Origin of the sequence: Brachybacterium sp. JB7 (assembly GCF_003335205.1) — a bacterium.
GTDB classification, from domain to species: domain Bacteria; phylum Actinomycetota; class Actinomycetes; order Actinomycetales; family Dermabacteraceae; genus Brachybacterium; species Brachybacterium alimentarium.
Map to the genome: position 1 here is coordinate 171,932 of NZ_QPGN01000005.1, position 112,171 is coordinate 284,102.

Below are 112,171 nucleotides of genomic sequence, written 5' to 3' on the forward strand. Positions count from 1 at the left end.
GTGAGCACCGCCGACCGTCCCGACCCCGAACCCGATGACATCGATGCCGAGTTCGCGCGGCTGACCGAGGGGCTCTCGCTGGACGAGGTCCCGTTGACCGTCGAGGACGTGCTATCCGAGGGCGGCGAGGGAGAGGACGAGGAGGAGCTGCCCACGATCGCCGTGGTCGCCACCTCCGTCGCCACGTCCCGGGCCCTCGCCGGAGCGATCCGTCTGGGCCGCGAGGCCCGGACCGACGGGATCGACATCCCCACCGGCAGCCGTACCCACGACACCGGCACGGGCGCCATCGCGGTGGGCCCGCTCGCCGAGACCGCTGCCCACGACCTGGCCGCGATCGCGTCCACCGCCCTGCAGCGCAATGGCATCGTGCTGTTCTGGCGTCGCGGCGACCGGATGACCGCGACTCGCTACAAGGGCGGTGAGCGCGGCGAGGACATCTCGCCCGCGATCGTGCTCGGTGCGGTCGACGACCTCGTGGAGGAGCTGCTGCTCGGCGCGACCGCGCTCGACGAGCTGGACGAGGGCATCGATCCCTCCACGCTCACCCGTGCCGAGGCCCTCTCCTGGATCGCCGGCAAGGGCAAGGGCAAGGGGAACCGCTCGTGAGCCACTCGACCGGCTCCGTCGCCGACCCCCTCGGCGCCGCCGAGGCCACGACCACCACCGTCCCGCGCGTGGTCGTCCTGGATCACGGATCGGGCAACGTCCGCTCCGTGGTGCGCGCCCTGGAGAACGCCGGCGCCCAGGTCGAGCTGACGGCGGATCGGGAGCGCGCGCTGGCTGCCGACGGCCTCGTCGTGCCGGGCGTGGGAGCGTTCGCCGCGACCATCGCCCAGGTGCGCGGCGTGGGCGGGGACCGCATCATCGAGCGACGCCTCGCCGGCGGCCTGCCCGTGCTCGGCATCTGCGTGGGCCTGCAGATCATGTTCGACGCCGGCACCGAGCACGGTGAGCGCAGCGTCGGGCTGGCCCAGTGGCCCGGCGAGGTCACCGCGCTGGAGGCCTCCGTCGTTCCCCACATGGGATGGAACACGGTGCAGAGCCCCGCGCAGTCACTCCTGTTCGACGGGATCACCGACGAGCGGTTCTACTTCGTCCACTCCTATGCCGCGCGGCAGTGGGAGATGGAGCAGCTCGGCTCGCTCAACGCGCCCCTGGTGACCTGGGCCGAGCACGACGGGGATCGCTTCGTGGCCGCCGTCGAGAACGCCGCCCTCACCGCGACCCAGTTCCACCCCGAGAAGTCCGGCGAAGCGGGGTCGAAGCTCCTGGCCAACTGGCTCCGGACGCTGCCCCGCCTGCAGACGGACATCGCTGATCATGCTGGTGCTGGTGCTGGTGCTGGTGCTGGTGCTGGTGCTGGTGCTGGTGCTGGTGCTGGTGCTGGTGCTGGTGCTGGTGCTGAGAGGGATGGTGCGGCGTCCCCCGAGGAGATGCCTGCATGATCTACGCCTTCATCCTGCTCTTCGCCGGGGGCATGGTCCTCGGCGGAGCCTGGTCGTTCTACCGGTCCCACAAACCCTGGTGGGCGACGCTGGCTCTCGCCGTCGTCGGGCTCGGCCTGATCGCCTTCTCGATCTGGAACCTCCGAGCCGGCTGATCCGACCAGCCCCCTCGGGGGCGCCCGGCGTCCCGCCGGTCGACCCCCTCCTGAATTCCCTCTCTCGAGTCCCTGCGGGTCTCGACCCCGACCCACCTTCCCTGGAGGCAACCATGACCGCTCCGATCCTCGAGCTGCTCCCCGCCGTCGATGTGCAGTCCGGCCAGGCCGTGCGCCTCGTGCAGGGCGAAGCCGGCAGTGAGACGTCCTACGGCGCCCCGTTGGACGCCGCGCTGACCTTCCAGGAGGGCGGCGCGAGCTGGCTGCACCTGGTGGACCTCGACGCCGCTTTCGGGCGCGGCAGCAACTCCGCACTGCTCGCCGAGGTGGTCGCCGCCGTCGATATGAATGTCGAGCTGTCCGGCGGCATCCGGGACGACGAGTCCCTCGCCGCGGCGCTCGCCACCGGCTGCCGCCGCGTGAACCTCGGCACCGCCGCCCTCGAGAACCCGGAATGGACCGCAGAGGTCCTCGCCGAGCACGGCGACCGCATCGCCGTCGGCCTGGACGTGCGTGGCACCACCCTCGCGGCACGTGGCTGGACCCGCGAGGGCGGCGACCTGTGGGAGACCCTCGAGCGCCTCGACGAGGCCGGCTGCCAGCGCTACGTCGTCACCGACGTCACCAAGGACGGCACCCTGCGCGGCCCCAACGTCGACCTGCTGCGTGATGTGTGCTCCCGCACCGATGCGGCAGTCGTCGCCTCCGGCGGCATCTCGTCGCTCGATGACCTGCGTGCCCTGCGCGAGCTGGTCCCCGCCGGGGTCGAGGGTGCGATCGTGGGCAAGGCCCTGTACGCCCAGGCCTTCACGATGGGCGAGGCGCTGGACGTCGCGGGGCGCGCCTGAGGCCCACCCCTCACCGCCATGACGGGCAGGGCGGGTCGGAGCGAACTACGCTGATCCCATGACTTCTGCGAACGACCCGACCCGTCCGGCGGACGCGCACGCGGTCCAGGACGGAGCGGACTCCGCAGCGGACCACGGAGAGCAGGCCCGGCGGGCGCTGCCCGCCCATTTCCGCGAGAAGTCCGCGCTGACCGATACGGCGGGCGTCTCCTGGGAAGGGCGCGATTACACCGTCAGCCCCTTCCCGCAGGACGAGGGATCCACCCCCGCCGCGCTCGCAGAAGCCCTCGCAGCCCACCGCGCCGGAGAGGATCCGCACCGGAAGGACCTGGTCGCGGTCCTCGCCGCGACCCGCCTGCTGGTGCCGATCATGGCGGTGGCCACCGAGACCGGGACCACCGCCCACGGGCTCACCGGGGACAACGGCGCCGACATGGCGATGGTCTCGATCACCGCGCCGGACGGTTCCCGCGTACTGCCCGTCTTCACCTCGGTCCAGGCGCTGGCCGACTGGCGCCGCGACGCCCGGCCCGTGCCCGTGGTGGCGCCCCAGGCGGCCCAGGCCGCCGTCCAGGAGGGCTGCACCTCGTTGCTCGTGGACGCGGCGACCCCGGCCGATGTCGGCGGTCCGATCCTGCTGCCGCGCTCCGTGCTCTGGGCGCTCGCCCAAGGACGGGACTGGATCCCGCCGCATGAGGATCCGGAGCTGGCCGACGTCCTGCAGCGCATCGCTGCGGCGTCCGATGAGGTCACGGGACTGGACGCCCGGGCGGGGGAGCGTTCCGAGGTCGACCTCCACCTGCAGTTGCGTCCCGGTCTCACGGCGGAGCAGGTGCGCACGGTGGTCGAGGCGGTCTCCGCCCGTCTGGGCAACGAGCAGCTCGTCGCCGAGCGCATCAGCTCGCTGCGCATGGTGCTGGGTTCCTGAACCCCTGATCGCCTGCCACCGAGCTGTCGCCCGCGCAGCGCTCGCGTGACCAGCCTGCGCAGCGCTCACATGATCACGCAGTCAGGACGACGCGCGTCCGGGCCTTCGCGCGTCCGGGCATCTGCGCAGTCGTGCGGCTCGGCCCAAGGCGGCGAACTCGATCCGAGACAGGACCAGGCCGTCCGGATGTCCGGACGGCCTGGTGCATGACGCCTTCGCGGGTCGGGCGCTGAGCGCGGGGCGGGTCAGGAGACCCGGCCGGTGTACTTCTCGCCGGGGCCTTCGCCGGGGGCGTCCGGGTAGGGGAGCGCCTCGGCGAAGGCGAGCTGCAGCGAGCGCAGCCCGTCACGCAGGGAGCGCGCGTGCTCTCCGCCGATCTCGGGGGACGCGGCGGTCACGAGGCCGGCCAGCGAGATGATCAGCTTGCGGGCCTCGGCGAGGTCCTGGTATTGACCGGACTCCTCGTCCTCGGCGAGTCCCACCTTCACCGCGGCGGCGCTCATGAGGTGCACGCATGCCGAGGTGATGATCTCGACCGCGGCGACCTCGGAGATGTCGCGCAGGGCGTCGGCGGATCCGTCGCCCTCGGGGATGATGCTGGGAATCGTGTTGTCGTTCACTGAGATGTCCTTCGTCGTGCGGGAGAGCGGTCACCGGCGGTGACCGGGGGATGTGCGTCGGGCAGGGGCGGGGGAGCGCAGCAGGACCCACGGCGGCAGGTGCGCGGCGCACCGTTTGCGCAGGGTCATCCGTCCATGGGCAGCGGCCCGTGGCGGGAACCGGGGTCGGCGGAGCGCTCGAACTGATTTCCGGCGGGATGCGAGCCGATCGGGACGTCACGGGCGGCAGGGGCGTCACTGGCGTCGAGAACGTAGAGATCGTGAGGGTCGACGCCCTGCTCCCCGGGATGCCCCTCAGCGTAGGCGGCGGGAGAGGCGGAGGAGGTCGGGGGCTGGGGATCCTCCGGCCCGGCGGCCAGCGCCCGGTACGCCAGGATGCTGCCGCCGATAGCGACGACGAGCACCAGGACCGCGACCACCACGACAGAGACGATCATGGACCCTCTGCCCGGCACGGTGCTCCGGCCCGAGCGGCCTGGACGACCTGGGTCACCGGGGGTCTCGCGCTCTGTCTCCACCAGAACTCCTCGCTCATCACGGCTCCTACGCGTGCGGACGCGACGCACATCACCTGGACTGCACGAGCGCTCCTGCTAGGATAGGGGATCGGAACAGGTCGAAACCCTCGTCACATCGTTCCTCAAGTGGAGTCCCTTCCCACCTCGTGGCAATCCGCGCCTGAGCCCTTCGGCTCGGGACGAACCGTCGCTGGGTCATTATCGCAGCCGGGCATCCGTGCCCGTCTCCGGGCAGCAGTGCCCGGTCGACGTCTCGACGTCGCGCACCTTGGGGCCTCCGCATGAAGCGGGGGCCTTTCGTCTTGTCCGACTCGAACCAAGGTGAGGAGCCAACATCAGCGAACAGCGCATCAATGGTCAGATCAGGGTCCCCAAGGTCCTTCTGGTCGGGCCCGCCGGCGAGCAGGTCGGTGAGGTCCGCGTCGAGGACGCACTGCGTCTCGCCGCGGAAGCCGATCTCGATCTCGTCGAGGTCGCGCCCGGCGCGAACCCGCCGGTCGCCCGTCTCATGGATTACGGCAAGTACAAGTACGAAGCCAACCTGAAGGCCCGTGAGGCGCGCAAGAACCAGGCGAATACGGTCCAGAAGGAAATCCGTATGGGCCTGAAGATCGACGTCCATGACTATGAGACGAAGCGTCGCAATGTTGAGAAGTTCCTTGACGGCGGCGACAAGGTCAAGGTCATCATCCGATTCCGTGGTCGTGAGCAGTCGCGCCCCGAGCGCGGCGTGAAGCTGCTGCAGCGCATGGCCGAGGACGTCGCCGAGTACGGCTTCGTCGAGTCGCACCCGCGACAGGACGGTCGCAACATGGTGATGGTCTTCGGGCCGCACAAGAAGAAGGCCCAGGCCATGGCCGAGGCCCGCAAGCGCAAGACTGACGCCGAGAAGGCTGCTGCCCGTGGTGAGGACGACGCGTCCAAGCCCGAGGCCAAGGCCGAGCCCGGCTCCGAGTCCTGAGAACGTACGAAGGAGAACAGGCAACATGCCGAAGAACAAGACCCATTCGGGGACCAAGAAGCGCATCCGCGTGACCGGCTCGGGCAAGCTCATGCGGGAGAAGGCGAACGCTCGCCACCTCCTGGAGCACAAGTCCTCCACCCGCAAGCGCCGCCTCGGCAGCGACACCAGCGTCGCCAAGGCCGACGTCAAGCGCATGAAGAAGCTTCTGGGCCGCTGATCGCCCACGCGGGAGCCCAGCTCTCGCGCCCCTGAATTCACGATCGAAGGAGTATCACTTGGCACGCGTGAAGAGGGCGGTCAACGCCCATAAGAAGCGTCGGGAAATCCTTGAGCAGGCCAGCGGCTACAGCGGCCAGCGCTCGCGTCTCTACCGCAAGGCGAAGGAGCAGGTGCTGCACTCGCAGACCTACAACTTCCGCGACCGCAAGAAGCGCAAGGGCAACTTCCGTCAGCTGTGGATCCAGCGCATCAACGCCGCATCCCGCGCCAACGGCATGACCTACAACCGTCTCATCCAGGGCCTCGGTCTCGCGGGTGTCGAGGTCGACCGTCGCATGCTCGCAGAGCTCGCGGTCAACGACGCCCCGGCGTTCGCCGCACTCGTCGAGGTGGCGAAGAACGCCCTCCCTGAGGACGTCAACGCCCCGGCAGCCTGACATCGCGCCTCACCACGCGATGACCGAGCGCCCGGATCAGTCTCCGATCACCTCCCTCCGCTCCGAGCGGGTGCGGAAGGTGGCGGCGCTGGCCGGGCGCTCTGCGCGTCGCAAGCAGCAGTCCTTCCGCGTCGAGGGCCCGCAGTCGATCCGTTCGCTGCTCAGCCAGCGGGCCGATCTCGCCCGCGAGCTCTTCGTCACCGCCCGCGCCGACGCCGCCCATCCCGAGCTGGCCGACCTGGCCCGTGGGGCGGGCGTTCCGGTGCACGCGGTCGAGGACCAGATCATCCGCGCCATGGTGCGCGAGCACGACGTCGAGGACCCCAGCAGCGCAGGCCCTGTCTCCTCGAACCTCGGCGGTGCTCTGGTGAACCCTCAGGGTGCGCTCGCGCTCGGCCGCCTCCCTGCAGAGGAGTCGTCGGCCGCGACCGCGGCGATCGGGGCCCTGCCGACGCAGGGGCCCGTCACCGTCGTCGTCCTGCACGAAGTGCGGGATCCCGGCAATGTGGGCACACTGATCCGCACGGCGGACGCTGCCGGAGCCGATCTCGTCGTGCTCACCCGGACCTGCGCGGACCCCTACGCGCCCAAGGCCGTGCGCGCCGGCGTCGGCAGTCTCTTCCATCTCCCCGTGGTCACCGGCGCCGAGATCGACGAGGTCCTCGAGACTCTCGGCTCAGCGGACATCGCCACGGCGGCGACCAGTGGATACGCGCAGGACGAGCTGTTCACCGCGGAACTCCCTCCTCGCCTGGCATGGATCTTCGGGAACGAGGCGCACGGGCTGGACGAGCACACCCTGCAGGCGGCGTCGTTCGGGGTGCGCATCCCCCTGGCCGGGCGTGCGGAATCCCTGAACGTCCACACCGCTGCGACGGTCTGCCTGTTCGAGACCCTGCGGCGCAGGCAGGCGAGGGAATGACCTCTCGTGCCGTGCGGGCCAGCGCTCTCGCCGTGCCCCTGCTGCTGATCCTCACGATCGTGTCGGCCCTGATCGGGCTGTTCGCCACCGGAGCTGCCGCGCCGTCGACGCTGCTGCCCGCCTCGCCACTGGTCACCTGGGGCCTTCCCGTCGTCCGCGCCCTCCACCATCTCGGGCTGCTGCTCGCCATCGGTGCAGGCGGCACCGCCGTGCTCCTGCAGCCTGGTCCCTCCCGCCGCGAGGTCACACGCCTGGATCCCGCCCGGCGCAGGACGGTCCGCCTCGGAGGAGCCGGCGCTCTGCTGTGGGCGGTCGCCGCCCTCACACAGATCCCGCTGAGCGGCCTCGAGGCCGCCGGTGCCGGCTCGGGGATGGACCTGTGGAGCATCGCCCTGGGCACTGATCTCGGCAAGCTGCAGCTCTCGGTGGGCATCGCCGCAGGGCTCGCCGCACTGTTCTATCTCGTCGCGCGCTCGACGACCCTCGCCTGCTGGGGCCTCGCCTTCGCCGGACTCGGCGTCGGAGCCCTCGGCCTGGCCGGGCACGCCGGAGCGAGCCTGGACCACACCAACGCCGTCAACGCGATGGCCCTGCACTTCGTGGCCGTCGCCGTCTGGGCCGGCGGACTGCTCGTGATCGCCCTGATCGCTCCGCGCCTCGACGACGATCAGCTCGCCACCACCGTGCGTCGCTTCTCGCCCTGGGCGCTGGCCGCTGTGACGGCACTCGCCCTCAGCGGGATCCTCAGCGCCGTGATCCGCCTGTCCGGGTGGGGGGACCTGCTCACCACGGGCTACGGACGCGTCGTGCTCGTCAAGGCCGTCGGCCTGGTCGTGCTCGCCGGCGTGGGCGCCTCCCAGCGTCGACGTCTCGGCGAGAGGCTCCGCTTCCGGCACCTGGCGGCGACCGAGGGCATCGTGATGGCGGCGGTCATCGGCGCCTCGATCGCGCTGGGTCGCTCGGCGCCCCCGGTGCCCCAGGAAGTGCCCGCCGTCGGGGATCTGAAGACCCTTTCGCTGGTGGGCTACCTGCCGCCCGCGAAGGAGTTCGGCCCGGGGACGATGTTCACCGTCATCCAGCCGGACTGGATCGCTCTGCTGCTGGCCGTGGCGATGGCGGCGATCTACCTGACCGGTGTGTTCCGGCTCATCCGGCGCGGGGACACCTGGCAGTGGCATCGCACGCTCGCGTTCCTGGCGGGCTGCCTGGCCTTCGCCTGGGTGCTCAGCGGTGGTGCCGCGGCCTGGGGCCGCTTCCGCTTCGATGCGCACATGATCCAGCACATGGCGATGATGATGATCGTGCCGCCGCTGTGGGTGCTGGGCGCCCCGGTCACCCTGCTCTCTCGAGCCGTGGCACCGCGCACCGACGGCTCCCGCGGCATCCGCGAATGGGTCCTCGCGGCCCTGCACTCCCGCTACTCGGAGTTCGTCTCCTCGCCGCCCCTGGCGGGCCTGATCTTCGCCGGCTCCCTGGTGGTCTTCTACTTCTCGCCGCTGTTCGAGGCGGCGATGTACTCCCACCTCGGGCACGTGCTGATGACCGTGCACTTCCTGGCGTCCGGATATCTGTTCGCCTGGGTCCTGATCGGCATCGATCCCACCACCAGGCCGATCAACCCGATCCTGAAGCTGATCACCCTGCTGGTCACACTCGCCTTCCATGCCTTCTTCGGGGTCGCGATGGTGTCGATGACCTGGCTGATCGCCCCGGACTGGTACCACCAGCTGGGGATGTACACCGAGGAGCAGCTCCAGGTCATCCAGACCCGTGGCGGCACGATCATGTGGGCGATCTCCGAGGTGCCCACCGTCGGCTACGCGATCATCGTCGCCGTGCTCTGGATGCGCTCGGAGGACCGTCGGGCCCGCCAGTTCGACCGCAAGGCGGAACGCGATGGCGGCGCGGAGCTCGAGGCGTACAACGCCTATCTCGCGAGCCTCCAGGAGCCGACGGATCCCGCGGACGGTCCCTCCGGGACGGCTCCGTCGGTCGATGCCGATACCACCGATGCAACCGGTGCACGCCTCGACGTCGACGCTGGCCCCGGCATCGAGACCGCCGCCACTGGCTGCGGGACCGACACCGCCACTGACCCCGGGGCCGACGCCGCTGACACCCCCGCGAGCCCGGAGGCCGACGCGGACGCGCCCTTGGGGTCGGTGCCGCCGGCGGGGCGCTCGGACGCGGACGAAGGACGTCGCCCGAGCCTGTGAGCAGGACCGAGAACCGGCCCGTGAAAGGCCCGGCCGGCCGGGCGCGTGAGCGCAGCGGCACCACGGCCGGGAACGACATCGGCGGCGGTCGCGAGAGGCGACCGCCGCCGATGAGGTCAGGGGCTCAGGGGAGGAACAGCGCAGTGCTCCTCGCCGTGCTCACAGGTGCTCACAGCCAGTCGCCGCGAGCCGCCTCCTTCTCTGCGCCGATCGTGGTGTCCGGGCCGTGCCCGGTATGCACCACGGTGTCCTCGGGCAGCGCGAACAGACGCTCCTTGACGGACTGCTCGATGGTCTCCCGCGAGGAGAACGAGCGCCCGGTCGCCCCGGGGCCGCCCTGGAACAGGGTGTCCCCGCTGAACAGAGCACCCAGCGCCTCGACGTAGTAGCAGGTCGAGCCGGGGGAGTGGCCCGGGGTGTGCAGAGCCTCGATGTCGACGCCGGCGATGGTGAACATGTCTCCATCGGTCACGTCGTCGTCCCAGGGCAGATCACCGTGGGTCAGCTGCCAGACCTCGCGGTCGGCGGGGTTCAGCAGCAGCGGCGCCTCGAGGTGCTCGGAGAGCTCCGGAGCCATCCGCACATGGTCGTCGTGCGCATGGGTGAGCAGGATGCCCACGCACTCGCGCTCGCCGATGAGATCGGAGACCGTCGTCAGATCGTGCGGGGCATCGAACACGACGCACTGCTCGTCGTCGCCGAGCACCCACACGTTGTTCTCGACCTCATGGGTCTCGCCGTCCAGGCTGAAGGTGCCTGCGGTGACGGCATGGTCCACACGCGCGCTCATCGGGCCACCTCCGCCACGGTGCGCAGGGTGTCGCCCTCATGGAGCGAATCCAGCGCCGTGTTCACCCCGGCCAGATCGGTACGGCCGGTCACGAAACGGTCCAGGGGGAGACGCCCCTGCAGGAACAGGTCCGTGAGATACGGGAAGTCCCGCTCGGGCAGGCAGTCCCCGTACCAGGAGGACTTCAGGGAACCGCCGCGGCCGAAGACGTCCAGCAGCGGCAGCGTGATCTCCACGTCCGGGCGGGGGACACCCACCAGGACCACGCGACCGGCGAGATCGCGCGCGTAGAACGCGGTCTCGTAGGTCTGCGGGATGCCGACGGCGTCGACCACGAGATCCGCGCCGTTGCCGTCGGTGAGCTCCTGGACCTTCTCCGCGACCTGCTGCGGGGAGAGATCCTTGGTGACCAGCGTGTGGGTGGCGCCCAGCTCCTTCGCGGCGGCGAGCTTCTTCTCGTCGACGTCCAGGCCGATGATCGTGGTGGCGCCCGCGAGCTTCGCGCCGGCGATCGCCGCGCAGCCCACGCCGCCCAGACCGATCACCGCGACGGACTCGCCGCGCTGCGCGGCACCGGTGTTGATCGCGGCGCCGATGCCCGCCATCACTCCGCAGCCCAGGAGCCCGGCGACCTCGGCCGGGGCGTCCTCGGAGACCTTCGTGCACTGGCCCTCGTGGACCAGCGTCTTCTCCGCGAAGGATCCGATGCCCAGAGCCGCGGTGAGCTCCGTGCCATCGGTGAGGGTCATGGGTCGGGAGGCGTTGTGGGTGTCGAAGCAGTACTGCTGCACACCCTTCTTGCATGCGCGGCACTCCCCGCAGACGGCACGCCAGTTCAGCACGACGTAGTCGCCGACCTCGACGTGGGTGACGGACTCACCGATCACGGAGACGCGACCGGCGGATTCGTGGCCCAGCAGGAACGGGAACTCGTCGTTGATGCCGCCGTCGCGGTAGGCGAGGTCGGTGTGGCACACGCCGGTGGCCTCGATGTCGACGATGACGTCGTGCGGCCCGGGATCCGGGATCACGATGTCGACCAGCTCGGCCGGCACCTTCTCGGAGCGGGCGACGACGCCCTTGACGGTCGTGGACATGGGGCCTCCTTCTTCCTCAGGACGAGGGTAGACAGTGTCCTGGCCAGGCTATGCGGTTTCGGTGCGGATCTCGCCTTTCCGGGGATCCTCGGAGCGGCACGTCTCCCACCGGGCGAGGCCGCACGGAGCCCTGGGACCTGTGGCATGCGCCGCCCTGGCGGGGCAGACCGCGCATTCCTCCTAGAATGGACCGCGGTACCCGTGCTCCGGTGCGGGCGGCCCACGCACCTTCCGCACCTCTCCGCACCCTTCAGGACGAAAGCGATACCCGTGTCCGACACATCCCCTGCGCCCGAGGCGCCCACGATCGACGAGGCGAGCATCGACGCCGCGATCGACGCCGCGCTCGCCGCGATCGCCGCTGCCCCCGACACCGCTGCGCTGAAGCGGGTGCGGATCGAGCACGTGGGCGACGCGAGCGTGCTGACCTCCGCCCACCGCGCCATCAAGGATCTGCCCAAGGAGCAGAAGGCCACCGCCGGCAAGCTCGTGGGGCAGGGCAAGGGCCGGGTGCAGAAGGCCCTCGCCGCCCGCCAGGAGGAGCTCGCCGCCGCCGAGGAGGAGGCCGCGCTCGCTGCGGAGACCGTCGACGTCACCCTCCCCACCGATCTGCGCCCCCGCGGCGCGACGCATCCTCTGACCACCCTGACCGATCGCATCAACGACTTCTTCGTCGGGATCGGCTGGGAGATCGCCGAGGGTCCGGAGATCGAATCCTCCTGGCTCAACTTCGATGCGCTCAACGCCGATCCGGAGCACCCCTCCCGCTCCCTCCAGGACACCCTGTACGTGGCCCCCGAGGGCTCCGGCATGCTGCTGCGCACCCAGACCTCCCCGGTCCAGATCCGCGCGATGATCGAACGCGGCGCCCCGCTGTACGTGGCATGTCCCGGAACCGTCTACCGCGCCGATGAGATCGACGCGACGCACTCGCCGATGTTCCATCAGGTCGAGGGCCTCGCGATCGACAAGGACCTCACGATGGCGCACCTCGTGGGCACCCTCGACGCCTTCGCCGCCCACCTCTTCGGCGGCGCGCCGATCACGCGCCTGCGCCCGAACCACTTCCCGTTCACGGAGCCCAGCGCCGAGATGGACTTCCGCTGCTTCCGCTGCGAGGCACGGCTGGGCCTGGATCACGACGCGGACCCGGACTGCCGGGTGTGCGGCGGCACCGGCTGGATCGAGATGGGCGGCTGCGGCATGGTCCACCCGAACGTGCTGCGTGCGGCCGGGGTGGACCCCGAGCAGTACCAGGGCTTCGCCTTCGGTCTCGGGATCGAGCGCCTTCTCATGCTCCGCAACGGCGTGGCGGACATGCGCGACATGGTGGAGGGCGACGTGCGCTTCTCCCAGCACTACGGTACGGAGATCTGAGATGCCCCGCATTCCCCTGACCTGGCTCGCCGAGCACACCGCTCTGGCTCCCGCCGCCTCCGCCCAGCAGGTCGCCACCGACCTCTCCCGCGTGGGTCTTGAGGAGGAGGCGCTGTTCGGCGCCCAGGTGACCGGCCCGCTCGTCGTCGGCCGCGTGCTCGAGCTCGTCAAGGAGCCGCAGAAGAACGGCAAGACCATCAACTGGGTGCGTGTGGACGTCGGCCCCGAGCACAACGAGGACGCCGACGACCCCAAGGACCCCCAGCCCGGCGAGGAACGTCCCAGCCGCGGCATCATCTGCGGTGCGCACAACTTCGTCGAGGGCGACCTCGTCGTGGTCTCCCTGCCCGGCACCGTGCTGCCCGGCGACTTCGCGATCGCCGCCCGCAAGACCTACGGACACGTCTCGGACGGGATGATCTGCTCCGGCGACGAGCTGGGTCTGGGCCCGGACCCCTCCGGCGAGGACGGCATCATCGTGCTGGGCCGCGGCCACGCCGAGGGCCTGACCGGTGAGCCCGGCGACGACGCGATCGCTCTGCTGGGGCTCGCCGACGAGGTCGTCGAGATCAACGTGACCCCGGACCGCGGGTACTGCTTCTCGATGCGCGGCGTCGCCCGCGAGTACTCCCACGCCACCGGCGCCTCCTACACGGACCCCGCCACGACCGTCGACGTCCCGCCGGCCGAGGCCGGCGGTGTCGCCGTGCAGCTGCATGACGACGCCCCGCTGCACGAGGTCGAGGGCTGCTCCCGCTTCGTCGCCCTCGAGGTGCACGGCGTGGACCCGTCGGCGCAGACCCCGCGCTGGATGGCCCGACGCCTGACCCTCGCGGGCATGCGACCGATCTCGCTGATCGTCGACGTCACCAACTACGTGATGCTCGACCTCGGCCAGCCGCTGCACGCCTACGACGCCGACCGCGTCGTCGCCCCGATCGTGGTGCGCCGCGCCGCGCCGGGCGAGAAGCTCACCACCCTCGACGACGTCACACGCACGCTCGACCCCGGGGACCTGCTGATCACCGACAGCGAGGGAGGCGAGGGCGCCCGCGTGCTCGGCATCGCCGGCGTGATGGGCGGGGAGTCCACCGAGGTCTCCGCGACCACCGCGAACATCGTGCTCGAGGCGGCCACCTTCCACTCGATCTCGGTGGCCCGCTCCGCGCGCCGTCACCGCCTGCCCTCGGAGGCCTCCAAGCGCTTCGAGCGCGGGGTCGATCCGCTCCTGCCGCGGGTGGCCGCCTATCGCGCCGCGCAGCTCATCACCGAATACGGCGGCGGCCAGGTCTCCGAGCGGATCACCGACGAGGGCGGGGCACCGGCGGCCGGGACGGGCACCGCGATCTCGCTCCCGATCGGCGCCGCCGAGCGCGTGGTCGGCATCGCCTACACCCCGCAGCAGGTGCGCGAGAGCCTCGAGAAGATCGGCTGCGTGGTCGAGGACGGGCCCGAGGACACGCTCGCGGTCACCCCGCCGAGCTGGCGCCCGGATCTCGCCATCCGCGAAGACCTGATCGAGGAGATCGCGCGCCTGGTCGGCTACGCGGAGATCCCCTCCGTGCTGCCGACGGCGCCCGGCGGCCGCGGCCTCACCCGCGCCCAGCAGTCCCGGCGCGCGGCGAACCGCGCGCTCGCCGAGGCCGGACTCGTCGAGGTCACCTCCTACCCGTTCGTCGGCGAGGGCATCTTCGACGCCCTGCACTACGAGGCCGAGGACGGTCGCCGCAACGCGGTGCGCCTGCTGAACCCGCTCTCCGACGACGAACCGCTGATGCGCTCCTCGCTCCTGCAGACCCTCCTGCCGGTGGCGCGGCGGAATCTCGGCCGCGGCGAGGAGTCGGTGGCGATCTTCCAGCTCGGCACCACCTCGATCTCGCGCGGCGAGAACGCCCGTGCGCGGGTCCCCGCCGCCGCGCAGCGTCCCAGCGACGAGGACCTCGAGGCCACGCTGTCCGCACTGCCGGTCCAGACGCGCGCCCTGGCGGCCGTCGTGGGCGGAGCGTCCGGGCCGGACTCATGGCAGGGAGAGGTCCCGCCGTGGGGCTGGACCGACGCGCTCGACCTGGCTCGTCGCGCGGCCGCCGCTGTCGGCGCCCGGCTCGAGGTGCGCCAGATCGAGCTCGCCCCCTTCCACCCCGGTCGCGCCGGCGAGCTGCGGGTCCTCGCGGCCGACGGCACGAGCACCGTGGTCGGCCATGCCGGTGAGCTGCATCCGGCCGTGGTCGCCCAGTTCGATCTGCCCGCGCGCACCAGCGCCCTGGAGCTCGATCTCGAGGCTGTCATCGACTCCGCCCCGACCGTGGTCGCGGCGGAGCCCGTGCCGACCTACCCGGTCGCCAAGGAGGACTTCGCCTTCGTGGTCGACGAGGACGTTCCCGCCGCAGCGGTCGAGGCTGCGATCGTGGTGGGCGTCGGCGATCTCGCCGAGTCCGTGCACCTGTTCGACGTCTTCACCGGCGAGCAGATCGGCGAGGGCAAGAAGTCGCTCGCCTTCGCGGTCCGCCTCCGGTCCGCCGAGGGCACTCTCACGGCCGAGCAGATCGGGGCGGCGCGCACGCGCTGCATCGCTGCGGTCGACACAGCCGTCGGGGGAGTCCTGCGGGCGTGAGGGGTGCGGGCCCTGGCACGGGTCGTCGATCGTTCACGGATCGACGGCCCGCGTCGAGTCCTGCAGGATCGGTGTCGAGCGCCACGGCGACGGCGTCGAGCGGGCTCGGATCGGCGAGCTATCGCGGGCTCAGCCTCGACGTGGGACGCAAGGCCTTCACGGCCGGCGCCGTCGTGCGGCTCATCGATCGCCTCAGCGAACTCGGGTTCACGGCCCTGCATCTGCACCTCACCGAGACCCACCGGGTCGGGGTGCGGCTGCCCGGCTTCGAGGAGCTCGCCGCGGAGGATGCCTGGGACGCGGACGATGCGACCCGGATCGTCGAGGCGGCGGAGAGGGCCGGTATCGCCCTGGTGCCCGAGATCGACCTGCCCTCCCATGCCGCAGCCCTCCTCGTCGGGCGTGAGTATCTGCGGCTCGTGGACCGCCACGGCGTCGTGCACGAAGACAGGCTGGACATCTCGCAGCCCGAGGCGCTCACCTTCGCACTCGGACTGCTCGAGGCGGCCTCCGCGCTGTTCCCCGGAGACGCGATCCATCTCGGCGGAGACGAGTTCTTCGGTGCGCCCTGGGAGGACGACGATGCTCGAGACCCCGAGCGCTTCCCGGCCCTGGTGGAGCATGCCCGCACCGAGATCGGCCCCGATGCCACGGCGATGGACTCCTTCGCCCTGTTCACGAATGCTCTCGCGGCCTGGGCGCTCGAACAGGACCGAGTCCCGATGCTCTGGAACGACCACGTCGTCCCGGCAGCAGACGGGCCGCTGGTGCCGATCCGGACCGACGTGGTGCTCGACGTGTGGATCCGCTGGCGGGAGTGGACGCCGTCGGCGCAGGACTACCTTGACTCCGGCTATCGCCTGGTGAACTCGAACGGGGACCTGCTGTATTTCGTGCTCTCCGCGGACGGGGTCCCCGAGCCCCACGGCCGACGACGATTCGGGCTCCTCGAATCCGCGTTCGCCCCTCGCCGTTTCATGGGTCTCGCCGCGCAGAACCTCCATCACGATGTGCCGGAGGTGCCCGCCGGAGTTCCCGACACCGTCCTCGGCGCATCCATGTCCGTGTGGTGCGACAGCCCTGATGCCCTGGCGGAAGCTGAGATGTTCGAGCTCCTCGACACCTGGCTGGTGCCGTTCGCACGAGTGATGGGAGCGGAACGGCACCCGGTCCAGACCTGGCACTAATCCGGTTAAGTAGTTAGGGTCACAGCGGGCGCAGACGCCCTGCCCGTCGGGCACTGACCGATCATCGAACCGGAGGAGACCCCATGGCAACCATCACCCGCAGAAGGATGCTCGCGGGAGCGGGCGGCCTCGCTCTCGCAGGCTTCGGCACGGGAGCTCTCGCCGAGACAGCGCAGGCGGCTCGCTTCAAGGACCCGGGACGCACGACCTCCATCGCCTATATCGAGGTCAACGAGAATTCGCTGCTCAACGTGGGCGAGTACACGCTCGACGACGGGACTGCAGCCTTCGACATCGCCGTGATCTTCGCGGCGAACATCAACTACGACGGGGAGAACGCCTACCTGTCCTTCAACGAGAGCGTCCAGCACGTGCTGGACAACGCCGACACGATGGTGCGTCCGCTCCAGGAGATGGGCATCAAGGTCACCCTCTCCATCCTCGGCAACCACCAGGGAGCGGGTTTCGCGAATTTCCCGGACCGGCACGCCGCCGATCGCTTCGCCCAGCAGGTGGCGGCAGCCGTTCGACGCTACGGTCTCGACGGCGTCGATCTCGACGACGAGTGGGTGGAGTACGGAGAGAACGGGACGGGCCAGCCGAACGCCCACTCGTTCGTCCACCTCGTGCAGGCGATGCGGGCACGCATGCCCGCCTCACTGATCACCTTCTACGTGATCGGCCCTGCCGCTGAGAACACGGTGCATCACGGCCATCGGGTGGGGGACATGCTCGACTATGCGTGGAACCCCTACTACGGGACGTTCCAGGACTTCGAGGTGCCCGGTCTGCCCCGGTCGAGGTATGGGGCCGCAGCCGTGGACCTGGGCCCCGAGGGGGAGCCCACGCCGGAACTCGTCCGAGATCTCGCCACCAGGACGGCGGAGGGCGGCTACGGCGCTTTCGTGACCTACGAGCTGCAGGACGGCGACCAGTCCGAGCTCGTCTCAGCGTTCACCGAGCCGCTCTACGGCAGTCCGGCGCACGTCGGCTGAACAGTCCGGCGCACGCCACCTGAACAGTCCGGCGCACGTCGGCTGAGCAGCCCGGGGCACGCCACCTGCGCAGGGTGGTGGGGCGGGGATGAGACGTGCCGGCACACCGCGGCCCGGTCGCGCCGGCGTGAATCGTCGCGCCGAGATCGGCCCCGCACCCCGTGGAGGGCGGGGCCGATCGCCGGGAGGCGAACTCGCGTCGCTCAGGGTGCCGTGGGCGCGGCGTCCGACACGGTGCGGATCATGTTGTTGTATCCGTCCACGCGGGGGAAGTAGTCGATCTCGGTGGCTTCTTTCAGCCCCGACCACTTCTTCGTCGTGAACATCCCGCCTGCGCCGTTGGACTGCACCGGAATGTACGGTGCGTCGTCCGCGACGGCCTGCTGCAGCACCTGGCAGTATCCGATGATCGCGTCGACATCATCCGGCGGTGTCGTGGTGATCGCCACGATCGCCTCCTCCGCCTCCTCCGCCTCGTCCGGCATCTCCCATCGTCCGTAGTTGCCGTCGGCGGTGTCGTCCCCGACGTCGAAGAGCTTCGAGCGCTTGTACATCGTGAAGGCCTGGAATGCGCCCCCGGCGGCGTTGGTGGTCCACAGCGAGAGCTCGTAATCGCCCTTCGCCTGGGCGGGCCCGAACACATCAGGAGGAAGCGGCGTGAAGGCGATGTCCAGACCGAGGTTCTTCAACCACTGATCCACGATGATCGGCATCGTCGTCATCTCGGCAGGGTTGTCGTTCTGGATGTGGAGCTTCAGCGGGAACTCCTCGCCATCCTTCTCGAGGTTGCCGTTGTCGTTGACGGTCCAGCCGGCGTCGGCCAGCTCCTTCTTCGCGGCATCGACATCGGGTGACGAAACCACGGTAGAACGTTTGACTGAGCGTTCTGGAGGTCGCCTTCGAGGAGGGAGTGGTCGACGGAACCGCTGTGCACAACTCGTCATAGGGGGCGTGGCGGTAGAGGTGGGCGTGGTGGCCGGTGGGTCGGGGGTCGGTGTGGACGGGCGCACCCGCAGACCGTGCGGATGGCAGGCGCGACGTGACGGACTTCCCTGAGGCCGGCGCGGTCAGAACTGGCTGAACATGCATGGTCCTGTATATACTTCCGGCATGACTTCCTCATCGGACGCCCCCGTCTCCACTGCCGGCGCCGCCGCCACCCGGGCGGGTCGCGCCGCGCGCCTGCCCCGTGTCGCCGTGGTCGGCGCGTCCGGATACGCCGGGGGAGAGGCCCTGCGCCTGCTCTCGGCGCACCCGGGGGTCGAGATCGCCACCGTCGCCGCGCACTCGAGCGCGGGGAAGCGGCTGAGCGAGGTCGCCCCGCACATCGACCTCGGCCACGACACGGTGCTGCAGGAGACCACGGTCGAGACCCTCTCGGGTCATGACGTCGTGGTCCTCGCGCTGCCGCACGGGCAGTCCGGGCAGATCGCGGCCGCCCTGCGCGCCGAGGACCCGGACGTGCTCGTGCTCGACCTGGGAGCGGACCACCGGCTCGAGAGCGCCGAGGACTGGGCCGAGTATTACCGCAGCGAGCACTCCGGCACGTGGACCTACGGGATGCCCGAGCTCCCGCTGGCGGACGGCACCCGCCAGCGAGATCAGATCGTCGGCTCTCGGGAGATCGCGGTGCCCGGCTGCAACGCCACGGCAGTCTCCCTCGCCCTGGCTCCGCTGGTGCGCGCCGGTCTCGTCGACGCCTCCCGGCTGAGCGCCGTGCTCCCGGTCGGCTACTCCGGGGCCGGCCGGTCGGCCAAGCAGCATCTGCTGTTCGCAGAGGCCTCCGGAAGCGCTGCCCCCTACGCCGTCGGCGGCAGCCACCGCCATGTGCCCGAGGTGCTGCAGAACCTTCGTCGTGCCTCGGGCGCGGAGGGCCTGCGCCTCACCTTCACCCCGGTCCTGGTGCCGATGAGCCGCGGCATCCTCGCCGTCGTGAACGCCCCGGTCCCCGACGGCACCACCACCGCGGATCTGCTCGCGGCGCTCAGCGCGGACTACGCCGAGGAGCGCTTCCTCACCGTGCTGCCCGAGGGCGTCTTCCCCACGACCGGCGAGGTCGCCGGGGCGAACGTGATCCGTCTGGGCGCGGCCGTGGACCGCCACAGCGGCCAGGCCACCGTGATCGCCGCGATCGACAACCTGGTCAAGGGCACCGCTGGCGCGGCCATCCAGTCGATGAACCTCGCGCTCGGCCTGCCCGAGGGCACCGGCCTGTCGCGCACCGCGCTCGCTCCCTGAGCCACCGGATCGGCCGCGGCCCGTCCCGTCGGGACCCGTCGGCCGCTCCTCGTGCCCACGCGCGGTCCGCGTCGTGCCCGCGCTCCGCCCCGATCCCGCCCACGTCTTCGCCTTCACGCTTCCCCCGCCGTTCCCCCAGGAGCCCCACATGACCATCACCCGCCCTCGCGGCTTCCGGGCCGTCGGCCTCGTCGCCGGCATCAAGTCCAGCGGCGCGGAGGACCTCGCCCTCGTCGTCAACGACGGGCCGCGCGACACCGCCGCCGCCGTCTTCACCTCGAACCGGGTGCAGGCCGCGCCGGTGGTCTGGTCCCGCCAGGCCGTGGCCGACGGCCGCGCCCGCACCGTGGTCCTGAACTCCGGCGGCGCCAACGCCTGCACCGGGCCCGACGGCTTCGCCGACACCCACCGCACGGCGGAGCATCTCTCCGGGCTCCTCGGCATCTCCGCCCAGGACGTGCTGGTCTGCTCGACCGGCCTGATCGGGGAGCGGCTGCCGATGGATCCGCTGCTGGCCGGGATCACCGCCGCGACCGAGCAGCTCTCCTCCGGTGACGAGGCCGATGCCGCCGCGTCCCGCGCGATCATGACCACGGATTCGGTGCCGAAGACCGCCGAGGCCACCACCGCCTCCGGCGTGGTCGTCGGCGGGATGGCGAAGGGTGCGGGCATGCTCGCGCCACAGCTCGCCACGATGCTCGTCGTGCTCACCACGGACGCGGACGTCGACGCCGCCACGGCCGACGCTGCCCTGCGCGGCGCGACCGCGACGACCTTCGACCGGGTCGACTCCGACGCCTGCATGTCCACCAACGACACCGTGATCCTGCTGGCCTCCGGTGCGAGCGGCATCGCCGTGGAGGCCGATGAGCTCGCAGAGGCCGTGCGCGCCGTCAGCGCGGATCTCGCCCGCCAGCTGGTGGCCGACGCCGAGGGTGCGAGCCACGACGTCCACGTCGTCGTCCGGTCCGCGACCACCGAGCAGGCGGCGCTCGCCGTGGCCCGCGAGATCGCCCGTTCCAACCTGGTCAAGGCCGCGATCTTCGGCAACGACCCGAACTGGGGGCGCATCGTCGCCGCCGCGGGCTGCGTGCCCGAGGCCGTCGCCCCCTTCGACGTCGACCACCTGTCGGTCACCGTCAACGGCGTCGAGGTGTGCCGCGCCGGCGGTGCGCACCGCGACCGCTCCGAGGTGGACATGACCCCGCGTGAGACCCTCATCGAGGTCGACCTCGGCGCCGGCTCCGCGACCGGCGACATCTGGACCAACGACCTCACCCACGACTACGTCGAAGAGAACAGCGCCTACTCCTCATGAACAGCTCTCCCACCGGGAAGAACCCGCTCGCCGAGCTCACGACCGCCCAGGCGGACGCCCGTGCGAAGTCCGAGATCCTCATCGAGGCGCTGCCCTGGATGCAGCGCTTCATGGGGAAGATCGTCGTGGTCAAGTACGGCGGCAACGCGATGATCGACGACGACCTGCGGCGTGCCTTCGCCGCCGACATGGTCTTCATGCGCCATGCCGGCATTCACGTGGTCGTCGTCCACGGCGGCGGCCCGCAGATCAACGCGATGCTGCAGCGCGTGGGCGTGGACAGCGAGTTCCGCGGTGGCCTGCGGGTGACCGACGCCGAGACGATGGACATCGTCCGCATGGTGCTGGTGGGCCAGGTGGGCCGTGAGCTCGTGGGCCTGGTCAACGAGCACGGCCCCTACGCGATCGGGATGTCCGGTGAGGACGCCCGGTTGTTCTCGGCCCGTCGGCGGGGCACGGTGGTCGACGGCGAGGAGCTCGACCTCGGGCACGTCGGCGCCGTCACCCAGGTGCGGCCCGAGTCCATCCAGGATCTGCTGGACGCCGGCCGCATCCCGGTGGTCTCGTCGATCGCCCCGGAGATCGACGAGAACGGCCGCCCCACCGGCGCCGTGCTGAACATCAACGCCGATCTCGCCGCCGCTGCTCTCGCCGCCGGGCTGGACGCCGAGAAGCTCGTCGTCCTCACCGACGTCGAGGGGCTCTACGGTGACTGGCCGGATCGCGACTCCCTGATCCCCGAGGTCTCCGCGAGCGAGCTGCGGGCCATGCTGCCCTCGCTCACCGCCGGGATGATCCCCAAGGCGGAGTCGCTGCTGGACGCGGTCGACGCCGGGGTGCGCACGGCCGCGATGATCGACGGAAGGATCGAGCACGCAGTGCTGCTCGAGGTGTTCACCGCCAAGGGTGTGGGCACGATGGTGAGGAGGGACGACTATGTCTGAGGAAACGTCTGAGCAGGGAACGACCGCCCCCGTCGAGGGCCTCGACACCCGGTACCGCGACGCCCTGCTGCCCGTGTTCGGCACGCCGCAGAAGATCCTCGCCCGCGGCGAGGGCGTGCGCGTCTGGGACACCGACGGCACGGAGTACCTCGACCTGCTCGCCGGCATCGCGGTGAACACTCTGGGCCACGCCCATCCGGCGATCCTCTCCGCGCTGAGCAAACAGGCCGAGACCCTCGGCCACGTCTCGAACTTCTTCGCGAGCGCTCCGCAGATCGAGCTCGCCGAGAAGCTGCTGGACCTGGCCGAGGCGCCCGCCGGCTCCGCCGTGTTCTTCGCGAACTCGGGCACCGAGGCTAACGAGGCGGCCTTCAAGCTCGCCCGCCGCACCGGACGACCGCGCATCCTCGCGCTGTCGAACTCCTTCCACGGCCGCACCATGGGTGCGCTCGCACTCACCGCGAAGGAGGCCTACCGGGCACCCTTCGAGCCCCTGCCCGGCGGCGTCGAGTTCGTGCCGGCCGGTGACGTGGAGGCGCTCGCCGCGGCCCTCGCTCCCGGGGACGTCGCCGCTGTGTTCGCCGAGCCCATCCAGGGCGAGGCGGGAGTGCAGCCGCTGGGCACCGAGTACCTGCAGGCGCTGCGTCGCCTCACCCGCGAGCACGGCACCCTGCTGATCCTCGACGAGGTCCAGACCGGCATCGGTCGCACCGGTCACTGGTTCGCCCACCAGGCGGTCCCGCACGTCCAGCCCGACGTGATGACTCTTGCCAAGGGTCTCGGCGGCGGGTTCCCGATCGGCGCCATGGTCACCTTCGGCCAGGAGGTCCATGACCTCCTGGAGCCGGGCCAGCACGGCACCACTTTCGGCGGCAATCCGCTGGCCTGCGCGGTGGGCCTCGCCGTGCTCGGCACGATGTGGGAGGAGGATCTGCTCTCGCACGTGCGCACGGTGGGCGCCCAGTTCTCGGCCGACGTGCTCGCCCTCGACCACCCTCTGGTCACCGAGGTGCGCGGGGCGGGCCTGCTGCTCGGCATCGGGCTGGATGCCCCGATCGCCCAGCAGGTCGCCGCTGCGGCCCTCGAGGCCGGTTTCATCGTCAACGCCCCGAATCCGTCGACGCTGCGGCTGGCGCCCGCGCTGATCATCACGCAGGCGGATCTGGACACGTTCGTCGCCGCCCTGCCCGGACTGCTCGGGGCTGCGGCTCCCGAAGGAGAGAACTGATATGCCCCGCCACTTCCTGCGCGACGACGACCTCAGCCCTGCCGAGCAGAAGGAGGTCCTCGCGCTCGCCCTCGAGCTCGCCGAGGATCGCTTCGCCCAGCGGCCGCTCGAGGGCCCCCGCACCGTCGCGGTCCTGTTCGACAAGTCCTCGACCCGCACGCGGGTCTCCTTCGCGACCGGGGTCGCCGAGCTCGGCGGCAGCCCTCTCGTGATCGACGCCGGCTCCAGTCAGCTGGGACGTGGCGAGTCCGTCGCGGACACCACCCAGGTGCTGACCCGCATGGTCTCCGCGATCGTGTGGCGCACCTTCGGGCAGGAGCGGATCGAGGAGATGGCGGCGCACGCCACCGTGCCCGTCGTCAACGCCCTGACGGACGAGTTCCATCCCTGCCAGATCCTCGCCGACTTGCAGACCATCGCCCAGCACACCGGCGGTCTGGCCGAGGGCGAGGCGGCGCTCGCCGGCCGGTCGATGGCCTATCTCGGCGACGGGGCGAACAACATGTCCCACTCCTACCTGCTCGGCGGCGCGACCGCCGGGATGGATGTGCGGATCGGCGCCCCTGCCTCCCATCACCCCGATCCCGAGGTGCTCGCCCGGGCCGAGGAGATCGCCGCGGCCACGGGCGGCAGCATCACCGTGACCGAGGACCCGCGCGAGGCCGTCGCCGGGGCCACCGCCGTCATCACCGACACCTGGGTGTCGATGGGGCAGGAGGGCGAGGACGGTCGGGGCGAGGAGACCTTCTCCCCGTACCAGGTCACCGACGAGCTCATGGAGCTCTCCGGCGGCGTCTTCCTGCACTGCCTGCCCGCGTACCGGGGCAAGGAGGTGGCCGCGTCGGTCATCGACGGTCCCACCTCGGTGGTCTGGGACGAGGCGGAGAACCGCCTGCACGCCCAGAAGGCGCTGCTGGCCTGGCTCCTCACGCATCCCGACGAGCGGACTGCGGAGCATGCCGTGCCGCTCGAGGGCCGACGATGAGCGATCAGCGGCGGGCCCTCGCGCAGACCAAGACCTCGCGGCAGCAGCGCATCGTGCAGGTGCTGACCCACCAGGAGGTCTCCTCCCAGTCGCAGCTCGCGCAGCTGCTGACCGCGGAGGGGATCGAGGTCACGCAGGCCACGCTGTCCCGGGATCTGGTCGAGCTGCAGGCGGAGAAGGTGCGCGGCTCCGCGGGCAGCCTGGTCTACCGGCTGCCTCCCGAGGGCGGCACGGCTCGTCCCGCCGGACCGCCGGCCGAGAACGAGCTGCTCGAGGCCCGCCTGCCGCGTCTGGCCGAGGGACTTCTCGTCTCCGCGGAGGCGAGCGGGAACCTCGTGGTGGTGCGCACGCCCCCGGGAGGTGCGCAGTATCTCGCCTCGGCCATGGACAGATCGGTCATGCCCGATGTCCTCGGTACGATCGCGGGAGACGACACCGTGCTGCTCGTCGCCCGGGATCCCTCGGGCGGGGACCGGCTCGCCGCCCGTCTGCTGGACCTGGCCGACGGCCGACGGGACGCCGCCGAGGCAGCGACCCCCGAGCCGGAGGCCGCGGCCCGGCCTCACCGCACGGAGCCGCCGCACCCGCCTCGGTAGCTCGGCACAGACCAGCACAGACGTGCACAGACCAGCACAGACCAGCATCGACCAATACGGACCTGCACGACCTGACCGGACAGTTTTCCCTCGCGGCGCCGGCCCTGCCGCGCCCCGCACGACCCATCGAACTCGACTAGGAGCACTCTCGTGACCGAACGCATCGTCCTCGCCTACTCCGGCGGACTCGACACCTCCGTGGCCATCGGCTGGATCCACGACGCCACCGGCGCCGACGTCATCGCCTGCGCGGTGGACGTCGGCCAGGGCGGCGAGGACCTCGAGGTCATCCGCCAGCGCGCCCTGGACTGCGGCGCCGTCGAGGCCTACGTGGCCGACGCCCGCGACGAGTTCGCCGAGGAGTACTGCATGGCAGCCCTCAAGGCCAACTCGCTGTACATGGACGCCTACCCGAACGTCTCGGCGATCTCCCGCCCGGTGATCACCAAGCACCTGGTGAAGGCCGCCAAGAAGTTCGGCGCCACCACCGTCGCCCACGGCTGCACGGGCAAGGGCAACGACCAGGTGCGCTTCGAGGTCTCGATCACCTCGCTCGCTCCGGAGCTGAAGTGCATCGCACCGGTGCGCGACCTCGCCCTGACCCGCGACAAGGCGATCGAGTACGCCGAGCGCAAGGGCCTGCCCATCGAGACCACGAAGCACAACCCGTTCTCGATCGACCAGAACGTGTGGGGCCGCGCCATCGAGACCGGCTTCCTCGAGGACATCTGGAACGAGCCCACCAAGGACATCTTCAGCTACACCGACGACCCGGCGTTCCCGCCGGTCGCCGACGAGGTCGTCATCTCCTTCGAGCGCGGCGTCCCCGTCGCGATCGACGGCCGCCCGGTCACCCCGCTCGAGGCCATCCAGGAGATGAACCGTCGCGCCGGCGCCCAGGGCATCGGCCGCATCGACATCGTCGAGGACCGCCTGGTGGGCATCAAGTCCCGCGAGGTCTACGAGGCCCCCGGTGCGATGGCCCTGATCACCGCGCACCAGGAGCTGGAGCGCGTCACTCTCGAGCGCGAGCAGGCCCGCTTCAAGCGGACCGTCGGCGATCGCTGGTCCGACCTGGTCTACGACGGCCAGTGGTTCTCGCCGCTGAAGAAGTCCCTGGACGCCTTCATCGACGACACCCAGCTGTACGTGAACGGCGACATCCGCATGGTGCTGCACGGCGGTCGCGCCACCGTGACCGGACGTCGCTCGGAGACGGGCCTGTACGACTTCAACCTCGCCACGTACGACGAGGGCGACACCTTCGACCAGGGCAGCGCCCGCGGCTTCATCGACATCTACGGCCTGGCCGCGAAGCAGGCTGCGGCCCGCGACGTCACGTTCGGCAACGGCGAGGACCTCTCGACCGCCGACGGGGAGGACGCATGACCTCGGACGGCACCGTCCCGGGCGTGAACGGCGCGGCCGGCGCGAACGGCGCGGTCGACGGCGTCCCGACGCCGGGCGACGTCTCGGCGGCGCAGGAGCGCGCCTCGCTGTGGGGCGGACGCTTCGGCACCGGTCCGGCGGCGGCGCTCGCCGCGCTCTCGAAGTCCACGCACTTCGACTGGCGCCTGGCGCAGTACGACCTGCGGGGCTCCAAGGCCCACGCGAACGTGCTGCACACCGCCGGTCTGCTGACCGACGACGAGCTGACGGGGATGCAGGACGCCCTGGACCAGCTCGCCGCGGACGTCGCCTCCGGCGATTTCGTCGCCGCTCCCGATGACGAGGACGTGCACACCGCCCTCGAGCGGGGGCTCATCGAGCGGGCCGGGGGAGACCTCGGGGGCAAGCTGCGCGCCGGTCGCTCCCGCAACGACCAGATCGCCACCCTGATCCGCCTGTTCCTCCGCGATCGTGCCCGCACCGTCGGCGACCAGGTCCTGGACCTGGTCGACGTGCTCCTGGCCCGCGCCGTCGAGGTCCACGGGGTGCCGATGCCGGGGCGCACGCATCTCCAGCACGCCCAGCCCCTGCTGCTGAGCCACCACCTGCTGGCCCATGCCTGGCCGCTGCTGCGTGACGTGGAGCGGCTGCGGGACCTGGACCGTCGGGCGGCGGTCTCGCCCTACGGCTCCGGTGCGCTCGCCGGATCGAGCCTGGGCCTGGATCCGCAGGCCGTCGCGGCCGAGCTCGGCTTCGACGACTCGGTGTGGAACTCGATCGACGGGACCGCCTCGCGGGACCTGACCGCGGAGTTCTCCTTCGTCCTGGCGATGATCGGCATCGACCTGTCACGCCTGGCCGAGGAGGTCATCCTGTGGAACACGAAGGAGTTCTCGTTCATCACCCTGGACGACTCCTTCTCCACCGGCTCGTCGATCATGCCGCAGAAGAAGAACCCGGACATCGCCGAGCTCGCGCGCGGCAAGGCCGGACGCATCGTCGGCGACCTGGTCGGGCTGCTGACCACGCTGAAGGCGCTGCCGCTCGCGTACAACCGCGATCTGCAGGAGGACAAGGAGCCGGTCTTCGACCAGGTCGACTCCCTGGACCTGGTGCTGCCGGCGTTCACCGGGATGATGGCCACGCTCGTGTTCCACACCGAGCGCATGGCGGAGCTGGCGCCGCAGGGATTCTCGCTGGCCACCGACATCGCCGATCACCTGGTGCGCCAGGGCGTGCCCTTCCGCCAGGCCCACGAGATCTCGGGCGCCTGCGTGAAGGTCGCGGAGGATCAGGACAAGGAGCTGTGGGACCTCACGGACGCCGAGTTCGCCGAGATCTCCGAGCACCTGGACTCCACCGTGCGCGAGGTGCTCACCGTGGACGGCTCGATCGCCTCGCGCGACGCCAAGGGCGGAACCGCTCCGGCGCGCGTGGCCGAGCAGGAGCAGGCGGTCTCCGAGACCCTCACCGCACTGCGGGCCTTCACCCGCGAGCAGTGAGCTGATCCCGCCGGTGCCGACCTCTGTGCCGGGCCCGTGAGCCCGACCGCCGGACCAGGTACCCGAGCTGCGGCCGACGACTCCTGAGGTCGTCGGCCGCAGCGCCGTCCGGACGTCGTCCCGTGGTCCGAACCTGCCGCGCGAGCGCCGATCTGTGACAATGACGCACGACGCTCTTCCCGAGAGTCGTTGATCCGGCTGCCGCGCCGACGCCCCGTCGGCCCGCAGCCTCACCGAATCCGGCACACCGTGCCCCGCAGAGAGGAAACTGATCGATGCAGACCGTCCTGGACGAGCTCGCCTGGCGAGGACTCGTCGTGCAGACCACCGGGCGTGAGGCGCTCGGCAGCGCTCTGGCGGACGGACCGATCAGCCTGTATTGCGGCTTCGACCCGACTGCCGCCTCCCTGCACGTCGGTCACCTGACCCAGGTGCTCACCATGCGCCGCTTCCAGCTCGCCGGGCACAAGCCCTACGCTCTCGTGGGCGGTGCGACCGGACTCATCGGTGATCCCCGCATGTCGGGGGAGCGGGTGCTGAACGACGAGAGCGTCGTCGCCGGCTGGGTGGGGACCCTGCGGGACCAGATCTCGCGTTTCCTCGACCTGGACGGTGAGTTCGGCGTGCAGATGGTCAACAACCTCGACTGGATCGGGGGGATGAGCGCGCTGGAGTTCCTGCGCGACATCGGCAAGCACTACCGCATGGGCACCATGCTCGCGAAGGAGACCGTCGCGCGTCGCCTCTCGAGCGATGAGGGCATCAGCTACACCGAGTTCAGCTACCAGGTGCTCCAGGGGCTGGACTTCCTCGAGCTGAACCGCCGCCACGGGGTCTCGCTCCAGTTCGGCGGGAACGACCAGTGGGGCAACCTGCTCTCGGGCGTCGACCTGATCCATAAGGTGGAGGGGAAGGACGCCCATGCGCTGACGACGCCGCTGGTCACCAAGGCGGACGGCCAGAAGTTCGGCAAGAGCGAGGGCGGCGCGGTGTGGCTCGATCCCGAGCTCACCAGCCCGTACGCCTTCCACCAGTTCTGGCTGAACGCCGCCGACGCGGACGTCGTGAACTACCTGCGGTACTTCTCGTTGCGCGGCCAGGACGAGATCGCCGAGCTCGAGCAGGCGACCATCGAGGCCTCCCACCAGCGTGCTGCGCAGCGTGCCCTGGCCGATGAGCTGACCACGCTGGTCCACGGCGAACAGGCCACTGCCCAGGCGACGGCCGCCGCCGCCGTGCTGTTCGGGCGCGGGGACGTGCGCGAGCTCGACGAGTCCACGGTCGTCTCGATCTCCCGGGAGCTCCCCACCGCGCAGCTGGCTCCGACCTCGCCCCTGGTGGACGCCTTCGTGGAGTCGGGGATCGTGCAGTCCAAGGGTGCCGCGCGTCGCGGGGCCGACGAAGGGGGCCTCTCGGTCAACGGACAGAAGGTCTCCGCCGACGACCTGTCCCAGGAGATCGGGGATCTCGACGCCCTTCCGGGTCGACACCTGCTCCTGCGCCGCGGCCGCAAGAACGCCGCCATGGTCCGCCTCGACGGCTGACCATGACGCCCGTCGAACGCCCCGGTATCCCTGCATCAGGGAGGCCGGGGCGTTCTGCGTCGTCCCGGCGCGAGCGCGGCGGAGCGGGTCGTGCCGGCTCTCGGGCGAGCACGAGCGCGCCCCCGCAGAGCTGCGGGAAGCCCGCCCTGCTCTCTCGGGACGCCCGCAGCGCGTGTAAATGCCATGGGCGAGTACCGCGCAGCAACTCCTCGTGACCCCACTCTCAAACGTGGATCACATCAGCACTCCGGAGCGCTTTCCCAGAGACCAGAAACGCGCAGTGACCTGCAGTGATGGTGCTTGTCGGTGCTGTCGAACCGGACGATTTCCGGGTTTGCCCGCCGGGCCGGTGGCGCGTAATGTTCTTTCTTGTCAGCAGCGAGGACGCAGACGCGAAAGGCCGAGAGGTTCCCCCGGGAGCAGCGGCACGGAGCGGATGAGGAGACGCTGAAGACCCGGACTCCCGGGAAACCAGGAGAACGGCCGTGACCAGCTCACTGGGACGATCGCATAGCGATCCGACCGAGGCGCAGGACACACGGAGCGGAGTTGGACCGGACCGCGAAGATCTGCTAGAGTAGTGACTCGCGCCGGGCCGACGAAGACAAGTAGTCGCCCGCCGGTTGATCCGGAAGGCGCACCCGAGCCTCTGACTCACGCCGCTGATAGCGGCGAGATGACGATGTGCGCGTGTTGTTTGATATCTCAATAGCGTGTCTGTTTGTTGATGCCATTATTTTGATGGCAAATTTTAACGGATGATACAGCAGTTATATGCTGGTTGTTTGTTGTTTGTCAGGATTTTTTCTATGTTTTCATGGAGAGTTTGATCCTGGCTCAGGACGAACGCTGGCGGCGTGCTTAACACATGCAAGTCGAACGATGACGACCGAGCTTGCTCGGTCTGATTAGTGGCGAACGGGTGAGTAACACGTGAGTAACCTGCCCCCCACTTCGGGATAACTTCGAGAAATCGTGGCTAATACCGGATATGAACTTCCGCCGCATGGTGGTTGTTGGAAAGTTTTTCGGTGGGGGATGGACTCGCGGCCTATCAGTTTGTTGGTGAGGTAATGGCTCACCAAGACGATGACGGGTAGCCGGCCTGAGAGGGCGACCGGCCACACTGGGACTGAGACACGGCCCAGACTCCTACGGGAGGCAGCAGTGGGGAATATTGCACAATGGGCGAAAGCCTGATGCAGCGACGCCGCGTGAGGGATGACGGCCTTCGGGTTGTAAACCTCTTTCAGTAGGGAAGAAGCGAGAGTGACGGTACCTGCAGAAGAAGCGCCGGCTAACTACGTGCCAGCAGCCGCGGTAATACGTAGGGCGCAAGCGTTGTCCGGAATTATTGGGCGTAAAGAGCTTGTAGGTGGCTTGTCGCGTCTGCCGTGAAAACCCGAGGCTCAACCTCGGGCGTGCGGTGGGTACGGGCAGGCTAGAGTGTGGTAGGGGAGACTGGAACTCCTGGTGTAGCGGTGAAATGCGCAGATATCAGGAAGAACACCGATGGCGAAGGCAGGTCTCTGGGCCATTACTGACACTGAGAAGCGAAAGCATGGGTAGCGAACAGGATTAGATACCCTGGTAGTCCATGCCGTAAACGTTGGGCACTAGGTGTGGGGGACATTCCACGTTTTCCGCGCCGTAGCTAACGCATTAAGTGCCCCGCCTGGGGAGTACGGCCGCAAGGCTAAAACTCAAAGGAATTGACGGGGGCCCGCACAAGCGGCGGAGCATGCTGATTAATTCGATGCAACGCGAAGAACCTTACCAAGGCTTGACATGGACCGGACGGCTGCAGAAATGTGGCTTTCTTCGGACTGGTTCACAGGTGGTGCATGGTTGTCGTCAGCTCGTGTCGTGAGATGTTGGGTTAAGTCCCGCAACGAGCGCAACCCTCGTTCCATGTTGCCAGCGCGTAATGGCGGGGACTCATGGGAGACTGCCGGGGTCAACTCGGAGGAAGGTGGGGACGACGTCAAATCATCATGCCCCTTATGTCTTGGGCTTCAAGCATGCTACAATGGTCGGTACAATGGGTTGCGAAACTGTGAGGTGGAGCGAATCCCAAAAAGCCGGCCTCAGTTCGGATTGGGGTCTGCAACTCGACCCCATGAAGTCGGAGTCGCTAGTAATCGCAGATCAGCAACGCTGCGGTGAATACGTTCCCGGGCCTTGTACACACCGCCCGTCAAGTCACGAAAGTCGGTAACACCCGAAGCCAGTGGCCCATCCTCGTGAGGGAGCTGTCGAAGGTGGGATCGGTGATTGGGACTAAGTCGTAACAAGGTAGCCGTACCGGAAGGTGCGGCTGGATCACCTCCTTTCTAAGGAGCATCACCAATTATGGTGGCCATTTTCCTGCCCGAGTGTGGTGGGGGTGGTTGCTCAAGGGTGGAACATCAACGGATAGGCGCTTCACCAGTCGGTGTGGCTTCTCTAGTACGACCTCTTCGGGGGTGTGGAACGAGGGGTTGCCGGGTGGTTCGAGGTGGAGACACGCTATTGGGTTATGAGGCTGCACGCAGTTCTCGGTTTGCTTGGTCACTGTGGTGGCTGGGGGAGTCGGGGATGTGTGGCTGGTCCTCCCTGATGCTGGTGCCGTGTATGCGGGCTGGTGTTGGTGTGGGGTTGTTTCTTGAGAACTACATAGTGGACGCGAGCATCATTGTAAGCAATTTTGAAGATTTTGTGTCTTTGTGTGTTGCCTAAGTTTTAAAGGGCGCACGGTGAATGCCTTGGCAAGAAGAGCCGACGAAGGACGTGGGAGTCTGCGAAAAGCCTCGGGGAGTTGACAACCGAACTGTGATCCGAGGATGTCCGAATGGGGAAACCCACCGCGAGTCATGTCGCGGTACCCGCCACTGAATGTATAGGTGGTGTGGAGGGAACGAGGGGAAGTGAAACATCTCAGTACCCTCAGGAAGAGAAAACAAATAGTGATTCCGTGAGTAGTGGCGAGCGAAATCGGAGGAGGCTAAACCTGGTCTGTGTGATACCCGGCAGGGGTTGCAGGTCAGGGGTTGTGGGACGTGTCTGGGTCGTCTGCCGGCGGTCCGACGTGTACGTGTTCTGGTAGTCGAAGTCGTGTTGAGTGCGACGGCGTAGAGGGTGTGACCCCCGTAGACGAAACTGGTTCATGGCGTGACGCTGTTCCCGAGTAGTACCGGACCCGTGAAATCCGGTGCGAATCTGCCAGGACCACCTGGTAAGCCTGAATACTACTTCTTGACCGATAGCGGACAAGTACCGTGAGGGAAAGGTGAAAAGCACCCCGGGAGGGGAGTGAAATAGTACCTGAAACCGTGCGCTTACAATCCGTCGGAGCCTTGAGGGGTGACGGCGTGCCTTTTGAAGAATGAGCCTGCGAGTTAGTGGTCGGTGGCGAGGTTAACCCGTGTGGGGTAGCCGTAGCGAAAGCGAGTCTGAACGGGGCGTTCAGTCGCCGGCTCTAGACCCGAAGCGAAGTGATCTATCCATGGGCAGTGTGAAGCGCGGGTAAGACCGCGTGGAGGCGCGAACCCACTTCAGTTGAAAATGGAGGGGATGACCTGTGGATAGGGGTGAAAGGCCAATCAAACTTCGTGATAGCTGGTTCTCCCCGAAATGCATTTAGGTGCAGCGTTACGTGTTTCGTGCCGGAGGTAGAGCACTGGATAGGCGATGGGCCCCACCGGGTTACTGACCTTAGCCAAACTCCGAATGCCGGTACGTGAGAGCGTAGCAGTGAGACTGTGGGGGATAAGCTTCATAGTCGAGAGGGAAACAGCCCAGAACATCAGCTAAGGCCCCTAAGCGTGTGCTAAGTGGAAAAGGATGTGGAGTTGCTGAGACAACCAGGAGGTTGGCTTAGAAGCAGCCACCCTTGAAAGAGTGCGTAATAGCTCACTGGTCAAGTGATTCTGCGCCGACAATTTAGCGGGGCTCAAGCACACCGCCGAAGCTGTGTCATTCAGACTTTGTGTCTGGATGGGTAGGGGAGCGTCGTGCAGCCAGCGAAGCCGCGGGGGAACCCAGTGGTGGAGGCTGCACGAGTGAGAATGCAGGCATGAGTAGCGAAAGACGGGTGAGAAACCCGTCCGCCGATTGATCAAGGGTTCCAGGGCCAGGTTTATCCGCCCTGGGTTAGTCGGGACCTAAGGCGAGGCCGACAGGCGTAGTCGATGGACATCGGGTTGATATTCCCGAACCGATCGTAGGAGGACCCATACCGAGGCAGCTGATGCTAACCACCCGAGCTTTCCCCATACCCTTCGGGGTGTGGAGGTTGGTGAGGCTGGGAACCAAGGTTGTAGTAGGTCAGCGCGAGGAATGACGCAGAGAGGTAGCTTCCGCGGACTTAATGGAATAGTCCGTCTAAGCGTGCAGCCCGAGCACCGGTAATGCGGTGCCGTATTGGGTGAGACGTGATGGGGATCCCGTATGGGCGTAGGTGAGTGATCCTGTACTGCCAAGAAAAGTTCCAGCGTGACGAATACGGTCGCCCGTACCCTAAACCGACTCAGGTGATCAGGTAGAGAATACCAAGGCGTTCGAGAGAATCGTGGTTAAGGAACTCGGCAAAATGCCCCCGTAACTTCGGGAGAAGGGGGGCCCGAGGAGTGAGAGCTCCGAGGGCCGCAGAGACCAGGGAGAAGCGACTGTTTACTAAAAACACAGGTCCGTGCGAAGTCGTAAGACGCTGTATACGGACTGACGCCTGCCCGGTGCTGGAAGGTTAAGAGGACCGGTTAGATCTTCGGATCGAAGCTGAGAATTTAAGCCCCAGTAAACGGCGGTGGTAACTATAACCATCCTAAGGTAGCGAAATTCCTTGTCGGGTAAGTTCCGACCTGCACGAATGGCGTAACGACTTCTCCACTGTCTCAACCGCGAACTCGGCGAAATTGCATTACGAGTAAAGATGCTCGTTACGCGCAGCAGGACGGAAAGACCCCGGGACCTTTACTATAGTTTGATATTGGTGTTCGGAACGGCTTGTGTAGGATAGGTGGGAGACTGGGAAGCATTCACGCCAGTGAGTGTGGAGTCATTGTTGAAATACCACTCTGGTCGTTTTGGATTCCTAACCTCGGTCCGTGATCCGGATCAGGGACAGTGTCTGATGGGTAGTTTAACTGGGGCGGTTGCCTCCTAAAGAGTAACGGAGGCGCTCAAAGGTTCCCTCAGCCTGGTTGGCAATCAGGTGTTGAGTGTAAGTGCACAAGGGAGCTTGACTGCGAGACAGACATGTCGGGCAGGTGCGAAAGCAGGAACTAGTGATCCGGCACTCCATTGTGGAATGGGTGTCGCTCAACGGATAAAAGGTACCCCGGGGATAACAGGCTGATCTTGCCCAAGAGCTCATATCGACGGCATGGTTTGGCACCTCGATGTCGGCTCGTCGCATCCTGGGGCTGGAGTTGGTCCCAAGGGTTAGGCTGTTCGCCTATTAAAGCGGTACGCGAGCTGGGTTTAGAACGTCGTGAGACAGTTCGGTCCCTATCCGCTGCGCGCGTTGGATATTTGAGAAGTCCTGTCCCTAGTACGAGAGGACCGGGATGGACTGACCTCTGGTGTGCCAGTTGTTCTGCCAAGAGCATGGCTGGTTGGCTACGTTGGGAAGGGATAACCGCTGAAAGCATCTAAGCGGGAAGCCTGCTTCAAGATGAGATATCCATACACCTTCGGGTGTGAGAGGCCCCCAGTAGATGACTGGGTTGATAGGCCAGATGTGGAAGCACGGCAACGTGTGGAGCTGACTGGTACTAATGGCCGATGACTTAACAACACATTTTTTGTTTGCTGCTGTTCGCGTCCACTGTGTGGTTCTGGAGAAACAACTCCTGAACACTGATCGTCCCGTAGGGGGTGGTGGGTGTTGAGGTCTGGTTGAGTCTCGTCGTGTTACGGCGGTCATAGCGTCGAGGAAACGCCCGGTTCCATTCCGAACCCGGAAGCTAAGCTCGATTGCGCCGATGGTACTGCACTCGGAAGGGTGTGGGAGAGTAGGTCGCCGCCGGACATCTTTGTGGGAGTGGGAGTGAGCTGGAGACCTTCACGGGTTTCGCTCCTCCCACTCCCTTTTTTCATGCCCAGAAACTGGGTCGCGAGATCAGCGGCATGAGCCCCGGTCGCACGGTCGTGCGGGCCGGCTGTGTATTCCTGCATGCCGCGCACCGCTCCACGTCGCGCAGCCCTCCACGTCCACTACAGTCGCCGGCGTTGGGGACGTGCGATCCGCCGCAGCGCTCTCCTTGGAAGCGGGGATTAGTGTGAGCAGCTTGGAAGTGGGGATTTGTGAGTGTGCAACCTCAGCACGCCGTACCGCACCTCTGCCGTATCGGAATCATGGACGGAGATGTGCCGTGCGGCGGTGCGCCGCGTCTGTTCCCTTGTGGAGCCCACGAGTCGTCCGGGAGCGTGCCGTTCCCCGCGCCAGACCTCCTCGGGGTTTGAAGAGTGAGGGCAGCAACTGCTGGGAGGGGCGTCGGGTCCCTGGTAGCCATCGCGTACTCCGGGTCACGCGGGGACGTTCTGCCCGTACCTCTGCGTCGGCCCGAGGGTAGACTCGTAAATCGCGTAGACGGCTCCTCGGCGATGTCGTCCATGCGTGCTCGGCGGTCTCGTAGGCCGCCGTCCAGCCAGAATCCGTGCTGGGGGCGACCCGCTGTGGGAGCCCTCGCCGAATCCCAGGAGAGCCATGTCGTCCTCGCTGCCGGTCGTCCCCGACATCGATGATCAGCTCGCGGCGCGCGTCGCCGAGCAACTCGAACTCATCGAGGGTCGCCTGCGCGAAGCTGTGGCAACTTCTGACGATATGGTCCGGTGGACCTCACGCCACCTCATGGACGCCGGCGGGAAGCGCGTACGTCCGATGCTGGTGCTGCTGGCGGCGGCCCTGGGCGATATGGAACGAGAGTGCGTCCTGGACGCGGCGGTGCTCGTCGAGCTCACGCACCTCGCCAGCCTCTACCACGACGACGTGATGGACTCCGCGACCACTCGTCGGGGGACGGACAGCGCCCACGCGCTCTGGGGCAACAACGTCGCCATCCTCACCGGAGACTTCCTGTTCGCCCGTGCCAGCGCCTTGAGTGCTCGCATCGGTTCCGAGGCTGTGCATCTGCACGCGGAGACGTTCGAGCGGCTCTGCCTGGGTCAGCTGCATGAGACCGTCGGCCCGTCCGCGCAGGACGATCCCTTCGAGCACTACATCTCGGTGCTCTCGGACAAGACCGCTTCGCTGCTCGCTCTGGCGGGAGAGCTCGGGGCAGTGCTGTCCGGAGCGTCGGAGCACGCTTCCGGTGTGATGCGCCGCTACGGCGAGAAGATCGGGGTGGCCTTCCAGCTCGCCGATGACGTTCTCGACCTCGAGAGCAGCACGGAGACCAGTGGGAAGACGCCTGGCATCGATCTGCGCGAAGGCGTGCCGACCATGCCCACCCTGCTCGTGCGCCGGCGTGCTGAGCAGCAGGGCGATGCCCACAGTGTCGAGATCGTGGACCGTCTTGCCGGTGATCTGAGCAGCGACGAGGATCTGGAGACGCTCGTGGCTCTCCTGCGGGAGGATCCGGCGCTCGAGGAGACGCGCGCTCTGGCTCAGCAGACAGCGGATGACGCAGTCGCGATCCTCGAGGAGCTTCCGGACGGTGCCGTGCGCACCGCGCTGATCCACTTCACGAGCTCTCTCGTCCAGCGTCACAGCTGACCTTTTCGCACGCGAGTGTCCCGGAGAGGCTCCGGGCAGCTCGCCCGTGGGCGCTGGGTGCCCGCTGTCGGCGGTCCCGGTGCGTCTGGACGGACAGCGACGGGGCAATCCCCCGTACCCCTCCTGACCTGCGTGTCGTTGGGGTCCGTCCACGGTTATCCACCGGGATCGAGGTGCGGTGGTCCTGAGTAGGCCCCGTACGTAGTCTGAGACGGTCGTGAACGGCTGGTCCGTTTCCGGAAGAGGTTCTGGGAGCGAACGCTGCAGGGTGCTGCCTGGCAGGAGCCGAGTCCAAGAGCCGACCGGGGGTGTCGCCATGTCTGTGGCCATGCAGGGGGAGGGACACTGGCGACGCGGACCCGTCATCACGGCCGTCGCGCTCGCCACGGCCGCTGTGGTGGTCGGGGGCCTTGCGATCCGCTCTCCGGGGGTGGCCACCTCCCACGGCGCGGTGACCAACGGCGGCGTCTGGGTGACCGCCGCACAGCAGGGCCTGATGGGACGGCTCAACGTCGACGCTGCCGAGCTCGACGCCCGGCTTACCTCGACCGGCGATGGCGTCGAGATCCTGCAATCCGGCTATCACGTGCTCGAGACGGGGCCGAACGGGATGGTGCCGATCAACACTGCCACCGTCACCCGCCAGAAGGCGGTCAGTTACCTCCCCGGCACCCGAGTTGCTCTCGGCGGGGATCGCGTCGTGCTCGTCTCCCCCGACGGACGTGTCTGGATTCTGTCCCTGGACGAGGCCGCGGCGTTCAGCCCACAGGCCGTCGAGCCGATTCATCAGGCATCCGGCGGGCCTCCGACGGTCACGGTGAGCACGCGAGGAACCGTCTTTCTCCTGGACGGCGACCAGCTTCTGACCTTTCCCTTCACGCCCATCGCCGCCCGGACCACAGGGGAGGACCCCATCACCGTCAGCGGCGTCTCCACTCAGGAGGAGATGCTGCAGATGACCGCCGTCGGCGAGAGCCCGGTAATCCTGGATTCCGAGAACCGTCAGCTCCGGATCGGGGAGGAGGCGGTGGTGCATGATCTTGACCAGGACAACTTCATCCCGTCGGTGACCGCGGTCCTCCAGCAGCCCGCGCCAGCGTCGGAAGACGTCGCCGTCGCGACAGAGGAAGCGCTGCTCCTCGTGCCCATGGACGGCGGGCCCGCGGAGAAGATCGACTCCGGGGGCACCGGGGAACCGGCACCGCCCGCCCAGTCGAAGGGGTGCTTCTACGGCGCGTGGTCGCAATCGGCGCGATACATCCGCGCCTGCGAGGGTTCCGCACCCGTCGTCGAGGCGGTCGACGGCGCGGACCCCTTGGGCACGCTGGTCCTCCGGGTCAACAGCGGCCTCGTGGTCCTCAACGACCAGGAACTCGGGCCGTGCTGGAGGATCGCCGACGATATGACGAGGATCGACGACTGGGCCGCCGACCAGGCCATCCTGACCGGGGAGACCGGGGAGACCGGGGAGACCGGGGAGACCGGGGAGACCGGGGAGATCGCACGCGCTGCCACCGATCCTGAGGTCGGCATTCCCGGAGCCTCCGTTGTCGGCCTCGTCGACCCCTCGCGTCCGATACGGAGGCCCGCACTGTGAGCATGACCTGCGAACAGGCCCGCTGGTTCTCCGAGACCTTCGCCCAACTGGTCCGCAACGTCGGCCAGGCCGTGCTCGGCAAGGACGAGGTGGTGCGTCTCGTGCTGACCGCGATGCTCGCACCGGGCCACGTGCTGCTCGAGGATGCTCCCGGCACGGGGAAGACGTCGCTGGCCCGCGCCACTGCGGCGACCGTGCAGGGCTCGAGCACCCGTATCCAGTTCACCCCGGATCTGCTGCCCTCTGACGTGACCGGCGTGACGATCTACGAGCAGAGCACCAGGACCTTCGAGTTCCACCAGGGGCCGGTGTTCGCGAACTTCGTGCTCGCCGACGAGATCAATCGTGCCTCGCCCAAGACACAGTCCGCGATGCTCGAAGTGATGGAGGAGGGCCGGGTGACCGTGGACGGAATCAGCCATGAGGTCGCGGACCCCTTCATGGTGATCGCGACCCAGAATCCTCTCGAGCATGCCGGTACCTATCGGCTCCCCGAGGCCCAGCTGGACCGCTTCTTGATGAAGCTGTCGCTGGGCTTTCCGGACCACGCCTCGAGCATGCAGATCCTTGCGGGTGCCGCCCTGCGGGACCGCTCCAGCCGTCTCGGTCCGCGCATCGCGCTGCACGCCGTGAGCGACATGACTCGGCTCGCAGAGACCGTTCATGTAGACCCGGCGGTGCTCGCGTACGTGTCCCGACTCATGGAGGAGACGCGCCTGGCTCCCGAGGTGCGGGCGGGCGTCTCCATCCGGGGCGCTCTCGGCCTCGTGCGGGCGGTGAAGGTCTGGGCGGCGGCGAACGGACGCCACTTCGTGACTCCGGACGACGTGAAGCACCTCGCGGGCCACGTATGGCTGCATCGATTCGTCCTCGAGTCCGAGGCTGAGTTCGACGGGGTCACCGCCCAGGCCATCATGACCAGGATCCTCCGTGAGGTGGCAGCTCCGCAGGCACGTCAGCAGGTGGCATGAACCCCGAGCTTTCTTCGTTCCCCACCGCGACCGTTGACGCCAGGACCGCCCGGGCAGCGGCGAGGGGTCGACACGTCGGCACCGCGTCGCGTTCCGGCGAGGGAGCCCGACTCGGTGCTCTGTCCCCGCTCGGACGGGCCGTGCTGGTGATGGCGACGCTGTGCTGGATCATCGGGCTCACGCTGCACGTGACGGAGTTGAATGTGATCGCCCTCGTGCTCACGGTGCCTCTAGTGGTCGCGACAGTGTTCGTGCAGGGAACGGCCGGCTATGCGGTCACCGTGGAGCTGCGCTCCCAGCGCGTGGTGGCGGGGGCCAGAGCGTTCGGCAGGGTCGCGATCGCCAATCCCACTGGGCGTCCGCTGCTGCCCACATGCCTCGATCTGGCCGCTGGGCCGGCGACCGCCCAGCTCCTCGTGCCGCGTCTGGCCCCGGCGGAGATGTGCGAGGAGTGGTTCGCCGTGCCCACGAAGCGTCGGACCGTGCTGCGGGTCGGACCCGTGCGTTCGGCCCGCGAGGATCCGCTGTCGCTCATGAGCAGGCAGATCACCTGGACGAAGACGCAGGAGCTGTACGTCCACCCCCGCACCGTGGGTCTGGACGAGTTCGCCGGCGGGTTCGTCCACGATCTCGAAGGCACCCCGTCCTCGACCCTCTCCAGCTCGGACCTCTCCTTCCATGCGCTGCGCGACCATGCCCCTGGCGACGACCGCCGACACGTCCACTGGCGCACCACGGCCCGCACCGGGAAGCTCATGGTGCGTCAGTTCGAGGAGACCCGTCGTACCCGGGTGATGGTCGCCCTGGACAACCTCGTGGGACATTACGCGCTCGACGAGGAATTCGAGCTGGCGGTCTCCGTGGCCGCGTCGGTCTCCCTGCAGACTCTGCGGGAGGACAAAGAGCTGAGGGCGTTCAGCGTCGACGCGTGCCAGCGCACCGGCAACCGCCGAGATCTGATGGACGACTACGCGAACGTCGCCTCCACCTCGGAGCTCTGCTTCCGTGACCTCGGCCAGAAGGTGGCCGAGCTCGCCGTCGGTGCCTCCACCATGATGATCGTGATCGGCTCCCGAACGACAGCGGGTGAGCTGAGTTCAGTGGCGACACGGCTGCCCGCCGGAGTGAGGGCTGTCGCGATCCGCTGCTCAGTGTCTACCGCGGATGCCGGAGATGCCGGGGAAGCCGGGGATATCAGGGAGGTGAGGAGCGTCGCAGAAGCCGGGGGTATCGGCGGGCGCCGCTCGGTCCTCGGACGCCTCGAGGTGGTCAGCGTCGGTTCCCTCGAGGAGCTCTCGCGGGCTCTGCAGGCGGTGACCCGATGAGCACGGGCCGCCGCCCCGCCGAGCACACACAGCAGATCGCCCGGACCTCTCAGACCAGGCGACTACTCGACCTCGCCGCGCTCAGCGTGCTGATGCTTATAGGAATGGTCGGATTCCACCCCGTCTACGGCGGGGGCCGATATGTCCTGGCGGGGGTGGCGGCGCTGGTCCTCGGCTTGCTGATCGCCCTGATCGGCGCGAGATTCCGCTGCGGGCCGCTGCGTCTGCTCGCCCTGCTGATCGTGGCGCATTTCCTGTTCGGTTCGATGTTCGCCGCCCCTGCCCGCGCCCTCTGGGGGATCCTGCCGACGGCCGGCTCGCTCAAGGATCTGCTGGTCGCGCCGGTGAGCAGCTGGAAGACGGTGCTGACCACGCCGCCGCCGGTGGGCAGCGCACACGGCGTCCTGGCCGTGGTATGGATCAGCATGCTGCTGCTGGCGGTGCCGTCGGCCTCGATCCTGCTGCGCAGCAGGCATGACGCGCTGGCCTGGATGTTCCCGTTCGTGCTGATCCTCGCCACCGTTCTCTTCGGCACCACGGAGGATGCTCTGCCAGTGCTGCGGGGCGTGCTGTTCGCGATCATCTCCGTGGCGTGGCTGAGCTGGCGCGCCGACGGGACTCAGCGGGAGGTGGCTCGGCGCGAGAGTGCGCAGTCCGCGATCGTCCCTGCCACGGGGGTGCTCGGCTCATGGGCGAACCCGGTGCTGCGGCGTCGTGCGATCGGCGGTGCCGTGACCCTTGCGCTCGCCGGGGGAGCGACGATCGGCGCCCAGCCCCTGCTGGATCCACCCGAGGCGACGGTCCGCTATGCCCACCGCGACACGATCGTGCCGCCGTTCGACCCGCAGGAGTACGTCTCGCCGCTGGCGGAGTTCCGGGGATATCTCAAGCAGCAGCGCAGCGACGTGCTCTTCACGGTCACCGGCCTCGAGGACGGTGACCGGGTGCGCCTGGCGACGATGGACCTTTACGACCTGCAGGTCTACAACGTCGCCGGAAGCGACACGACGAACGAGGCGTCCGGGGCATTCCTGCGCTCCGCTGCGGGGGTGGATCTCGAGCGGGGTGAAGTGGCGGCGCGCACCTCGACCCTCACCATCGGCGCCTACTCCGGGGTGTGGCTGCCCACGCTCGGGGTCGCGACCGAGCGGATCGACCTCGACGACACGACGGATGATCGGGTGAACGCTGCAGCGGGGAGCCTGTATCTCAACGAGAAGTCCCAGACGATGGTGAATTCCGCCGGTGTCCAGGAGGGCGACACGTACGTTCTCGGGTACCAGCCGTACACCGCCCCTACTCTCGATCAGCAGCGCACAGCCCGGTTCGCGGAGCTTCAGCTGCCGCCGGCACCCAGGATGGGGCAGGTCACGCAGCTCGCCGAGGAATGGGCGGGCGGCGCCGTGTCGGACTACGAGAAGATCACGAACCTCACCCGAGCACTCAGGACCCGTGCCACGTTCTCTCACGGGATCGACGACGGCGAGGCGGCCTCGCTCTCCGGACACGGGGCCGGCCGCCTGCTGACCATGGTCGAGCCGGTCGAGCCGGTCGAGCCGGTCGGGCCTGACGGCGAGACGACACCGGAGGCCCGGACCGAGGGCCTCATCGGAGATGAGGAGCAGTTCGCGGCGCTGACCGCGCTGATGGCCCGATCGATCGGGATCCCGGCCCGCGTGGTGATGGGTTTCGAGGTCGAGGCGAGCAGCGAGAGCGCAGCAGGTTCGACGGGAGCGGTCGAGATCATCGGCGCGGACGTCACCGCGTGGGTCGAGGTCGCTTTCGACGGGGACCTGGGCTGGGTCCGCTTCGACGTGGCGCCTGGCGACGGGGACCAGACCGTGCCTGCCGAGCCCTCTGAGCCTGCCGAGCCCCCTGAGATCAGCAGGCCGCTCCCAGTGCCGGCTGAGCCACCGCCCTCTACTGCAGAGCTCCCGACGTCGCCCCCGGGCGCGATGAGCGACGACGCTGCCCATGACGGCCTGGCTCCCGAGCGGACGGCGTCGGCGTCCCGTATCGCCTCCACCGCGACGCTGCTGTTGGCGGGGCTCGCGCTCGCCGTCGTGGTGATCGGGAAGAGAGCACGACGCAGGTATCGCCGCACAAGGGGGTCGCCGCCGACCCGGATCGACGGCGGCTGGCAGGAGTTCCTGGATCACCTCGCCGACCTCGGGTATCGCCTCGACCCGGGGACGACTCGCGCCGAGGCCGCCGCCGGCGTGCACAGGCAGCTCCCCGCACTGTGGGCGCCGCTCCTCGCCGCGCGAGCAGATCGAGCGGTGTTCGGGCCGGATGATCTGCCCGAAGGCGCTGCTGAGGAGTACTGGGAGCAGGTGGCTGCGGCGCGGCAGACCATGGCGGCGTCGGTGCCGTGGCACCGCCGTCTGCGCGGGGAGCTCTCCCTGCGGTCCTTCCGTCGACGGTTCAGACGCAGCCACCGCGGATCGCGCCGACGGACGAGATCGACACGGCAACGGCTCCTGAGAGGGAGGACGCGATGAATCGGACCAGATACTGCAGCACCTGCCGGGCGCTGCTGAGCGCAGGAGCCGCGATCTGCGGCGAATGCGGAGCCCGGTACCAGGAATCCCCTTATGAGCGCCGGGCCACGGACGCTCCGGCGGCCTGGTTCCAGCGCCCGCTCACCACGCGCCGAGATGATCCGCGCCAGCAGGAGCTGACGCGGGAACCGGCCGACGAGATCGAGCTGATCTCCCGGAAGTCGATGCTCCCCGGCGAGCCAGGGACGACGGCACTGCGCCCGGCGGAACAGTACGATCAGATGATGGTCACACAGTCCCCGATGCTTCAGCGCGCTCCCGGCGCGCCCACCGGTCAGCCCGGCGGGCCCGGGTCGCCTGCTCCGTCGTCTGACGTGCAGGCCGACGGCGCGTCGTCCACCGGGGAGCTCGAAGCCCCACTGGACGGCTGCGTGCCGGCCGCACCGGCCAAGCGTGTCGCCGCGGCCCTGATCGACGGTGTGATCTTCGGGGTGCTGACCATCCCGCTGCTGATCGGCATCATCCTGCTGGCGAGGCAGGACCCGGTCAGCATGCTGGCCGCGATCCTGACGGGACTGGGGGTCGCCCTCCCGGTCGCCTACGCCCTGGTGATGATCTGGCTGACAGGCTCCAAGGGATTCTCCCTCGGCAAGCTGGCGTCGGGGCTGCGGATCACTCGCCGCAGCGACGGCGGCGGCATCGGAGTCCTGCGTGCTCTGGGCCGCGGGGCCCTGTACGGCGTGTTGACGTGGCTGATCGGTCTCACGGTCTTCCTGGACCCCCGGAAGCAGCTGCGAGGCTTCCATGATCGGGCGGTCGGTTCGGTCGTGGTCGACATCAGAGCCGGGCGCGACCCGATGGTGCCCCGCGCCGACTACTTCGAGCGTCCCGCAGACACCCAATACCTCGGAGCAGCATCCCTGGAGGTCTCGGCCCACGACAATCTGCTCACCGAGCCCGGTGCGGCATGGCGCGACAGCCCTGCCCCCGAGACACCCCTGGCAGGGCCCGCCTGGTCAGCGCCTTTCGCTCCTGTTCCAGTCGCCCAGAGCGCACCCCACGAGCCAGTCGGCGACGCCTGGGCACGACCCGCCGATGACATCGTCGCGCCGGCGTGCCCGTCGGCCGCTGTGGAGCCCGACGAAGACCTCGAGCAGTCCCGGTCCCCCTGGGCGCGCACTCCGGTGGCCACGAAGCTGCGGCTCACCACCGACGACGGTGCGAGCAGCATCGTCGGGGCGGCCGTGGTGGTCGGTCGCAATCCCTCCGGCGAGCAGCATGAGGAGACCGTCGTGCTCAAGGACGAGACCCGTTCGGTGTCCAAGACGCACCTGCGCATCGACGCCTCGGGCGACGACCTCGTCGTCACGGACCTGGGATCGACCAACGGATCGACGATCCTGGGGGAGGACGGCTCGCACGAGGACCTGGTCCCGCACGAGTCTGCGGTCGTGCCGGCCGGTACCACCCTCGCCCTCGGGGATCGGACCCTCACCGTGGAGGAGGAGCAGTGATCGACCGGTCCCTCTCCGACCCGGACGTCCAGGGGACGATCCGGGTGGTCTCGGCAGACGCCACGCACGTCGGCCATGTCCGGGCGACCAATGAGGACAGCATCCTCAACGCCACCCCGATCTACATGGTCGCCGACGGCATGGGCGGCCACAACGCCGGAGAGGTCGCCAGCGCGATCGCGGTCGAGGAGTTCGCGAAGCTCACGATCCAGCAGAACGTGACCGTCGAGCAGCTCGGCGAGGCGCTCGACAGCGCGGCGGACCGCATCGGCGCGCTCGGCGGCGAATCGACCCTGGGGGCGGGGACCACGGTCGCTGCGGTCGCGACGATGGTGCTGGACGGCGTCGGCTACTGGGTCGTGATGAACCTCGGGGATTCCCGCGTGTATCGCCTCTCGGGAGAGATCTTCGAGCAGGTCAGCGTGGACCATTCCGTGGTCCAGGAGCTCATGGACCGCGGTGATCTCACGCCCGAGGAAGCCCGAGTGCATCCCTACCGGCACATGGTCACCCGCGCGCTCGGGGCCGGGCCGGAATCCGACCCCGACTACTGGCTGATTCCCGCCGAGGCGGGGGACAGGATGCTCATCTGCTCCGACGGGCTCACTGGCGAGATCGATGACCGGTCGATCGAGCGGATGCTCCGCGGGCCGTCGGACGTGCGCACCGTCAGCAAGGACCTGGTGCGGCTCGCCCTGGACAGTGGAGGCCGGGACAACGTGAGCGTGGTCGTGGTCGAGGCCCTCGAGATCATCGGGCGGGACGCTCTCGTCGAGTCTGCCTCGGACCACCGCACCTCCTCGCCGGACGAGGACGACCTGGTCGAGGAGGACACCCTTCCGCGGCGCGTTCGCGAGGGGCAGGACGGCGCGCGATGAGCACTGCGAGCGGACCGATCAGGTCCGCCGCACTGCTCGGACCCGGCACCTGGACCCGGCCGGGGCCCGCGACGCTGGTCGTGCGTGAGACGGGATGGGTCGTGCTCGTCCCGGGGACGCGCAAGGAGGTCATCGAGTCGGCGTGGATGCTGCTCGGACAGAGCACCCTTGCAGAGACCTTCCTCGACGATCTGACCCGGGAGGCAGGGCCCCACAGCGCTCGCACCCTCAGCGCGATCCTCTTCGGCATCCACGGCGGCACGTCGCTGACGATCGGCGTCAGGGGTTCCACCCCGGTCGCCGTGCACACGGCCGACGGGGCGGAGCTGGTCGTCGGGACCGACGAGGGCCCTGTCGCCCTGCGGACCTTCGATGCCGTGCGACGCGTCGCCTTCGGGGACCTCCCCTCCGAGGATCCCGTGGGCACCCTCCGCGTGGCCACGGGGATCACGCGGGTGCGAGGGTTCGTCCAGGTCGCCGTCGACCCGGCGGATCTGGGGGAGGAGGACCGCGCGGCGCTCGCCGCACAGGTCGCGACGTTCGGCCGGTCCATCGAGAACCCGGAAACGGCGAAGCGGCCCTCCGTCGGGGCCGCCCCGAAGCCCGTGCCGAGCGTCGCGCGGCCTGCGATGACGCCGGTGCGCAGACCCGCCACGGTGACCCGTAGGCCGGGCGAGGTCCCCTCCTCGATCGACCGCGGCGCGGCGCCCCCGCGTGCGACGAATGCGGCAGCCTCCTCCGGTGGGCCGAACGTGTTCGACGGACTGTTCTCGGCCGCGCCAGCCGCGCCAGCCACGCCAGCCGCGCCAGCCGCGCGGGCCCCCGCGTCCACGCCGGAGACGACCCCGATCGTGGTGTCGAGGCCGGAGATAACCCCGATGGTGACGTCGAGGCCGGAGACGACCCCGGTCGTGACGTCGACCTCGGAGACGGCCGCGAGCTCGAGGCCTACGCCGGACACCGCCGAGACGGGGGATCCGGGCACCGCGAGCAGACCCTCCTCGGTGCCCGACACCCTGGTCGCTCCGATCGACCAGGACGAAGGACTCGCGCTCCTCGCTCCGCACACCGAGACCGCGCCGCTCGAGGACGCGGACGGCCTCGAGAGCTCGGGAGCGTACGACGACCTCTTCGGCAGGACCATCCACCGCAGCGTCGAGGATGCGGCCGTGCGTCGGGGTGCGGAGGACGAGTCGGAAGGCGCCGGTCACGGACAGCCGAGAGCCGCGGATGTGAGTCCGGGCCACCCGTGCAGCGAGGAGTCCTCCGGGCCGGAGGACGGCCGACGCTCGCTGCCCTCGGCGGCGCCCCGGTCGGCGCCGGACAGCCCCGCCGCGGTCGACACTGGCGTCATCGATTGGGTGCCGGGAGCGGGACGCATCGCTCCCGAGATCGCCCGCGCCGACGCCCGCCGAGCGGCTCCGCTTCCCCGCCGCGAGCCCGTCTCCCCACCGACCGGGCGCCTCCTCCACCAGAGCCCGACTGCGCCCGTGCGCACTCGGCAGTCCGGACGCGCTGTCGTGCTGACCGGCCTGGTCTGCCGGAACGGGCACGCGAATTCTGCGGAGCGCTCCCGGTGCCGGGCCTGCGAGGCTCCTCTGGACGGACCTGCCCGGAGGGTCGCGCGCCCACCGCTGGGAGCGATCGAGCTGTCCACCGGTGAGCACTTCGTGCTGGACCGCTCGGCGATCGTCGGCCGTCGGCCCCGTGCATCGCGTGCCGACGGCCGCCAGGCTCCGCAGCTGATCACGGTCCCGAGCCCCCAGCAGGACGTCTCCAGATCGCACCTGGAACTGCGGCTCGAGGGGTGGCACGTGGTGGCGATCGACCTCGGATCCACCAACGGGACCACGCTGCAGCGAGAAGGCGCCGACCTGCTGCGGCTGCGCCCTCAGGATGGCATCGTCCTGCACGACGGCGACCGGCTGGACCTCGGGGACGACGTCCGTCTGCGGCTGAGGGAGCGGTCATGAGCCGACGCCCGCCGCCCATGCCGCCCCTGCTCCCGGGGTACGAGTACGAGCGGCTGCTGGGGTCCGGCAGGTTCTCGGACGTCTTCCTCTATCGCCAGCCCTGTCCGCATCGTCGGGTCGCGGTCAAAGTGCTGCTCTCGAGCGTTCTGGAGGATTCCGCCGGCCAGCCGCTCGTCTCCGATGCGACCGTCCTGGCCCAGTTGTCGACCCATCCATCGATCGTCACGATTCATCAGGCCGAGGTCTCCGAGGAGCGCTGTCCGCACTTCGTCATGGAGTACTGCGCGCGTCCCCACTACGGTCTGCGCTTCCGCGCGGAGCGGATCACCGTGGCCGAGGCGCTGTCAGTCGGTGTCCAGATCGCCGGCGCCGTGGAGTCGGGGCACCGCTCCGGGATCCTGCACCGGGACATCACGCCGGCGAACATCCTGGTCACCGACGACCGTCGGCCGGTGCTCTCCGACTTCGGGATCTCTATCGCCACCTCTCCGGGGCGTGAGGCCGAGGGCTCCGGGAGCGTCTCCATCCTGTGGTCGCCGCCGGAGTTTTTCACGGGCGTGCCCCGCGTCGACGCCCGCAGCGACGTGTTCTCCCTGGCGTCGACCGTGTATTCGCTGCTTGCCGGGCGCACCCCGTTCGAGCACCCCGGAGGCCGGAATTCCGCTGCGGACCTCATCCACCGCACCGCGACGGATCCGCTTGCGCCGCTGACCCGCCCCGACGTGCCCGACGAGCTCCAGCGTGCGCTCTCCCGCGCCATGGCGAAGGATCCGGCCGGCCGGTACGACACCGCGCTCGCGTTCGGCCGCAGCCTGCAGCAGGTCGAGCTCGCACTGTCCCTGCCGGTCACGCAGATGGAGGTCCTCGACGATCGAGCCTCCGGCGACGCGGGGACCCAGGACGACGAGCTCTCCCGGCACACCCGGATCCGGGAGGTCGCCGCCGTCGATCCCACCCCCGGCCTCTCCCGGGAACGCGACGGGAGCCGCCTGGATCCGTACGCGGGGGTCGCTGCGGCGCTCGGTCCGTCGGCACCCTCCGCGGCAGGATCGGTGGCATCGGCACCGACCCGGACAGAGTTATCCACAAGAGCCGATGGAGTGGCGACGGCCCTGCGTCCGGCTGCGCGGGACGCCTCGTCGGCCTCCGCGGACAGGGTGGAGGCCTACGCGCACCGTCAGCTCCCCGCAGCCCCGACATACCCCGCAGCACGGACGCCGCCCTGGCCCCTCGTGGCCCTCGCCGCGGTGCTGGTGGTGGTGCTCGGCGTCGGAACCGCCCTGGTCGTACGGCATATCACGCGTCCGGAGCCCGAGCAGCGGGCGACGGTCGCCGTCAACGACCCGGCCAAGGCACAGGATCCGCCGGACGCTCCGAGGTCCGTCGCAGTGGCGGCTCTTCCCGCGCTCGAAGGCAGCGGGGACACGGACCGAGCCACGATCTCCTGGGACGCTCCGGAGAACGTCGGGGAGGGCGATTACTACCAGGTGCGGTGGAAGGACCTGCCCGCCGACTACTCTGAGCACTCGGGATGGGTGACCGTGAAGGGGCGCGTCTCGACGACCAGGAGCACGCCGCCAGGGGTGTCGAACCCGTGCCTCGAGGTGCGCACGGTCTCGCCCGGCGGGAGTCGCAGTGCGGCGGTGTCGACGTGTCTGGGCGAGGGATGAGACGTACAGCCGAGACGAGCAGACGCGGGGCCGGACGAGGCGCACGAGGCTGCGCGAGACGCGCTGGGGAGCGCAGACGGCGGGCCGAGCAGATCCTGCCGACCGCAGGAGCAGGACCGACGATGAAGGAGGCAGGCGATGGCATCGACGATTTCCGTCGAGTTCTGCGGTGAATGGTTCCGCGTGGCCGAGGGGGAGGAGATGACCATCGGCCGCGAAGCCGATCTGAGCGTCGATGACGAGAACGCATTCCTTCATCGACGTTTCCTCACGATCGTGCAGGTCGAGTCGATGTGGTGGCTCGTGAACATCGGATCGCGGCTGTCCGCGACGATCACCGACGGCACCGGGTCGATGCAGGCCTGGCTCGCGCCCGGCGCGCGGATCCCGCTGGTGTTGGACGAGACCAAGGTGATCTTCACGGCCGGGCCCACCACCTACGACCTGTCCATCCATGCCGAGTCCCCGCAGTTCGCGCGGATCGCCGGCCTGGAGGACCCCGTGGGCGAGACCACCGTCGGCTCGGTGCAGCTCACACCGAGCCAGAAGCTCCTGATCCTCGCGCTTAGCGAGCCGATGCTCGTGCGGGAGGGTTCGGGAATGAGCTCGGTGCCCAGCTCGGCGCAGGCCGCCGCGCGCCTGGGCTGGCAGATCACGAAGTTCAACCGCAAGCTCGACAACGTGTGCGACAAGCTCGACCGTCTCGGGGTGCGGGGGCTGCGCGGCGGTCCCGGCAAGCTCGCGAGCAACCGGCGGGCTCGGCTGGTCGAGCATGCAGTGCTCTCCCGGCTGGTCACGGCTGAGGACCTCCCGCTGCTGGATCAGGCCGAGGGCGACGATGAGCACTCGCCCCTCGGCTGAGGGGTGATCCGTAGGGCGCGCAGGAGCTCGCCAGGGGGGAAACCGGCATGCGGATCAGGCTCACGCTGCGCAGACCCGAGGATCGGCTCACGGATCTCGAGGTCACCGCGGATGCGACGGCGAGCGTGGCGGATGTGGCGACCGCGCTGTACCTGGCAGATCCCCTGCGCGACGACGTCGAACCGCCGGAGGGGCTGACCCTCCAGGTGCAGGATCCCGGGGCAGGCCCGGGGGCACGGGGAGTGCGATCCCTGGAGCGGGAGAGCGACCTGATCCAGGCCGGGCTGCGCTCGGGCAGCGTCGTCTCGATCGCCCGTTCCTCGGTGCACTACACGACCCGTGCGGAGTCCCGGGGCGCGGCAGCGGCACTGATGCGCGTGCTCTCGGGACCGGAGATCGGTCGCGAATTTCCGCTGCCCAGCGGGTCGAGCGTCATCGGCCGTGAAGGCGATCTCGACATCCGCATCGCTGATCCGATGCTCTCGAAGCGGCATGCGCGCCTCAACGTCGGCGACGCGGTGGAGATCATCGATCTCCACTCTTCTAACGGTGTCCTGCTCGGTGACGAACGGGTCCAGCGCGCGGTGATCGGGCCGGCGGACGTCGTGCACATCGGCGGCACCACCTTCTCCGTGACCACCCTGCATCGCCTCGGCGGGACCGCACCGAGCTCCCCGGTGGTCGAGTTCAATCGGTCTCCGCGGGTGGTGCCCCGGTTCCCGTACCGTCCGCTGAAGGCGCCGACGCCGCCCAAGGAGCCGGCGCCCCCGTTCTTCCCGATCTTCATGATGCTCGCCCCGCTCCTCATGGGCGGGTTGATGTTCGCGATGACCGGCAGCCCTTACTCGCTCATGTTCGTGGCCATGATGCCGATGATGGCGGCGGCCGGATACCTGAACCGCAGGTACCAGCAGAAGAAGCAGCTCGAGCGCCAGATCGCGAACTTCGAGGACGGTCTCGCCTCGCTCAAGCGCCGGGTCACCGCGGCGCAGGATCTCGAGCGCGCGGTGCGCCTGGTGGAATCTCCGTCGGCAGCAGACACGGTCGATGCCGCGTTCCGGCTGGGCCGGCTGCTGTGGACCCACCGGCCTGAGCACAGCGCCTTCGCCACCGTGCGCCTGGGCCTCGGGATCGCGCCCTCCCGGGTGGGCATCGAGATGCCCGGGGAGAACGACGCGATCACGATGTACTACGACCTGCTCGATGACCTGCACGAGAGCTACCGTTCGATCGCCGGCGTGCCGATCGTCGCCCATCTGCGCCATGCCGGGAACATCGGGATCGCCGGGGCGGGGGACGAGGCCGACGGGGTCGCCCGCGGCCTCGTGATCCAGCTGATCGCCCTGCATTCCCCGGCGGAGCTCGCGATCGCCGCAATCACCTCACGGTCGAGCCGGGAGGGATGGGAATGGCTGAAATGGCTCCCGCACACCTCGAGTCCGCACTCGCCCCTGGCCGGCGATCATCTCGCGGACACCGCGGGGCGCGGCACCTCGTTGCTCGCACGGGTCGAGGCGCTCATCGAGCAGCGTGCGGGGGATGCTCCTGCGGCTCTGCGCGCCCCGACGACGCTCGACATCGCGCGCGAGGACCCGGACCCTCCCGCCCCGGTCACCCCGAGCCTCGTCGTGGTCATCGAGGACGACGCCCCGGTGGATCGAGCCCGTCTGGTGCGCATCGCCGAACGCGGGCCGGACGTCGGCGTGCATGTCCTCTGGTGCGCCTCGAACATCGCCGCGCTGCCGGCGGCATGCCGCACCCACATGACGGTCGAGGAGACAGCGGACGGGGCCAGCGCCGGGCACGTGCGCTTGGGGGAACGCTATCTCCCGGTGACGGTGGAGACGGTGTCGGTGGAGGTGGCCTCGGGGGTCGCCCGCCATCTCTCCCCGGTGGTCGACGCCGGGGTCCCGATCGACGACGATTCGGATCTCCCGCGCACGATCTCCTATCTCACGCTCGGCGGCATGGCGATGGCCCAGTCGCCGCACCACATCATCGATCGCTGGAAGGAGAACAGCTCGCTGATCCCGCGTGACGGGTCCGCGCCCCAGCGGCGCACGCACGATGCCACCCTGCGTGGTCTCATCGGCCACGACGGCCAGGAGGCCTTCCACCTCGACCTGCGCACGGACGGCCCGCATGCGCTCGTGGGCGGCACCACCGGCGCCGGAAAGTCGGAGTTCCTGCAGGCCTGGGTGATGGGCATGGCCACCGCGCACAGTCCTGACCGCGTGACCTTCCTGCTCGTGGACTACAAGGGCGGTGCGGCCTTCGCCGATGCGGTGGATCTCCCGCATACTGTCGGCCTGGTCACCGACCTCTCCCAGCACCTGGTCCGCCGTGCCCTGACCTCGCTGCGCGCCGAGCTGCATCACCGGGAGCACCTGCTGAACCGGAAGAAGGCCAAGGACCTGGTGTCGCTGGAACGCACCGGAGACCCTGAGGCCCCGCCCAGCCTGATCATCATCGTCGACGAGTTCGCGGCCCTCGCCACGGAGATCCCGGAGTTCGTCGACGGCGTCGTGGACATCGCCGCGCGGGGACGTTCGCTCGGGCTGCACCTGATCCTCGCCACCCAGCGTCCCGCTGGCGTCATCAAGGACAACCTGCGCGCCAACACCAATCTCCGCATCGCGCTGCGGATGGCGGACGAGGCGGATTCCCGGGACATCCTGGGGGACCCAGCGGCCGCCCACTTCGACCCCGGCCTCCCCGGGCGCGCGGCCGCGAAGACCGGTCCGGGCCGCATCGCGACCTTCCAGACCGGATATGCGGGCGGCTGGACCACGGACGATCCCGAGCGGGCGCGCATCGACATCGTCGAGAAGGACTTCGGCACCGGGGAGCAGTGGGACTTACCCGCCCCGCCCGCCGCGGAGAGCGAGGATCCGGGCCCCAACGACATCGCCCGTGTGGTGGCCACCGTGAGGGCAGCAGCCGATGCGGCACAGGTCCCGACCCCGCGAAAGCCATGGCTGGCCGAGCTCGCCGATGCCTACGACCTCTCCCGCCTGCCGTCGCGCCGCACGGACGAGGACCTGCTGCTGGGCGTGATGGACACACCCGAGGACCAGGCGCAGCCCACGGTCTCCTACTACCCGGATCGTGACGGCAACATGGCCATCTACGGGACCGGCGGCTCCGGCAAGTCGACCACGCTGCGCACGATTGCTATCTCCGCAGCCTCGACCGTGCGCGGCGGCCCGGTCCATGTCTACGGCCTGGACTTCGGCGCCTCCGGCCTCACCATGCTCGAGGACCTTCCGCACGTGGGAGCGATCGTCCCCGGCGACGACGAGGAGCGTGTCATCCGCCTGCTGCGCACCCTGCGCACGCTCATCGACGACCGCGCCCGTGACTTCGCGACCGTGCGCGCCGGCTCCGTGGCGGAGTACCGCGACCTGGCGGGGAAGCCGGAGACCCCCAGGGTCCTCCTGCTGGTCGACGGCATGGCCGCTTTCCGTGAGGCCTACGACTACTCGGGCCTCACGAAATGGTTCACCGCGTTCGTGCAGATCGCGACCGACGGCCGACAGGTCGGCGTGCACGTCATCGTCACCGGTGACCGTTCCGGCGCGGTCCCCACGTCGCTGGGCTCCTCGATACAGCGCCGACTCGTCCACCGCATGCCCGGTCCCGATGACTACGCCGGGTTCGGCGTGCCCAAGGACGTGCTGGATGCCGACTCACCGGCCGGCCGGGCCATCCTCGACGGACACGAGGTCCAGGTCGCCGTGCACGGCGGCGACTCCAACATCGCGATCCAGTCGCGAGAGGTCACGAAGCTCGCCGAGGCGATGCGTCGCGCAGGTGTCCCTGAGGCCCCGCGCGTCGAGCGTCTGCCCGAACGGGTCGAGCTCTCGCAGCTGCGTCCCGTCGTGGCTGGCAGACCGGTGCTCGGCCTCGCCGACGAGACGCTCGCAGAGGTGACCATCCAGCCCCGTGGCGCCTTCATGGTCTCGGGACCGATGGGCTCCGGCCGCACCACGGCGATGCTGACGATCGCCCACGGACTGAAGGCTTTGGAGACTCCCATGCGCCTGGTGCGCTTCTCCGCACGACGCACGCCGCTGACCGGGCTGCCGATCTGGGACGTGGAGGGATCCGACCCCGAGCGCGTCCGTGAGCTCGCCGTGCAGCTGCGGCAGACGGTCGATGCAGGCGCCGCCGGGGAGGGGCGGCTCGCCCTGTTCATCGACGGTGTCGCGGACTTCACCGGCAGCAGCATCGAGGCCGACCTGGACAGGCTGATACGCACCTGCGTTCGCGACGGGCAGTTCGTGGTGGGCGAGAACGATTCGGCGTCCTGGTCCCAGGCGTATGTCCTGGCCCAGCCTTTCAAGTCCGGCCGCCGCGGGCTGCTTCTCCAGCCGGGGGAGATGGATGGCGACGCGCTGCTCGGCACCGGACTGGGGAGGATCCGTCGAGCAGACCTCCCTGCGGGCCGCGGCTTCCTCGTGCACGGCGGGCGAGCGATCAAACTGCAGGTCGCGCAGATCACCGGGTGAGGCAGACACCGTCGACGGAGGCGAGCTCGGGAAGTTATCCCCAGAGGGAGAGCTCCCATGGTCCGGTATCGGCCGTCGCCCTAGTGTGGACCTCGAGCACGACGCAGGGGTGATGCCCCGCACGGGGTGCTGCCGCGCAGAGCCAGGAAGGGGTGTCGGGATCGTGAATGCCACCAAGGGGATGAATGTCGAGGAGGTCCGGCGGATGTCGGCTCGGCTGCGCGAAGCGGCCGCCGAGATCACGGGGATCGAGCAGGAGCTCACCGCCGGGCTCGAGGCCGTGGACTGGACCGGGCCGGACGCAGACCGCTTCCGCAGCCAGTGGGCAGGGCAGATGGTCCCAGCCATGCAGCGGATCATGACCTCCGTCCAGGAGTTGGGGGACAGCGCGGACCGCAACGCCGCCGAACAGGACGCGGCATCCACCAGCTGACCGCGCTCAACGGGTCGTCGACCCGGCGCGTCCCAGCACAACGAACCCGGCGCCCGAGCAGCTCGCCTGCTCGGGCGCCGGGTTCTTCGAGACTGATATCTTTGCCGGCATTGCCGCAGGCACGAACGGAGCATTCATGACCAGGAACATCGCGTACCCGAGCGCCGACTTCCCCGGCCCGCCGACGATCACCGTCGGGATCCCCGATGACTGGGAGACCCTCACGGTCCCGGGCGTTCACCTCGCCGCTGCCCAGCCCCACGTGGACGGACAGTTCCGCGCGAACATCGTGGTCACCGTGCAGCGATTCGGCCCCGATTTCACGGACCAGGACGCACGAGCGGGTCTCGAGCAGCGCAAGTCCTCCCTGCCCGGCCTCGAGGAGCTCGGCACCGGTACGGTCGACGTGGACGGGACCAGCTGGACCACGAGCGAATACAGCTACACCCAGCCCGGCCACACCACCGTGGTGCAGTCGGCCCGCTACACCCTCGTCGACCGTGGCGGCGTCGCCAAGGACATCGTCGAGATCGTGGGCAGCTGCGGCGCCGAGTCCGCTGGCGACGAGGCGGAGATCGTGCGATCGATTCAGGACACCGTCACCGTCGAACTCGCCTGACGCACCCTGGCCGCCGGCGAGCGAGCGACCCGGCGAGGCGCCGTGGCTGCCGGAGTGCGACCCGGCGAGGCGCCTCGGTGCGCTGGCGTCGCCAGGTGCGCCGCGCTCGTCCGGCCGCTGGGATCGTCCGATCCGCTGGGACGGTCGGGCTCTCAGGCCGCCCCCTCACCACACCGAAGCCCCGATGCCGCACGAGCGGCATCGGGGCTTCTTCGTCGTGAGTTATCCACAATGGCTCAAACGCAAGAACCATGCTCTGACCTGCGGGAACAACCTCAACTGGGGGTGTGGAGGGAGGCCGGGATCCGAGTGATGGTCACGGATCTCGACGCTGTCTAGGGTTGGTGCCATCACCTGGGGTGCGACTGCGAGGTCGGGTCGGGTGGGGACAGTCGCAACGACGAGATGGAGCACGTGATGAAGAAGGGTATGACCCCTGAGGTCGTCGAGAAGATGGGTCAGCAGATCGCCGAATCCGGTGAGCAGGCTCAGCAGATCTACACGCAGGTGCAGGGTCGGGTCTCGGAGTTCGACTGGACGGGGGAGGACCGCGATCGGTTCGTGAGCGAGTTCGACGGTGAGCTCGGGCAGCTGGTGCAGCAGATCGTGCAGCAGGCGAGCCAGTTCACTGAGCGGGCGTCGCAGAATGCGGCGGCTCAGCGCGAAGCATCGGCCTGACCACCGGCACGGTGGCCTTTTCCAGCAGTGATCCGCACGATGTCAAAAGGGGTATGTGATGACTTTCAAGGGTATGAATCCGGAGGAGGGGCGCGAGGTGGCGACCTCGATCAGCGAGGCGGGCCAGCAGATCCTCGAGGCGATCGATGCCTCCACGAGCCTCGTCAACACGGTGGAGTGGATCGGTCCGGACTATGACGCCTACCAGGAGGACTGGAATGCGTTCGTGTCCGGCCCGGTGGCGAATCTGGTCGAGGGCTTCCAGCGCCGCTCCGATGAGCTGGGCACTCATGCCGAGCAGCAGGATGCAGCGTCCAACCAGCAGTGATCTGCTGATCGGGCGCCGCGATGCCACAGGGCTCCGTTCCGCGTGAGAGGCGAAGGAGTCCTGTGGCATCGACATGCTGCTGCGAGAGCAGCGGGCCGATCGGCCCTACCAGCGGTGCGTTCAGCGGAAGTTGAGGAACTGCAGTGCGACGTCGAGGTCCTTGCCCTTGAGTAGGGCGATGGTGGCCTGCAGGTCGTCACGGCTCTTGGAGGAGACGCGAAGCTCGTCGCCCTGGATCAGCGGCTTGACCCCCTTGGGGCCTTCGTCGCGGATCAGCTTGGCGATCTTCTTGGCGTCCTCGGAGCTGATGCCCTCCTTGAGGCCGGCGACGAGACGCACCTCCTTGCCGGACTGCTTGGGCTCGCCGACGTCCAGGGCCTTCAGAGAGATCCCACGCCGGATCAGCTTGGACTGCAGCACGTCGAGAACGGCGAGCACACGCTCCTCCGCATTCGCCGTCAGCACGATCTCGTCGCTGCCGAGGTTGAGCGAGGCTCCAGTGTTGCGGAAGTCGTAGCGCTGGCCCACCTCCTTGACAGCCTGGTTGACGGCGTTGTCGACCTCCTGACGGTCGAGCTTGCTCACGATGTCGAACGATGAATCTGCCACGGGGCGTCCTTCCTTCTCGGGCCGCCGACGACCTTCTGGCTGCGTCGGCGGCGGCTGTGTACGTGCCGGTGCCCCGAGCGGGCTCGGGGCAGGTCCCTCGAGCCTGCCTGCTCGGAGCGTCGTCCCAGCTCAGGGGCTCTGTGACCTTCTTCATGCAGTCCAGGGGCCTCCTGGGTTAGCGTCGCCCGCAGAGCACCGCTATGCTGTTTCGAGTCCGCTTCCGGCGGCCACGAGATCTGATCGCGTGGGCAACGGAGGTGTACAGCGGCAGATTACCCGAGTGGCCAAAGGGAGCTGACTGTAAATCAGCTGGCATTGCCTTCGTGGGTTCGAATCCCTCATCTGCCACCGCTGACGATCCCCGGATCCGAAGCAGCCGAGAGTCCCTGTGACTCGAGGCACCGGAGAAGGTTCAGGATTTGCCCGCTGGGCAGGGACTGTGTAAAGTTCACCGGGTTGCCCTGATAGCTCAGTCGGCAGAGCGTCTCCATGGTAAGGAGAAGGTCAAGGGTTCGATTCCCTTTCAGGGCTCTGATGGATGTGGCGGCCCGGTCTCATTCGAGATCGGGCCGTTTCATCGGTCATGCCGGGGTAGCTCAGACGGTTAGAGCGCACGACTCATAATCGTGAGGTCGCGGGTTCGATCCCCGCCCTCGGTACCACGCCGGTCCTACCGGAGTGTACGATCCACATCCCCCGAGTACGGGGACCCACGAGGTGCGCCGCGGGGCGTGCCACCCGGACGAAAGAGGCGAACCGTGGCGAGCAAGAGCTCTGACGTGCGTCCCAAGATCACCATGGCTTGTGTTGATTGCAAGGCGCGCAACTACATCACCAAGAAGAACCGCCGTAACACCCCGGATCGGCTCGAGCTCTCGAAGTTCTGCCCGACCTGCGGCAAGCAGACGGCGCACCGAGAGACCCGCTGAGCGGACCTCTCGCGCACTTCACCAAAGGCCACACGGGCTCGTCCCGGGTGGCCTTTCGTGCGTCCTGGCCCGGTGACCTGGCGGACAGGACGGCCGTGATCAGGGTGTCCCGCAAGGGCACGGCGGCCGACCTGAGATCATCGGACCGACACCATCCGTCGGCCGACGAGGCCGCGTCCTCCCGGGAGAAGACATGACCACCACCCCTGACCCCGACTTCGCCGGTCGCACCTATCCGGCCGGCCCCGTGCACACGGTCTCGGCAGCGAAGATCGCCGAATTCGCCCGCGCCACCGGTGCCGGTTCGCCCGTGCACACGGACCCCGAGGCCGCCCGTGCGGCGGGCCACGCCGACGTGGTCGCCCCACCCACCTTCCTGGTCTCTCTCGCCCAGGCCACCGAGGCCCAGTACATCGAGGATCCGGCCGCCGGGATCGACTTCACGCGGGTGGTCCACGGGGAGGAGTCGTTCACGCTGCATCGACCCGTCGTCGCCGGGGACCGGCTGGTCCCGACGCTCACCGTCGAATCGATCCGCGCTGCCGGCGGCCACTCCATGATCGCGACGCGGGTCGACATGGCCGAGGAATCCGGCGGAGACGTCGCGAGCGTGCGCAGCATGATCGTCGTGCGCGGAGACTGATCCCGCCTCCGCACCCGCCACGCGCTCACCTCGCAGCCGGTGCCCCGGTGCCCCGGTGCCCCAGTGCCCCGGTGCCCCAGTGCCCCGGTGTCACCCGTGCCGCCCGTGCACTCAGGGCCCGTGGCGTGCGCAGCGCCTTCGACGCCCGCAGCGCCTGCCACGTCGTCACCACCGCGGATACCCGCCATCCCTCGACCGTTCAGATCCCGACCTTCAGGAGCAGACATGACTGCCACCCCTGCCACCCCGCTCGACCTCTCCGTCGGCCAGGAGCTCGCCCGCACCCGGCACGAGATCAGCCGTGACACTCTCGTGCGCTACGCCGGCGCCTCCGGGGACTTCAACCCCATCCACTACAACGACACCGCCGCCACCGACGCGGGCCTGCCCGGCGTGATCGCCCACGGCATGCTCACCATGGGGGCTGCGGTCACCGGTCTGCTGGATGCCGTCGGGGACCCCACCGCGGTGCGGGCCTACTCGGTGCGCTTCACCAACCCGGTGCCGGTGCCCGCGACCGGGCACGTCGTGCTCGAGACGGTCGCCGTCGTCGGCGCGATCGACGAATCCGCCGGCACCGCGCGCGTCGACATCACCGCCCAGGTCGACGACACCAAGGTGCTCGGGCGCGCCCGCGCCACGATCGCCACGACGGCCGGTGCCCCCGCCGACGGCCAGGTCGGCGCAGCATGAAGCTTTCGGATCTCACCACTCTCCGCGTCGGCGGACCCATCGGCACTCTCGTCGAGGCCCGTTCTGATCAGGAGGTCATCGACGCCGTCCGCGCAGCCGACGAGGCCGGACGACCGCTGCTCGTGCTCGGAGGCGGCTCCAACCTGGTCGCCTCGGACGAGCCCTTCGACGGCACCGTCGTGCTGCTGCGGGATCCCGAGGAGCCGCCGCTGCTCGACGCGACCTGCGAGGTGGGCGCGTCCGGCGAGCCGGACGGAATCCCCGTCGACCCCGCGGATCTCTCCCCGCTGGATCCGACCTGCGGGGGAGCGATCGTCGAATACTTCGCCGGTGTCTCCTGGGATCGTGCGGTCCGGTACGCGATCGCTCGAGACATGGTCGGCATCGAGGCGCTCTCCGGGATCCCCGGGACCGTCGGCGCCACCCCGATCCAGAACGTCGGCGCCTACGGCCAGGAGGTCTCCTCCACGATCTCCCGTGTGCGCACCTGGGACCGTGAGCGCAGCGCCGTGCGCACGTTCTTCGCCGCCGACTGCGACTTCTCCTATCGCGACAGCGTGTTCAAGCGCACCCGTTACTCCGGAGACGTGCCCTCGGCGACGGGCCGCTACGTCGTGCTGTCCGTCACGTTCCAGCACACGATCGGCAGCCTCTCCGCGCCGATCCGCTACGCCCAGCTGGCCGATGCGCTCGGCGTCGAGGTGGGAGATCGGGCTCCGATGCGCGAGGTGCGCGAGGCGGTGCTCGCGATCCGCGGCGCCAAGGGGATGGTCCTGGACCCGGCCGACCATGACACCTGGAGCGCCGGTTCGTTCTTCACCAACCCGATCCTCGAGGCCGACGACGCAGCGAGCCTTCCTGAGGGCGCTCCGCGGTACGACGCAGGTCAGGGCCGGGTGAAGACGAGTGCGGCCTGGCTCATCAGCCACTCCGGCATCGAGCGCGGCCATGCGGTGGGGGAGCGGGCGTCCCTGTCGACCAAGCACTCCCTGGCGCTGACCAACCGCGGCGGTGCCGGCAGTCAGGACATCATCGACCTCGCGCGGGACGTGCAGCGCCGGGTCGACGAGAGCTACGGGATCCACCTGGTCCCGGAACCTGTCCGCCTCGGCATCGATCTGTGAGCCCGGCCTAGGATGGGCACGGCGCCCGCCGCCGCCCCGTCCGTCACCGCAGGAGGCCCCGTGAACGTCCTCGACCAGTCCATCTCGGATCTCGACCCGGAGATCGCCGACGTCCTCGATCGTGAGCTCGCCCGTCAGCAGCGCACCCTCGAGATGATCGCCAGCGAGAACTTCGTCCCGCGTGCAGTGCTGCAGGCTCAGGGCTCGGTCCTGACCAACAAGTACGCCGAGGGTTATCCCGGTCGTCGCTACTACGGCGGATGCGAAGAGGTCGACGTCGCGGAGCAGATCGCGATCGATCGGGCCAAGGAGCTGTTCGGCGCCGAGCACGCGAACGTGCAGCCGCACTCGGGTGCCTCCGCGAACGCTGCGGTGATGCATGCCCTCGCCCGTCCCGGCGACAAGCTGATGGGCCTGTCCCTCGCCCACGGCGGCCACCTCACGCACGGCATGAAGATCAACTTCTCCGGTCGGCTCTACGACATCGTGGCCTACGAGACGGAGCCCGAGACGGGTCTGATCGACATGGACAAGGTGCGCGAGCTGGCAGTAGCCGAGCAGCCGAAGGTGATCGTCGCGGGCTGGTCCGCGTACACCCGTCAGCTCGACTTCCCGGCGTTCCGTGCGATCGCCGACGAGGTCGGTGCGGCCCTGTGGGTCGACATGGCGCACTTCGCGGGTCTCGTCGCCGCGGGCCTGCACCCCAGCCCCGTCCCGTACGCCGACGTCGTCTCGACCACGATCCACAAGACCATCGGAGGCCCCCGCTCCGGCATGATCCTGTGCACTGAGAAGTGGGCCAAGAAGATCGATTCCGCAGTCTTCCCCGGCCAGCAGGGCGGCCCGCTCATGCACGTGATCGCTGCGAAGGCCGTCGCCCTCAAGGTGGCGGCCACCGAGGAGTTCACCGACCGCCAGGCCCGCACCCTGGAGGGCGCGAAGCTCCTCGCCGAGCGCCTCCAGCAGGAGGACGCCAAGGCGGCCGGCGTGAAGGTCATCTCCGGCGGCACCGACGTGCACCTCGTGCTCGTGGACCTCGTCGACAGCGAGCTCGACGGCCAGCAGGCCGAGGACCGTCTCCACGAGGTCGGCATCACCGTGAACCGCAACGCGGTCCCGAACGATCCGCGGCCGCCGCGCGTCACCTCGGGTCTACGCATCGGCACCCCGGCTCTGGCCACCCGCGGCTTCGGCGCCGCGGAGTTCACCGAGGTCGCCGACGTCATCGCCCTGGCGCTCACCGGCGGAGCGGACGTCGAGTCCCTCCGTCAGCGCACTCAGGCCCTTGCCGACGCGAAGCCGCTGTACGCGGACCTCCAGCAGCACTGAGCGACGGATGGGGCTCGACGCGACGACGTCGGGCCCCATCGCCGTCTCCGGCGGGCACGATCATCCTTCCCGCCGCACCCGGCGACGGGCGCCGATCGCCTTTCCCGCCGCACCCGGTGGCGGGCGCCGATCTGCCTTCCCGCCGCACCCGGCGGGCTTGATCATCCTTCCCACCACCCCACGACCCTCCAGCACCGACATCCCCAAGGAGCGCCATGACGGCACAGATCCTCGACGGCAAGGCCACCGCGAAAGCGATCAAGGAGGAGCTCGCCGAGCGCGTGACGCGGCTCGTCGACGCCGGCCATGAACGACCGGGACTCGCGACCGTCCTGGTGGGGGAGGACCCCGGCAGCGCCGCCTATGTGCGCGGCAAGCACCGCGACAGCGAACAGATCGGGCTGCATTCGATCCAGAAGACGCTCCCGGCGGACGCCTCCCAGGCGGCTGTCGAGGCCATCGTGGACGAGCTGAACGAGGATCCCGCCTGCACCGGCTACATCGTGCAGCTCCCGCTGCCTAAGCAGATCGACACCGACGCGATCCTCGAGCGGATCGATCCGGCCAAGGACGCCGACGGCCTGCACCCGATGAACCTCGGCCGCCTGGTGCTGAACGCCTACACGCCCATCCACACGCCGCTTCCCTGCACGCCCCGGGCCGTCATCGAGCTGGTCGAGCGTCACGGACTCGACTTCCGTGGCAAGGACGTCGTGGTCGTCGGCCGCGGCATCACGGTCGGCCGCTCCATCGGCGCCCTGCTGACCCGTCGCGAGTACAACGCGACGGTGACCCTGTGCCATACCGGCACTGCGGATCTGCCCGCCCAGCTGCGCCGCGCCGACGTGGTCGTCGCCGCGGCCGGCGCCGCACACCTCGTGCGCGCGGAGGACATCAAGCCCGGCGCGATCGTCCTCGACGTCGGTGTCTCGCGCCGTGAGGACCCTGCGGGCGGCAAGGCCACGCTCGTGGGCGACGTCGACCCCGCCGTGCGGGAGGTCGCCGGCTGGATCAGCCCCAATCCCGGCGGCGTCGGTCCCATGACCCGTGCGCTGCTGATGAAGAACGTCGTCGAGGCGGCCGAGCGTGCCGCCGGGATCGAGGAGTCCGCATGAGCCTGACCATCGCGACCGTCAACGTCAACGGCCTGAGGGCCGCCGAGCGCAAGGGGATGCGCGACTGGCTCGCCTCCACGGCGGCCGACGTCGTCACCCTGCAGGAGGTGCGCGCCCCCGAGGACCTCCTGCCCGGTCTCGTCGGCGAGGACTGGGCCATCGTCGGCGAGGTCTCGGAGCTGAAGGGCCGTGCCGGAGCAGCGATCGCCGCCCGCACCTCGCTCGGCGCGATCGACCTCGCGGGCGCCCGTCACGGGCTGCCTGGCCTCACCGAGCCCAGCCACACCGGCCGCTGGCTCGAAGCGGACCTCGCCGACCCCTTCGGCGATGGTCGCGCTCTCACGGTCATCTCCTGCTACATGCACTCGGGCAACACCGAGAAGCCGCAGACGATGACCGACAAGTACGAGTTCCTCGACGTGATGATAGAGCGCCTCGAACAACTCCGTGCCGATGGCCGTCACGTGGTGCTCACCGGCGACATCAACATCGCCCATACCGAGTGGGACATCAAGAACTGGAAGGGCAATCTGAAGTCCGCCGGCTTCCTGCCCGAGGAGCGCGCGTACCTGGACCGCCTGACCACCGATGCCGGCTTCGTGGACGTGCACCGCACGCTGCACGGCGACGGCCCCGGGCCCTACACCTGGTGGTCGCAGCGCGGCAAGGCCTTCGACAACGACGCCGGATGGCGGATCGATTACCAGCTGGCCACCGAGGACCTCGCAGCGCGCGCGACCTCCGCCCAGGTGGATCGTGCGCCCAGCTACGACACCCGCTGGTCCGATCACGCGCCGCTGGTGATCTCCTACTCCTGACCGACAGTCGTAGGCCGGTGCGCCTCGCCAGGCCAGCTGCCCGCAGCCCGCTTGGCCGCGCGCCCGCCCTGCCGCACGTCGCCCGGGCCGCACGGCCGCCTGCTGACCCGTGCTCCGGTCCTGCCGCACGCACGTCGGCCTGCTGGCCCGTGCTCCGGTCCTGCCGCAAATGTGAGCGTGGGACCCATCCGAACAGTCCGGATGGGTCCCACGCTCACATTTGGCGACCCGAGGGCGGCGAGCCGAGGGTGACGACAGCGACAGCGGCGACCCGAGGGCGGCGCCAGCGACAGCGGCGACCCGAGGATGCCAGCGGGCGACCCGAGGGCGGCGGCGTCCTGGTTGGTGCGGAGCGCCGCCGCGCATGCCGCACGGCTCAGACGCGGCCGCGGATCACAGCCTGCTTGACCTCGGCGATCGCCTTGGTGACCTGGATGCCGCGGGGGCAGGCCTCGGTGCAGTTGAAGGTGGTGCGGCAGCGCCACACGCCTTCCTTGGAGTTCAGGATCTCGAGGCGCTGCTCGCCGGCGTCATCACGCGAGTCGAAGATGAAACGGTGCGCGTTGACGATCGCGGCGGGGCCGAAGTACTGCCCGTCGGTCCAGAACACGGGGCACGAGGAGGTGCACGCCGCGCACAGGATGCACTTGGTGGTGTCGTCGAAGCGCTCGCGCTCCTCGGCGGACTGCAGACGCTCGCGGCTGGGCTCCTGGCCCTTGGCGACGAGGAACGGCATGACCTCGCGGTAGGAGTCGAAGAACGGCTCCATGTCCACGATGAGGTCCTTCTCGACCGGGAGGCCCTTGATCGGCTCGACCGTGATCGGCTTCTTGAGGTCGAGGTCCTTCAGCAGCGTCTTGCAGGCCAGGCGGTTGCGGCCGTTGATGCGCATCGCATCCGAGCCGCAGACGCCGTGCGCGCAGGAGCGACGGAAGGTGAGCGACCCGTCGAGGTGCCACTTGATCTCGTGCATCGCATCCAGCACACGGTCGGTGCCGTGCATGGTGATGGTGAAGTCCTCCCAGTGGGTGCCCTTGTCATCCTCCGGGTTGAAGCGCGCGATGCGCAGCGTGACCTCGAACGAGGGGATCGCCTCGACCCCTTCGTCGGCCTTCGGCTTCTCAGCGACGGCAGTCATCAGAACGTACGCTCCTTCGGCTCGTATCGGGTGATCACGACGGGCTTGGTGCCCAGCCGGACCGTGGTGCCCTCATCGCCCTGCTCGCCCTCGAGGGTGCGGTAGGCCATCGTGTGCGAGAGGTAGTTGACATCATCGCGGGTGTCGTAGTCCTCGCGGAAGTGGCCGCCGCGGGACTCCTTGCGGTTCAGCGCGCCGATCGTCACGATCTCGGCGAGGTCGAGCAGGAAGCCCAGCTCGACCGCCTCCATGAGGTCCAGGTTGTAGCGCTGGCCCTTGTCCTGGATCGCGACCGTCTCGTAGCGCTTCTTGAGGTCCGCGATGCCGGCGAGGGCGGCGCGGCAGGTCTCGTCGGTCCGGAACACCTGGACGTTGGCGTCCATGAGCTCCTGCAGATCGCGGCGGATGTCGGCGATGCGGTCCTCCGTCGCCGGACGGTCCCGCAGACGCTGCAGCAGCTCCACGGTCGGTGCCTCCAGGCCCTCGGGAAGCTCGGCGAGCTCGACCTCCTCGGCGTGCTTCGCGGCGGCGATGCCGGCGCGACGGCCGAAGACGTTGATGTCCAGCAGCGAGTTCGTGCCCAGGCGGTTGCCGCCGTGCACGGAGACGCACGCGGTCTCGCCCGCGGCGTACAGACCGGGGATCACATCGGTCTCGTTGCGCAGCACCTCGCCCTGGACGTTGGTCGGGATGCCGCCCATGCCGTAGTGCGCAGTCGGGAACACGGGCACGGGGTCGGTGTAGGGCTCCACGCCGAGGTAGGTGCGCGCGAACTCGGTGATGTCCGGAAGCTTCGCGTCGATGTGGGCGGGCTCGAGGTGGGTGAGGTCCAGGAGGACGTAGTCCTTCTTCGGGCCGCAGCCCCGGCCCTCGCGCACCTCATTGGCCATCGCACGGGCGACGACGTCACGGGGCGCGAGGTCCTTCAGCGTCGGCGCGTAGCGCTCCATGAAGCGCTCCATGTTGCTGTTGCGCAGGATCGCGCCCTCGCCCCGGGCGGCCTCCGAGAGGAGGATGCCCAGGCCTGCCAGGCCCGTCGGATGGAACTGGAAGAACTCCATGTCCTCGAGCGGGATGCCGCGGCGGAAGGCCATGGCCGGTCCGTCACCGGTGAGGGTGTGGGCGTTCGAGGTGGTCTTGAAGATCTTCCCGAAGCCGCCCGAGGCGAAGACGACCGACTTCGCACGGAAGATGTGCAGCTCACCGGTGGCGAGCTCGTAGGTCACCACGCCGGAGGCGCGGACGCCCTCGTCGGTGCGCGGGTCGCCCGTCATGAGGATGTCGAGCACGTAGTACTCGTTGAAGAACTCCACCTGCTGCTTCACGCAGTTCTGGTAGAGGGTCTGGAGGATCATGTGACCGGTGCGGTCCGCCGCATAGCAGGAGCGACGCACGGGGGCCTCGCCGTGCTCACGGGTATGGCCGCCGAAGCGACGCTGGTCGATGCGACCCTCGGGGGTGCGGTTGAACGGCAGGCCCATCTTCTCGAGGTCGAGCACCGCGTCGATGGCCTCCTTGGCCATGATCTCGGCGGCGTCCTGGTCGACCAGGTAGTCGCCGCCCTTGACGGTGTCGTACGTGTGCCACTCCCAGTTGTCGTCCTCGACATTGGCCAGGGCGGCGCACATGCCTCCCTGGGCGGCACCGGTGTGGGACCGCGTGGGGTACAGCTTCGTGACGACGGCGGTGCGGGCGTCCTTGGAGGATTCGAGCGCCGCGCGCATTCCGGCGCCACCGGCACCGATGATGACCACGTCGTAGTTATGGGTCTGCATGTCTGGTGACTGCTCCGTTTCGGGGTCGACCGGGAAGAACGATGTCGGGGGCCGGGCGGGCCGGCCCCCGGGGACGAGTTGTCAGCCTTCGCAGAGGGAGGGCAGCAGGCTGGGGTCGGCACCGACCGGGCACGGGTCGAAGGTGAAGATGACCAGGGTGCCGAGCACGATCGTCACGACGACCGCGAACAGCAGCAGGGACTTCAGGACCATCCGGACCGTGGGCTTGCGCGCGTAGTCGCTGATGATCGTGCGCACGCCGTTGCCGCCGTGGATGAGGCCGAGCCAGAGCATCAGCAGGTCCCAGACCTGCCAGAACGGGGAGGCCCACTTGCCGCCCACGAAGGCGAAGTCGATGCCCTTGACTCCTTCGCCGAGCCACAGGTTCACGAAGAGGTGACCGAAGACGAGGATCACGAGGAGGACACCGGAGACGCGCATGAACAGCCACGACATCATCTCGGTGTTGACGCCGTGCATGCCGGTGCGCCGGTAGCGGGTGGTGGGATCGGGGATCGAGGTGGTGGACTGTGCACTCATGATCAAGCTCCGAACATGTGCATGAGCTGGCGGGGAACGAAGCCGAGCATCAGGACGACCCAGAGCACGACGACGCCCCAGAACAGCTTCCGCTGGTGGGTGGTGCCCTTGGACCAGAAGTCCACGAGGATGATGCGAAGGCCGTTCAGGGCGTGGAACAGGATCGCGCCGACGAGACCGATCTCGCCGAGGCCGAAGACGATGGTCTTGTAGTGACCGATCACCTCGTTGTACGCCTCTGGAGAGACCCTGACCAGTGCGGTGTCGAGCACGTGCACGAGCAGGAACAGGAAGATGAGCATTCCCGAGATGCGGTGGGCGACCCAGGACCACATGCCCTCGCGACCGCGATAGAGCGTCCCGGATTGGGCTGATGCCACGGAAGATCCTCCAGAAGCGACGGATTGGCGCCGGGAGCGGGATGCGTCGCCGCTGTGGTGGGCGCGCGGGTCCCGGATGCGATCCGGACGACCTTCGCGGCGCTCCGGACGCCCTGCGGGCACCCGTTTCACGACACGGCGACATCATCATCGCCCCCGACAGGGGCGGAGCCAGCCTAGCACCATGACGTGCAGGTCCTGGGCATCTCGACGGGGTGGGGAAGCGTCCCCACCGGCCTGCGTCCAAGGGTGCGGCGGCACGGATACGCTGGGCACATGCCCCAGGCTCCCTTCGTTCCCGTGATCCCCGCTGGCGGTGCCGGAACCCGATTGTGGCCGCTCTCACGCCGGGGCCGGCCCAAGTTCCTGCTCGACCTCACCGGCAGCGGAGCCTCTCTCCTGCAGCAGACGGTCGCGCGCCTCGCCCCGCTCGCGGACCGGGCCCCGATCGTCGTCACCGGAGTGCCCCATGTCGCCGCGGTGCGGGAGCAGGTCGGCTCCGACGTGCAGATCCTGGCGGAGCCCTCGCCGCGCAACTCGATGCCCGCGATCGCGCTGGCGGCCGCGCTCGTGGAGCGTGACTCCCCGGACGCCGTCATCGGGTCCTTCGCGGCGGACCATCTCATCGGGGACGATGCGTCCTTCGCCCGAGCGGTCACCGCCGCCCGACATGCGGCCGAGCTCGGACATCTGGTGACGATCGGTATCCGACCCACTCATGCCGCGACCGGCTTCGGCTACATCGAGCGGGTGGTCGAGCGACACCTCGAGCGGGACGGCGAGAAGACGTCGGCCGACGGGGGAGCAGCGTCCGGCACGGCAGCGGCAGCAGGGCCGACGGGGACGGCTGCGGCGACGGAGACAGCGGCGGCGACGGGGACAGCTGCTGTGACGGGGACAGCTGCGGCGACGGAGACAGCAGCGACAGCCGAGGGCGAGCTGCGGGCCCTCGGCGCCGTACCCGTCTCGCGGTTCGTCGAGAAGCCTGACCGCGACAGGGCCGAGGCGTTCCTCGCGTCCGGCACGTTCTCCTGGAACGCGGGCATCTTCGTGGTGCGGGCCCGCGTGCTGCTCGATGAGCTGGCCGAGCAGATCCCCGGGATCGCCCACGGCGCGCGAGCGATCGCCGCCGCCCACGGCACGCAGGAGTACAGCTCGGTGCTCGCCGAGATCTGGCCGCGGCTGACCTCCATCGCGATCGACCATGCATTGGCCGAGCCGCTCGCCGCGGCCGGGAAGGTCGCCATGGTTCCCGGGGACTTCGACTGGGACGACGTCGGCGACTTCGCCGCCCTCGCCCGCCAGCTGCGGGAGCACCGGGGCAGCACCGGTGCCGGCTCGGCGGGTTCCGGTCGCTCTGACGGTTCTGTCTGCGCTGGTGGACCTGTCGGCGCTGACGGACCTGATGACTCTGATGGCTCTGATGTCCAGGTGTTGGGCGCCGCGACCGTCGATGCCCTCTCCTCCACAGCGACGGTGTACGGTTCCACCGATCGCCACATCGCCCTGGTCGGACTGCAGGGCATCAGCATCGTGGACACCGAGGACGCCCTGCTGGTGCTCGCCGACGAGCAGGCCCAGACCCTCGCTCGCATCGTGGCTCGCCTCGATGAGAACGGGCACGGCCACCTGCGCTGAGCACACCCGCGCGGCGGCTTCCGTGTGCGAGGGGACGTCCGCGCAGGAGCGTCGTGCGGCGACGCAGCGCGCGCAGCGGTGCTCCGGTCGCTGACAGCAGGGGCGCCTCGTGGCGAGGACGGCACAGACGAACAGGGAGTGGGCACGTGGAGCAGTCGCAGCAGGTTCTGCTGGGAACCCCGGAACAGCGCTCGATGCTGGGTCCGGAGGGCCTGATCGCACGCACCGTCGCGGAGAGGGCCGACGATCTGCGCGAGGTGCGGCGCCATCTCCACCGCCACCCCGAGCTCTCCCACGAGGAGCACGACACCACGGAGTTCGTCCTCGAACGGCTGCGCGACCTGGGTCTCGCTCCGCAGCGGATGGCCAGCACCGGCGCGATCTGCGACATCCCCGGCAGTGACCCGACCCTCGCGCCCATCGCCCTGCGGGCTGACATGGACGCACTCGGCATTCCCGAGCTCACCACCGTCTCCTATCGCTCGACCGTCGAGGGCGTCTCCCATGCCTGCGGGCACGACGTCCACATGAGCGCCGTGCTCGGGGCCGCCACCACACTGGTCCGCGTGGCGGACGCGGGAGCACTGCGACGGGGCGTGCGCCTGGTGTTCCAGCCGTCCGAGGAGATGCACCCCTGCGGCGCGCTGGACCTCATCGGCCAGGGCGTCCTGGACGGCGTGGACTCGATCCTCGCCCTGCACTGCGACCCCGGTGTGGACGTCGGCCACGTGGGTCTGAAGAGCGGCCCGATCACCTCGGCGACGGACCCGGTGAAGATCCAGGTGCGCGGCGCCGGCGGGCACACCTCCCGCCCGCACCTCACCCAGGATCTGGTCTACGCGCTCGGCTCCATCGTGACTCAGCTGCCGGCAGCCCTGACCCGGCGCATGGACCCCCGCTCCGGGGTGAACCTCACCTGGGGCAGCGTCCACGCCGGTTCTGCCTTCAACGCGATTCCCAGCAGCGGCACCCTCGAGGGCACTCTGCGCTGTCTGGACCACGACGCCTGGGACAAGGCCGAGGAGCTGCTCGAATCGGTGCTCGCCGATCTCGTACGCCCCTGGGGCATCGAGGCCCGCGTCACGCATGATCGCGGCGTGCCGCCCGTCTCCAACGCCGCCAGCAGCGTCGACGTGCTCTCCGCCGCGGTGACCAGCACGCTGGGACGGGAGTTCCTGGATCCGACCGCGCAGTCCCTGGGCGGCGAGGACTTCGCCTGGTATCTCGAGAAGGTGCCGGGCGCGCTGGCCCGGCTCGGGACGCGCACCCCGGGCGGGCGCACCTACGACCTCCACATGGGCGACCTGATGATCGACGAGCGGGCCATCGGCATCGGGGCCTCGGTGCTCGCGAGCGCCTGCGTGCAGCGCGACCTGCTCCCGGTCTGACCGGCGGCCCCTCCGCCGGTCGCCGAGGGCCTCGTCCGCGTCGATTGCATAACGGTTCATCCGCCGCGCCCACCTCCGGCGCCAGGAGGGCTCCTGCGCGACTAGGGTCCGATTCGGAACGCGACAGAGCTGTCGCCCGATACCCCTCGGTGCCCGATCGGCCCGACTCTCCAGCGGAGGAACCCTCATGAAGAGCTTCACGCGTGCGCTCGCCCTCACCGGGGCAGGCGTCCTCACCCTGGCCGCCTGCGGCACGGCCCCCGACGAGGGCGGCAGCGGATCCAGCGACGCCGGCGGCGCCGGCAGCGACTACAAGGCCTGCATGGTCTCCGACGCGGGCGGCTGGGACGACAAGTCCTTCAACGAGTCCAGCCACGACGGTCTGCTCGCCGCCGAGAAGAACCTCGGGATCGAGAAGGCCGAGGCCGAGTCCTCGAGCGACTCCGACTTCGCCCCGAACATCAACAACATGGTCACCGAGGGCTGCGACCTCATCGTGACCGTCGGCTTCCTGCTGGCCCCTGCCACCGGCGCCGCCGGCGAGGCCAACCAGGACACCGACTTCGCGATCGTCGACTCCACCGCGCAGGACGCGGACGGCAGCCCGATCACGCTGGACAACGTCAAGCCCATCGAGTTCAACACCGCCGAGGCCGCGTTCCTCGCCGGCTACCTCGCCGCGGGCATGTCCGAGACCGGGAAGGTCGCCACCTACGGCGGCATGAACATCCCCACCGTCACCATCTTCATGGACGGCTACGCCGACGGTGTCGCGTACTACAACGAGACCAAGGACGCCGACGTGCAGGTGCTCGGCTGGAACAAGGACACGCAGGAGGGCTCGATCGTGGGCACCTTCGACGACCAGTCCAAGGGCAAGGCCGTCTCCGACGAGTTCTACAACGCGGGCGCGGACATCATCATGCCCGTCGCCGGCCCGGTCGGTGCCGGCACCCTCGCCTCCGCGAAGGAGGGCGAGGACCGCTCGGTGATCTGGGTCGACGCCGATGGCTACGAGACCAATGCGAGCGATGAGGATGCCCAGAGCGTCATCATGACCTCCGTGATGAAGGAGATGGGCACCGCCGTCGAGGACGTCATCAGCGTCTCCGCCGACGGCGAGTTCGACGCGACCCCGTACGTCGGCACCCTCGAGAACGGCGGCGTCGGCCTGGCCCCGTTCCACGACTTCGAGGACGACGTCCCCGAGGAGCTCTCCACCGAGCTCGACACCCTCAAGCAGGACATCATCGACGGCACGGTGACCGTCGAGTCGAAGGCCTCCCCGAAGGAAGCCTGATCCGCTGGACGAGGCGGTCCCGACCCTGACCGGGCCGGGACCGCCTCCTCCTGACCGCCGGCCCGATGATCTCGGCCGCCGCTGACGGAAGCGAGAACTGTGAAGCTCGAACTGCGTGGGATCACGAAGACCTTCGGGGCCTTCGTGGCCAACGATGCCATCGACCTGGTCGTCGAACCCGGTGAGATCCACTCCCTGCTGGGGGAGAACGGTGCCGGCAAGTCGACCCTGATGAACGTCCTGTACGGGCTGTACCGCCCCGACGGCGGCGAGATCGTCCTGGATGACGTGCCCGTCTCCTTCTCCGACCCCGGGGATGCGATGGCAGCCGGCATCGGCATGGTCCACCAGCACTTCATGCTCGTGCCCGTCTTCACCGTGGCGGAGAACGTGGTCCTCGGCCACGAGCCCACCAAGGGGGGCCTGCTCGACCTCGCGGCCGCGAGGAAGCTGGTGCGGGAGATCTCCGCCCGCTTCGGGTTCGAGCTCGATCCGGATGCGCTCGTGGAGAACCTCCCGGTCGGTGCCCAGCAGCGGGTCGAGATCATCAAGGCGCTCAGCCGCCGTGCCGAGGTGCTCGTGCTGGATGAGCCCACCGCCGTGCTCACGCCCCACGAGACCGACGAGCTGATGACGATCATGCGCCAGCTGCGCGACGAGGGCACCTCGATCGTGTTCATCACGCACAAGCTGCGTGAGGTCAAGGCCGTCTCCGATCGGATCACCGTGATCCGCCGCGGCCGGGTGGTCGGCGAGGCCGATCCGTCGGCCGACCAGGCCGAGCTCGCCTCCCTCATGGTGGGCAGGCAGGTCTCCCTCGCCCAGGACAAGGCCCCCGCGGCGCCCGGGGACATCGCCCTCGAGGTGAGCGACCTGCAGGTCACCGACGAGGCCGGGATGCGCACGCTGGACGGCGTCTCCTTCGAGGTGCACCACGGCGAGGTGCTCGCGATCGCGGGCGTCCAGGGCAACGGGCAGACCGAGCTCAGCGAAGCGCTGCTGGGTCTGCAGGAGACGGTGCACGGCTCCGCGCTGCTGGAGGGGCGGGAGCTCGTCGGCCGCAGCACCAAGCAGATCCTCGACGCCGGCATCGGCTTCGTGCCCGAGGACCGCACCCACGACGCCCTCGTCGCCGACTTCTCCGTCGCCGAGAACCTCGTGCTGGACCAGCACGACCGGGCGCCCTTCGGGTCCGCGCTCGCGATGAGCAGGAGAGCGGTGCAGCAGAACGCGGACACGCTCATCCCGGAGTTCGACGTGCGCACGGGATCCTCCGCCGCGGCCGTCTCCACGCTCTCCGGCGGCAACCAGCAGAAGGTGGTGATGGCCCGCGCCCTGAACCGCGAGCTGGCCCTCCTGATCGCCTCCCAGCCCACCCGCGGAGTCGACGTGGGCTCCATCGAGTTCCTCCACCGTCGGATCCTCGACGAGCGCGACAAGGGCACACCCGTGATCATCGTGTCCACCGAGCTGGACGAGGTCACCCAGCTGGCCGACCGAATCGCGGTGATGTACCGCGGCCAGATCCTCGGCATCGTCCCGGGCGACGAGGACCGCGACGTGCTCGGCCTGATGATGGCCGGATACACCGCCGAGGCCGCCCGCGAGGCCGTCGCCTCCGGTGCGCGCACCACCGACTCGCAGCTCGCCGACGAAGGAGAGATCGTATGACCGCCGTCGCCGATCCCGAGAACAGCGGGTCCGCCCCGGGCGTGGGGGCCGGGGGCGCCGACACCCCGCCCCCGCCCGAGCAGCAGGCCGAGAACCGCCTGAGCCGGACGCTCCAGAAGATCGCGCGCGGTGACACCCTCGTCGTGGTGATGAGCTTCGTGTTCGCGTTCATCGTGGGCTCCGTGCTCATCGTCATCTCCGACGACGAGGTCCGCGAGACGCTCGGCTACTTCTTCGCCCGGCCCTCCGACGCCTTCACCGCGATCTGGCAGTCCGTGAGCCAGGCCTACGAGGCCATGTTCCGCGGCGCCGTGTTCGACGGGCCCGGGTTCTCCCGCGTCGCCCAGGACCTCCGCGAGGCCGGCGGGTCCGGCACCTACGTGCTGCTGCCGGCGCTCGCCGCAGGCCTGCGCCCCCTGACCGAGACCCTCACCGTCGCGACCCCGCTGATCATCGCGGCCGCCGGCATGGCGGTCAGCTTCCGTGCCGGACTGTTCAACATCGGCGGCACCGGCCAGCTGATCGTGGGCTCCATGGCCGCCGGCTACATCGGCTTCTCCTGGAACCTCCCGATCGTCGTGCACCTGCTGGTCGCCCTCCTCGCCGGCCTGCTCGCCGGCGCCGTCTGGGGCGGCTTCGCGGGCTTCCTCAAGGCGCGCTTCGGCGCCAACGAGGTGATCAGCACGATCATGCTGAACTGGATCGCGACCTATCTGCTGTTCTTCGCGCTGAAGACCGCCGCCTTCACCGGCGCGAACCAGTCCCAGCCCACCTCACCCTCCGTCGCCGACACCGCGGTGCTGCCGCACCTGCTGGGATCGGGCTTCCGTCTGCACGCCGGCCTGATCCTCGCCGCCGGTTCGGCCGTCTTCCTGTGGTGGCTCATGAGCCGCTCGACCCTCGGCTTCCAGTTCCGCGCCGTCGGCTCCAACCCGCGTGCGGCCCAGGTCGCCGGCATCTCCCCGGCCCGCACGTCGTTCCTGGTGCTCGCCGTGGCCGGTGCGCTCGTGGGGCTCGCCGGAGCCGTCCACGTGCTCGGGACCGAGAAGCGGCTCACCGAGGGCGTCGCCGGAAGCATCGGCTTCGACGCCATCACGGTCGCCCTGCTGGGTCGCTCGGGTCCGGTGGGCATCGTGCTCGCCGGCCTGCTCTTCGCCGGCCTGTCCACGGGCGGCCGCTTCATGGAGACGAACCAGGGGGTGCCGCTCGACCTGGTGCAGGTCATCCAGGTGCTCGTGGTGCTGTTCATCGCGGCCCCGCCGCTCGTGCGCACGCTGATCGGCCTGCGCCGCATCGATCATCCCGGCGCCGGTGCGCGCGTGCGTCGTGCGAAGGCCGCCTCGTCCCGCGGCGTCGGCTCCGTCTCCGCCCCGGTCGGTGCCACGGGGGTCGCAGGCGGTGCCTCGACCGGCGCGTCGACCGCTGGCGGTGAGGGCGGATCAGGGAAGGCCGGGCCTCCGTCGGCCGACGACGATCCCTCCGCTGCGCGTGCTCCCGATCCCGCACCGCCCGCTGCGCCCGATCCAGACCTCGACCCGGAGACGCCGGGGCCCGCCGAGGGCGAGAACCCCGCCGGAGAGAAGGGAGAGACCCGATGAGCACCGCTCCCGCCGTCGTCAAGGACGACTCCGAGGTCACCCGGACCATCGACGACATCCGCCCGGACAGCTGGTGGCACATCCCGGCCACCACGACCGTGCTCGGCCTGCTCGCCCTGGTGCTGTTCGGCCTGCGGGGCATCCCCGGCGCCGACTCCGTCTACGCCCTGGCCCGCGAGGGCGACCTGAACCCCTTCGGCATCGTGCCCGAGAGCATCACGGTGCCCTCGATGGCCGCTTCGATCGTGCTGTCGGTCCTCGCGCTCCTCGCCTCGGGCGCTCTGTGGGCGCTGCAGGCTCGGGTCGCCCGGCCGTCGGCGCGCGTGCGCGTCACGCTCATCGTCGTCTTCGCCGTCGCCTGGGTCCTGGCCTTCATGACCTGGGTGATCTCCGAGCGCACCCTCGGGGTGGCGACGCTGCTCCAGGGCACCCTCGCGCTCGCCGTGCCGCTCGCCTTCGGCGCCCTCTCGGGCGTCCTGTCGGAACGCGCCGGCGTCATCAACATCGCCATCGAGGGCCAGCTGCTCTTCGGCGCGTTCGGGGCGGCCCTGGTCGGCTCGATCGCTGGGAGCGTCTGGGTGGGGCTGCTCGCGGCACCGGTCATGGCACTCGTGATGGGCGCGATGCTGGCCCTGTTCGCCGTCGGCTACCGGGTCCAGCAGATCATCGTCGGCGTGGTCCTGAACGTGCTGGCCATCGGCATCACGTCGTTCTTCTTCGGCACCGTGATGCGGGACAACCCCGGGCGGTTCAACTCCCCGCTGCGGCTGCCCACGCTGCGCATCCCCGTGCTCGCGGACATCCCCGTGATCGGCCGGGTCCTGTTCGAGCAGAACATCCTCGTCTACCTGATGTGGATCGTGGTCGCCGGACTCACCGTGGCCCTGTTCCGGACCCGCTGGGGCCTGCGCGTGCGCGCCGTCGGCGAGCACCCCCGCGCGGCCGACACCGTGGGCATCGCCGTGAACCGCACCCGCTGGATCAACGTGATGCTGGGCTCGGCGGTGGCGGGCCTCGGCGGCGCCACCCTGACCATCGGCACCGGAGTCGCCTTCGGCGAGGAGATGAGCGCAGGCAAGGGATATATCGCCCTGGCGGCGATGATCCTGGGCCGCTACCACCCGATCGGGGCGCTGCTCGCCGCCCTCACCTTCGCCTTCGCGGACTCCCTGCAGCTGCGCCTGGGCACGATGACCGCGGCGGAGGGCGGGGTCGCCATCCCCGGCGACTTCCTGCTGATGCTGCCGTACGTGGTGGCCCTGTTCGCCGTCGCCGGCGTGGTGGGCCGGGTGCGGGTCCCCGCGGCCGACGGCGTCCCCTACGTCAAGCAGTGAGAGCATCGACCCCATGAGCACCCCCGACCCCACAGCCGGCACGCTCGCCCACCGGGGCACCGCCCCGGGCACGGAGCCCGACGGGAACGACGCCTTCGCCGAGCTGCTCGCTGCGGCGCGCGCGATCGCCGAGCACGCCTACGCCCCGTACTCGCACTTCCGGGTCGGGGCCGCGGCGCTGACCGACGACGGCCGCCTCGTGCGCGGATGCAACGTGGAGAACGCCGGCTACGGCGTCACCCTCTGCGCCGAATGCGGCCTGATCAGCGAGCTCGTCGCCACCGGCGGCGGGCGCCTCGCCCGCTTCGTGTGCGTGGGCGGGGACGAGCATCTCCCCGGCGACGCGCGCGAGGTCGTGATGCCCTGCGGGCGCTGCCGGCAGCTGCTGTCCGAGCACGCCGCCGACGATCTCGTGATCCTCACCCCGGAGGGCCCGCGGTCCATGGAGCAGGTTCTGCCCCAGGCCTTCGGCCCCGCCGATCTGCGAGCCTGACCACCCCGTGCGGCGACCGCCGCGCACGATGCCCGCCGCCCACGACACCCGACGACACGACACCCGACGACACGACACCCGACGACACGACACCCGACGACACGACGCCCCCACCAGCCCAGGAGCTCTCCCATGACGTCCGCCCCCGACGACACCACCCCGCCGACCTCGGCCGTCGAGCCCTTCGACGTCGTCGACGTCATCCGCACCAAGCGGGACGGCCAGCGCCTCGCCGATGACCAGATCGACTGGGTGATCGACGCCTACACTCGCGGCATCGTCGCCGAACAGCAGATGGCGGCCCTCGCGATGGCCATCTTCCTGCGCGGGATGGAACGTCCCGAGATCGCCCGCTGGACCCACGCGATGATCGACAGCGGCGAACGGATGGACTTCCAGGCGCTGTCCAAGCCCACCACCGACAAGCACTCCACGGGCGGCGTGGGGGACAAGATCACCCTGCCGCTCGCCCCGCTGGTGGCGAGCTACGGGGTGGCCGTGCCCCAGCTGTCCGGCCGAGGGCTGGGACACACCGGCGGCACCCTCGACAAGCTCGAGGCGATCCCCGGCTGGCGCGCCGACCTCACCAACGCCGAGATGATGGCCCAGCTCGAGAACTCCGGCGCCGTGATCTGCGCGGCCGGATCGGGCCTCGCCCCGGCGGACAAGAAGCTCTACGCGCTGCGCGACATCACCGGCACCGTCGAGGCGATCCCGCTGATCGCCAGCTCGATCATGTCCAAGAAGATCGCCGAGGGCACCGCCGCGCTCACCCTGGACGTCAAGACCGGGGCCGGCGCCTTCATGAAGGACGAGGCCGACGCCCGCGAGCTCGCCCGCACCATGGTCGAGCTCGGAACGGACGCCGGTGTGCATACCGTCGCCCTGCTCACGGACATGTCCGCTCCGCTCGGCCGCACCGCCGGCAACGGCCTCGAGGTGCGTGAGTCCCTCGAGGTGCTCGCCGGCGGCGGACCGGCGGACATCGTGGAACTCACCTGCGCGCTGGCACGGGAGATGCTCGAGGCGGCCGGGGTGCACGACCCCGACGTCGAGGCCGCCCTCGCCGACGGACGGGCGATGGATTCGTGGCGCGCGATGATCTCCGCCCAGGGCGGCGACGTCGACGCCCCGCTGCCCGTCGCGAAGCACGTCGAGGAGTTCCGCGCCGCCGAGGACGGCGTGGTCACCGGACTGGATGCGATGGGTGTGGGCGTGGCCGCCTGGCGGCTCGGCGCCGGACGCTCCCGCCCGGGCGAGGCCGTGCAGGCCGCCGCCGGTGTGGAGATCGAGGCGCACATCGGCGACGAGGTGAGGGCCGGGGACGTGCTGGCCCGCCTGCACACCGATACGCCGGAACGGATGCCTCGCGCGCTCGAGTCGATCGCGGGATCCTGGACCCTCGCGACGCCCGGCGTCGCGGCACCTGAGCGCCGGATCGTGATGGATCGGATCGCCTGACCCGCCGACGCCTGCCTGACCCGCCGGCGCCTGCCGGCCGCGCCGGTGCGGGTGCCCGTGCCGGTGCGGGCAACCGTGCAGGCACCGGCACCGACCGCCGGGGAGGAGGTCAGCGGTCCCGGAGAGCGGGGAGGATGTGCTGCACCATCAGCGGTGCGAGGCGCGCGCCGCTGCCCGGGTCCGCGACCCGCACCCAGCGGTGGTCCTCCAGCTCGGCGAGCACGTCGAGCGGTTCGGGCACCGTCGCGCGGCACACGAACACCGCCGAGCGCACCAGCGTGTTCGGCTCGTTCGCGGCGACCGCCTCGAAGTCACCGAGCGGCTCGAGGTCGCTCGGGTCCAGCTGGAGGCCGATCTCCTCGGCGACCTCGCGCACCGCCGCCTCCGCTGCGGTCTCGCCGGGCTCGAGCTTGCCGCCCACCTGCATGTAGGAGCCGGTGCCGCGCTTGCGCACGGCCAGCACCTCCTCGCCCTCGGGGCCACGGCGCAGGAAGCACACGGCGGTGATTCGGAGCAGGTCGGGCTCCTGCGGGCCGAAGCGGTGCGAGGCCTCCGCCTCGGTGAGGGCGGTCAGCTGTCGGAGCCGGTCGATCCCGGCCCGCAGGCCCTCGGGGCGCATCCCCGCACGGATCCACCTCTCGAGGTCGCTGCGCTGGTCCCGCGCCAGGCCCCAGCCGCGTCGCAGCAGCGTGAGCGGGGGCTTGCGATGCTGGCGCAGGTCCCGGAGCAGCCGCAGGGCGAACACGACCGGGGTGGGCCGGTGCAGGACGATCGCGTCAGCCAGCAGTCCGGTGGCGGCGAGCGGGGCGATCAGCTCGGCCGCGAAGATGCCCTCCGCGATGATCAGCGGCGCGTCCCCGGTCAGCAGACGCGCGGTCCCGATGCGACGTGAGGCAGAGATGGAGTACTCAGGCACCTCGGCGGAGCCGTCGTGCGCGAGGGAGGTGAGCGCCTCGAGGGCGGCGCCGGCGTTCCAGGACGCCGGATCATCCCAATCCACGATGCCGAAGCGCCGAGGGAGACCCGGATCGTCGTGGTCCCGGTAGAACTCGTCGAGTCCGAGCACGGGCAGGCCCGCCCGGTGGGACATGAGCCCTTTGCCGCTCCCCGAGGGACCGGCGAGCAGGACGATGCGGCGTGGGGGACGGGCCGGGGCGGAGGCTGTGGTCACGACCGTCCAGTCTAGGCGCTCGAGCGCGCGCGTCGCTCGGATCCCGTGGGGCGGGCGACGCTCCGAAGGTGCGTCCGAGGCGCCTCCCGGATCAGGCGAGCGTGGGAGGATCTGTCCATGACGACTCTCGACCGCGACCAGCTCGCCGCCCTCATCGACCACACCCTGCTGAAGCCCGAGGCCACCCGGACGGATGTCACCGCGCTGCTGCGCGAGGCCGAGGAGCTCGGCACCTATTCCGTATGCGTCTCGCCCTCGATGCTGCCGGCGGAGACGACTGTGAAGGTCGCGACCGTCTGCGGGTTCCCCTCCGGCCAGCACGCCCCCTCGCTCAAGGCCGCCGAGGCCGCCGACTCGGTGTCCAAGGGCGCCGACGAGGTCGACATGGTCCTCAACGTCGGGCTCGCTCGCGCCGGGGAGTTCGCCGCGGTCGAGGACGAGATCCGGGCCGTGCGCGAGGCGGCACCGTCGCCCGTCGTGCTCAAGGTGATCATCGAGTCCGCTGCGCTCGAGGACGAGCAGATCGTCGGCGTGTGCGAGGCGGCCGAGCGCGCGGGCGCGGACTTCGTGAAGACCTCCACGGGGTTCCACCCTGCCGGCGGTGCGAGCGAGCACGCGGTGCGGCTGATGCGCGCCACCGTCGGCGACCGCCTGGGCGTGAAGGCCTCCGGCGGCATCCGCACCCGGGAGGCCGCCGAGGCGATGGTCGCCGCGGGCGCGAGCCGTCTGGGCCTGTCGTCCTCGAGAGCCATCCTCGACGGCGGCACCGGCTCCGGGTACTGATCCCGGAACGGGGAGTCCGGAACACCGAGTCCCCGGCGCCGCCGGGGACTCAGGCCTGTCCGAGGGCCGCCCGCAGCTCGTCCTTCAGCTGCGCCAGGCGCTCGTCGGAGCGCTCGCGCAGGTCGGACATCGCGGTCGGATCCGTTCCCGCGGGAACGGATCCGACGACTTCGAGGTAGCACTTCAGCTTCGGCTCGGTCCCCGAAGGGCGCACCACCACGCGCGTGTCGTCGGCGCTGAGCAGCAGCAGCCCTTCGGTGGGCGGGAGCCCGGTCGTGGCGACGGAGCCCTCCGAGAGATCCTGGAACGTCACGACGTCGGAGCCGAGCAGTCGCGCGGGAGGGGCCGAGCGCAGCTGCTGCATCATCGCGGGGATGAGGGAGAGGTCCTCCACCCGGATCGAGAGCTGGGAGGTCCCGAACAGGCCGTGCTCCGCGGCGAGCTCGTCGAGCCGTCCGATCAGGGTGCGGCCCTCGGCCTTGGCGAGCGCCGCCAGCTCCGCGACCATCAGGGCGGCGGAGAGGCCGTCCTTGTCGCGCACCACCTCGGGCAGCACGCAGTAGCCGATCGCCTCCTCGTAGCCGAACACGAGGTCGGGGGCGCGGGCGATCCACTTGAAGCCCGTCAGCGTGGTGGGGGAGTCCACACCGGCCGCCTCGGCGACGCGACCCAGCCAGCGGCTGGAGACGATCGACCGGGCGAAGCCGCCGCGATAGCCGTGCCGGTGCAGCAGGTGATCTCCCAGCAGCACCCCCAGCTCGTCACCGGTGAGCATCCGCCAGTCGCCCCGATGGGGGTCGAGCACAGCGGCGGCGCAGCGGTCGGCGTCAGGATCATTGGCGATCACCACGTCGGCCTCGACCGTGCGGGCCAGCTCGAGGGCCAGATCGATCGCGCCGGGCTCCTCGGGGTTGGGGAAGGCGACCGTCGGGAAGTCGGGGTCCGGATCGGCCTGCTTCGCCACGGTGTGCACCTCGGCGAAGCCGGTGCGGTGCAGGGCCGCGAGCGCCGTCTCGGTGCCCACCCCGTGCAGCGCGGTGTGCACGATCCGTACGTCGCGGGGCCCGTCGGCGTGCGGAAGTGCGCAGATCGCGGCGAGATAGTCCTCGCGCAGGGAGTCGCCGAGCAGCGTCCACCCGGACTCCGCGACGGGGATCTCCCGGGCAGGGCCGACGGCGGTGATGCGGTCGGCGATCCGGCCGTCCGAGGGCGGCACGATCTGCACGCCCTGTCCCTCCGGGCTCGCGGCCCGGCCACCGAGGTAGACCTTGTAGCCGTTGTCGGCCGGCGGGTTGTGGGAGGCCGTGACCACGATCCCTGCGTCGGCCCCGAGATGCCGCACGGCGAAGGCCACCAGCGGCGTGGGGCCGTGCCGGTCCAGCAGCTGCACACGGCATCCGGCGGCCGTCATGATCGCCGCGGAGCGCTGTGCGAAGTCCTGGGAGCGGTAACGGGCGTCGTATCCGATCACGACCAGCGGGTCCTCGAGGCCGAGATCGCCCAGCAGGTGGTCGGCGAGGCCGCGGGCGGCGCGGGAGACGACCGCGAGGTTCATCCGGTGCGGGCCGGGGCCCATGCGACCTCGCAGACCGGCCGTGCCGAACTCGAGGTCGCCCGAGAAGGCGTCGGCGATCTCCTCGAGCGCCGACTGCCCGCCGGCGCCCGCCTGCTCGAGCAGGGAGGTGAGCGCGTCACGGGTCGCGGGATCCGGGTCCTCCGCGATCCAGGCCTCGGCGCTCCCGCGCAGGGCCGGATCCACCGGGTCTCCGGCGGCCGGCGCGGTGGACCCGCCCGTGGTCATCATGCCCGCTCCGCGGGGGTCGCCCGACCTGCCTGGTCGGTGAGGCGACGCACCGTCTCGGCGAGGAGCGACGAGATGCGCGGTCCAGCGTCGCGGCCGGCCTCGAGGACCTCCTCGTGGCTGAGGGCCTGGGCGCTGATCCCCGCGGCGAGGTTGGTCACCAGCGAGATGCCCAGCACGTCCATCCCGGCCTCGCGGGCGGCGATCGCCTCGAGCGCGGTGGACATGCCCACCAGGTGCGCTCCCATGATCCGGGCCATCTGCACCTCGGCGGGCGTCTCGTACGTGGGGCCGCTGAACTGCATGTAGACGCCCTCGTCGAGGCTCGGGTCGACCTCTCGGGCGAGGTCCCGCAGAGCCGGGGTGTACAGGCCGGTGAGGTCCACGAAGTTCGCCCCCTGCAGCGGCGTGGCACCGGTGAAGTTGATCTGGTCGCTGATCAGCACGGGAGTGCCGGGCGTCCAGGACGGGTCGATCCCGCCGCAGCCGTTGGTCAGCACCATGGTGCGGGCGCCGGCGGCCGCTGCGGTGCGCACACCGTGCACGACCGCGTCGACGCCGGCTCCTTCGTAGTAGTGGGTGCGGGCGCCGAGCACGAGCGCGCGAGCCCCGGTGGCCTCGATGCGGACGGAGCGCAGGGTGCCCACGTGGCCGGCGACGGCCGACGGACGGAAGCCGGGGATCGAGGAGGCGTCGGCCTGCCACACCGTCTCGCCGAGCAGGTCCGCGGCGCCGGCCCAGCCGGAGCCGAGCACCAGGGCGATGTCATGGGCGGGGACCGAGCTGGCCTCGGCGATCGCGGCGGCGGCGTCGCGGGCGAGCTGGTACGGGTCAGGTGCGGTTTCGGTCATGGACCGAAGGTAACGTAGCGAGCGGCCCGCGGACGACGGATAGGGGCCGGGCCGGGTCACGACGTGGTCTCACCCGCACGCGGCGCCGCAGGGGGCGATCCGCCAGCGCCCGGCCGGGCATCCCGTCTCCTGTCGGCACGGCGCGTCGGCGCCCCCTCGACGGCCTGTCAGCGCCCTCGCGACGGTCCGACGGTGTCCTCTCTCGAGGGTCGGTCAGCGTCCTCTCGACAGTCCGGGGCCTCCGGGCTCCCGTTCCCCGCCACGGTCGAGCGGGGTGAGCCACAATGGAGGAGTGACCGATCCCAGCACTGCCCTTCCGTCGGACCCTCATCGAGTCCCCCGCGCTGGGGACCGCCCCAGGGTCGTGATCATCGGCGGAGGCCCGGGCGGCTACGAGGCCGCGCTCACCGCCGCCCGCCACGGTGCCGAGACGGTGCTGGTCGAGGACCGGGGGATCGGCGGCGCCGCCGTGCTCACCGACGTCGTGCCCTCCAAGACCCTCATCGCCACTGCGGACGTGCTGGACCAGGTGGCCTCCTCCCATGAGCTCGGGATTCGGGATGCCGACGACGGCTCCGCCCCGGGCGCCGGAGCGCTGAACGTGGATCTCGCCGCCGTCAACCAGCGCGTCCAGCGCCTGGCCGCCGCGCAGTCCGCGGACATCCGTGCGAGCCTCGAGAAGGAGGGCGTGACGGTGCTCGAGGGGCACGGCCGTCTGCGCGGTCCCTCCGAGGTCGAGGTGCTGGCCGCGGACGGCACCGACGCCGCCGCGAGCACCGTGCTCGCGACCGACGTGGTGCTGCTCGCCGTGGGGGCCCGGCCCCGTGAGCTCGACTCCGCCCCCAGCGACGGCGAGAGGATCCTGAACTGGACCCAGCTGTATGCGCTCGAGAGCCTGCCGGAGCATCTCATCGTGGTGGGCTCGGGCGTGACCGGGGCCGAGTTCGCGAGCGCCTATCGGGCGCTGGGCAGCGAGGTCACCCTGGTCTCCTCGCGCGAGAAGGTGCTGCCCGGCACCGACGTCGACGCGGCAGACGTGCTCCAGGACGCCTTCGCCCGTCGCGGCGTGACCGTCAGCTCCCTCTCGCGCGCCGCCACGGCGCGCCGCACCGAGGACGGCGTGATCGTCACCCTCACCTCGGGCGAGGAGATCGCCGGCAGCCACGTGCTGATGGCCCTCGGCGGCATCCCATGGACGGACGGCCTGGGCCTTGCCGAGGCCGGCGTGCGCGTGAAGGACTCGGGTCACATCGAGACCGACCGGGTCTCGCGCACCTCGGTGCGCGGCGTCTACGCGGCGGGCGACTGCACCGGGGTCCATCCGCTGGCCTCGGTGGCAGCGATGCAGGGCCGCATCGCCATGCACCATGCCCTGGGCGATGCGGTCTCCCCACTGATCTCGACCCAGGTCGCCTCCGCGATCTTCACCAGCCCGGAGATCGCGGCGGTGGGCGTGAGCGAGCAGGACGTGGCGGACGGCGTGATCTCCGGCGAGGTGCTCGTGCTCGGCCTGGACACCAACCCGCGCGCCAAGATGCAGGGCATCTCCGAGGGCTTCGTGAAGCTCATCGTGCGCTCCGGCTCGCACACCGTGATGGGCGCCGTGGTGGTGGCGCCGCGGGCCAGCGAGCTGATCCTGCCCTACACGCTGGCGGTCGCCCACCGGCTCACCGCGGAGCAGGTCGCCGGGACGTTCACGGTGTATCCGTCCCTCACCGGCTCCCTGGCGGAGGTGGCGCGGAGGGCGACGGCCACTGCCACGGACTGACGGGAGCCCCGCAGGGGCCGCCGACGGCAGCGCCGACGACGACAGCAGGGGCCCCGACCGCGACGGTCGGAGCCCCTGGCTGCGCTTCTCCTGACGGAGGTCCGGGATCAGTCCTCGATCGTGCAGAGGACGGCACCGGCGGAGACCGTCGCACCGATCTCGGCGGACAGTCCCTTGACCACTCCGGAGCGGTGCGCGGTGATCGGCTGCTCCATCTTCATCGCTTCGAGCACCACGAGCAGGTCGCCGTCGGCGACGCTCTGGCCCTCCTCGGCGACGATCTTCACGATGGTGCCCTGCATGGGAGCGGCGACCGAGTTGCCGTTCGCCGCGGCATCGCCGACGCCCTTGTGCTGACGCTTGCGACGCGAGCGCACAGCGGCCTGCGGGGCCCGCAGCGAGGCGGGGAGGCTGATCTCGACCCGGCGACCGTCGACCTCGACCACGACGGCCTCGCGGTCCTCGGGCTCCTCGGGCTGAGCCGGCAGCGGAGCGGCGGGCAGATCGTTGTCGAACTCGGTCTCGATCCACCGGGTGTGGACGCTGAAGGCCTCCTCCGGATCCGCCGGGGCGAAGGCCGCGTCCTCGACCACCGCACGATGGAACGGGATGACCGTCGGGATTCCCTCGACACGGAACTCCGCGAGCGCCCGGCGGGAGCGCTCGAGGGCCTCCTGGCGGGTGGCGCCGGTGACGATCAGCTTGGCGAGCATCGAGTCGAAGGCGCCGGAGATCTCGTCCCCCGCGCGCACGCCGGAGTCGACGCGCACTCCCGGACCCGAGGGCACGTCGTAGCGGTCGATGCGGCCGGGGGCGGGCATGAAGCCACGGCCCGGATCCTCGCCGTTGATGCGGAACTCGAAGGAGTGGCCGCGCGGCTCGGGATCCTCGGTGCTGATGGTCTCGCCAGCGGCGATGCGCAGCTGCTCGCGCACCAGGTCCATCCCCGCGACCTCCTCGGTGATGGTGTGCTCGACCTGGAGGCGAGTGTTCACCTCGAGGAAGGAGATGGTGCCGTCGATCCCGACGAGGAACTCGCAGGTGCCGGCGCCCACGTAGCCGGCTTCGCGGAGGATCGCCTTGGAGGAGGAGACCAGCTGGGCGTTCTGCTGGGACGTGAGGAACGGCGCGGGCGCCTCCTCGACGAGCTTCTGGTGACGACGCTGCAGCGAGCAGTCGCGGGTGGAGACCACCTGCACGTTGCCGTGGACGTCCGCCAGGCACTGGGTCTCGACGTGCCGGGGGGAGTCGAGGTAGCGCTCCACGAAGCACTCGCCGCGGCCGAAGGCGGCCGTGGCCTCGCGCACCGCCGAGTCGAACAGCTCGCGCACCTCCGACTCCTCGCGAGCGACCTTCAGCCCGCGGCCGCCGCCGCCGAACGCTGCCTTGATCGCGATCGGGAGGCCGTTGGCACGGGCGAAGTCGACCACCTCGTCCGAGTTCTGGACCGGGTCCTTGGTGCCTGCCACCAGTGGGGCGCCGGCCTTCTGCGCGATGTGGCGGGCCGAGACCTTGTCGCCGAGCTTCTCGATGGCGGACGGGGGCGGACCGATCCAGGTGAGCCCGGCGTCGATGACGGCCTGGGCGAAGTCGGAACGCTCCGAGAGGAAGCCGTAGCCGGGGTGGATCGCATCGGCGCCGGAGCGCTGGGCGATGTCGAGGATCTTGTCGACGACCAGGTATGAGCTGGCCGCGGTGGTGCCGCCGAGCGCGTAGGCCTCATCGGCGATCTGCGTGTGCAGGGCGTCGCGGTCCGGGTCGGCGTAGACGGCCACCGAACGGAGCCCGGCATCCCGGCAGGCCCGTGCGATCCGCACCGCGATCTCTCCACGGTTGGCGATCAGCACCGTGGACAGCGGGCGGGGCTTGGAGGAGCGTGCGGGCATGGGGGAGGGTTCCTTCCGGGAGTCAGCAGAGGCCGAGTCTAGTACTGCGGGAGCTCAGTGGGATGCAGGGGCCGACGAGCCACCAGTGGAGTCGTCGTGCTCCTCAGGGGGCAGTGCGACTTCCCACAGCTCGTGGATGCCGAGACCGATCTCGCCGAGCAGCCCGCGCAGCAGCGGCAGCGAGAGGCCGATCACCGCATGGGGGTCGCCGTTCACCCCGTCGATGAAGGGTCCGGCGTAGCCGTCGAGCGTGAACCCGCCGGCGACGCCGAGCGGTTCGCCGGTCGCGACATAGGCGTCGATCTCCTCGTCGCTCAGCTGCGCGAACGTGACCTCGCAGCTCGCGGTGGCGCCGAGCGTGGCCCCGGTCCCGCCGTCCTCCTCGTCGCGGTCGTCGACCAGCCAGTGCCCGGAGTGCAGGACGCCGGTGCGGCCGCGCATGGCGCGCCAGCGGGCGGTGGCTCGCTCGACGGTGTGCGGCTTGCCGATCAGCTCGCCGTCCAGCTCGAGCATCGAGTCGCCGCCGAGCACGACGTAGCCGCCCTCGCTGCGGGAGGTCGCGGCCAGAGCCTTCTCGCGGGCGAGCAGGAGCACCTGATCGGCGGGGGAGAGGGCTGCGTCGGGCTCTCCGGAGGCGGCTGCGCGCTCGTGCGCCGCGGCGAGGATCGCCTCCTCGTCCAGATCGACCGGGAGGATGCTGTGCTCGATGCGTGCTGCGCGCAGCGTCGCGCGACGACCGGCGGAGGCCGACGCGAGCAGGAGCAGCGGGTCGTGCTCCTCCGCCGAGGGGGAGGGGCCGGCGGTGGCGGCGCCCGGGTCTGCGGCGGCGGTCTGCGGGGTCATGACAGGGCTCCTTCGAGAACGGACAGCGGCAGGCTTCCCAGCTCGAGTGCCCGGCGGTGGAACTCGCGCACCTGCTGGGCGGAGTCGGTGGTGCCAGCGGTTGTGCTGGTGGCGCTGCTAGTGCTGGTGCTGGCGGATCCGGCTGACGGGGCGGTGGCGCGTGCGCGCAGCTGCTCCCAGACCCGCTGGCCGATCTTGTAGGACGGCGCCTGCCCGGGCCATCCCAGGTAGCGATGCAGCTCGAAGCGCTGCTCCGCCTCGGTCACGCCCCAGTGCTCGCTCATGAAGTCCCAGGCCTTGGCGACGCTCCAGGCCCCGCCCGCGGAGCCCTCGATGCCCTCGGGCATCGGCAGGCCCACGTGCAGACCGATGTCGAGCACGACCCTCCCGGCCCGGAGGCGCTGGGCATCGAGCATGCCGAGGCGGTCGCCGTCGTCCTCGAGGTGCCCCAGCTGGTCCATGAGCCGTTCGGCGTACAGCGCCCAGCCCTCGCCGTGGCCGGAGACCCAGCACATCAGGGCGCGCCAGCGGTTCAGGGTGCTCGCCTGCAGGGTCTGGGTGCCCACCTGCAGGTGATGCCCCGGAACGCCCTCGTGGTAGACGGTCGTGGTCTCCAGCCAGGTGTGGAACTCGGTGGTCCCGGCGGGCACGTCCCACCACATCCGCCCGGGTCGGGTGAGGTCCTCGCTGGGGCCGGTGTAGTAGATGCCGCCGGAACCCGTCTGCGCGATCCGGCACTCGAGCTGGTGCAGCGGTGCGGGGATGTCGAAATGGGTGCCCGCGAGCTCCGTGATCGCCCGGTCGCTGAGCTGCTGCATCCAGGTGCGCAGCGCTTCGGTGCCGTGGAGCACCCGGGAGGGATCGCTGTTCAGCGCGGCCTTGGCGGCGGTGACCGAGCTCCCGCCGCCGGTGCCGTGGTGCTCGTTGATCCGTCGTGCGACCGTCTCCTGCTCCGCGACGATCGCGCGCAGCTCCTCGATGCCCCAGGCGTAGGTCTCCTCGAGATCGATCTCGGTGCCCAGGAAGGTGCGGGAGGCCAGCTGGTAGGCCTCCCGGCCCACGGCGTCGGCCTCCGGGGCACGGTCCGCGAGGGACTCGAGCACGTCCGCGATCTCCCGATACCCCTCGGCTGCGGCGCGGGCGGCCTCGGTGAGCCGGGTGCGCTGGGCATCGTCCCCGAGACCCTGGGCTGCGAAGCCCGCGAAGAAGCCGTCCCGGGCGGCGAATCCGCGGGCCTGCTCCGCACCCAGCAGCAGCTGCCGCCGCGCGGAGACCACGCCGTGGTCGGCCGCCTCCCGCAGGGACTGCGCCCAGGTGGACAGCGAGTGCGGCATGGCGGCCAGGCGCTCGGCGATCACCTGCCAGTCCTCAGCGGTCTCGGCGGGCATCTGGTCGAGCACGTCGCGGGACTGCAGCGGCGAGGCGAGGTTGTTGACCATCGCGATGTCCAGTCGCTGCTCGGCGCGCTCGATCTCCAGGCCCAGACGCTCGGTGAGCGCCGCCCGGGTCACGGCATCGGCCGCGTCCTGATCGGGGACCTCGGCGATCGCGGAGAGCAGCGTGCGGGCGGCGTCGGTGCGCTCGCCGACCGCATCGGGGGAGTAGTCGGTGACCAGTGCGTCGTATCCCGGGGCCCCCAGCTCGGTGGCGAGGAACGGATCCAGGCGCACGCTGAGATCGACGTACTCGTCCGCGAGGCGGTCGAGGGCCGACGGGGCACGGCCGGGGGCGGCGGAGGGTGTCACGGGCATGGCGGCGAGTCTAGTGCGGCGGGGCCTGTCGGACGGGCACCTGATCGGCACGTCGGAGGGCGGCGGACCGCAGCGCTCAGCGGTCGCCGAACTGCCAGGCGGTGGCCGAGGCGAGGCCCCGCAGCGCGTGGCCGTGCGGGTGACCGTGGATCGGATCGTTCCAGCAGCTCGACCCGCTGGCGCGGCCCTCCGCCAGCGCTCGCTCCTCGGCCTCCACGCGACTGGTGACGCTCATCGCGGAGACCACCACGGCGATCGCCGCGAGCTCGTCGTTCGCCAAGCGGCCCTGGACCAGACGCACATCGGACGGGGTGATGCTCACAGCGGGATGTTCCCGTGCTTCTTGGTGGGCAGGGTGTCGCGCTTGGTGCGCAGCGCCCGCAGGGCATGGGCGACCTCGAGCCGGGTGTCGGCGGGACGGATGACCCCGTCGATCCAGCCGCGCTCGGCCGCGGTGTACGGGGTCGCGAACTTCTCCTCGTACTCGGTCTCGAGCTTCAGGCGCTCCGCGTCGACGTCCCCGCCCTGCTCCGCGACATCGCGGAGGTCCCCGCGATGCAGGATGTTGACCGCACCCTGCGAGCCCATCACCGCGATCTGCGCGGTGGGCCAGGCGAGGTTGATGTCCGCGCCGAGCTCCTTGGAGCCCATCACGATGTACGCGCCGCCGTAGGCCTTGCGGGTGATCACGGTGATCAGCGGGACGGTGGCCTCGGCGTAGGCGTACAGCAGCTTCGCGCCGCGGCGGATGATCCCGCCGAACTCCTGATCGGTGCCGGGCAGGAAGCCCGGAACGTCCACGAAGGTCAGGACCGGGATGTTGTTGGCATCGCACAGGCGCACGAAGCGCGCCGCCTTCTCGGAGGCGTCGATGTCCAGGGTTCCCGCGAGGTGCGAGGGCTGGTTCGCGATGATGCCGACGCTGTATCCCTCGACGCGGCCGAAGCCCACCAGAACGTTGCGGGCGAACAGCGGCTGGACCTCGAGGAACTCCTCGTCGTCCAGCACGGCGCGCAGCACGGTGAGCATGTCGTAGGGCTGGTTCGGCGAATCCGGGACCAGCGCATCCAGCGCCGTGTCCTGGGCGGTGTGGTGCTCGTCGATCTGCACGGGGAACGACGGCGCCGGGCTCAGGGTGTTCGCCGGCAGGTAGCTGAGCAGGTCCTTGACGTACTCGATCGCCTCGCCCTCGTCGGGCGCCATGTAATGCGCGACGCCGGAGCGCGAGGAATGGGTGCGGGCGCCCCCGAGCTCCTCGAAGCCGACGTCCTCACCGGTGACGGTGCGGATCACGTCGGGGCCGGTGATGAACATGTGCGAGGTCTTCTCGACCATCACGATGATGTCGGTCAGGGCGGGGGAGTAGACCGCGCCGCCGGCGGCCGGGCCCATGATCAGGGAGATCTGGGGGATCACGCCCGAGGCGCGGGTGTTGCGCTTGAAGATGCCGGCGAACATGGCCAGGGAGGCCACGCCCTCCTGGATGCGTGCGCCGCCGCCGTCGAGGATGCCGATGATCGGCACGCCCGTGCTCAGCGCGAGATCCTGGATCTTCTGGATCTTGCGGCCGTGGGCCTCGCCCAGCGAGCCGCCGAAGACGGTGAAGTCCTGGGAGTAGACGCACACCTGGCGGCCGTCGATGGTGCCGTAGCCGGTGACGATGCCGTCTCCGGCCGGGCGCTTGGACTCGATGCCGAAGTCACGCGCCTGGTGCTTCACGAAGCGATCGGTCTCCACGAAGCTGCCGTCGTCGAGCAGGTCGGAGATCCGCTCGCGAGCGGTCTTCTTCCCACGAGCGTGCTGCTTCTGGACGGCGACCTCGTCCGCAGCGGCGACTGCGGCGGCGTCGCGCTCGCGCAGATCCTCGAGTCGCTGGGCGGTGGTGAGCGGCCGCGGGGCGTCGGTCACGGAGCCTCCTGCTGCGGCCTGCGAGGCCGCCGTGAAATCCGGGCGATGAACACCGGGATACTACGCTACGAGGTGTCGACGAGGGTCGACCGCGACCCGGCGTGGAGGGACATGTCGCCTTGGTCGTGAGGTTCATGCCCGATCGGCCCGATCTTCGCGGGACATCCGTGCGATCTCCATGCGAACCCGCACGACGTCCCGGTCGCCACGGCGTCCCCCTGCGGCGACTGCTCCGTCACCGCGTCCAGCACTCGCCATCAGCACCATGAGGGAGGTTACGCGTGACCGAGACGCACGCCGATCCCACGGATTCCACGGGGTCCACGGATCCCACCGAGTCCACGGGGCCCACCGGTGCTCCGGGGCCCGTCGAGTCCGCCGGTCCTGCTCGCTGGGCGGCGCCGCGCCCGCTGCACCCCACATCGATCCGTCGGCTCGGCGCGGTGGCCTCCACGCAGGATGAGGCGTCCGCGCTGTTCGCTCGAGGGGTCGCCGCGCCGTTCGTGGTCACCGCCCGCGAACAGCTCTCCGGTCGCGGGCGACTGGGGCGGGCGTATGCGAGCCCCGACGGCGGGAGCGTCTACCTCACCTATGTGCACCGCACCGGTCTCGAACTCGCCCGCCGCAGCTGGTTCCCGCTCGCGGCAGGACTGGCGGCGCTCGCCGCGGTCGCCTCCGTGATCGGGGAGGACGGCGTGCGCCTGGGCCTGAAGTGGCCCAACGACCTGCATACGGCGGACGGCCGCAAGCTCGGCGGGATCCTCGTCGAGGGGCGGGGTGCGGACGGGGTGCTGATCGGCATCGGGCTCAACGTGCGCGGTCCTGTCGTGGACGGCGAGGGAGCAGCGATTCCCGGTGCCGCCTGGCTGCTCGGCCCGGACGGCATCCGCAACGGGGACGGGATGACGGGGTGCGAGGACCCGGACGCCCTGCGTGAACGGATCGAGGAGGCGCTCGCCGGGTCGCTCCGGGCCGAGCTGGAGGCGCTGGAGTCCAGCCAGGGGGACGCGGTCACGGCGGGCACGATGCACCGCTACACTATGACCTGCCTCACACTTGGGCAGGAGGTGCGCATCGATCCTCTCGGGACGGCCGGGGCGGAGGGGGCTCGCCCTCCTTCGCTGTACGGACGTGCACGAGCGGTCGACGATCGCGGCAGACTGCTGGTCGACCTGCCGGACGGGGAGCGCGTCCCCGTGGACGTGGGCGATGTGAGGCATGTGAGGCCGGGCGGAACCGTTCGGACGACGACAGACGCGGTGCAAGGCGTCGAACAGGAGGACAGCAGCAGGTGACCGGTGGTACCGAAGACCTGGAGCACACGACGACCTCGGACGGGGACACCCCGGCCGGGGGGTCCGCCGTGCCGCCGGAGGAGTCGCCGGACCTGGTGCAGACCCCCCTGGACGACCAGGAGATCCTGGATCTGAACAGACGCTTCGCCGAGGTCAGGCGCAGCGTCGGCGCCCTCGAGAAGGTGCTGCTGCAGGGTCCGCGCAAGTTCTCCCGACGTGATCTCTCCCTGAAGCAGGACATCCCCGAGCGGCTCGCGTCCGTCTACTGGAGGTCGCTGGGCTTCACACCGGTCGACGAGGACACCGTCGTGTTCACCGAGGAGGACGCCTACGCGATCGGCGATCTCACCGCGATCGTCGAGGACGGCGTGCTCTCCGAGCGCGCCTTCTCGAGCATCACCCGAGGGCTCGGATTCCATATGGGCCGACTGGCCATGTGGATCACCGAGGCCCTGGTGGACGAGGCGAAGCATGCCGACGGGGCGGACGACGCCGAAGCCCGCCAGCAGATGCTCGACTCGGTCCCCGAACTGCTCGAGACGCTCGAATCGCAGGTCATGTTCACCTTCCGCAGGCAGCTGGCCGCGTACGCGGCCCGCGCCGGCTCCGAGGTGCTGCACCGCGACACCGACGAGCTCTTCCCCCTCCAGCGCGCCGTCGGCTTCGCGGACCTGGTGCAGTTCACGCGCCTTGCCCAGGACCTCTCCGGGGCGGAGCTCGCCGACGTCGTCGGCCGGTTCGAGGCCGTGGGCCGGGACGTCATCTCCGTGGGCGGCGGCCGCGTGGTCAAGACCGTCGGCGACGAGATCATGTTCCTCGCCGACACGCCGGAGGACGGCGCCCAGATCGCCGTCAGCCTCGCGGAGATCATCACCGCGGACCAGGGACTCCCGCCGGTCAGGGTCGGGCTGTCGTGGGGATCGATGTTCTCCCGGTACGGTGACGTCTTCGGACCCAAGGTCAACCTCGCCGCTCGCATGGAATCCGTGGCCCGGCCCGGAAGCGTGATCGTGGACGACGAGACCGCCGAGGCCATCGCCCAGGCGCTGCCCGGCGGCTTCGACATCTCCGAGGGCGAGGACGTGGACCTGCATGGCATCGGGACGGTGCGGGTGCAGGAGATGCGCCGCGACCGCTCCGCGCCGCTCGACCTGGGTCTGTGAGACGGGGGCCATCCGGCCCGCCGGCCGCTGCGACGTAGGATGGACTCGTGACACGACTGCTTCTCGTCGAGGATGACTCGGCCATCGCTGAACCGCTCTCCCGTGCGCTCGACCGGGAGGGCTACTCCGTGACGCGTGCGTCCCGGGGCATGGACGCGCTCGCGATCGCCGCCGGTCCCGAACCGATCGACATGGTGATCCTCGACCTCGGCCTGCCCGATCTCGACGGCCTGGAGGTGGCACGCCGCCTGCGCAAGGGCGGCCTCGAGTCGCCGATCCTGATCCTCACCGCTCGCGCCGACGAGGTCGACGCGGTGGTGGGTCTGGACGCCGGCGCCGATGACTACGTCACCAAGCCGTTCCGGCTCGGTGAGCTGCAGGCCCGCATCCGCGCCCTGATGCGCCGCTCCCAGGCGGTCGAGGAGTCCAGCGACGCCTTCGACGTCAACGGGGTCTCCCTGGACGTCTCCGCTCGCCGCGCCTATGTCGACGGCGAGGAGCTGAGCCTCTCCGCCAAGGAGTACGACCTGCTCACCGTGCTGGTGCGCGAGTCCGGCAGCGTCGTGACGCGCGACGACCTCATGCGCGAGGTGTGGGGCGCCGAATGGTGGGGCTCCACCAAGACCCTGGACATGCACATCTCCTGGCTGCGACGGAAGCTCGGTGACGACGCGACGAATCCGCGGCGGATCACGACCGTGAGGGGTGTCGGTTTCCGCTTCGAGACCGGCGCGGAGAGCTGACACGTGTGGCAGCGAGTACTGCAGGTCACGATCATCACCGTGGTCCTCGCGGTGCTGATGCTCGGCATCCCGCTGGGCTGGTCCTGGCTGCAGCTGGCTGAGCAGAGACTGGGGCTCCAGGCCAACACGATCATGGATCGTACGCGGGTCGCGACCGATGCGAGGCTGATCGAGGAGCGTCCGCTCGACCCCGCGATGCTCCAGGCGCTCGTGGACGAGCAGACCGATCTCAACATCCAGATCGAGGTCACCACCAGCGACGGCGAGGTCGTCACCGCCGGCGACCCGCCCGGCCACAACCCGATGGGCTTCTCGGCGGTCGGCGGCCAGCAGCAGCAGATCCGGGTGAACATCCCTCGTTCCGATGTGCGTGCCCACACCGCGAGCGCGTGGGTGATCATCGTCGTGGCCGGTCTCTCCGCCCTCTCGGTGGGCGCCTCGGTCGCCCTGTGGCAGGCGCAACGGATCTCGATGCCCCTGGCCCGGCTGAACCGGCGCGCCGAGGAGATGGGATCCGGGCGTGCCCGCGGTCCCTGGAGCCCCTCAGGGATCGCCGAGATCGACGACGTGGCCGAGGAGCTGATCCGCTCCGGCGCGATGCTCACCGAGCGCCTCGAGGCCGAGAGCCAGCTCGCCTCGGACGCCTCCCACCAGCTGCGCACTCCGCTGACCGCCCTGTCGATGCGTCTGGACGAGATCCTCGCGACCAGCTCCGAGGAATGGGTACGCGACGAGGCCCGGATCTCCCTCGAGCAGATCGATCGCCTCACCGAGGTGGTCCACGACCTCATCAACGCCCCGCGCTCCTCCTCGCGCCGCACCCCCGGCGTGGTCGAGCTGCGCACGATCCTCACCCAGCAGAGCGAGGAATGGTCCCCGGCCTACCGCCGGGCCCAGCGCGAACTGCGCATCCAGGTGCCGCGCAGCGCGGCCGTCTGGGGCTCCTCCGGCCAGCTCACCCAGGTCGTCGCGACCCTCATCGAGAACGCGCTCATGCACGGCGACGGCCGCACCACGGTGAAGGTGCGCCGCAACGACCACTCCACGGTCATCGAGGTCACCGACGAGGGCGGGGGGATCGACCCGGAGCTCGGCACCCGCATCTTCGAGCGCTCCGTCTCCGGGCGCAGCTCCTCGGGCACCGGCGTGGGCCTTGCGCTCGCCCGGACCCTGGTCGAGGACGACGGCGGTCGCCTCGAGCTGCTCACCGAGACGCCCGCGAAGTTCGGGGTGTTCCTCATCTCCGCCCCAGGCGACGAGGAGGATCCGGCGGCGGACGACCCCGCAGCGACCGCAGGGTCGGGAGAGTCCCCCGACCCGCTGCCCCAGGGGTCCGTGGTGCGGCGCCGCCCGCGCTCACGGGCCTGATCCTCGTACACTGGCCGCCGTGTCCGAGACCTCGCAGCGCCCCGTTCCCCCCGCCCGCCCCGACCTGCCGACCGGGGCCCGCCGCGTCGGGATCGTCGGCGCCGGGCAGCTCGCCCGCATGATGCTGGGCCCCGCGATCGAACTGGGGCTCCCCACCCCGGTGCTCGCCACCTCCCGCGAGGAGAGCGCGGCCGCCGTCGCCGGCCAGGTGCTCCTGGGCCGTCACGACGACGAGCAGGCGGTGCGCCGCCTCGCCGAGTCGGCCGACGTGATCACCTTCGACCACGAGCACGTGCCCACCGCGATCCTCGAAGGCCTCGAGGCCGACGGTCTCGCCGCTGTGCGCCCCGGCCCCGCCGCGCTGGTGCATGCCCAGGACAAGCTCGTCATGCGCGAACGTCTCACCGCCCTCGGCCACCCCTGCCCCCGCTGGTGGCGCGTCGGCTCCCGGGAGGACCTCGCGGCGGCGCTCGACGCCGCCGGCAGCCGCCTCGTGGTGAAGACCCCGCGTGGCGGCTACGACGCCCACGGGGTGCGGATCGTCGATGGCGCGGACCAGGCCGATGACTGGTTCCAGACCCACGGCGATCTCCTCGCCGAGGAGCTCGTGCCCTTCACCCGGGAGCTGTCCGCGCAGGTCGCTCGTCGCCCCGGGGGAGAAGCGGCGGCCTATCCGGTGGTGCACTCGGTCCAGAAGGACGGGGTCTGCTACGAGGTGGTCGCGCCCGCTGCCGGCCTCGACGATGCTGCTCAGGAGCGCATCCAGTCTCTGGCCCTCGCGATCGCCGAGGACCTCGACGTGGTGGGGATGCTCGCCGTCGAACTGTTCGAGACGGCCGATGGCGAGGTGAGCGTCAACGAGCTCGCGATGCGTCCGCACAACACGGGCCACTGGTCCATGGACGGCGCCGTGACCGGACAGTTCGAGCAGCACCTCCGGGCCGTCGCCGACCTCCCTCTCGGCTCCACCGCCCCGGTCGCCCCCGTCGCCGTGATGGTGAATCTCCTCGGCGGCAGCGCCGAGGACCTCGCGCCGGGCGCCCATGCCGCCCTCGCCGCGGACCCGGAGCTGAAGATCCACCTCTACGGCAAGTCCGTGCGGCCGGGTCGCAAGGTCGGCCACGTCACGGTGGTCGGTCAGGACGCCGACGATCTGCTCGAGCGTGCGCACCGCGCCGAACGACTCCTGATCGACGGCCCCTCCGTCGACGCAGCGAGCGACGCAGACGCCGGGGCCGCCGTCGACGCGCCCGATGGCGTCGCCACCGGCCCCTCCACCAGCACGAGCACCTCGAAGGAGACGCGATGACCGCGACCGCACCCCGCCCCCTGGTGGGCATCGTCATGGGTTCAGATTCCGACTACCCGGTGATGAAGGCCGCCGAGGAGGCCCTCGCCGAGTTCGACATCGAGGTCGAGGTGGACGTCGTCTCCGCCCACCGCATGCCCGAGGACATGATCACCTGGGGGCGCAGCGCGGTCGAGCGCGGGCTGCGCGTGGTGATCGCCGGCGCCGGCGGTGCCGCGCACCTGCCCGGCATGCTCGCCTCGCTCACCCCGCTGCCCGTGATCGGGGTGCCCGTGCCGCTGAAGCATCTGGACGGCATGGACTCGTTGCTCTCGATCGTGCAGATGCCTGCCGGGGTGCCGGTGGCGACGGTGTCGATCGGCGGAGCGCGCAACGCGGGCCTGCTGGCCGCCCGGATCCTCGCCGCGGGCGGCGACGACGAAGCGGCCGCGCTGCGCGACCGGATGGTCGCCTTCCAGTCCGAGCTGAGAGACATCGCGATCGCCAAGGGGGAGACGCTGCGCGCGTCGCGGTGAGGCGGTCCGGAGGTGCATGGCGGGCGACCGCCGGATGGCCGCTGGGTGAATTTCTCCGATCCGTCCCGGCGAATCGTGAGGCGATATGGGCAACAGCTGCCCTGGACGGGACTGTTGCTCCGAAAGCGGGGCCTTCCCTCGCGGTATCGTCGAGACCATGAGTGACACCCCTTCCTACCGGGTCGCGCAGGGCGCCGACGTCTCGGACGGCGCGTCCGTCGGTGCCGGCAGCTCGATCTGGCACCTCGCCCAGGTCCGTGAGGGCGCGGTGCTCGGCACCGACTGCGTCGTGGGCCGTGGCGCCTATATCGGCTCCGGCGTGCAGATGGGCAACGGCTGCAAGATCCAGAACTACGCGCTGGTCTACGAGCCCGCTGTGCTCGCCGACGGCGTCTTCGTCGGCCCCGCGGCCGTGTTCACCAACGACCACTTCCCCCGGGCCGTGAACCCCGATCTCTCCGCGAAGTCCGCCTCGGACTGGGAACCCGTCGGCGTGACCTGCGAGACGGGGGCCTCGATCGGAGCGCGCGCGGTCTGCGTCGCCCCGGTGACCATCGGAACCTGGGCGATGGTCGCGGCCGGTGCCACCGTGGTCAAGGACGTCCCCCCGTACGCGCTGGTCGCCGGGGTTCCCGCCAAGCGGCTCGGCTGGGTGGGCCGCTCGGGCGAGAAGCTCGTGCCCGCCTCCGACGGGACCGACGCCTGGGTGTGCCCGACGACCGGCGAGTGGTACATCCCCGACGATTCCACGGGCGGGCTCCTGCTCGCCTCCTCCCCCCTGGCCGACGCACCGCGTCCGGCCCACCTCACTGACCCCGATGGACAGGACGGACCCTCCGCATGAACACCGAATTCTCGATGATCCCCCCGGCGAAGCCGATCATCGGTCAGGAGGAGCGGGACGCGGTGGACCGTGTCCTGGCGTCCGGCATGGTGGCGCAGGGTCCGGAGGTCGAGGCGTTCGAGCAGGAGTTCTCGGGCGCGCTGGCCGGTGGCCGTGAGGTCGTGGCCGTGAACTCGGGGACCTCGGGTCAGCATCTGGGGATGCTGGCGCTGGGGCTGTCCAGCGGGGACGAGGTCATCGTGCCGTCGTTCACGTTCGCGGCGACCGCGAACACGGTCGCCGTCAGCGGCGGGACGCCGGTGTTCGTGGACGTCGACCCCGAGACCTTCACCCTGGATCCCGCGATGATCGACGCGGCGGTCACGGAGCGCACGGTGGGCATCCAGCCGGTGCACCTGTACGGGCATCCGGCCGCGATGGACGAGATCATGGCGATCGCCGCGAAGCACGACCTGTGGGTGTTCGAGGATGCCGCGCAGGCGCACGGTGCGACCTGGCAGGGCAGCCAGGTGGGCACATTCGGGCAGGCCGGCATGTTCTCGCTGTACCCGACGAAGAACATGACCTCGGGCGAGGGCGGCATGGTCTCGTGCGGGACGGCGGAGACGGCGCGCCAGGTGCGGCTGCTGCGCAACCAGGGCATGGAGAAGCAGTACGCGAACGAGGTCGCCGGCTACAACAACCGCATGACCGACATCCACGCGGCGATCGGGCGGGTCCAGCTGGGCAAGCTCGCGGGCTGGACGGAGACCCGTCGGGAGAACGCGGCGTTCTTCGACGCGCATCTGCGCGGTGTGGTCACGCCTGTGGTCCGCGAGGGGGCGCAGCACGTGTACCACCAGTACACGATCCGGATCGAGGGGGCCTCCGCGCAGGAACGGGACGCGTTCGCGACCGCGCTGCGGGAGGAGCACCGGGTGGGATGCGGGGTGTACTACCCCACGCCCGTGCACCGTCTGGAGACGTTCCGGACCGAGGTGGATCTGCCGGTGACCGAGCAGCTGGCCCGTGAGGTGCTGTCGCTGCCGGTGCATCCCAGCATCACCGACCAGGACCGCGAGCGGATCGTCGCGGCCGTGAACACCGTGGCGAAGGCGGGTGCGTGAGCATGGCGAAGAATCTCAGGGCCGGTCTGATCGGTCTGGGCATGATGGGTCGTCATCATGCCCGCAACCTGCGCTCCCTGGAGGGCGTGGACCTCGTCGCGGTCGCGGACGCCTATGGCGATCCCCATGGTGCGGCGCCCGAGCTGGACGTGCTGCCCGATGTGGAGGGGCTGATCGCCGCGGGCATCGACTACGCGGTCGTCGCGGTCCCGACCCAGTTCCACCGGGACGTGGCGCTGCGGCTGGCCGAGGCGGGCGTGCACACGCTGGTGGAGAAGCCGCTGGCGTTCGACATCGGCGAGGCGGAGGAGATCACGGCCGCGTTCGAGGATGCCGGCCTGGTCGGCGCCGTCGGCTACATCGAGCGATACAACCCGGCGCTGCAGGAGATGCGTCGGCGGATCGCCGACGGGCAGCTGGGGGAGATCTACCAGATCGTCACCCGTCGTCAGGGCGGGTTCCCGGCCCGGATCGCGGATGTCGGCGTGGTCAAGGACCTCGCCACCCATGACCTCGACCTCACCGCGTGGGTGGCGCAGTCCCCGTACGCGTCGGTGGCGGCGACCTCGACGCGTCGCAGCGGCCGTGAGGACGAGGACATGGTCTCCGTCGCGGGCCGTCTCGAGGACGGCACGATCACCAACCACCTGGTGAACTGGCTGTCCCCCTTCAAGGAGCGCGTCACCGTGGTGACCGGCGAGAAGGGGGCGCTGTTCGGCGACACCCTGAACGCCGACCTCACCTTCCACGCCAACGCCGATGCCGCCACCAACCTCTGGGAATCCATGGCCTCCTTCCGCGGCGTGAGCGAGGGCGACTCGATCACGTACTCCCTGCAGCGCCAGGAGCCGCTCGCGACGGAGCACCAGGCGTTCCGCGACGCGATCGGCGGCGACACCTCCAACATCGTCACCATGCGCGAGGGCCTGCACACCGTCCGCACCGTCGAGGCGGTCCTGGAGAGCGCTCGGGAGGGCCAGGTCGTGCGTCTGGACACGGCCGCATCCGGTGAGTGATCTCGACAGCGTCCGTGAGCGCGTCCTTCGGCTCGCGTTCCGGACGGCACGCTCGCTGCCCGGTGCGGCCGGCGGGATGGGCGTCTACTTCTCCGCCCAGCAGCGGCTCGCGGAGGACCCCCGCTACGCCGGCTGGCGGCGAGACGTCGCGACCATGCTGCGACGCGCGGATCGGCGCTTCCTGCGCGGGCACGTGGCCTCGGCCCTGCGCTGGTACGACAAGGCGCTGCGGATCAGCTACGACCCGTCCCTCCACCAGACCGGCGGATCACCCCTGGCACAGGACCCGGACTCGTTCCTGCGTCCGTTGCGGCAGTCCGCTCTGGGCACCGTCCTCCTGGACGGCACCGTCCCGGAGGGGACCGCGCCCCCGCGCCCGGCACCGCGCCGCCGCGGTGTGGACGAGCCGCTGCGCCTCGTGGTCGTGGCGCAGGAGAACTGGACCTTCATGCGACCTCTCCTGGCGGCGCTGCGCGCCACCGGACGCTACGAGGTGCAGGAGATCGAGGTCCACGATCTCCCCGACGGCGGTTTCCCGGATCGCGAGCGGATCATCCGTGGCCGGTACGACCTGCTGACCACCGGGCGACGGATGCCCACCCCTCCCGCTCTCGTCGAGGCCTTCGAGTGGGCGGATGTCGTCCTCGTCGAATGGAGCCATCACGTCCTGACCTGGATGACCCTGCTCGACCGGGCACCGCGCCGGCTGATGGCGAGGATCCACCGCTTCGAGGCGTTCACGCCGTTCGTGCTGCTGCACGACCACCGGCGGATCGATCGGATGCTCTATGTCTCCCCGCCCGTGTGGGCGATGCTCACCACGATCGCTCCCGGCTACTCCGACGTCCCCTCGTCCCAGGTGGGGAACCTCCTGGCCCGTGGCGTCGAGCAGCTGCCGCGGGAGGCCCATGATCCGCATCTCCTGGTGCAGATCGGATGGATCCGCGAGGTCAAGGACGTGCTGTTCAGCCTCGATGTGCTGACCCGTCTGCGACAGCACGACGAGCGGTACCGCCTGCAGCTGGTCGGCCCCGCGCTGCACGGGGACGAGGCGCGGGACACCCCGTACCAGCGTCGGGTGCGCGCCGCGCTGGGCCGTTTCCCGGACGGCGTCGTCGAGCAGCTCGGGGTGCGGGACGATGTGCCCTCGCTCCTGGCGCAGTCGGGTGCCATCCTGTCCTCGTCCCGGCACGAGGGCACCCACGAGTCCCTGATGGAGGCGCTCGTGGTGGGATGCCCGGCCGTGATCCGGGACTGGCCGGACACCGTCGCCTACGGAGGCCCGGCTACGCTCTACCGTCCCGACTGGGTCGTGGCCGACGCCGACGCCGCGGCGCAGCGCATCCTCGAGCTGGCGGATCCGCAGCGCTACCGCGAGGAGTCCGCCGACGCGCGGGAGTTCGCCCTCGCGCATCGTGACCCTGCCGTGGTCGTCGCGGGGTACGAGCACGTGCTGCAGGACCCCACCGCGTGATCTCCGCATGAGCTCTGTGCTTCCCGTCCTGTGCGGCGCCGTCCTGCTCGGTGCGCCCGGATACCTCATGCTGTGCGCGCTCGACGTGCGCCTTTGCCTCCGCTGGGGGTGGGCTCCCGCGGTGACCGTGCTGCTGACCGTCGTGCTCGGGGCGCTCTTCCGGGTGCTCGGCATCCGGTGGACGCTGCTCAGTGCGGTCATCGGCATCGTGCTGCTGGTGGCCCTCGCCGCCGTCGTGCGTCTCGCGCTGCAGCGCCGGACGGCGCGCAGACTGACCACCAGCACCAGCACCAGCACCAGCACCAGCACCAGCACCAGCACCAGCACCAGCACCAGCACCAGCACCAGGGCCGGCGTCCCGGCGCCGCAGGACTGGTCGCGAGGCACTGCGGCGGCGGTCACCGGGGCCTCGATCCTGAGCGGCGCGCTGGTGGCGGCATCCGCTGCCCGGCGCATGGGCGGGATCTCGACGCTGAACGGCAGCTTCGACTCCTTCTTCCACCTCTCCGCTGCTGCCTTCATCCGGGAGCGCGGGGACGCCTCCTTCACCACGGCGCTCTCTGACATCTACGGCGAGCCGACCTTCTATCCCGTCGTGTTCGACGACCTCGTCGCGATCCTGCCCTTCGACGTCATCACGGCCGCCAACGCGATGATGCTCGCCATGCTGGCCGCGATCCCTCCTGCGGTCGCGGCGATGGTCGCGGGCGTGTCGCGGCCCGCCCGCTCCGCACGGCTGCTGGTGGCTCTCAGCGCGGGCGCGGCCACGCTGTTCCTCAGCACCCCGGCGATGGCCCTGGTGATGGGGCTGTGGCCGATCGTCCTCGGTGTGGTCTGCCTGGCTCCCGCGATCGCCGCGGTGCTGATGCTGACGGATCGTCGTCACGGTGCGCCGGGCGTGGGCACGGCGGCCGGCCTCGTCCTCATCGTGATCGGCACCGCGCTGGCCCATCCGTCGGTCCTGTTCTCCGTGGCGGTCGTGGCCGGACTCCGCCTCCTGGCCGGCGGCATCGAGCGGATGCTCGGCGGTGGCCGTCTGCGCGGGCTGATCGAGGTCTGCGCTGCTCTCGCCGCTGCGGTCCTGTTCGTCGCCGGCTCCCACGTGCTGCTCAGCGGGATGGCGCTCACGAAGCCCAGCCTCGACGGGGTGGGGTCGGTCCTCGGGGAGATCCTGCTCGATTCTCCGCGGATCCCCGCGGTGCCCGCACTGCTGTGGCCGATGGCGGCCCTCTGGATCCTCGCGATGATCGGTGCTACTGCCGCGGTCCGGAGCCGGGAGGTGCTGGGAGCAACGGCTGCTCTCGGCCTGCTCGCCTCGCTGATGCTCGGCGTCGCCACCCAGATCGACCATCCGCTCGCGGTGGCACTGGTCAACCCCTGGTACGGCGCTCGCGAGCGCATCGCACCCCTGATGATGTGCATGCTGGTGCTGCTCATGGCCCGGGGCCTGCTCGCCCTCCTCGAGTCCGGCGGTCGACGCCGTCGGTCGCTGCCCGGGGCGCTGGCCGTCGGCGCCGTGGTGGTGACGGTGCTGATCGCGCTCGTGACGCCCCAGCGGCTGCCGCTGATGGGATCGCTCGCGTACACCGCCTACGGAGTGCAGCTGACCCCGTACGTCACCTCCGAGGAGCGCAGCTTCATCGAGCGCACCGCGCAGGAGCTGCCCGAGGGGTCCGTCGTCCTCGCGGATCCTCTGGACGGGGCGACCCTGTACTGGTCCGTCGGCGGGGTGGAGACCGTCTTCCCGACCATGTCGAGGCCCCTGACCCGGGAGAAGACGCTGATCGCCCACTACGCGCATCGTGCGGGCACCGACGAGGCCTCCGTGGAGCTGTGCCGGGCGCTGGAGTCGGTGGGTCCCACGCACCTGTACCGCGACACGTCCGAGGCATCCGGCCAGCGGATCAATCCCGAGGATTCCGAGCGCTGGCGTGGGGTCCACGACATTCCCGAGTCCCGACTGACCCTGGTCGACGCGAGCGGCCCGTACGCTCTGTACGAGCTGGACCCGGCGTGCTGACGCCGCCGGGTCCGCCTTCGGGCCGCACTTCCCGCACGGCCTCAACCCCTGAGGAGTTATCCACGTGAAGCAGACGATCAGGATCGTCCGACGAACGCTCTCGGTCCTGCCCCGGGAATCCCGTCGATTCCTGATGGCGTTCGCCGCCGTCATGAGTGTCCTCGCCCTCCTGGACGTGGTCGCGCTCGGCGCGATCGCGCTCGTGATCCCGGCGCTCATGAACCCGGGGACTGCGGTGACGATCCCGCTGGTCGGCTGGAGGTTGGAGACCTTCGAGGAGATGATGATCCTCGTCGCCGCCTTCGTCGGCCTGATCATCATCAAGAGCTTCCTGAACCTGCTGACCATCAGGATCGCCACCCAGCGCTTCGCCCAGCACGAGGTCGCGATCGGACAGACCCTGTTCCGCTCGTACATGTCGGCCTCCTGGGTGGACCGCACCTCGAAGTCGACCCAGGAGATCATCCGCATGGTCGACTCCGGCGTCGCCGCCGTCGTCGCCAACGTGCTGATGCCGTCGATGACCGTGGTCGCCGAGTTCGCGACCATCTCCGTGATCAGCGTCGGCCTGTTCATCCTGGACTGGAAGATCGCGCTGGCGACCTTCGCGTACCTCGGAGCCATCGCCCTGATCCTGTCGAGGGTGGTCACCCCGCTGGCGGTCACCAACGGCGCCTCCAACCGCGACAACTCCATCCGCGTGGTCAGCCTCCTGGGCGAAGTGCTCGCGGCGCTGAAGGAGCTCACGCTGAAGGGCAACGAGACCGAGGTCGCGGACATCGTCGCCGACCGACGCTCGGACGCGTCGCGGACCCGGGCCTTCGCCCAGTACTACAACCAGATGCCGCGCTTCGTCCTGGACGCCGGGATGGTCGGCGGATTCGTCGTGGTGGGCGGAGTCGGCTATCTCTCCGGGCTGCCCGACGACGGCGCCACGGCCGCCATGACCTCCGTCGCGCTGTTCGCCGTGGCAGGCTTCCGCCTGGTGCCCTCGCTGACGCGGTTCCAGTCGACCCAGAACCGGATCCTCACCAACGCCGCCTTCGCCGACTACATCATCGACGACATCGAGTTCGCCCGCGAGGCGGTCGAGCGCAAGGAGCGGCCCGACACAGGGAGCCTCGTCCACGGTCTGCACGACATCGTCCTGGAGGACGTCACCTTCACCTATCCGGGCAGGGAGGAGCCGGCGGTCGACGCCGTCTCCCTGCACATCCCGGCCGGTTCCTCCGTCGCCTTCGTCGGCTCGTCCGGCGCGGGCAAGTCCACCCTGGTGGATCTGCTGCTCGGCCTGCTCACGCCGAGCAGCGGACGCATCCTCATCGACGACGTCGACATGACCACGGTGCTGCGCCAGTGGCGCTCCTCGGTCGGGTACGTGCCGCAGGAGGTCGCGCTCTTCGACGTGTCCGTCGGCGAGAACGTCGCCCTGACCTGGGATCCGGCAGAGGTCGACGAGGAGCGTGTGCGCACGGCGCTCTCCCGTGCGCAGATGCTCGAGGTGATCGAGGACCGCCCGCAGGGCATCCACGGCCGGCTGGGCGAGCGCGGCATGACCCTCTCGGGGGGCCAGCGCCAGCGCATGGGCATCGCTCGCGGCATGTACGCGGAGCCGACGGTGCTCGTGCTCGACGAGGCCACCAGCGCCCTGGACACGAAGACGGAGGCCGCGGTCACCGAGGCGATCCGTGGCCTGGCCGATGAGGTCACCACGATCACGATCGCCCACCGCCTGGCCACCATCCAGTACTGCGACATCGTCTTCTACATGTCCGAGGGGCAGGTCATGGCCTCCGGCTCGTTCGACGAGGTCGTCGCGTCGGTGCCGGCCTTCGCCGAGCAGGCCGCCCTGGCCGGCCTGGCACGGGCCGGGGAGCGTCGTGAGCCCGTCACCGAGGAGGAGGCATGACCTCCCTGCTGATCCTGTCGTTCTCCACCCTGGAACGAGATCCCCGGGTGCAGCGCCAGATCGAGCTGTTCGCCGAGGACTACGAGGTCACCACGGTGGGCTTCGGCCCGCAGCCGCATCCGGGTGTCACCCATCTCGAGCTGCCCGGGGAGACCCGGGCGTGGCCCAGCAGCAAGAAACATCTGCTCACCGGCCGCTACCGGCAGGCGTACTGGGCGATGAGCGCGGTGCGTGCGGCGCACGAGACGCTGAACGAGCTGGTGGGGGCGATGGACATCGTGCTGGCCAACGACGTGAACACGCTGCCGCTGGCCCTGTGGCTCGCACCGCGGCGCGGCGTCCACGCCGACCTGCACGAGTACGCGCCCCGCGAGAAGGAGCACGTGCGCAGCTGGCGCTGGTTCATCGCGCCGTACCAGCGGTGGATCTGCCGCACCTGCCTGCCGCAGGTCGACTCCGTGACCACGGTGTCCCCGGGGCTGGCCGCCGAGTACCACGACCAATTCGGCGTCGACGTCGAGGTGGTCACGAACGCAGCGGCCTACGAGCAGCGCAGTCCGCGCCCGACGGAGGGCACGATCCGGCTCCTGCACACGGGGGTCGCCCGGGCCAACCGCCGCCTGGACGCGATGATCGACGCCCTGCGCGGGGCGCCGGACGGCGTCACCCTCGACCTCATGCTGGTCCCCAGCGAGCCCGGGTACATCGATGCGCTGCGGGAGCGGGCCGCGGACCTGCCCGCGGTGCGATTCCGCGAGCCGGTCCCGTACACGGAGCTGGTCGAGACGGTCGCCGAGTACGACGTCTCGATCGTGGTGTTCCCCGCCACCACCTTCAACCTCGAGCACAGCCTGCCCAACAAGCTCTTCGAGGCGGTGCAGGCGCGCACGGCGGTGCTGGTGGGGCCGTCACCGGACATGGTCGACCTGGTGCGTGAGCACGGCATCGGCGAGGTGCTCGAGGGCGCCGACGCCGATGCGCTGCGCTCGGCGCTGGCCACGATGACCCCGGAGGACGTGGACGGCTGGAAGCAGGCCTCCGACGCGGCCGCCCGGGAGCTCTCCGCGGAGCACCAGGTGAGCGGCTGGAGCCGGGCACTCGCCCGCCTCGCCGAGCAGGGTGAGCCGCTCCTCCTCGCTGAGCGACCGTGCCGCGCGCACGCCCGCCGCGAGCAGGTCGCGACCGGCCGAGGGCCGGCCCGCGGCTCAGGCCCGCGCTACGCTGCGGAGCCGGGGAGGTGTCGCACCGCGAGGGACGCCGCCATGAACCTCAGGGGCGCCTCGCGGTCCAGCAGGTGCAGCGGTGACGAGGTCAGCAGGGTGGCGGGCCGGCCGTGGCGCCGGCGGGCCTGCGCGGCCCGCACCAGCACCGCCGTGTCGACGGTGGGATCCAGGCAGGCGTCGACCAGCTCCCGATCCGCTCGCGACAGGGGCGCCAGGCAGCCGGGGGAGCGGGTGATCACCCGGGCGGTGATGTCCGCGAGGGCGCGGCGCTCCGAGGGAGTCCAGATCGCGACGTCGTCACGGTAGAAGACCGCGCCGAAGACATGGATCCGCAGCAGCTTCACCCCGATCGCCCGTCGCGCCCGGGCGGGCAGCGACGCGAACCATTCCGCGTCGAGCAGGTCGGGGAAGAAGCCGAGCTGCTCACGCATCGGCCGCACCACGTAGGTCACGCGGTCGCCGGCGTCCTCGCCGATCACGTAGGGCGGGCCGCAGCGGTCGTACGCCGTGGGACAGGTGGCCATCAGACGGGTCACCATCGCGACGTCGCCGCCGATGGTGGCGCCCTCGACGAGCCGCACCCCGGTGCTCTCGAGCATGGCCCGGCGCATCAGCCCCAGCGGGGCGGAGCGGTAGCTCAGCCGGTCCGCGACGAGATCCACCGGACCTCCGCGATGCATGCGCACCGCCGGGGTGGGCACCCCCGCCTCCGCCGTGCCGAGAGCGAGACGGGTGATCACGAAGTCCGCCCCGGTGCGCTCCTGCACCGAGAGCCAGGAGGCCACGGCACCCGGCGCGAGGATGTCGTCCGAGCCCAGGATCGCGACGAATGTCGCCGTGCTCTGCGCCATCCCGGCGTTGAACGGTCCCGAGGCGGAGCGGAACTCGTCGCGGTGCTCGAGGAACCGGACCCGCTCACGATGCTTCGGGGCGACGACCGCCGCGATCTCCGCGACGTCGCGGTTGTGGCAGACCACCGTCACCGAGGCGTGCTCGCCGTTCCCATCGAGGACGGAGGCGACCGCACGGCCGACGGGGCGCTCCGGTGTGTGACAGGCGATGATGACCTCGACGGACGTCATCGCCGACCCACCCCCGCGGTGTCGAGGAGCTCGTACTGAGCGGCGTATCCGCGGCCGACAGCGGCCGTGGAGAACCTGTCTCCGATGGTGTCGGCGATGTCCTGCGCGGGAAGCGTCCGCGTGCGCGCGTCGACATCAAGGACGGCGTCGGCGTAGGCCATGACGTCCTGGACATCGATCAGGGTGCCGACCTGCGGCTGCACATATTCTCCCTGGCCGCCGGTCGCTCCGAGCACGACGGGCCGCCCGGCCACGATGGCCTCTGCGGCGGAGACGAAGAAGTTGTCCGCCCGGGTGGGGCCGAAGAACAGATCGGCCCGGGCGAGCGCCTCACGGACCCCGGCGCCGTCGACGGTGCCGGGCAGCGTCAGCCGGTCGCGCACACCGAGCGCGGCGGCGCGATCCAGGGTCTCCGCCCGCAGCGGTCCGTCGCCGAGCCACTCCAGGTGGGCATCCGCGCCGCGCTCGACCAGCTCGGCGAGGACCTCGACGGCCAGCACAGGATCCTTGCGCGGGATCAGACCGCCGGTGGAGACCAGCCGCAGGGAGCTGTCGTCCTCCCGGTCGCGCCGGGCGACGACCTCGCCGGGCTCGACGATGCACGGCACCACGGCGGTGGGTCGGGAGCCGCGCACGGCGCGGATCGGTCGCGCGAGGAACTCGCAGACGGCGGTCACCCGGTCCGGCCGTGCGAGCAGCCGGGACAGCACGGGCAGCGCGATCCGCGCCGGCGCGGGCAGGGTGGCGGGCGTGGTCAGAGCGGACCAGTGCTCGGTGTGGATCCAGGGCGTTCGGGGGCGGTGCAGCGAGAGCGGCAGCAACGAGGAGAACGCCATCGAATGGACGAGGTCGCTGTCAGCGATCGCCGGCCCCAGGGCGCGGGAAGCTCGCAGGATCTGGTCGGGGCGTCGGGGGTCCATCGGGACCCGGAGGACGTCCAGGCCCTCGTGGATCGTTCGTCTGCTGCCGTCGTCGTCGGCCGGAGGGACCAGGTGGATGACCCTCACCTCTGCGTGCCGGTCGATCGCCAGGGCATCGCGCACCACGAAGGAGCCGCGTGACGGGGCGACCGCAGTCGGGAACCAGGTGGTGACGACGGCGACCCGCATCAGCGATCCTTCCGTCGGCGGAGAATCCGCCGATACATCTCGAGCATCTTCTCGGTCTCGTTCTCCCAGGTCAGCTTCGGGGCGACGGCGCGCGCCCGAGCACGATACGCCTCGGGATCCTCCAGGATCGCGGCGAGGGCGGCAGCGAGGTCCTCGGGCTCGGATCCCTGGAAGACCTCCCCGACGCCGAGCTCCTCGACGACCTGGCGCATATCGGGCAGGTCCGCGGCGGCGATGGGCAGTCCGGCCCGGATCGATTCGAAGAGCTTGTTCGGCAGGGCGTAGCGATACGACAGGCAGATCGGCCGCACGTGCACCACGGCCACGTCGCCGTCGGCCAGGGACCGGGAGACGTCGTCCGGATCGACCGCGCCGACGAGATGGACCCGGTCCTCGACCCCGCGGCTCACCGCCTCGGCACGCACAGCGTCGAGCGCGGCCGCTTCCCCGTAGCCGAGCAGCACGAAGTGGATGTCTGGCGGGAGGTGGGGGAGCGCCGCGATCGTCTCCTCGATGCCGCGTGCCGTCGTGATGCGACCGCCATAGGCGATCACCTTGTCCGCGTCGGACAGACCGGCGCGCTCGCGCAGGACGCCCGTGGACGGGTCCGGCAGAGCGTCGGCGATCGGTACATTGCGCACGAGCGTCGGCGCGTCCTCCAGCCGGTACGTGCGCTGGAGCCACTCGGCGATCGAGGGCGACACGGTGATCACCCCATCGACCTGGCGGATCCCGAAGGTCTCGGTCAGCACCTCGGCCAGAGGGGCTAGGATCCGCCCGGAGCGGACGTTGCGGTGACGCCACAGCTCGTGGGAGTCGTAGACGATGCCCGTGCCGCCCCGGGTCAGCGCACGGATGGCGAGCGCGGGAACAAGCGTGTTGGCATCGTTGGCGTGGATGATGTCCGGCTGGAGCCGCAGGCCCGCCGCCGTCGCATTCTTCCAGTACGTCCCCAGCGAGACCGTGCGGAACGCGCGCTCGCCGATGCTGCGCAGCGTGCGCAGTGCGAGCGATCTGACCGCCGGGACCTCGTCGAGGGCGCGCCGAGGCAGGCCGGTGCCGGGACGGGAGCGGGGCACCGGGGCCGGATCGTTCGCCTCGACCGAGTCGGCCTCGTTGATCAGTCGCCGCCACCACGGGGCGATGGAGGGCAGCACCCGTTCGATCGCGAATTCGGGGACCCTCTCGAGGGCGAGGCGCTCGCCGAGGGAGGTGACCTGTGCCATACGTCCGAGCTTGCGACGCTCGACTGCGATGATGCGCACGTCGTATCCGTCGTCGCGGAGGGTGGCGGACTCCTTGAGCACCCGGGAATCGTTGGCGGCATCGTTGTAGACGAGTACAGCGACACGGGGAGCCATCGCTCTCTGGCCTGGCGTCATGCAAATTCCGTTCTCGCGTCCGGCAATGGCGCGGGGCCGCGCCGATCACCGCTGAGGTCAGGTCCTGTGATGTACCGACCGACGTCGGCGGTTGGCTATTGTGGAGCACGCTCACCATACCGTCGTCCTGGTCGGCACCGCTCGGAGCATCGCCGGGTCCGGGAAGAGGAGATCCGTCCGTGAAGATCCTGTCCGTCGTGGGCGCCCGCCCGCAGTTCGTCAAGCTCGCCGCGATCGCCGATGCCGCCGCGCAGCGGGACGACGTCGAGCACCTCATCGTCCACACCGGCCAGCACTACGACGCCGCCATGAGTGACGTCTTCTTCGCTGACCTGCGGATCCCTGCCCCGGATGTCAACCTCGCGATCGGGTCCGGCTCCCACGGCCGCCAGACCGGCGCGATGCTCGCCGGGATGGACGAGGTCCTCGAGGAGCACCGGCCCGACTGGACCCTCGTCTACGGCGACACCAACTCCACTCTCGCCGGCACGCTCTCCGCCGTGAAGATGCACCTCAAGGTCGCCCACCTCGAGGCAGGCCTGCGCTCCTTCAACCGCCGCATGCCCGAGGAGCACAACCGTGTGCTCACCGATCACGCCGCCGACCTCCTCCTGGCACCCACCGAGGTCGCCCGCACGCATCTCGCCGCCGAGGGGCTCGCCGAGCGCACCCTGGTCACCGGCGACGTGATGACCGACGTGTGCCTGCGTGTCGCCGCCTCCGTCGAGGGCGCCGAGCCGGCCCTGCCCGAGGGCATCGACCCCACCGCGGAGTTCGCGGTCGCGACCATCCACCGCGCCGACAACACCGATGATCCGGAGCGTCTGCGCGCGATCATCCGGTCCCTGCAGGCGCTCGAGATGCCTCTGGCCCTGTTCGCTCACCCGCGCCTGGTCGCCAAGGCGAAGGACGCGGGCATCGAGCTGAGCGGAGGGGCCGTGCACGTCGGCGCCCCCGTCGCCTATCCCGACCTCGTGGGCGCCGTGAAGCAGGCCCGAGCAGTGGTCACCGATTCCGGCGGCCTGCAGAAGGAGGCCTACCTGCTGGGCACTCCCTGCTCCACCGTGCGCACCGAGACCGAATGGGTCGAGACGCTCGAGGACGACTGGAACCGCCTGGTCCCCGATCCGTCCGAGCTGACCGCGGCGGTGAGCCGCCCCCGGCCCACCGCGGACCGCCCGGCCCACTACGGCGACGGACGAGGACGCCGTTCCCAATCTGGATGCCGATGCCGACACCGACGC

General features: G+C 70.0%; 90 protein-coding genes, 3 tRNA genes, 3 rRNA genes and 1 pseudogene (1 of these 97 only partly in view). 76 read left to right on the plus strand and 21 right to left on the minus strand.

The genetic code is table 11. The features are described from left to right. Positions 1 to 4: the 3' portion of an imidazoleglycerol-phosphate dehydratase HisB gene (hisB, locus tag CIK81_RS08545; RefSeq protein WP_114355619.1), read on the plus strand. The gene continues 623 nt to the left of window position 1, outside the view; the window shows 4 of its 627 coding nt (coding positions 624-627); the start codon falls outside the window, past its left edge; its stop codon occupies positions 2 to 4. Continuing rightward, positions 1 to 609: a hypothetical protein gene (locus tag CIK81_RS08550; RefSeq protein ID WP_096165939.1), complete on the plus strand. Its 609-nt coding sequence runs from the start codon at positions 1 to 3 to the stop codon at positions 607 to 609. Before hisB ends, CIK81_RS08550 begins: the two co-directional genes overlap by 4 nt. A gap of 68 nt (positions 610 to 677) precedes the next feature. Then, a complete protein-coding gene (gene hisH / locus CIK81_RS08555; protein ID WP_241964090.1) occupies positions 678 to 1,448 on the plus strand; it encodes an imidazole glycerol phosphate synthase subunit HisH in 771 nt (256 codons plus the stop codon). After that, the gene (locus tag CIK81_RS18345) at positions 1,445 to 1,603 is read left to right on the plus strand and encodes a hypothetical protein (protein ID WP_096165937.1); all 159 of its coding nucleotides are present in this window, start codon (positions 1,445 to 1,447) and stop codon (positions 1,601 to 1,603) included. The genes hisH and CIK81_RS18345 overlap by 4 nt, the downstream gene beginning before the upstream one ends. 113 nt (positions 1,604 to 1,716) lie before the next feature. Next, positions 1,717 to 2,451, plus strand: coding sequence for a bifunctional 1-(5-phosphoribosyl)-5-((5-phosphoribosylamino)methylideneamino)imidazole-4-carboxamide isomerase/phosphoribosylanthranilate isomerase PriA (gene priA / locus CIK81_RS08560; RefSeq protein WP_096165936.1), 735 nt, complete (start codon positions 1,717 to 1,719; stop codon positions 2,449 to 2,451). 58 nt (positions 2,452 to 2,509) lie between these two features. Further along, complete coding sequence (locus CIK81_RS08565) at positions 2,510 to 3,379, plus strand: SseB family protein (protein ID WP_096165935.1); 870 nt, start codon at positions 2,510 to 2,512, stop codon at positions 3,377 to 3,379. Positions 3,380 to 3,624: 245 nt separating this feature from the next. On the opposite strand, the gene CIK81_RS08570 is transcribed toward CIK81_RS08565, so the two are convergent. Both CIK81_RS08570 and CIK81_RS08575 read right to left on the minus strand, forming a co-directional pair. Continuing rightward, complete coding sequence (locus tag CIK81_RS08570; RefSeq protein WP_096165934.1) at positions 3,625 to 3,999, minus strand: DUF1844 domain-containing protein; 375 nt, start codon at positions 3,997 to 3,999, stop codon at positions 3,625 to 3,627. Between the two features lie 125 nt (positions 4,000 to 4,124). Continuing rightward, complete coding sequence (locus CIK81_RS08575; protein WP_096165933.1) at positions 4,125 to 4,436, minus strand: hypothetical protein; 312 nt, start codon at positions 4,434 to 4,436, stop codon at positions 4,125 to 4,127. Positions 4,437 to 4,866: 430 nt separating this feature from the next. Between CIK81_RS08575 and infC the strand changes: the two genes are divergently transcribed. Genes infC through CIK81_RS08600 form a run of 5 tightly spaced genes read left to right on the plus strand, consistent with a single transcriptional unit; the run spans position 4,867 to position 9,275 of the window. Beyond that, the gene (infC, locus tag CIK81_RS08580) at positions 4,867 to 5,478 is read left to right on the plus strand and encodes a translation initiation factor IF-3 (protein WP_255411063.1); all 612 of its coding nucleotides are present in this window, start codon (positions 4,867 to 4,869) and stop codon (positions 5,476 to 5,478) included. Between the two features lie 25 nt (positions 5,479 to 5,503). After that, positions 5,504 to 5,698 carry a 50S ribosomal protein L35 gene (rpmI, locus tag CIK81_RS08585; RefSeq protein ID WP_096165931.1) on the plus strand — a complete coding sequence of 65 codons (195 nt, stop codon included), beginning with the start codon at positions 5,504 to 5,506 and terminating at the stop codon, positions 5,696 to 5,698. A gap of 58 nt (positions 5,699 to 5,756) precedes the next feature. Continuing rightward, positions 5,757 to 6,137, plus strand: coding sequence for a 50S ribosomal protein L20 (gene rplT, locus CIK81_RS08590; RefSeq protein ID WP_096165930.1), 381 nt, complete (start codon positions 5,757 to 5,759; stop codon positions 6,135 to 6,137). 19 nt (positions 6,138 to 6,156) lie between these two features. Further along, entirely contained in the window at positions 6,157 to 7,059 is a 903-nt protein-coding gene (locus tag CIK81_RS08595) for an RNA methyltransferase (protein ID WP_096197244.1), read from the plus strand. Beyond that, a complete protein-coding gene (locus CIK81_RS08600) occupies positions 7,056 to 9,275 on the plus strand; it encodes a cytochrome c oxidase assembly protein (RefSeq protein WP_096197245.1) in 2,220 nt (739 codons plus the stop codon). The genes CIK81_RS08595 and CIK81_RS08600 overlap by 4 nt, the downstream gene beginning before the upstream one ends. Positions 9,276 to 9,444: 169 nt before the next feature. Here the strand turns inward: CIK81_RS08600 and CIK81_RS08605 are convergent, their stop codons facing one another. Both CIK81_RS08605 and CIK81_RS08610 read right to left on the minus strand, forming a co-directional pair. Further along, the gene (locus CIK81_RS08605; RefSeq protein WP_096165927.1) at positions 9,445 to 10,065 is read right to left on the minus strand and encodes an MBL fold metallo-hydrolase; all 621 of its coding nucleotides are present in this window, start codon (positions 10,063 to 10,065) and stop codon (positions 9,445 to 9,447) included. Continuing rightward, complete coding sequence (locus CIK81_RS08610) at positions 10,062 to 11,162, minus strand: S-(hydroxymethyl)mycothiol dehydrogenase (protein WP_096165926.1); 1,101 nt, start codon at positions 11,160 to 11,162, stop codon at positions 10,062 to 10,064. Before CIK81_RS08610 ends, CIK81_RS08605 begins: the two co-directional genes overlap by 4 nt. Positions 11,163 to 11,432: 270 nt before the next feature. On the opposite strand from CIK81_RS08610, the gene pheS reads away from it, so the two are divergent. The 4 genes from pheS (at position 11,433) to CIK81_RS08630 (ending at position 17,332) form a co-directional block, all read left to right on the plus strand. After that, positions 11,433 to 12,539 (plus strand): phenylalanine--tRNA ligase subunit alpha, encoded by a 1,107-nt coding sequence (gene pheS, locus CIK81_RS08615; protein WP_096165925.1) that lies wholly within the window; start codon positions 11,433 to 11,435, stop codon positions 12,537 to 12,539. A gap of 1 nt (position 12,540) precedes the next feature. Then, positions 12,541 to 15,150: a phenylalanine--tRNA ligase subunit beta gene (gene pheT, locus CIK81_RS08620; protein WP_114312237.1), complete on the plus strand. Its 2,610-nt coding sequence runs from the start codon at positions 12,541 to 12,543 to the stop codon at positions 15,148 to 15,150. A 71-nt stretch (positions 15,151 to 15,221) separates the two neighbouring features. Then, entirely contained in the window at positions 15,222 to 16,337 is a 1,116-nt protein-coding gene (locus CIK81_RS08625) for a family 20 glycosylhydrolase (RefSeq protein WP_114312235.1), read from the plus strand. An 83-nt stretch (positions 16,338 to 16,420) separates the two neighbouring features. Next, positions 16,421 to 17,332 (plus strand): endo-beta-N-acetylglucosaminidase H, encoded by a 912-nt coding sequence (locus CIK81_RS08630; protein ID WP_096165922.1) that lies wholly within the window; start codon positions 16,421 to 16,423, stop codon positions 17,330 to 17,332. Between the two features lie 203 nt (positions 17,333 to 17,535). On the opposite strand, the gene CIK81_RS08635 is transcribed toward CIK81_RS08630, so the two are convergent. Then, positions 17,536 to 18,276: an ABC transporter substrate-binding protein gene (locus CIK81_RS08635; protein ID WP_114355621.1), complete on the minus strand. Its 741-nt coding sequence runs from the start codon at positions 18,274 to 18,276 to the stop codon at positions 17,536 to 17,538. A 166-nt stretch (positions 18,277 to 18,442) separates the two neighbouring features. On the opposite strand from CIK81_RS08635, the gene argC reads away from it, so the two are divergent. The 27 genes from argC (at position 18,443) to CIK81_RS08770 (ending at position 56,631) form a co-directional block, all read left to right on the plus strand. Continuing rightward, positions 18,443 to 19,570 carry an N-acetyl-gamma-glutamyl-phosphate reductase gene (argC, locus tag CIK81_RS08640; protein WP_158541970.1) on the plus strand — a complete coding sequence of 376 codons (1,128 nt, stop codon included), beginning with the start codon at positions 18,443 to 18,445 and terminating at the stop codon, positions 19,568 to 19,570. A gap of 148 nt (positions 19,571 to 19,718) precedes the next feature. Further along, complete coding sequence (gene argJ / locus CIK81_RS08645) at positions 19,719 to 20,888, plus strand: bifunctional glutamate N-acetyltransferase/amino-acid acetyltransferase ArgJ (protein ID WP_096165916.1); 1,170 nt, start codon at positions 19,719 to 19,721, stop codon at positions 20,886 to 20,888. Beyond that, positions 20,885 to 21,832 carry an acetylglutamate kinase gene (argB, locus tag CIK81_RS08650; protein WP_096165915.1) on the plus strand — a complete coding sequence of 316 codons (948 nt, stop codon included), beginning with the start codon at positions 20,885 to 20,887 and terminating at the stop codon, positions 21,830 to 21,832. The genes argJ and argB overlap by 4 nt, the downstream gene beginning before the upstream one ends. Beyond that, positions 21,825 to 23,060, plus strand: a complete 1,236-nt coding sequence (locus tag CIK81_RS08655) for an acetylornithine transaminase (protein ID WP_096165914.1) — start codon at positions 21,825 to 21,827, stop codon at positions 23,058 to 23,060. Before argB ends, CIK81_RS08655 begins: the two co-directional genes overlap by 8 nt. A 1-nt stretch (position 23,061) precedes the next feature. After that, on the plus strand, positions 23,062 to 24,045 hold the full coding sequence (gene argF, locus CIK81_RS08660) for an ornithine carbamoyltransferase (RefSeq protein ID WP_096197249.1): 984 nt from the start codon (positions 23,062 to 23,064) through the stop codon (positions 24,043 to 24,045). Next, positions 24,042 to 24,641, plus strand: coding sequence for an arginine repressor (locus CIK81_RS08665; protein WP_114305893.1), 600 nt, complete (start codon positions 24,042 to 24,044; stop codon positions 24,639 to 24,641). Before argF ends, CIK81_RS08665 begins: the two co-directional genes overlap by 4 nt. 150 nt (positions 24,642 to 24,791) lie before the next feature. Further along, on the plus strand, positions 24,792 to 26,030 hold the full coding sequence (locus CIK81_RS08670; protein ID WP_096165911.1) for an argininosuccinate synthase: 1,239 nt from the start codon (positions 24,792 to 24,794) through the stop codon (positions 26,028 to 26,030). Further along, positions 26,027 to 27,532, plus strand: coding sequence for an argininosuccinate lyase (gene argH, locus CIK81_RS08675; protein ID WP_096165910.1), 1,506 nt, complete (start codon positions 26,027 to 26,029; stop codon positions 27,530 to 27,532). The genes CIK81_RS08670 and argH overlap by 4 nt, the downstream gene beginning before the upstream one ends. Positions 27,533 to 27,807: 275 nt before the next feature. Next, entirely contained in the window at positions 27,808 to 29,076 is a 1,269-nt protein-coding gene (gene tyrS, locus CIK81_RS08680) for a tyrosine--tRNA ligase (RefSeq protein ID WP_096165909.1), read from the plus strand. 814 nt (positions 29,077 to 29,890) lie between these two features. Continuing rightward, a 16S ribosomal RNA gene (locus CIK81_RS08685) occupies positions 29,891 to 31,409 on the plus strand. Positions 31,410 to 31,788: 379 nt separating this feature from the next. Next, positions 31,789 to 34,851, plus strand: a 23S ribosomal RNA gene (locus CIK81_RS08690). 118 nt (positions 34,852 to 34,969) lie between these two features. Then, a 5S ribosomal RNA gene (rrf, locus tag CIK81_RS08695) occupies positions 34,970 to 35,086 on the plus strand. Together the 16S, 23S and 5S rRNA genes form the textbook arrangement of a ribosomal RNA operon. 678 nt (positions 35,087 to 35,764) lie before the next feature. Beyond that, entirely contained in the window at positions 35,765 to 36,772 is a 1,008-nt protein-coding gene (locus tag CIK81_RS08700; RefSeq protein ID WP_096163391.1) for a polyprenyl synthetase family protein, read from the plus strand. Between the two features lie 316 nt (positions 36,773 to 37,088). Further along, a complete protein-coding gene (locus tag CIK81_RS08705; protein ID WP_114355622.1) occupies positions 37,089 to 38,369 on the plus strand; it encodes a hypothetical protein in 1,281 nt (426 codons plus the stop codon). Beyond that, the gene (locus CIK81_RS08710) at positions 38,366 to 39,340 is read left to right on the plus strand and encodes a MoxR family ATPase (protein WP_158541971.1); all 975 of its coding nucleotides are present in this window, start codon (positions 38,366 to 38,368) and stop codon (positions 39,338 to 39,340) included. Before CIK81_RS08705 ends, CIK81_RS08710 begins: the two co-directional genes overlap by 4 nt. Continuing rightward, positions 39,337 to 40,665 (plus strand): DUF58 domain-containing protein, encoded by a 1,329-nt coding sequence (locus CIK81_RS08715; RefSeq protein WP_096163394.1) that lies wholly within the window; start codon positions 39,337 to 39,339, stop codon positions 40,663 to 40,665. The genes CIK81_RS08710 and CIK81_RS08715 overlap by 4 nt, the downstream gene beginning before the upstream one ends. Beyond that, entirely contained in the window at positions 40,662 to 43,166 is a 2,505-nt protein-coding gene (locus tag CIK81_RS08720; RefSeq protein WP_096163395.1) for a transglutaminaseTgpA domain-containing protein, read from the plus strand. Before CIK81_RS08715 ends, CIK81_RS08720 begins: the two co-directional genes overlap by 4 nt. Further along, positions 43,163 to 44,680: an RDD family protein gene (locus CIK81_RS08725; RefSeq protein ID WP_096163396.1), complete on the plus strand. Its 1,518-nt coding sequence runs from the start codon at positions 43,163 to 43,165 to the stop codon at positions 44,678 to 44,680. The genes CIK81_RS08720 and CIK81_RS08725 overlap by 4 nt, the downstream gene beginning before the upstream one ends. Next, a complete protein-coding gene (locus CIK81_RS08730; protein WP_096163397.1) occupies positions 44,677 to 45,558 on the plus strand; it encodes a PP2C family serine/threonine-protein phosphatase in 882 nt (293 codons plus the stop codon). Before CIK81_RS08725 ends, CIK81_RS08730 begins: the two co-directional genes overlap by 4 nt. Beyond that, on the plus strand, positions 45,555 to 47,531 hold the full coding sequence (locus CIK81_RS08735; RefSeq protein ID WP_096163398.1) for an FHA domain-containing protein: 1,977 nt from the start codon (positions 45,555 to 45,557) through the stop codon (positions 47,529 to 47,531). The genes CIK81_RS08730 and CIK81_RS08735 overlap by 4 nt, the downstream gene beginning before the upstream one ends. Further along, entirely contained in the window at positions 47,528 to 49,201 is a 1,674-nt protein-coding gene (locus CIK81_RS08740) for a serine/threonine-protein kinase (protein WP_096163399.1), read from the plus strand. Before CIK81_RS08735 ends, CIK81_RS08740 begins: the two co-directional genes overlap by 4 nt. A gap of 138 nt (positions 49,202 to 49,339) precedes the next feature. Then, positions 49,340 to 50,062 carry a hypothetical protein gene (locus CIK81_RS08745; protein ID WP_096197132.1) on the plus strand — a complete coding sequence of 241 codons (723 nt, stop codon included), beginning with the start codon at positions 49,340 to 49,342 and terminating at the stop codon, positions 50,060 to 50,062. 47 nt (positions 50,063 to 50,109) lie between these two features. Next, complete coding sequence (locus tag CIK81_RS08750; RefSeq protein ID WP_096197133.1) at positions 50,110 to 54,573, plus strand: FtsK/SpoIIIE domain-containing protein; 4,464 nt, start codon at positions 50,110 to 50,112, stop codon at positions 54,571 to 54,573. Positions 54,574 to 54,736: 163 nt separating this feature from the next. Then, positions 54,737 to 55,006 (plus strand): WXG100 family type VII secretion target, encoded by a 270-nt coding sequence (locus tag CIK81_RS08755; RefSeq protein WP_096163402.1) that lies wholly within the window; start codon positions 54,737 to 54,739, stop codon positions 55,004 to 55,006. 136 nt (positions 55,007 to 55,142) lie between these two features. Next, positions 55,143 to 55,625: a hypothetical protein gene (locus CIK81_RS08760; protein ID WP_096163403.1), complete on the plus strand. Its 483-nt coding sequence runs from the start codon at positions 55,143 to 55,145 to the stop codon at positions 55,623 to 55,625. A gap of 417 nt (positions 55,626 to 56,042) precedes the next feature. Next, positions 56,043 to 56,303 (plus strand): hypothetical protein, encoded by a 261-nt coding sequence (locus tag CIK81_RS08765; RefSeq protein ID WP_096163541.1) that lies wholly within the window; start codon positions 56,043 to 56,045, stop codon positions 56,301 to 56,303. 58 nt (positions 56,304 to 56,361) lie between these two features. Continuing rightward, positions 56,362 to 56,631: a hypothetical protein gene (locus CIK81_RS08770; RefSeq protein WP_096163404.1), complete on the plus strand. Its 270-nt coding sequence runs from the start codon at positions 56,362 to 56,364 to the stop codon at positions 56,629 to 56,631. Positions 56,632 to 56,751: 120 nt separating this feature from the next. On the opposite strand, the gene CIK81_RS08775 is transcribed toward CIK81_RS08770, so the two are convergent. After that, positions 56,752 to 57,240, minus strand: coding sequence for a YajQ family cyclic di-GMP-binding protein (locus CIK81_RS08775; protein ID WP_096163405.1), 489 nt, complete (start codon positions 57,238 to 57,240; stop codon positions 56,752 to 56,754). A 266-nt stretch (positions 57,241 to 57,506) separates the two neighbouring features. Between CIK81_RS08775 and CIK81_RS08780 the strand changes: the two genes are divergently transcribed. The 10 genes from CIK81_RS08780 (at position 57,507) to CIK81_RS08825 (ending at position 63,891) form a co-directional block, all read left to right on the plus strand. Continuing rightward, positions 57,507 to 57,588 (plus strand) — tRNA-Tyr (locus tag CIK81_RS08780). A 110-nt stretch (positions 57,589 to 57,698) separates the two neighbouring features. Next, a tRNA-Thr gene (locus CIK81_RS08785) sits at positions 57,699 to 57,771 on the plus strand. A gap of 54 nt (positions 57,772 to 57,825) precedes the next feature. Further along, positions 57,826 to 57,902: transfer RNA gene (locus CIK81_RS08790), tRNA-Met, on the plus strand. Between the two features lie 96 nt (positions 57,903 to 57,998). After that, positions 57,999 to 58,169, plus strand: a complete 171-nt coding sequence (rpmG, locus tag CIK81_RS08795; protein WP_029360274.1) for a 50S ribosomal protein L33 — start codon at positions 57,999 to 58,001, stop codon at positions 58,167 to 58,169. Positions 58,170 to 58,362: 193 nt separating this feature from the next. Further along, positions 58,363 to 58,812, plus strand: a complete 450-nt coding sequence (locus tag CIK81_RS08800; protein ID WP_096163406.1) for a MaoC family dehydratase N-terminal domain-containing protein — start codon at positions 58,363 to 58,365, stop codon at positions 58,810 to 58,812. A gap of 225 nt (positions 58,813 to 59,037) precedes the next feature. Continuing rightward, the gene (locus CIK81_RS08805; RefSeq protein WP_096163407.1) at positions 59,038 to 59,505 is read left to right on the plus strand and encodes a MaoC/PaaZ C-terminal domain-containing protein; all 468 of its coding nucleotides are present in this window, start codon (positions 59,038 to 59,040) and stop codon (positions 59,503 to 59,505) included. Next, entirely contained in the window at positions 59,502 to 60,629 is a 1,128-nt protein-coding gene (locus tag CIK81_RS08810) for a UDP-N-acetylmuramate dehydrogenase (RefSeq protein ID WP_096163408.1), read from the plus strand. Before CIK81_RS08805 ends, CIK81_RS08810 begins: the two co-directional genes overlap by 4 nt. Before the next feature lie 60 nt (positions 60,630 to 60,689). Further along, entirely contained in the window at positions 60,690 to 61,958 is a 1,269-nt protein-coding gene (gene glyA, locus CIK81_RS08815; protein WP_096163409.1) for a serine hydroxymethyltransferase, read from the plus strand. Positions 61,959 to 62,173: 215 nt separating this feature from the next. Beyond that, the gene (locus tag CIK81_RS08820; protein ID WP_096163410.1) at positions 62,174 to 63,073 is read left to right on the plus strand and encodes a bifunctional methylenetetrahydrofolate dehydrogenase/methenyltetrahydrofolate cyclohydrolase; all 900 of its coding nucleotides are present in this window, start codon (positions 62,174 to 62,176) and stop codon (positions 63,071 to 63,073) included. Further along, a complete protein-coding gene (locus CIK81_RS08825) occupies positions 63,070 to 63,891 on the plus strand; it encodes an exodeoxyribonuclease III (RefSeq protein WP_096163411.1) in 822 nt (273 codons plus the stop codon). The genes CIK81_RS08820 and CIK81_RS08825 overlap by 4 nt, the downstream gene beginning before the upstream one ends. 376 nt (positions 63,892 to 64,267) lie before the next feature. Here CIK81_RS08825 and CIK81_RS08830 read toward each other — a convergent pair whose 3' ends face one another. From CIK81_RS08830 to sdhC, 4 genes are all read right to left on the minus strand, one after another. Beyond that, positions 64,268 to 65,029 carry a succinate dehydrogenase iron-sulfur subunit gene (locus CIK81_RS08830; RefSeq protein ID WP_096163412.1) on the minus strand — a complete coding sequence of 254 codons (762 nt, stop codon included), beginning with the start codon at positions 65,027 to 65,029 and terminating at the stop codon, positions 64,268 to 64,270. Then, positions 65,029 to 66,804 carry a succinate dehydrogenase flavoprotein subunit gene (gene sdhA / locus CIK81_RS08835; protein WP_096163413.1) on the minus strand — a complete coding sequence of 592 codons (1,776 nt, stop codon included), beginning with the start codon at positions 66,802 to 66,804 and terminating at the stop codon, positions 65,029 to 65,031. Before sdhA ends, CIK81_RS08830 begins: the two co-directional genes overlap by 1 nt. A gap of 81 nt (positions 66,805 to 66,885) precedes the next feature. Further along, entirely contained in the window at positions 66,886 to 67,344 is a 459-nt protein-coding gene (gene sdhD / locus CIK81_RS08840) for a succinate dehydrogenase, hydrophobic membrane anchor protein (protein ID WP_096163414.1), read from the minus strand. A 2-nt stretch (positions 67,345 to 67,346) separates the two neighbouring features. Next, positions 67,347 to 67,724 carry a succinate dehydrogenase, cytochrome b556 subunit gene (gene sdhC, locus CIK81_RS08845; RefSeq protein WP_096163415.1) on the minus strand — a complete coding sequence of 126 codons (378 nt, stop codon included), beginning with the start codon at positions 67,722 to 67,724 and terminating at the stop codon, positions 67,347 to 67,349. Positions 67,725 to 68,000: 276 nt separating this feature from the next. Between sdhC and CIK81_RS08850 the strand changes: the two genes are divergently transcribed. The 8 genes from CIK81_RS08850 (at position 68,001) to CIK81_RS08885 (ending at position 78,607) form a co-directional block, all read left to right on the plus strand. After that, positions 68,001 to 69,362, plus strand: coding sequence for a mannose-1-phosphate guanylyltransferase (locus tag CIK81_RS08850; protein WP_096197134.1), 1,362 nt, complete (start codon positions 68,001 to 68,003; stop codon positions 69,360 to 69,362). A 146-nt stretch (positions 69,363 to 69,508) separates the two neighbouring features. Further along, complete coding sequence (locus CIK81_RS08855; RefSeq protein WP_096163417.1) at positions 69,509 to 70,750, plus strand: M20 family metallopeptidase; 1,242 nt, start codon at positions 69,509 to 69,511, stop codon at positions 70,748 to 70,750. A gap of 187 nt (positions 70,751 to 70,937) precedes the next feature. Next, positions 70,938 to 72,050: a BMP family protein gene (locus CIK81_RS08860; RefSeq protein ID WP_096163418.1), complete on the plus strand. Its 1,113-nt coding sequence runs from the start codon at positions 70,938 to 70,940 to the stop codon at positions 72,048 to 72,050. A 99-nt stretch (positions 72,051 to 72,149) separates the two neighbouring features. Continuing rightward, entirely contained in the window at positions 72,150 to 73,721 is a 1,572-nt protein-coding gene (locus CIK81_RS08865) for an ABC transporter ATP-binding protein (RefSeq protein ID WP_096163419.1), read from the plus strand. Beyond that, complete coding sequence (locus tag CIK81_RS08870) at positions 73,718 to 75,319, plus strand: ABC transporter permease (protein ID WP_096163420.1); 1,602 nt, start codon at positions 73,718 to 73,720, stop codon at positions 75,317 to 75,319. Before CIK81_RS08865 ends, CIK81_RS08870 begins: the two co-directional genes overlap by 4 nt. Then, positions 75,316 to 76,653, plus strand: coding sequence for an ABC transporter permease (locus CIK81_RS08875; RefSeq protein WP_096163421.1), 1,338 nt, complete (start codon positions 75,316 to 75,318; stop codon positions 76,651 to 76,653). The genes CIK81_RS08870 and CIK81_RS08875 overlap by 4 nt, the downstream gene beginning before the upstream one ends. Before the next feature lie 13 nt (positions 76,654 to 76,666). Further along, positions 76,667 to 77,146 carry a cytidine deaminase gene (locus CIK81_RS08880; protein WP_096163422.1) on the plus strand — a complete coding sequence of 160 codons (480 nt, stop codon included), beginning with the start codon at positions 76,667 to 76,669 and terminating at the stop codon, positions 77,144 to 77,146. 132 nt (positions 77,147 to 77,278) lie between these two features. After that, positions 77,279 to 78,607, plus strand: coding sequence for a thymidine phosphorylase (locus CIK81_RS08885; RefSeq protein ID WP_096163423.1), 1,329 nt, complete (start codon positions 77,279 to 77,281; stop codon positions 78,605 to 78,607). 109 nt (positions 78,608 to 78,716) lie between these two features. Here the strand turns inward: CIK81_RS08885 and CIK81_RS08890 are convergent, their stop codons facing one another. After that, on the minus strand, positions 78,717 to 79,778 hold the full coding sequence (locus CIK81_RS08890) for an NUDIX domain-containing protein (RefSeq protein WP_241964086.1): 1,062 nt from the start codon (positions 79,776 to 79,778) through the stop codon (positions 78,717 to 78,719). A gap of 117 nt (positions 79,779 to 79,895) precedes the next feature. Here CIK81_RS08890 and deoC point away from each other — a divergent pair, with 117 nt between their 5' ends. After that, on the plus strand, positions 79,896 to 80,561 hold the full coding sequence (gene deoC, locus CIK81_RS08895) for a deoxyribose-phosphate aldolase (protein ID WP_096163425.1): 666 nt from the start codon (positions 79,896 to 79,898) through the stop codon (positions 80,559 to 80,561). Positions 80,562 to 80,610: 49 nt separating this feature from the next. Here the strand turns inward: deoC and CIK81_RS08900 are convergent, their stop codons facing one another. Together CIK81_RS08900 and CIK81_RS08905 are read right to left on the minus strand one after the other, a co-directional pair. After that, positions 80,611 to 82,365, minus strand: a complete 1,755-nt coding sequence (locus CIK81_RS08900; protein WP_241964087.1) for a phospho-sugar mutase — start codon at positions 82,363 to 82,365, stop codon at positions 80,611 to 80,613. After that, entirely contained in the window at positions 82,362 to 83,213 is an 852-nt protein-coding gene (locus CIK81_RS08905; RefSeq protein ID WP_096163426.1) for a purine-nucleoside phosphorylase, read from the minus strand. The genes CIK81_RS08900 and CIK81_RS08905 overlap by 4 nt, the downstream gene beginning before the upstream one ends. 292 nt (positions 83,214 to 83,505) lie before the next feature. On the opposite strand from CIK81_RS08905, the gene CIK81_RS08910 reads away from it, so the two are divergent. Further along, positions 83,506 to 84,981, plus strand: a complete 1,476-nt coding sequence (locus CIK81_RS08910; protein WP_096163427.1) for an NAD(P)H-quinone dehydrogenase — start codon at positions 83,506 to 83,508, stop codon at positions 84,979 to 84,981. A 107-nt stretch (positions 84,982 to 85,088) separates the two neighbouring features. Here the strand turns inward: CIK81_RS08910 and CIK81_RS08915 are convergent, their stop codons facing one another. The 5 genes from CIK81_RS08915 to CIK81_RS08935 form a co-directional block, all read right to left on the minus strand. Continuing rightward, the gene (locus CIK81_RS08915) at positions 85,089 to 86,867 is read right to left on the minus strand and encodes a biotin carboxylase N-terminal domain-containing protein (protein ID WP_096197137.1); all 1,779 of its coding nucleotides are present in this window, start codon (positions 86,865 to 86,867) and stop codon (positions 85,089 to 85,091) included. A 54-nt stretch (positions 86,868 to 86,921) separates the two neighbouring features. Next, positions 86,922 to 87,710 (minus strand): nucleoside triphosphate pyrophosphatase, encoded by a 789-nt coding sequence (locus CIK81_RS08920; RefSeq protein ID WP_096163429.1) that lies wholly within the window; start codon positions 87,708 to 87,710, stop codon positions 86,922 to 86,924. Then, positions 87,707 to 89,461 (minus strand): DUF885 domain-containing protein, encoded by a 1,755-nt coding sequence (locus CIK81_RS08925; protein ID WP_096163430.1) that lies wholly within the window; start codon positions 89,459 to 89,461, stop codon positions 87,707 to 87,709. Before CIK81_RS08925 ends, CIK81_RS08920 begins: the two co-directional genes overlap by 4 nt. Positions 89,462 to 89,537: 76 nt before the next feature. Further along, positions 89,538 to 89,783 (minus strand): hypothetical protein, encoded by a 246-nt coding sequence (locus CIK81_RS08930; protein WP_096163431.1) that lies wholly within the window; start codon positions 89,781 to 89,783, stop codon positions 89,538 to 89,540. Further along, entirely contained in the window at positions 89,780 to 91,369 is a 1,590-nt protein-coding gene (locus CIK81_RS08935; protein WP_096163432.1) for an acyl-CoA carboxylase subunit beta, read from the minus strand. The genes CIK81_RS08930 and CIK81_RS08935 overlap by 4 nt, the downstream gene beginning before the upstream one ends. A gap of 281 nt (positions 91,370 to 91,650) precedes the next feature. On the opposite strand from CIK81_RS08935, the gene CIK81_RS08945 reads away from it, so the two are divergent. From CIK81_RS08945 to CIK81_RS09005, 13 genes are all read left to right on the plus strand, one after another. Further along, the gene (locus CIK81_RS08945) at positions 91,651 to 92,664 is read left to right on the plus strand and encodes a biotin--[acetyl-CoA-carboxylase] ligase (protein WP_114306738.1); all 1,014 of its coding nucleotides are present in this window, start codon (positions 91,651 to 91,653) and stop codon (positions 92,662 to 92,664) included. Next, positions 92,661 to 93,827 (plus strand): adenylate/guanylate cyclase domain-containing protein, encoded by a 1,167-nt coding sequence (locus CIK81_RS08950; protein ID WP_096163434.1) that lies wholly within the window; start codon positions 92,661 to 92,663, stop codon positions 93,825 to 93,827. The genes CIK81_RS08945 and CIK81_RS08950 overlap by 4 nt, the downstream gene beginning before the upstream one ends. A gap of 47 nt (positions 93,828 to 93,874) precedes the next feature. Further along, a complete protein-coding gene (locus tag CIK81_RS08955; protein ID WP_096163435.1) occupies positions 93,875 to 94,570 on the plus strand; it encodes a response regulator transcription factor in 696 nt (231 codons plus the stop codon). A 3-nt stretch (positions 94,571 to 94,573) separates the two neighbouring features. Next, positions 94,574 to 95,938 (plus strand): HAMP domain-containing sensor histidine kinase, encoded by a 1,365-nt coding sequence (locus tag CIK81_RS08960; protein WP_114355623.1) that lies wholly within the window; start codon positions 94,574 to 94,576, stop codon positions 95,936 to 95,938. Positions 95,939 to 96,056: 118 nt separating this feature from the next. Further along, a complete protein-coding gene (locus CIK81_RS08965) occupies positions 96,057 to 97,247 on the plus strand; it encodes a 5-(carboxyamino)imidazole ribonucleotide synthase (protein ID WP_241964092.1) in 1,191 nt (396 codons plus the stop codon). Continuing rightward, entirely contained in the window at positions 97,244 to 97,762 is a 519-nt protein-coding gene (purE, locus tag CIK81_RS08970; RefSeq protein ID WP_114306739.1) for a 5-(carboxyamino)imidazole ribonucleotide mutase, read from the plus strand. Before CIK81_RS08965 ends, purE begins: the two co-directional genes overlap by 4 nt. A gap of 157 nt (positions 97,763 to 97,919) precedes the next feature. Further along, positions 97,920 to 98,606 carry an acyltransferase gene (locus CIK81_RS08975; protein WP_114355624.1) on the plus strand — a complete coding sequence of 229 codons (687 nt, stop codon included), beginning with the start codon at positions 97,920 to 97,922 and terminating at the stop codon, positions 98,604 to 98,606. Beyond that, a complete protein-coding gene (locus CIK81_RS08980) occupies positions 98,603 to 99,712 on the plus strand; it encodes a DegT/DnrJ/EryC1/StrS aminotransferase family protein (protein WP_114311846.1) in 1,110 nt (369 codons plus the stop codon). The genes CIK81_RS08975 and CIK81_RS08980 overlap by 4 nt, the downstream gene beginning before the upstream one ends. Before the next feature lie 2 nt (positions 99,713 to 99,714). After that, a complete protein-coding gene (locus CIK81_RS08985) occupies positions 99,715 to 100,728 on the plus strand; it encodes a Gfo/Idh/MocA family protein (protein ID WP_114311845.1) in 1,014 nt (337 codons plus the stop codon). Further along, entirely contained in the window at positions 100,721 to 102,202 is a 1,482-nt protein-coding gene (locus tag CIK81_RS08990) for a glycosyltransferase (protein WP_114355625.1), read from the plus strand. The genes CIK81_RS08985 and CIK81_RS08990 overlap by 8 nt, the downstream gene beginning before the upstream one ends. Before the next feature lie 7 nt (positions 102,203 to 102,209). Next, complete coding sequence (locus tag CIK81_RS08995; protein WP_114355626.1) at positions 102,210 to 104,222, plus strand: DUF6541 family protein; 2,013 nt, start codon at positions 102,210 to 102,212, stop codon at positions 104,220 to 104,222. 64 nt (positions 104,223 to 104,286) lie between these two features. Further along, positions 104,287 to 106,131 (plus strand): ABC transporter ATP-binding protein, encoded by a 1,845-nt coding sequence (locus CIK81_RS09000; protein WP_096163444.1) that lies wholly within the window; start codon positions 104,287 to 104,289, stop codon positions 106,129 to 106,131. Beyond that, entirely contained in the window at positions 106,128 to 107,660 is a 1,533-nt protein-coding gene (locus CIK81_RS09005; RefSeq protein WP_199586334.1) for a glycosyltransferase, read from the plus strand. The genes CIK81_RS09000 and CIK81_RS09005 overlap by 4 nt, the downstream gene beginning before the upstream one ends. 347 nt (positions 107,661 to 108,007) lie before the next feature. Here the strand turns inward: CIK81_RS09005 and CIK81_RS18540 are convergent. The 3 genes and pseudogenes from CIK81_RS18540 to CIK81_RS09020 all read right to left on the minus strand — a co-directional run. Further along, positions 108,008 to 108,436 (minus strand): annotated as a pseudogene (locus CIK81_RS18540) (glycosyltransferase); the annotation flags it as partial. Next, on the minus strand, positions 108,433 to 109,545 hold the full coding sequence (locus CIK81_RS09015) for a glycosyltransferase family 4 protein (protein ID WP_096197149.1): 1,113 nt from the start codon (positions 109,543 to 109,545) through the stop codon (positions 108,433 to 108,435). The pseudogene CIK81_RS18540 and the gene CIK81_RS09015, both read right to left, overlap by 4 nt. Next, positions 109,545 to 110,906: a glycosyltransferase gene (locus CIK81_RS09020; protein ID WP_158541972.1), complete on the minus strand. Its 1,362-nt coding sequence runs from the start codon at positions 110,904 to 110,906 to the stop codon at positions 109,545 to 109,547. Before CIK81_RS09020 ends, CIK81_RS09015 begins: the two co-directional genes overlap by 1 nt. A gap of 200 nt (positions 110,907 to 111,106) precedes the next feature. On the opposite strand from CIK81_RS09020, the gene wecB reads away from it, so the two are divergent. Continuing rightward, positions 111,107 to 112,171, plus strand: a 1,065-nt coding sequence (wecB, locus tag CIK81_RS09025) for a non-hydrolyzing UDP-N-acetylglucosamine 2-epimerase (RefSeq protein WP_114355628.1), incomplete at its 3' end; no start/stop codon positions are given.

Coding starts and splice junctions, on each gene's coding strand:
- CIK81_RS18345 (WP_096165937.1), top strand. CDS start 1,445: ATGATCTACGCCTTCATCCTGCTCTTCGCCGGGGGCATGGTCCTCGGC.
- priA (WP_096165936.1), top strand. CDS start 1,717: ATGACCGCTCCGATCCTCGAGCTGCTCCCCGCCGTCGATGTGCAGTCC.
- CIK81_RS08565 (WP_096165935.1), top strand. CDS start 2,510: ATGACTTCTGCGAACGACCCGACCCGTCCGGCGGACGCGCACGCGGTC.
- CIK81_RS08575 (WP_096165933.1), bottom strand. CDS start 4,436: ATGATCGTCTCTGTCGTGGTGGTCGCGGTCCTGGTGCTCGTCGTCGCT.
- rpmI (WP_096165931.1), top strand. CDS start 5,504: ATGCCGAAGAACAAGACCCATTCGGGGACCAAGAAGCGCATCCGCGTG.
- CIK81_RS08595 (WP_096197244.1), top strand. CDS start 6,157: ATGACCGAGCGCCCGGATCAGTCTCCGATCACCTCCCTCCGCTCCGAG.
- CIK81_RS08600 (WP_096197245.1), top strand. CDS start 7,056: ATGACCTCTCGTGCCGTGCGGGCCAGCGCTCTCGCCGTGCCCCTGCTG.
- CIK81_RS08605 (WP_096165927.1), bottom strand. CDS start 10,065: ATGAGCGCGCGTGTGGACCATGCCGTCACCGCAGGCACCTTCAGCCTG.
- CIK81_RS08610 (WP_096165926.1), bottom strand. CDS start 11,162: ATGTCCACGACCGTCAAGGGCGTCGTCGCCCGCTCCGAGAAGGTGCCG.
- pheT (WP_114312237.1), top strand. CDS start 12,541: ATGCCCCGCATTCCCCTGACCTGGCTCGCCGAGCACACCGCTCTGGCT.
- CIK81_RS08630 (WP_096165922.1), top strand. CDS start 16,421: ATGGCAACCATCACCCGCAGAAGGATGCTCGCGGGAGCGGGCGGCCTC.
- CIK81_RS08635 (WP_114355621.1), bottom strand. CDS start 18,276: ATGACGAGTTGTGCACAGCGGTTCCGTCGACCACTCCCTCCTCGAAGG.
- argC (WP_158541970.1), top strand. CDS start 18,443: ATGACTTCCTCATCGGACGCCCCCGTCTCCACTGCCGGCGCCGCCGCC.
- argJ (WP_096165916.1), top strand. CDS start 19,719: ATGACCATCACCCGCCCTCGCGGCTTCCGGGCCGTCGGCCTCGTCGCC.
- argB (WP_096165915.1), top strand. CDS start 20,885: ATGAACAGCTCTCCCACCGGGAAGAACCCGCTCGCCGAGCTCACGACC.
- CIK81_RS08655 (WP_096165914.1), top strand. CDS start 21,825: ATGTCTGAGGAAACGTCTGAGCAGGGAACGACCGCCCCCGTCGAGGGC.
- argF (WP_096197249.1), top strand. CDS start 23,062: ATGCCCCGCCACTTCCTGCGCGACGACGACCTCAGCCCTGCCGAGCAG.
- CIK81_RS08665 (WP_114305893.1), top strand. CDS start 24,042: ATGAGCGATCAGCGGCGGGCCCTCGCGCAGACCAAGACCTCGCGGCAG.
- argH (WP_096165910.1), top strand. CDS start 26,027: ATGACCTCGGACGGCACCGTCCCGGGCGTGAACGGCGCGGCCGGCGCG.
- tyrS (WP_096165909.1), top strand. CDS start 27,808: ATGCAGACCGTCCTGGACGAGCTCGCCTGGCGAGGACTCGTCGTGCAG.
- CIK81_RS08700 (WP_096163391.1), top strand. CDS start 35,765: ATGTCGTCCTCGCTGCCGGTCGTCCCCGACATCGATGATCAGCTCGCG.
- CIK81_RS08705 (WP_114355622.1), top strand. CDS start 37,089: ATGTCTGTGGCCATGCAGGGGGAGGGACACTGGCGACGCGGACCCGTC.
- CIK81_RS08715 (WP_096163394.1), top strand. CDS start 39,337: ATGAACCCCGAGCTTTCTTCGTTCCCCACCGCGACCGTTGACGCCAGG.
- CIK81_RS08720 (WP_096163395.1), top strand. CDS start 40,662: ATGAGCACGGGCCGCCGCCCCGCCGAGCACACACAGCAGATCGCCCGG.
- CIK81_RS08725 (WP_096163396.1), top strand. CDS start 43,163: ATGAATCGGACCAGATACTGCAGCACCTGCCGGGCGCTGCTGAGCGCA.
- CIK81_RS08735 (WP_096163398.1), top strand. CDS start 45,555: ATGAGCACTGCGAGCGGACCGATCAGGTCCGCCGCACTGCTCGGACCC.
- CIK81_RS08740 (WP_096163399.1), top strand. CDS start 47,528: ATGAGCCGACGCCCGCCGCCCATGCCGCCCCTGCTCCCGGGGTACGAG.
- CIK81_RS08745 (WP_096197132.1), top strand. CDS start 49,340: ATGGCATCGACGATTTCCGTCGAGTTCTGCGGTGAATGGTTCCGCGTG.
- CIK81_RS08750 (WP_096197133.1), top strand. CDS start 50,110: ATGCGGATCAGGCTCACGCTGCGCAGACCCGAGGATCGGCTCACGGAT.
- CIK81_RS08760 (WP_096163403.1), top strand. CDS start 55,143: ATGACCAGGAACATCGCGTACCCGAGCGCCGACTTCCCCGGCCCGCCG.
- CIK81_RS08765 (WP_096163541.1), top strand. CDS start 56,043: ATGAAGAAGGGTATGACCCCTGAGGTCGTCGAGAAGATGGGTCAGCAG.
- CIK81_RS08770 (WP_096163404.1), top strand. CDS start 56,362: ATGACTTTCAAGGGTATGAATCCGGAGGAGGGGCGCGAGGTGGCGACC.
- CIK81_RS08800 (WP_096163406.1), top strand. CDS start 58,363: ATGACCACCACCCCTGACCCCGACTTCGCCGGTCGCACCTATCCGGCC.
- CIK81_RS08805 (WP_096163407.1), top strand. CDS start 59,038: ATGACTGCCACCCCTGCCACCCCGCTCGACCTCTCCGTCGGCCAGGAG.
- CIK81_RS08810 (WP_096163408.1), top strand. CDS start 59,502: ATGAAGCTTTCGGATCTCACCACTCTCCGCGTCGGCGGACCCATCGGC.
- CIK81_RS08820 (WP_096163410.1), top strand. CDS start 62,174: ATGACGGCACAGATCCTCGACGGCAAGGCCACCGCGAAAGCGATCAAG.
- CIK81_RS08825 (WP_096163411.1), top strand. CDS start 63,070: ATGAGCCTGACCATCGCGACCGTCAACGTCAACGGCCTGAGGGCCGCC.
- CIK81_RS08830 (WP_096163412.1), bottom strand. CDS start 65,029: ATGACTGCCGTCGCTGAGAAGCCGAAGGCCGACGAAGGGGTCGAGGCG.
- sdhA (WP_096163413.1), bottom strand. CDS start 66,804: ATGCAGACCCATAACTACGACGTGGTCATCATCGGTGCCGGTGGCGCC.
- sdhD (WP_096163414.1), bottom strand. CDS start 67,344: ATGAGTGCACAGTCCACCACCTCGATCCCCGATCCCACCACCCGCTAC.
- CIK81_RS08850 (WP_096197134.1), top strand. CDS start 68,001: ATGCCCCAGGCTCCCTTCGTTCCCGTGATCCCCGCTGGCGGTGCCGGA.
- CIK81_RS08860 (WP_096163418.1), top strand. CDS start 70,938: ATGAAGAGCTTCACGCGTGCGCTCGCCCTCACCGGGGCAGGCGTCCTC.
- CIK81_RS08870 (WP_096163420.1), top strand. CDS start 73,718: ATGACCGCCGTCGCCGATCCCGAGAACAGCGGGTCCGCCCCGGGCGTG.
- CIK81_RS08875 (WP_096163421.1), top strand. CDS start 75,316: ATGAGCACCGCTCCCGCCGTCGTCAAGGACGACTCCGAGGTCACCCGG.
- CIK81_RS08880 (WP_096163422.1), top strand. CDS start 76,667: ATGAGCACCCCCGACCCCACAGCCGGCACGCTCGCCCACCGGGGCACC.
- CIK81_RS08885 (WP_096163423.1), top strand. CDS start 77,279: ATGACGTCCGCCCCCGACGACACCACCCCGCCGACCTCGGCCGTCGAG.
- deoC (WP_096163425.1), top strand. CDS start 79,896: ATGACGACTCTCGACCGCGACCAGCTCGCCGCCCTCATCGACCACACC.
- CIK81_RS08900 (WP_241964087.1), bottom strand. CDS start 82,365: ATGATGACCACGGGCGGGTCCACCGCGCCGGCCGCCGGAGACCCGGTG.
- CIK81_RS08905 (WP_096163426.1), bottom strand. CDS start 83,213: ATGACCGAAACCGCACCTGACCCGTACCAGCTCGCCCGCGACGCCGCC.
- CIK81_RS08915 (WP_096197137.1), bottom strand. CDS start 86,867: ATGCCCGCACGCTCCTCCAAGCCCCGCCCGCTGTCCACGGTGCTGATC.
- CIK81_RS08920 (WP_096163429.1), bottom strand. CDS start 87,710: ATGACCCCGCAGACCGCCGCCGCAGACCCGGGCGCCGCCACCGCCGGC.
- CIK81_RS08925 (WP_096163430.1), bottom strand. CDS start 89,461: ATGCCCGTGACACCCTCCGCCGCCCCCGGCCGTGCCCCGTCGGCCCTC.
- CIK81_RS08965 (WP_241964092.1), top strand. CDS start 96,057: ATGATGCTGGGCCCCGCGATCGAACTGGGGCTCCCCACCCCGGTGCTC.
- purE (WP_114306739.1), top strand. CDS start 97,244: ATGACCGCGACCGCACCCCGCCCCCTGGTGGGCATCGTCATGGGTTCA.
- CIK81_RS08975 (WP_114355624.1), top strand. CDS start 97,920: ATGAGTGACACCCCTTCCTACCGGGTCGCGCAGGGCGCCGACGTCTCG.
- CIK81_RS08980 (WP_114311846.1), top strand. CDS start 98,603: ATGAACACCGAATTCTCGATGATCCCCCCGGCGAAGCCGATCATCGGT.
- CIK81_RS08985 (WP_114311845.1), top strand. CDS start 99,715: ATGGCGAAGAATCTCAGGGCCGGTCTGATCGGTCTGGGCATGATGGGT.
- CIK81_RS08995 (WP_114355626.1), top strand. CDS start 102,210: ATGAGCTCTGTGCTTCCCGTCCTGTGCGGCGCCGTCCTGCTCGGTGCG.
- CIK81_RS09005 (WP_199586334.1), top strand. CDS start 106,128: ATGACCTCCCTGCTGATCCTGTCGTTCTCCACCCTGGAACGAGATCCC.
- CIK81_RS09015 (WP_096197149.1), bottom strand. CDS start 109,545: ATGCGGGTCGCCGTCGTCACCACCTGGTTCCCGACTGCGGTCGCCCCG.
- CIK81_RS09020 (WP_158541972.1), bottom strand. CDS start 110,906: ATGGCTCCCCGTGTCGCTGTACTCGTCTACAACGATGCCGCCAACGAT.